Source organism: Haloarcula sp. CBA1129 (assembly GCF_008729015.1).
Classification (GTDB): Archaea; Halobacteriota; Halobacteria; order Halobacteriales; family Haloarculaceae; genus Haloarcula.
The window spans coordinates 617,442-726,681 of sequence record NZ_RKSM01000001.1 but is presented as its reverse complement, the minus strand read 5'-3'; the positions used below and the strand labels follow the sequence as shown (position 1 = coordinate 726,681).

Sequence of the window (109,240 nt, the reverse complement as noted above, 5' to 3'; positions counted from 1 at the left end):
TTTAGTAATATCGACTCACGAAACAGCCTTCTGGAGCCGGGTTTGACTACACGTCGTCGTCGTCTCCGCTGTCGGCTCCGTCCGCTTCGTCGTCAGTCTGCTTGTCTGCGTCGGTTGCGTCGTCGTCCGCATCTTCGACCGAGATGGTCACCGGCTCGTTGTCGGGTTCCAGTGTCGTCTCGCCGCCGATGTGATCGTCGAGGTTGAACACCGTGTTCAGCTCCGACTGGATGTCACCGACGATGGTGTTGACGAGGTCGCTCGGCGGGATGGCGCTGTACTCGTAGGGGTTGTTGCCAGCGCCGTCGCTCTCACGCTTCTGGCGGGTTACTACTTCCTCCTCAGTGAGTGCGGCTAGGGCCTCGCGGACGGTACTTGGATACAGGCCGGTCCCCTCAGCTATCTCCTCGCTCGTGCTCTCCGGATGCTGTCGTAGGTGGACGTAGATCCGCGCCCGCGTCTCCGTGTCGAGTACCCACGCCAGCAAGTCGACGATTCCTTCGTCGAACTGCTCGACTGCGCGGTCTGCCTCCTGCTCGATTCGGTCCCGGACATCGCCTGTGTCCTCGGGGTCGTCGTGGTCGTTGTCGTCTGCAGACATGCGTTGTCTCTGTGAGGACAAAAGCTATAGCTGGATAAAAACCCTTGGCCCTGACTCTCCAGTCCTGTGCGGGATAAAACCAATCAGTTTCAGTTCCAGACGACAGCCTAAATCAGGACAGTCGCAGCGAGTCAGCAAGCGCCATGACGCCCTCCTCCGAACGAAGCCGGCGCTGTCGCTCGGCACCGCTTTCCCGGTTGTACAGCTCCCAAAGCCCGTCGGTACCCAGACGGTCGCTTTCTCTCTCGACCAGTTCCTCGACGGAGCGCGTCGTCGAGAGGTCACGGGAGAGGAGTTTCGCAGACTGACCGTGGCGGATCGCACGCCACTTGTTCTCGTCGAGGAACTCCCGGCGGAGCCGCCGACCGGACTCCCCGTCCTCGTAGCGCTCGGCGAGGTCGACCACGAGCTCGTGGACATATTCGACGAAGGCCAGCACCCGGTCCGGATCGGCCTGCCCGTCCGGCGCGCGTACCTCGACAGTGCCGTGGCCGGAGTGTGGCCGAACGTCGAACCAGAGTTCGCCGCGGTCGTCGATGCTGCCCGTTTCGAGCATCCGCTGTTCGTAGGTCTCGAAGGCGTCGTAATCGTCGAACACTGTTGGCATCCCGGTGTTGGGTAGGGCCTCGAATATCTTTCCGCGGGCGGACTGTAGCCCGGTGTCGAAGCCGTTCCAGTACGGTGAGTTGGCTGACAGCGCAAGCATCAGCGGGAGATGCCAGCGGAGTTCGTTCGCTACCCAGACGGCCTTGTCGGCGTCGTCGACACCGACGTGGACGTGCAGCCCCGCGGTCGTGTTGCGGTGCTGTGGGTACTGAATGCGGTCCAGCTGGGACCTATAACGGGGCTTTTCGGCGTGTTCGAGTTCGCGCCACTTTGCCAGCGGATGCAGGCCCGCAGCGGCGATACCGAACCCGTTCGCCTCGGCGTGGGCCACCAGCGCATCCCGGACTGAGCGGAGGTGCTCACCGGCGTTCCCCGGGTCGTCGATACGCGGCGTCTGTGTCTCGATAACGCATTTGAACAGTTCGTGGTCGAGCCGGCCGTCGAGAACCTCCGGCGGCTCTGTCTCGTAAACGAGTTCGTCCGTCCCGGACGTCGGGCGACCGAACTCGTCGACGACGTAGAACTCTTCTTCGATGCCGAGCGTCCCCATCCGGGTGAAATGCTCGGCAGAACCCGTCGCGTCCATTAATCAGCACATCGGAATCGACCCGCTAAAGCCTTCCGTCCCCGCCCGCTCGGCCCACACAACTGGATTCCAATCTGGTGTCAGTCGTGTGAACAGGGCGTCCCCAGTCAGTCTTCACGGGGCCGGGCAACGATACCGAGATGGTCCTCGTGGAACGGGTCCAGCCGCGCCGTCTCAAGCAGTTCGTACGTCGAACTGAGTTCCTCGCGCACGCTGTCAAACACGTCGTCGGGTTCGGCGGTCACGTCCTCGCTTCTGGCTTTGATAGCTGCGAGAAGCCGCCCGTCATCGGTCAGGAACTGCTTGTTGAGCGCTGCGACTCGGGCCTGACCTCTGGTCGCCACGTCCTGCACGACGACATCGACCGGTTCGACGACGTGGGCATAGCTCTCGGGCTTGCGCGCGTCCTTGAGCAGTGGGAAGAGGTTCTGCCGGCTCTCCGCCGCGTCCAGCAGTTCCCGGACCGGGCGGGGCGCGAACTCGACGGCGTAGGTCGGGCCGCCGAAATCAGCAACGTGACTCACAGTCGTTCCGGCCGCCGCACCGAGGTACAACACGGTCTCGCCACCGTCAAGGCCGGTCTCCATTCCCTGTTCAAGCATCGCGCCGAGCTTCGAGCGATGGGGGTCCCACCGCCGCCAGTCATCGTCCGTCCGCTCGCCGTACACTGGTTGTCCCTGCGTAGCGAGGCTTGTCTCGCCGCCGAAGTCGTGGCGCTCGACGCCAGTCGGGAGCGTCATTCGTCGCCCTCCTCGGCCCGTGCCTGAATTCGTTCGATGCGTTCGTCGAGCTCCGCCTGCAGTTCCGGCCGGCGGTCGCCGCTGTAGTGGTCGACGCGCGCGGCGATAGAGAGCTTGCCGGCGAACGCTCGCGCAGCCGATCCGCGGTCCTCTCGGCGGGTCCCACGGACGTACGCGTGGGTGAAGATGACGCCGTGTTTCGGCGACGGCGCATTCCCTTTGAGGTGGGCGAATAGCGCGTCCTCGGCCCCCAGCACCTGCACCGTCCCGCTCGGTTTCTTCGCCAAGGCTTCGAGGCCGCCGGCCAGCGAAATCAGGCGGGCTGCAAGCACTGGCCCGGCCAGCATCGAGAGGTTCGGCGCGACAGCAGGCGCAGTCCGTTCGATGTATGCCCGAAGCGAGTCCGCTTCATCGGCCAGTTCGGCCGTCTGCTCTGCGAGCGACCGGAGAGCGGTGTCCCCCTCGTCCTCGTCGTCCCGGTCGACCAGCGAGCGGGCGTACTCGACGCCGCTTCCACTGTCACCGTGTCGGCTTCCGCCCCATTCGGCGACCCGCTCGGCGAGCTCGTTCGCCGTCCGCTCGCAGTCGGCCATCGCCCGCACCGCATGCACGAGCTGCTGGTCGTCAGCGCCCTCCTGTTCGGCGACCGCCGCGCTGGTGGCCGCCATCGTCACCTCGTGGAGGCGGTCGTAGTAGGCCGCTTCGTCGTCAGCGAACCCCGCCTCGACGGCCTGCTGTGGCCAGTCCTCCGGTGTGTCGGCTCGCCCGGCCTCTATCTGTTCGACAGCGGCCGCATCGTCGTCCGGGTCCAGCCCGGCGAACCACCCGTTGCTCATAGCCGTGTGTGCACGCCCGACCCGAAAAAGTGACCCGGTTAGCGTCTGCGAAACGGGCCCGAATTCGCTTTCGAACCGGCCTCAGCGCATCCCCGGTGGCGGGCCGCGGTCCCGCGGGTCGTCGTCACCGTCGTCCTCTTCGAGGTCGATACCGGCCTCCTTGCGCCGGCGAATGACCGCCTGTAGCTGTCGGTAGTAGTACAGCGTCCCCACAACGCCGATGACGACGCCGATGGCCGATAGGCCGCCGAACAGCCACAGGTCGCGGTCGAGGTAGTACCGGACAACGATCTGGTCGGAGGTCACCTCGTCCCAGCGGATGACCTGCTGGCCGTCGACGGTTTCGGACTCGTACCCGCCCGGGCTGATTCGCGAGAGGAAGGGGATACCGGCCCCGGTGTTAGGCGGGAGCACGACTGTGTACGAGCTGTCCTCAACCAGCGTCGGGGAGCCAAATCGCTTGCCGGTCCGAGCGACCGAGTACCCCACCTGTCCGGAGACGTTCCCCGAGAAATTAACGGTGGTCCGCTGGCGGCTCTCCGAAGCACTCAGCGAAGAGTTGGCGGCGCTAACGACCGTCCCGTTGTCGTATCTGAACCGAAGCGCACTGATGGGAACGCTCCGCTCGCGCCCGAGGCCGTCAACGGTGTACACGTCGAACGCCGTCTCGTTTTCGATGGCGTAGACGGCAGTGTATTTCGACTCCTCGATGACGATTGTCCCGTCGGTCGAAGTGTTCCAGTCGTAGCTCGCGTTCTCGTTCAGCCGCTCCGGGTCGACCTCTTCGGAGCCGAAGAAGCCGGTACAGCCCGAGAGGGCGACCAGTGCGAGAACGGCGACCAACAGGAGGTGGCGGCGTTTCATAGCTCGAAAGTCAGGGCACGATTGCCAGCAGCTCCGACGGCATGTACTGCCCGATGTCGGCGAGCAGCCCCGGCGGATCGGTGTCCGGGTTGCAGATGATGCTCTGTTCTAACAGGCCGATGCGTTCGACGGTGACGATGTCCTGTGCGTGGCCGGCGCGGTTGACTGTCGCCCGCGCCTCGGAGCGTGTGACGCTGTTTGCGTTGATACGGCCGTTGCCACGGGTCCACTCGTAGAGGCGGTCCTGCTCGACCTCAGCGAGGCTTGCAGGGTCACCAGCGACGAAACGGAGCGGGAGATGCTGGACCAGTCCGAACCGTTTGCGGATCTGGCTGGGTGTCCCCTGTCCGAGACCGAGCTGGTCGGCCGGAATCCGGACCGTCTGCCCGAAGCCGACATCGAGGACGAACCCGTCCTCGTCCCAGCTATCGAGAGTCCCGACGTACGTCTCGCCGTCCTCGTGGTCGGCGACCATCTCGCCGAACTCCTCACGGAGGAGGTTCCTCGCGACGGTCTCGTCGGGGCCGTCGATGGTCACTGACGGGAACTCGTCGTCCCGAAGACTGATATCGTACTCTACGTCGAGGTCGCCGAGTTCGTTGCCGACCATCGAGCGCAGTCCGTCGAGCGTACGGTCCCGGGCGTCGCCGGCGACGTACACTTTTGTACCGAGAACGACCATCAGGCTTCCACGTCCACGTCAGCGTTCAGTTCGTCTCTGAGTTCTTCGAGGCGATTCTCCATCGCGGTGACGAGACGGGTGTTCTCCATTGTTTCGACCTGATTACCACATTCGGGGCAGTCGAAGCCGAACTCCATCGCCTCGCCGAACTCGAAGCGGATGCCGCAGTGTTCACAGAGGTAGAACTCGTTTTCACGCTCGTACTCGCGGCGCTCTTCGAGGCCATCAAGCAGGCGGTGCATCTCCTCTTGCAGTTGTTCGGGGATTTTCTCGTACTGGAACGTCCAGAGGTACGTGAGCCATCCGGAGTCCTCGTCGCGGAGCCGACGATAGGTCGCGAGGTCGTTCTCGTAGAGGATAAACAGCGCTCTGCGTACGTCGTTCAGTTCGAGTCCGAGCTCCTCGGCCAGTTCCTCGTCGGTCACTTCGCCGTCCGGCGGCGCGGCGGCGACCGGCATCCCTTTCGGTCCGACCAGCTCGTGGAGGTACTTCTGTATGACGGGGTCCTCCAAGAGTTCCTCAAAAGCCATTACCCGCACATCCGGGAGTCACGTGGTTAAAACCATCGGGTCGTCCTCCCTCGAACAGTGACGCTGGGGCCGCAGGCATGATCGTGCCGATAAGGCTGTGGAACCCCGCCTTGCCTGCCCGCAGCGGCTACCCACGGCAAGTAGCTGTCCCGTTCGGACCTGCTTCCAGTACCGGAAACGCTGACTGCACCGCCACAGACCCGGCTATTCGATTCGCTCGACTGGGGTCCGACAGGAGGCGCAGGTCTCTTTGTCGATAGCGACGAAAACAGCGTCACAGGAGGGGCACTCGTAGAGATTCGATTCAGGTTCGTCGGCTGCGTCCGCGCCGTCGTCGCCGACAGAGCCAGCCTGAACGCGGTTCTCGGTCACTGTTCCGTTCCGTGGTCCGTTGTCAGACTGCCGCTTCCCACCCGAGAGTACATCCGAGACGGATTCTTTGATTTTGTCTAGCATCGCGAGCTGTTGCAGGATAGTAGTCATTTGAATTACTTTAACAGCTGTGGTTTTCAGGCCACAGACAGTTACAGAGGATCGCCCTCGCTGACGGACGGTCAGAGGTCATCGAGCGGCCGTGGCGACGCCTGCTCGTATTCGATGACGTCGAACCCCTCGTACGACTCCCGGGACAGCTCCGTCCACTCCGCACCCAGATCCGGGAAGTATCGGTCCCCCTCGTTGCGTTCGTGGATACGGCTGAGGAACACCCGGCCGGCAAACGGGAGGAACAGGTCGTACACCGCCTCGCCGCCGATGACGTAGGTGACGGGCGGCGAGTCATTCGCTCCAGTGCCGTCGCCGGCAACGGCCTCGGTCGCGCCGGCGCGGGCGGCGGCGTCGACCGCTATCCGGGGATTTGTGGCGTACTCGACAGTCTCTGACTCGGCGCTTCGGCTGTCGTCGCTCGTCAGGACGACGGTATAACAGTCCGTGAGCGGGTCCATCGAATCGAACGTCCGTCGACCGAGGATGACAGGGTGCCCTGCGATGCGGTGCTTGTACTGTCGAACGTCCTCTGGGTAGTGCCATGGGACGCCGCCGTCCAGACCGATGACGTTGTTTTCGTCGGCGGCGACCACGAGGACCAGTTCGGTGTCGGGTATCGTTGTCATTTGTAGCCTAGCGCCTCCAGTCGCTCGTCGAGATCGTCAGCGAACTGTGTGTCGGACGCGTTCTCGAACTCAGTGTAGCCCTCAAGCGGCGTCGCGATATCCACGTCGGCGTACCGGTCGCTGTCGAAGTGGTTCCGGATGGCTGCCGCGTCGATATCGTGGTCTTCGGCCGTCCCGCCACAGCCCTTGATGACCGACTCGCGGGCGCTATCGCCCCACGCCGCCCGTTTTCGAACCTCGTCGCCGGGCCGATCATGGTAGACCAGTCGGGCGTGCTTTGCAAACGGTTCAGCGTCACCACAGATCCGTTCGGCTTCCTCGCGCATTGCCGGACCGATGGGGGCCTGAGACGCGACGACGGTCCCGTCTGGCGAAGCAAACGCCGGGCCGTCCGTGTGGCCTTCGCCCAGTGCAATTTCGCGGACTGCGTCGGGGAACCGGCTGAGCGTCGCCAAGTCCATGACGCGGTGACCGTGCCGCTGGCCGGGGGCACGGACGACGAGCGGGACGTGGTACATGGTGTCGTGGGTTCCGATCCGGTGGCTGACGGCCGGCGGCTCTGCCGGGATCGCTGTCGGTTCGCCGAACCCCTCGCCGTGGTCGCCGGCGAAGACGACCAGCGTATCGTCGAGGACGCCCTGCTCGTCCAGTCCGCGGATCAGGGTCTCGAAGATGGCGTCGGCCTGCCGGACCGCGCCGTCGTATATCTGTTCGAGAATGCTCGCAAAGCCAAGCGACAGATTCCCCGAAAGGAACTCCCAGTGCCACTTGAACCCCATCGACTCCTGTAGTTCGCGGGAGCGCTTGTCGCTCCATTCATCGTACTCGGCGAGTGGTTCGTACGGGCGGTGGGTGTCCATCAGGTTGATGCAGGCGGCCCACTCGCTCTCACGCTCGTCGATCCACTGTAGCGTTCGGTCGGCGTACCAGAAGCCGTTGGGCCAGTCGCCCAGCGAGCCGTTCGTCTCGTATTCCGAGTCGTACTGCTCGGGCGAGCCGACGGCCGTCTGAAACACCTCGTCGAGCCCAGATTCGTGGTCGGTCAGGAACGGATTGTCGGAGAACAATCCCGTGTCGTAGCCCGCTTCAGCCAACTCCTCGAAGATGCTATGGCCGGCGTCGAGTCTGGCGGTGTGGTCGACGCCGTGTTCGTGGACCTCGTGACCTGTGAACATGCTGACGTGGCTGGGGACGGTCCAGTTGCTCGGGCTGCGGGCCTGCGTGTACACCGTCGCCTCCTCGGCGAAGGCGTCGAGGAAAGGCGTGGTCTCCCGCCGATAGCCCAAGACGGAGGTGTTCCGGGCGCGGAGACTGTCAGCGACGACGACCAACACGTTGTGACGCGACATCTGCGCCACAGTTAGCGTCGAGGGATAAAAGGTCCGCGGCACAACTGCGTGGGTATCACTCCTCGTCGGGGTCGACGACTCGCTTGCCGGTCTCCTGTGGAACGACTACCCTGTCGGGGTTCTCCCATTCGCGGTCGAGTTCCCGGCCCTCGAACAGGCGGTCGAGGAAGACGGCCAGCGAGGCGACCTCTGAGTGTGGCTGGTTGGTGACGCCGACGTTCCAGTCGGCGTGTTCGTACACTTCGAAGGGGACCTTTTCCGCGCCGACGACGACCAGCAGCGGGTCTTCGGCGTGGGCCTCGCGAACGTCGTCTTCGACGTCTTGGACCGGTTCGCCGTACATCGTCAGGTGAACGACGTGCCCCTCGAAATCGCGGATGAGCCGCTTTGGCTCCTCGGTGGCGGCCACGTCGAAGGGGCCGCCGAACCTTTCGGTGATGTCGATAACGGTGTCAGCCTGATTCCGGGCGGCGTTTGCAAGCACGACCTTGTCGGCACCGAGCGCGCGTGCGGTCAGGCCAACGTGAGTCGTCATCCGCTCGTCCCGGCCGGGCCGGTGGCCCAGTCGGAGCACCGTTACCCGCGGCGAGTCCTTCATCCGTCGCTCCGTGCGTCCTCGATAGCCGACCGAACCGGCTCGTAGGCGATCTCGCTCCACTCGACGGGCTCGTCGTTGACGAACACGGTCGGCGTCCCCGAGACGCCGCGGTCCATACCGGCATCGCGGTCCCCGGACACTGTCGGGCGGTACAGCTCCCCCGTCGCGGCCGCACGGACTGTCTCGCCGTCGACATCCAGTCCCTCGGTGAGGTCGGCGTAGGTGTCCGGGCCCAGTTGATTCTGGTTCGCGAACAGGCGCTCGGAGTAGGTGAAGTAGGCTTCGTCGCCGGCGTTGTCCTGAACGGCGCGTGCGGCACTCGCGGCCTGCCAGGAAGCGGTCTCGTCGACCGGAATGGGGAAGTCGTGGAACTCGTAGCGAACGGTTCCATCAGTGAGGTAGTCGTCGCGAATCTGCGGATAGACGGACTCCGAGTAGGTCGCACAGTGTGGACAGGCGTAATCCTCGTACACCGTGACCGTCACGTCAGCCTCGGGGTCGCCAGCCACTGGCGTCGAGAGCGGTTGGCCCGGGATAGGGGTCGGCGTCTCCGCGCTCCCAGTCGGCTCCCCTTCCGAACTGCCGCCGGAACAACCGGCTATCGCGCCGAGGGCAACAGTCGTCGCCGAAAGAACGCCACGGCGAGTGAATCGAGTCATAGCCGTCTCTCACAGGGGAAGCTATAAAACGACGTTGTCATCCGGTACGGGTTCCACTGGAATCGGCCGCGACCACAACGTTTTTTCTCGACTGGGAAGCATCGCAACCATGGACGTATCAGAGAAGCGAATAGTCGTCACCGGTGGGGCGGGCTTTATCGGGTCACATCTGGTCGAACGCCTCGTTTCGAACAACGACGTTACTGTCGTCGACAACGAATCTAACGGGCAGTCTGAATGGGTTCACGAGGACGCCACGTACCTCGACGGCGACCTCACTGACCCGGATGTGGTCGCCGAAGCAATCACGAGCGATGTCGACCTCGTCGTCCATCTAGCGGCGTCGAAACTGGTCGACACGGACACGCCCCGTCGCCAGTTCGAGGACAACAGCGATATCACGTACAACATCCTCGAACGACTGCAGGAAGTCGGCGTCGAAAATCTCGTGTTTACGTCGTCGTCCACGGTATACGGCGAAGCACCGCGGCCGACGCCGGAGGACTACGCGCCGCTTGAGCCGATCAGCGTCTACGGCGCGACGAAACTCGCCGAGGAGTCGCTTGTCTCGACGTACGCCCACAGCCACGACATCCAATCGTGGGTGTTCCGGTTTGCGAACATCGTCGGCCCGCGCCTGCGCGGCGCGGTGATTCCGGACTTCATCGAGAAGCTCACCGAGGACCCGTCGACGCTGACGATTCTCGGCGACGGCCGTCAGGAGAAGTCCTACATGCACAGTTCCGAATGCATCGACGCGATGCTGTTCGCTGTCGAGCACGCCGACAAAGACCACAACGTGTTCAATCTCGGGACGCGGACGACCACATCAGTCGACCGCATCGCCAGTATCGTCGCCGACGAGATGGGCATCGACCCCGAGTACGAGTACACCGGCGGCGACCGCGGCTGGACCGGCGACGTGCCCCGGATGCGCCTCTCCGTCGACAAGCTCTCGGCGCTGGGCTGGGAGCCAGAACAGTCGAGCGACGACGCCGTACGACAGTCGACCCGCGAACTGCTCGAAGAACTCTGAGGGCGGGATTACGCTGGATACGTACCGTTTAATTGCGCTTTTTCCACGACGTGACCGCTAGCCGCGTCGTACACGTCGTCCTTGTCTGCTGCCGCGGAGAGGTCGAGCGTTGTATCTAGCGCGTACAGCAGGAACCGGTACGTGTGCTCCCGGTCCGGTGGGTTCGGACCGCCCCAGCCGACCTCGCCGAAGTCGTTTTGTCCCTCTGTGGCCGCATCGGGCTCCCAGCCCTCCGGAATTTGCCCGATGTCGGCCGGGATGTTCCAGATAATCCAGTGGTCCCACACCTTCCCGGCCGGCTCTTCGGCGTCCGGGTCGTCAACGATGAGGAGAAGTGACGACGCATCTGACGGGACGTTCTCCACCTCCAGCGGGGGGTTCGTGTTCGCTGCCGAGTAGCCGTGTTCCTCGGGGATACGGTCGCCGTCGCTGAAGGCCGGGCTTCGGAGCTGTAGGTCTGCCATGTGCAAATATATGACAGACGAACACAAAACGTCGTCCCGGCAGCCATTTGCGGCTCCGCGCCGAACCGCCGGACGTGCAGGTCGTGGGCTACCGCGCACGGGTCGACGAACACGCCGCGCTCCTGTTGGCCGAGGACGGGCGCGTCACCACTGAGCGACTGGAGCCGGGAACTGAACTCTCCTACACGCTCGGCGAGCGCCACTGCGCCGGCGCGGTCGACGGGGACCGGCATTTTCACTGCGACAACGAGTCCGCCCCGTACTGCCCGGAACACACCGACATCTGGCCGTGTGCCCGCTGTACCGGGGACTGCAACAAGCCACTTGACACCTGCGACGAGGAACACGCGGTGTATCTGGCGGCGTTCGCGCCGGATGTCATCAAGGTCGGCGTCACTCGCTCTTGGCGGCTGGAGACGCGGCTCCGCGAGCAGGGGGCTGACAGAGCTGCCCACCTCCGGACTGTCGCCGACGGCCGTATCGCCCGGCAGGTCGAGGCTGACATCGCCACTGAGTTGGGTGACCGGGTCAGAGTCCCGACAAAAATATCTGGATTCGATCAGTCCGTCGACACCGACTGGTGGGCGTCGCTGTGTGAGCGCTATGACCCGATAGCAACCTACAACTTCGCGTACGATCTGTCCCTCTCGGACCGTCCGATGGGAGAAACACTGGCGACGGGCACCGTCCGCGGGACGAAGGGGCGAGTCGCCGTGATTGCGAACAACGGCAGCGTCTACGCCGTCGACCTCCGACAGCTCGTGGGCTACGAACTCACAGACGGCGGGACCGACCGCGACCTCCAGTCGAGCCTCGGGGCGTTCGGGTAACACCGGAGACTGCCGACGCTGTAATCCACACTTGTCTGTGCAGAAGACATTTAGTGGCGGCTGTTGGCCATCCTCGTGTGCGACGTGAAATCCTCCTTACCGGTGGTGTGGTCGTGGTCGTCCTGACCATGCTCATCGGTGCAACAGCGGTCCCCGGCGCGCTCTCCGAACCGCAGGACGACGTTCGGGAGAGCTATCTCGACCTCCGCGAGACGACCATCGAGCCGGCCGCCGTCGACGGCCAGACGGTGACGCTCGCCATCGACGCGCGGCTCTCGCACCGCGGCGGTCCCGCCGAGAACGTCACCGTCGAGACGCGAGCCATCGACGCGGACACCGGCCTCGTCGCGACGACGACGCGGCAGTCGGTCGGAGACATAGACGGGGAACGAGAGGTATCGGTGCGGTCGAATATCACGGTCGAGCGAGCAGGCGGCTATCGGATCGACACAATCGTCTACGAGGACGGGAACCGCGTCGAGACCGGACAGCAGTCGGTCCAGAACGTCGACGCCCTCACACCGGCGTACGCTCGGAGTACCGTGACCTTCCAGCGATTCGAGAACGCCGGCGTCCCGCTGGACTCCATCACCTATCGGATCGACAGCGTCTCGGACAACCAGACGACGCTGAACGTCTCAGTGTACGTCACAAACGCCGGCAACACTCCGTCTGATGACCTTTCGCTCCGGCTTCGAGCGCGGCAGGCTGATTCGAACGTCATCGCCGACGAGTCGACTGTGCGGGTCGGCCAGATTCGCCCCGGACGGACGGAGATCGTCAGAACCCAACTGACGGTACCTGACGGCTACAACTACTGGCTCGACGGCATGCTCCTCTCCGATGGCGTCATCGTCGGGACGGAGAGTTCGCCGGCGAACCTCCATCCGACGGAGCGTCTACAAGAGAACGAAACACGGCAGGAAGTCGGCTTCCAGTCCAGCGACTTCGAACAGGACCGGCCCGAAGAACGAGAGATGGACGGACCACAGCAGACCGCGGCCGGGGAAGGTCCCGGCTTCACGGCGCTACTCGGCCTGATTGCCGTCCTCGCAAGCGCCCTCCTCATCGCACGGAGACAGACCAATGAGTGACACCTCCAACACCGACGCAGTGGCACAGGACATCGACACGGAGACCGGCAGCGCTGTCGACGATGCCGATGACGAGGACTCGGGTCCGGCGATAGCCCTCTACGCCCAGTGGGCGGTGTTCGCCATCCTGACGCTCGTCGCGCTCATCGCGACACTGCAGTTCTACTTCTCCGCCTCGTCGGCGATTGATACGTTCGTCACCGACAGGTACCGGCCGCTGTTCAACGCGGCGTTCAACCTCGCCGTGGTGCTCGCCTGTGGGCTGGGCCTCTCGGTGCTGGTCCGACGGCTCGCCTGAGACGGACTGTCACCAGCCGTATCAGGCACCCACAGTCGACGTTTCAGTAATCCAAGTCCGAAACTTCGCGACCCAGTCACCCGACGACGGCGCGATTCTCCGGATTGGCGTTGCTCGCTGACCGACCGTATACACGGACTATCTCGGGACGACAACCCTTTTCAGCGGCCCAACCAAAACCGGGCGTATGGCAGACGATGAACCTGACAACGCTGACGAATCTGCGGACGCGACCGAGGAAGGCGGCGAGGAGAAGTCCTTCCGCGAGCGGGTCGAGGAGATCCGACAGCAGCGCGCCGAGGAGCGCGAAGAAGGCGAGGGTGACGGCGAAGAGATGAGCCGCGAAGAGCGCATGGAAGAGATGATGGGCGGCGGTGGCGGCCCCGGCGGTATGGGCGGAGGCAACCCCTTCGCACAGATGATGGGCGGCATGATGGGCGGCGGCCCCGGTGGTCCCGGTCCGGGCGGCCCCGGCGGCATGGGCGGCGGCCCGCCAAGCCGACCGGAGGAGGAAGGCGGCAGCGACAACGAGGAACTCACGCGCGAGATGCGAAAGCTCCGAGACGAGGTCCACGACATGCGACGCTCGCTCGACCGTATCGCTGACGCGCTCGAAGACTAACGGAACGCGGCTTGCTGACGTTTCTGCGGACGAACGGCTCTCTCCGAAGTCGCTACGCATCGCGAAACGAGACGCCGGTAACTTCGAACCGTGCGCCACCGTCGGCACTGTCGCGAACGCGTATCTCCCAGCCGTGTGCCTCCGCGACCTGCTTGGCGATACACAGCCCGAACCCAGTCCCATCCGTGTTCGTCGAGTACCCGACTTCGAACACAGTCTCCCGGTCGGCTTCGGGGATACCGGGGCCGTCGTCTGCGACGTAGAACCCGTCGTCCAACGCCCCGACTGTCACGGTCACGTCCGACCCGGCGTGCTCGATGGCGTTCCGAACGAGGTTCTCGAACAACTGCTTCAGGCGACTCTCGTTTGCCAGAACGGTCCGGTCGATATCAGTGGTGAGTGTCGCATCGGCCGTCTCGACAGTCGTCCAGCAACTATCCACGAGCGACGCAAGTGCGACCGGTTCGCGGTCGGTCACGGTCTCACCGTCGCGTGCCAGTGTGAGCAGATCGGCTATCAGCGTGTCCATCCGCTCGTGTGCCCGCTCGACAGCGGCCAGATGCTCACTCTCGCACTGCTCGCGTGCCAGTTGCAGTCGTCCTTGGGCGACGTTCAGCGGATTCCGCAAGTCGTGGGAGACGATGCTGGTAAACGCTTCGAGCCGGTCGTTGTGCTGTTTGAGGTCTTGCTCGCGGTCGCGTAACTGTTCGGTTCCTTCGACCTGCTTGAGTGCACTGGTGACGTGTCCGGCCAGAATCTCACCGAGGACGATGTCCCGCTGGTCGAACGCCGCGGTCCTCTTCGAGCCGGCCAGCAGGATTCCGTGCTCGTCGAGCGGGAGATATAGCTCGCTTTTGATCCGCGTGTCCGGGTTGTAGATATCCGGGTCGGCATGGACATCATCGACGGCGAGTGCATCGCCGGACTCGTAGACGCGCCACGCGATGCTGTCTCCGGGTGTGAAGGTCGGTAGGTCCGGTACCAAGTCATAGATCGCGTCGGATGCGGCGACCGGTTCGAGGGTCTGTTCCGTCTCGTTGTAGAGGTGGATCGTGCTCGCTTCGAGTCCGAGCACAGTGCGCGCTGTCTCGACGCCGATCTCGGCGACTTCCTTGCGCGTGTCCGCCCGAATCAGATTCTGCACCGATTCGCTGAGCGCTCTGAGGCGGCGTTCGTGTTCCTTCCGCTCGGTGATGTCCTGCTGGAACCCGACGTAGCTGTCGACCGTTCCGTCATCATCGCGGACCGGGGCGATAGATACCTGACTCCAGAACATGGTTCCGTCCTTGCGGTAGTTCCGGAGTTCGACTGACACGGGTTCGTCCGCATCGATGGCCGCCCGCATCGCGTCGACCGGTTCGGACTCGGTCCCTTCGCCTTGCAGGAACCGGCAGTTTCGGCCGCACACCTCCGACTCCGCGTAGCCGGTCAGTTCCAGAAACCGACTGTTGGCATAAGTGATCGGTGTGTCCTCCTGCCCGAGGCCAGTGATCGTGATTCCAATGGGTGCCTCGTCCATGGCACGCTTGATTCGGGTGAGTTCCTGTTCGCCGTCGCGCTGGTTGGAGATATCACGGACTGTACAGACCAGTTCACCACGGTCGGTCAGCGCGAGAACGTGGTCTTCGGTGAACGTACTGCCGTCGGCACGGAGCCCGGTCGTCGTTCCGGTCCAGTACCCGTTCTCCTCGACAGTCGGGATGATCTCTTCGTAGATCCGTGGAATGTCTTCCTCTTGATACAGGAGTTCCCAGTGTTCTCCCACCATCTCGTCCGGATCGTAGCCATAGAGGTCCGCGTAGGCTTCGTTGACGAAAATGAACTGCCCGTCTTCGTCGAGGATGCTGATCCCTTCCTGTGCGGTTTCGATGGCGTCGAGTTGGCGGTTGCGCTCGCGTTTGACACGCTGGGACTCCACAGCGTTCGTGATCCTGTTCGCGAGCACCGCGTACTGGTCGGTGCCGCTCCCTTTCTGCAGATAGTCGGTGACGCCGGCCGAAATCGCGTCGCTGGCGATCTCTTCGGAGCCTTTGCCGGTGAAGAGAATGAAGGGGAGAGCATCGTACTCCTCGCGGACGGCTTCGAGAAACTGGATGCCGTTCCGGTCGGGCATGTCGTAGTCGGAGACGACACAGTCGATGTCGTCGTCGGCCAAGATAGTCAGTCCCGCCGCGGCGCTTGTTGCAGTCTGAACCTCTAACCGGCCGTCCTCGCGTTCGAGAAACGACGTCGCCATGTCGGCAAACCCCGGCTCGTCGTCGACGTGGAGAATACGCATCGTCTCATCGGTATCAGTCATAGATCTGCTTAGTAGTCCTACACTACAGGTTGGTGAGTTAAAAGACCGTCTCCGTAATTGAGAACTGATACATTGGGGTTATTAGTGGTCAGTCTGTGCCCTCTTGCGTCGCAAAAACCTTATATCTAGCTGATGTTTCGTGTTCGCCGTTGTGTGTTTCTACCCCTGACCGACCATCTCGTCTTCGTCTTCCCACTCCTGTTCGCGGAGTTCGTACTTCTGAACCTTCCCGGTCGCTGTCGTGGGCAGTTGCTCGACGAACTCCACGCGGCGGACGACTTTGTAGGTCGCCAGTTGTTCTCGGGTGAAGTTCCGGAGGTCTTCGGCTGTCACGCCCGGATTGTCAGGGTCACCGGAGTTCGGGACGACGAATGCCTTCGGCGTCTCGCCCCATTCGTCGCTCGGTGCAGGGATGACCGCAACATCGCTGACGGCGTCGTGGTCGTAGAGCGTGTCCTCCAGTTCGATGCTGGAGATGTTTTCGCCGCCGGAGATGATGATGTCCTTCTTGCGGTCGCGGATGGCGACCATGCCGTCCTCGTCGACTGTCGCCAAGTCGCCCATGTGGTAGTAGCCTTCGACGCGGTCGGAGAAGGCCTCTTCCGTCTGTTCGGGCTTGTTCCAGTAGCGGTCCATCACCTGATTACCGCGGACAACGACTTCCCCGAGTGTCTCGTCGTCGTGTGGCACGTCGTTGCCGTCTTCGTCGACGACCCGGACATCCGTCCCGAGGTAGCCGATGCCCTGACGCTTCTTGACGCTGAACCGGGCGTCGCTGCCGTCCTCGAAGAAGCGGCGAGCGTCCGATGTCGTGACGAGCGGGCCGGTTTCGGTCGCGCCGTAGACGTGTTTCAGGTACCAGCCGAAGTCGTCTTCGACGGTTCGGATGACGGCTTCCGGCGGCGCGCTGCCGGCCGTTGCGATGCGAACATCGTTGGCACCGTTCGTCTCAATCTCCCCGTCGTGGTCCGCGTAGCGGTCCGCCAAGATGTTCAGCACTGTCGGCGCGCCACAGAGATAGGACACGTCCTCTGTCCTGACGGCGTCGAAGATTCCTTCGGCGTCAACACCGCGGGTACAGACGTGTTTCGCGCCCATACCGGTGACCGAGAAGATGTGACCCCAGCCGTTGACGTGGAACATCGGCAGCGTCCAGAGGTAGACGTCGTCGTCCGAGAGCTCCTGATGCAGCGCGACCAAGTAGGCATGGAGCGTCTCCGTCCGGTGGGTCCGGACGACGCCCTTCGGGTCGCCGGTCGTCCCGGATGTGTAGTTGATAGTGATATCGTCGTCTTCGTCCATCTCCGGGCGCTCATAGTCGGTCCCCGCCGCCTCGATAATCTCGTCGAATGATTCCCAGTCGCCGTCGACAGCGTCCGTGTCGTTGGTGACGAAGGTTTCAGTGGGGACCTCGTCGCGGATCGGCTCGATCTTCTCTGCGTACTCGTAGTCCGCGTAGACCGCATCGACCTCGGCGTCCGAGAGGATGTATTCGAAATCGTCCGGCACGAGCCGGTAGTTCAGTGGTGTGTGGGCCGCCCCCAGTTGCATGATCCCGTAGGCCGCTTCGAGCTGGTAGTGCGTGTTCGGGTCCAGCACGGCCACCCGGTCCCCCTTCTCGATGCCACGGGCAGCCAGCGCCGCCGAAAACCCGTCGGCCCGCTCGCCGAACTCCTCGTAGGTAAACCGCTCACCGGTCGTGGCGACGATAGCCTCTTTGTCCCCGTAGTACTCCCGCGCACGGTCGAGAAAATCCGTGGTAAGCAGTGGCTTATGCATCTCAGCCTATCGTATGGTTAATCATGATAAAGTGGTTGTGATACTCCCCTGATCTTGCTGTCACGCGAACGGGTCATATTTTGGGTGTCCGTCGAACCACAGCCGCTTTGGGGATAGCGTCCCCAGTTTCGACCAATGAGTACAGCGACGGCGGACGTTTCGAAGCGACAGGCGTGGGTGATGGCCGCGCGGCCACAGACACTGCCTGCCGGGGCCGCGCCAGTCATCGCCGGGATGGGGCTGGCAGTCCACGCCGGGGTCTTCGCTCCACTGCCGGCAGTCGCGGCGCTGCTGGGCGCGCTGCTTATCCAGATCGGAACGAACTTCGCGAATGACTACTACGACGCGGTGAAAGGGGCCGATACCGACGAACGCGAGGGGTTCACCCGGGTAACCGCTGGCGGCCTCATCGACGCTGACGAGGTCAAACGAGCGATGATAGCGACGTATGGGCTCGCCGTTGTCATCGGCGTCTATCTCGTCGCCGTCGGCGGCCTTCCCATTGTCATTGTTGGCCTCTCGGGTATCGCCGCCGGGGTTCTCTACACCGGCGGTCCGTTCCCATACGGCTACCGCGGCCTCGGGGACCTGTTCGTGTTCGTCTACTTCGGCCTTGTCGCGGTTACCGGGACCTACTACGTACAGGCCGTGGCGAGCGCCAGCGGCGTCGGCACGTTCCCGATGACGCTTCCGCCGGGATCGGTTACTGCTGCCGCCGTCACGGCGAGCCTCCCGGCAGCCGGCCTGTCAACCGCGATTCTCGTCGTCAACAACATCCGAGACCGCGAGACAGACCGCGCCACGGGCAAGAAGACGCTAGCCGTCTATCTGGGCTATGGATGGAGCCGCGTCGAGTTCCTGTTGATGGTCGGGATGGCCTACGTCGTCCCGGTCGTGTTCGCTCTCGACAGTCAGTACGGACTGCCCGCGCTGGCTCCGCTACTAACGCTGCCGCTGGCAGCCACCGTCTCCAAGACGGTCCTCACACAGACCGGCGGCGATGCGCTGAACCCGACGCTCGAACGGGTCGGACAGACGTTGTTCGCCCACTCCGTCCTGTTCGCGCTGGGACTCGCCGCCCCACAGCTACTATGAAGGTCGACCCGTTCTCGCTCCCGCTTTCGAGTCCACTTGCCACCGCCCGCGAAACCATCAGCCAGCGCTCCGGGTTCGTCGTCCGCTACGACCACCGCGGCGAGACCGGCGTCGGCGAAGCCACACCGCTTCCGGGCTGGACTGAGTCCGTTGATGACTGCCAACGCGGGCTCGACGACGCGGCCGAGGTCGCTGCTGGCGGCGGGCATACTGATATTCTCCTTTCACTGGACGCCGCGTCCGTCCCCGCTGCCCGCCACGGCTTCGCGACCGCGTTGCTGGACGCCGATGCCAAAGCCGACGGCGTGCCGCTGTACCAGTGGTTCGATGCTGACAGGCGATGCGACCGGGTTCCGGTCAACGCGACGGTCGGGGACGGGTCGCCAGCCGAGACAGCCGACGCCGTTTCACAGGCGGTCGAGGCCGGCTACGACTGCTGTAAGCTCAAAGTCGGGAAGCGATCCGTTGACGAGGACGTAGAGCGCGTTCGGACCGTCCGCGAGCGCGTGGGCGACGACGTGACGCTCCGGGCCGACGCAAACGGCGCGTGGTCCCGCGAGCAGGCTGCGGACGCCTTCGACCGGCTCGCGCCGCTTTCCGTGGCCTACGTCGAACAGCCGCTCCCGGCCGACGACCTCGCCGGCCACGCAGCCCTTCGGGGCACTGGCGTCGGCGTCGCGCTTGACGAGTCGCTCGTCGACCGCCGGGTCGATAGCGTACTCGACGCCGACGCGGCCGACGTGCTGATACTGAAACCGATGGTACTCGGCGGTCCGGGCAACGCCCACACGCTGGCGCTCCGCGCTCGTGAGCAGGGGATCGAACCCGTTATCACGACGACTATCGACGCCGTCGTCGCCCGCCTCGCGGCGCTGCACGTCGCCGCCGCAATTCCCGACGTCCGAGCCTGCGGTCTGGCGACCGGTGACAGACTGGCGGCCGACCTCGCTCCGGACCCGACGACGGTGACCGACGGAACGATGTCGGTCCCCCAAGAGACTGGCCTCGGTATCGACCCGGCAGAGGTGAACCCCGATGCGTGACCCCGTCGACTGGCCGACAACGGACCTCGTCACCCACCGTGCCGCCACGACGCCAGACCGAACGGCGATGGTCGCGGCGGATTCGGGGACAGAAGTGACGTACCGCGAACTCGATACCGCTGTCGACGCGGTGGCTGCCGAACTCGACCGGCGGACCGACGCCCCGGACGCCACCATCGCGACGCTCCTGCCGACTCGGCCGGCGGTCGGGACGCTCCTGTTCGCGGCGATGCGACAGGGAGCGACGCTGGCACCGCTGAACGTCGAACTCGACGCGGAGACGATCCAAACACAGCTGTCGTCGCTCGACGCCGACCTCCTCGTCTGTGGCGACGGCACTGCGTCACTGGCAGCGGACCTCGACGGCTGTCCCGTCGTTTCTGTCGACGGGGACTTGCCCGGCACCGGTGTAGCTGACGAGGCAGCCGCGAACGTTACGGCCGACGAGGCAGCGACGGACGTGCCGGCCGACGAGACAGCCACAGATGTGACTCCAGCGACCCTCTCCCGGACGGACACACAGCTCGTTATCTTCACCTCGGGGACGACCAGCGAGCCGAAGGGCGTCCAGCTAACCGTCGGCAATCTCGTCGCCAGCGCCATCGCGTCCTCCTACCGCCTCGGCGTCCTTCCTACGGATCGCTGGCTGGTGTGTCTACCCACGTATCACATGGGCGGGCTGGCCCCGTTCGTCCGGAGCGCGCTGTACGGCACCGCAGTCGTCGTCCAGCGGTCGTTCGACGCCGAGACAACACAACAAGTCATCGCCGACCGGTCGGTGACGGGCGTCTCACTGGTGCCGACGATGCTCTCGCGGCTGCTGGATGCGGGCTGGGAACCGCCAGCCTCGCTTCGCTTCGTCCTGCTCGGTGGCGGCCCGGCCAGCGAGTCGCTCGTCGAGCGGTGTCAGGAGCACGGTGTGCCAGTGTGTCCTACCTATGGAATGACCGAGACGGCGTCACAGATAGCGACGGCGCGACCCGAGACCGCGTTTGAGCGGTCCGGCACCGTCGGCCAGCCGCTCGTGTTTACCGACGTAACGGTCGTCGCTGACGGTGAGCCGTGCGACCCCGGCGAACACGGCGAGATCGTCGTCGATGGCCCCACGGTGACACCGGGGTATCTGACCGGAGACGGTGACGCGTTCGGCGACCACGGGTTCAGGACCGGTGACGTGGGCTATCGGGACGCGGATGGTCACCTCTGGGTGGAGGGCCGCGTCGACGACCAGATTGTGACCGGCGGGGAAAACGTCGACGCGAGTACAGTCACAGCGGCGATTCGCGACCATCCAGACGTTGCTGACGCGGCCGTAGTCGGAGTGCAGGACCCGGAGTGGGGGCAGCGCGTCGCGGCACTGGTCGTTGGTGAGGTCTTGCCCGGAACGGTTCGAGACCACTGTGCCGAACGGCTCGCCGCCTACGAGGTCCCGAAAACGGTTCAGGTCGCCGACGCGCTGCCGCGGACGGCCTCCGGAACCGTCGACCGAACCGCCGTCCGGTCGCTACTCGCTGCCGATACCGGAACGGGCGATGGCAGGTCGAGCGAAGCGACCCGATAGCGCAACGAGCGGAGCCAAGCGGTTTTCTACGTCCGCAGCGTACTGGGACCCGTGTGTACAATCGTCCTCGCGTGGCAGGTCTTCGACGGCACGCCGGTCGCGGTCGCGGCGAACCGTGACGAGCGACTCGACCGGCCGTCGCAGTCGCCACAACAGCGCCACTGGGGGAGTCGCGTCGTGGCACCGGCAGACGAGGAGGCCGACGGGACGTGGATCGGCTACAACGAGCACGGCCTGCTGGCGGCGGTGACGAACCGCTGGGTCGACGCCGAACTGGCCGGCGACCGCTCGCGCGGCTTGCTCGTCCGGGACGCGTTGAGTCACGAGAGCGCGGAGTCCGCCGCTCGCGCCGTCGAGCAAGCAACTAGAGCGGCCGAGTACGAGGGGTTCAATCTCCTGCTGGCCGACGAAAACGCCGCCGTCCTGCTGGAATGGGACGGTCAGCTCGCGGTCCAGAACTTCAAGCCCGGCGTTCACGTCGTCGTCAACGTCGGTGCGGACGGCGACTATCGGATTCCCGCCCATCGGCCCGATGCCGGCGAGGAGCAAGCGACAAACGCGACACGGCTACACGAGGTACTTGCTCCGGAGCCCGGCGAAGCCGCCGACGAGTGGATCGACCGCGCTGGCGATACCATCAGCGATCACGAGTACGGCGTCTGCGTCCACGGCAACGGCTTCGGCACGCGGTCGTCATCGCTCATCACGCTGGGTGCTGACCACGAGTATCAGTACGCGGACGGGCCGCCATGCCGGACGCCCTACCGCCCGGTCGAAGGTCAGATTTAAGCGGCCGTCTCACGGTGTACACAATACATGAGTTCAGCAGCGTCGGAGGCGGACCTTTCTGACGGCGAGCGGGCCGGGCTCGAACTGATTCGTGAGTCCGGTGGCATCCACCAGAGCGACTTCTGGAAAGAACTCGACGTCTCCTCGCGAAAGGGGAGTCGCATCGTCGAGTCTCTGTTCGAGAAGGACCTCATCCAGCGTGAGGAGACGGTGTACGAGGGGCACAACACGTACTACCTGACGCCTGCGGCCCGCGACCTCGACTTCTCACTCCTGATGGCCGGTGACCAGCTCTCGCCCTTTATCGGCGACGAAGAGGTCGACCCCCACGACGACACCTTCTCGCAGTGGGTCATGACGCTGGCGTACGAGGACTGAGCACCCGGCGACCTGTCCGCCCACAGCACCCTCGCCGGATGGGTCAAAGCTGGCAGTGGAAGCACAGCGGAGTTTCGTCGTAACTGGTCACTACCCGTCGGTCCGGATGGTCTCAGCCACTCGCCGGTGGTCGAACAGCTGGTCCGCCGGCTCGAACTCGGGGTAGGAATCGCCGTTCTCGTAGCCCGGCCACGCGCCGAACTGCTCGGGATACAACTGCTTGGCTGTCATCTCAAGCTGGAAGAGGTTCATTAGCGGCCCCTGCCAGCGGGTTCCCTGCGCGTACACGCGGTCATTCCGGACTGCCGACAGGTCGCCGCCGACGGGGTCGTCTTTGAGGTTCTGTGTCATCTGCTCGAAGTCGACGGCGTCCGTGACGGTCCAGAGCGCGAGTATCGCATCCGGGTCGGCCTCTAGCAGCGCCTCCATGTCGACCTGTTTGAACGCGCCCTCCCACTTCTCGCCGCCGAAGGCGTCGACGGCACCGAGCGGTCGGGTGTGGGAATTGAAGTACCCGGGCGCGTTCAGTCGGAGCAGGTATATCGAGGACAGGTCGGTCGAAATGGAGAGGAAAGCTACCGTCGGTCGCTCCGACTCCGGCGGGAGTTCGGCCTCGATAGTCCCGAGCAGGTCGTCGTGGACCGACGCCAGCATCTCGTAGCGGGACCGTTCACCGTACAGCGACGCGACACGGTCGAACAGTTCCCAGAGGGTGTAGTACTGGTACGTGTCGGCCCACCCCTCCGGCGGCGTCGCGTGGAAACTGCTGTAGTAATTACCGAGCCACGGGCTGATGTTGTCCGCGACCTCGTTGATGTCGCTCTGGTTCCAGTTGTCTTGTGTCGACAGCCACGCCGGATCGACGAGATGTAGGTCGCTGTCGAGTTCGTACAGTTGCTCCTTCGAGAAGCCGTACGACGCCGTCCTGTCCGCCCACGCGATATCGAAGCCGTCCATCCCGGCGGTGAAGTACTCGAGCGTTGACGCAGTTCCGTCCCACCAGACGTTGTTGATGCTCTCCCCGCGACCGAGTGCGCTCGCCATGTCTGCAAACCACGGGAAGTGCGTGAGGACGTTCTCAGGCGAGTCGTCGAGACGAACCGTCCCGACCGGCAACAGGTCCGTCGTGTAGTCGGACGCCGGCGTCGAAGTCACCGGCTCCGTCTGTTCCGCGTCTGTCGCTGTCTCGCCCGTCGGCGTCGAATCGTCGGTCGACTGGCCTGAACAGCCCGCGAACAGACCCCCGCCGATGACCGCGCCGCCGTACGTAATCGCCTCGCGCCGCGTCGGGCCCTTGCGTGTCGTTTCGTCGTTGGACGCGGTTTTAGGTTGGCCTAATAATTTAAAACACTTCGCTTTCACGGCCGGCGCTGAGCTGCGCTTGGTCGCTCCGACATGGTCAGCCGGTAGGACCGTGGGCAACACGCGATGGTACTGCTCTGCCCGCTTAGTAGTGCCACGGCACGTCGTCGAAATCCGGCTTGCGGCCCTCGTTGAACGCGTCCCGCCCCTCCTGTGCCTCGTCGGTCATGTACGCCAGCCGCGTCGCCTCGCCGGCGAACACCTGCTGGCCGACCATCCCGTCGGAATCGAGGTTGAACGCGTACTTGAGCATCCGCATCGCCGTCGGTGACTTCTCATTCATCCGTTTGGCCCATTCGATAGCGGTGTCCTCCAAGTCTTCGTGGGGCACCACGTCGTTGACCATCCCCATGTCCGCGGCTTCCTCGGCGTCGTAGGTCTTCCCGAGGAAGAACACCTCGCGGGCCTTCTTCTGGCCGACCTGACGCGCGAGATACGCCGAGCCGAAGCCGCCGTCGAAACTTCCCACGTCGGGGTCCGTCTGGAGGAATTTCGCGTGTTCCTCGCTGGCGAGCGTGAGGTCACAGACGACGTGCAGCGAGTGGCCGCCGCCGACGGCCCACCCCGGGACGACCGCGACGACGGGCTTTGGGATGTGGCGAATCTGGCGCTGGACTTCGAGAATGTGAAGCCGGCCGACGTTCTCGGGAGCGTCGTCGGTCACGCCGTCACTCGTTTCTCGCGGGTCGCTCTGCTCCCCGCTCGCTGTGTCCGAGTCGCGGGGCGACTCGCTGTACTCGTACCCGCTCTCGCCGCGGATGCTCTGATCCCCGCCGGAACAGAAGGCCCAGCCGCCGTCTTTCGGCGACGGGCCGTTCCCAGTCAGGATGACACAGCCCACATCGGTCTGTCGCTTGGCGTGGTCAAGCGCTGTTGCGAGCTCGTCGACTGTCTCCGGCCGGAAGGCGTTGCGCTTCTCCGGTCGGTCGAAGGCGATGCGGACCGCGCCCGTGTCAGTCGAGCGGTGATAGGTGATATCGGCGAAGTCGAACCGGTCGATGACCGTCCATCGCTCCGGGTCGAATATTTCAGAGACCATACCGTGGCTCGGGACGGCCCTCGCAAAAAGATTCCTCGTACGCGCTCACTTCAGAGCAAACGCTTTGGTGACGCGCACATGAACCGACTAGCGATGCCCTCCACGCAGACCCGCCGCGCGGCGAAGGCGGCCCTCGCGGTCCTCTCGGTCGCTATCGTGCTGTACAGTCTGATTATCGTGCAACAGGTCCTCCTAGGAATTCTCGTCGGCGTGGTCCCCTGGATTCTCTACCTGTTCCTGCGCCTGCTCTGGGCGTTAGAGCGCATCGCGACGGCAATGGAACAGCGTGCAGAGATGGACCGTCGGCAGGCACGGCCGCCTGTCGGCGAGGATAGCCATGCAGGCGACCACCAGCGGCCCCGCGGCACAGGGGAGGAGGCGTCGAGTCGGAGTGAGTGAGGACGGACGGTCGAACAGTGCCGGACCGACTGGGAGACGGGTGTTACGTCTCGGATGACAGAGACCTTCTACGATGTACTGGGCGTTTCAACCGACGCTTCGACGGCGGCAATCGAGGCGGCCTATCGGGAGCAACTGAAAGAGACCCATCCAGACGTGAGCGACGCGGCCGACGCCGGCGAGGCCACACAGCGACTCATCGAGGCCCGCGACGTACTCACCGACGAGGCCGAGCGGGCGCGGTACGACCGGGTGGGACACGACGCCTACGTCGCGAGCGGGAGTAATATAGCGGACGACGGCGACAGTGACGCGGCCGAAGCGGCGCGGCGCGCAGGCTATGAGGAGTCTGCTTCGGCTACCGACCGGACCGAATCGAGCGCTGACTCCCGCACATCTCAGACCAACGCCCGGGAACGAGCGCGACGCGAACGGGCCGCCAGAGAGCGCGTCACCGAGGACAGACAGCAGCGCTCGACTGCCGACGCCGATACCTCTTCGAGCACCGGTCAGTCGGCCGGCGCGACCAGCGGGACGGCAACTGCGTCAAAATCAGCGTCGACCCGGCACTCGGACACCACCGCGACCAGCGGCTTCAGCGACACCGCCGGCAGCGGGGCCACTTGGAGTTCGTCGTCCACGTACTCCGTCCGCCAGACCGACACCCCATCCCGCGGGCCGCTCTTGGAGATGCCGACCAACCGGGGGCTGACGCTGTTTGCCATCACGTTCGCCCTCTACCCGGTGATGCTGTTCAGCGCGCTGCTGCCGGCGTTCCCGTTGTGGGTCAACCTGACAATCGGTGTCTGTACGCTCTTCATGGTCGGTTACCTCCAGTCCGAGCCCACTATCGCGATTATGGTGTTCGGGAGCTGGAGCCTGACAACAACGGTGCTACTGGTCACGCTGAATATCAGTGCGTTCTCGCTCATCGGGGCGCTGGCACTGTCAGGGACGTGGCTCCCGTTCGGACTGTCGCTGCTGACAGCGTCCGTGTTGCGGCTCTGAAAATCAGTCGCCGGCGAGGGATGCCGCGACCTGTTCGGCAAGCCGCTCTCTGACCGCGTGGCTGTCGCCCGCGTCGAACCGGACCTCGATGACCTGCGTCCCATCGGTCCGGACTGACTCGGCGAACCGCTCGCGGAACTGCCGACGGTCGGCTACCCGCTCGAACTCCAGCGAATAGAGCGCCTCGGTCGGCTCGAAGTCGAGCCCGTGTGGCGTCCGGAACTGGTCCTCGAAGGTGGGGTGATCCTCGATGGGCAGCATGTGGAAGATGCCGCCGCCGTCGTTGTTGAGTAGGACGACCGTCGCGTCCACGGCACAGCGACCGAGGGCGAGCAGGCCGTTCATGTCATGGTAGTACGCCAAGTCACCGGTGACGAGCACGAGCGGGTCCGTCGTCGCGCTGCCGGCCCCGAGCGCCGTCGAGGTGATGCCATCGATGCCGCTGGCTCCGCGGTTACCCAGCACGGTCAGATCGGCGTCGCGGGGTCGGCCGAACCGGTCCATGTCCCGTATCGGCATGCTGTTCGAGACAAACAGCGTGGCTGGATCGGGGGCCAGCGCCGCCACGTCCGCGAGAACGCCGCCCTCCCAGTAAGTGTCGGCGACGGTTTCGGCAACGGCGTCCCAGTGCGCCTGCTCCGCCGTGGCGAACTGCTCGCGCCACGACGCCGCGATACCGTCCAGCGGCTCCGCAGCGAGCGCGTCGGCAGTGGCGTCGGGGTCGGCAACGAGTAGGTCTGTTGCCGTGAACTCGGCCTCCGACCAGCCGCCGGCCGGGTCGACGAGGAACTGCTGGCAGTCGGCGTCCCGGAGGTAGCGCCGCAGCGGCTTCGAGGTCGGCGACGCGCCGAATCGGACGACGACATCGGGGTCACCCCACTCGTCGACGCTCTCGCGTCCGAGATAGCCGTCGTAGCCGCCACAGACCGGCACGTCGAGGCTGTCGACGTGCGGGCCGAACCGCATGTCAGAGAGCGGGTCCGCGAGGACGGGAAAGCCAGTCTTCGACGCCAGCCGCTCCAGCGACTCGGCACCGAGCCCCCGGTCGGCCGGCCCAGTGACGATGAGTCCCCGTTCAGCGGCCCGAAGCGACTCTCGAACACGGTGCACTGTCTGTTCGTCCGGCGTGACCACGCCCTCACTCGTCGTGACGAACGGTCCGTCTCGGCCAGCCTCGGCCGCATCGTCGCCGCCCGCCCAGTCGGCCGAAACGCCCGCCGGGTCGTCCTCGGGCACCGGCGTCGGCTCCAGCGGCTTCCGGAACCGACAGTTCAGGTGGACCGGGCCCGGGTCGGCTCCGGTACTCTCTGCGAGGGCGCGGGCCGCGGTGGTTCGCAGCATTCGTATCTTCCGTGGCTCAGCCTCGGGCTCGGGCATATCTCGATACCAGCGGACGGCGTCGCCGTACAGCTTCTCTTGGTCGACAGTCTGGTTCGCCCCGCTGTCGATGAGCTCGGGCGGTCGGTCCGCCGTCAGCACGAGCAGCGGAACGCCCGACTGGTTCGCTTCGATGACCGCCGGGTGATAGTTCGCTGCCGCCGTCCCCGACGTGCAGACCAGCGGCGTCGGCTTGCCGGTCCGGCGGGCGCGTCCCAGCGCAAAGAAGGCCGCCGACCGCTCGTCGAGATGGGAAAACACCTTGATTTCGGGGTGTTCGGCGAAAGCCACCGTTAGCGGCGTCGAGCGACTGCCCGGCGAGAGGCAGACTGCGTCAACGCCGCCCGCGGCGAGTTCGGCTACGAGCGTCTCCGCCCACAGCGTGTTGACGTTCGGTGCAGTCATTCCAGTTCGTCGAGAATCGGCCGGTATTTGAGCTGGACTTCGTCCCACTCGCGGTCGGGATCGCTGTCCGCAACGATGCCTGCGCCCGCAAACAGCGTCGCCTCACGCTCCGTGGCGACGGCCGAGCGGATGCCGACGGCGAAGGTCCCGTTGCCGGCGGCGTCGACCCAGCCAATCGGGGCGGCGTACCAGCCGCGGTCGAACGCCTCTGTCTCGCGGATGGTCCGCAGCGCCGCGTCCGGCGGCAGCCCGCCGACGGCCGGCGTCGGGTGCAGCGCCTCGACCAGCGAAAGGACGTGCTCGTCGTCGTCGAGCTCGGCCGTTATCGACGTGCGGAGGTGCTGGACTGTGGCGAGCCGGCGGATCGTCCGGTCGCCGATGCGGACCGTCGAGGCGAAGGGCTCCAGCTGGTCCCGTATCGCGTCAGCGACGAGCTTCTGCTCGTGGCGGTCCTTCTCGCTGTCGAGGAGTTCCGCTGCGAGCCACTCGTCCTCGGCGGGCGTATCGCCCCGCCCCGTCGAGCCGGCCAGCGCCTCCGTGCGGACCGTCCGGCCGCGGACCGAGACCAGTCGCTCCGGCGTGGCTCCGAAGAACGTCCCCTCGCCGGAGGCTGGCGACAACATAAACCGATAGCAGTCCGGGTACGTCGTGGACAATCGGGCCATCACGTCGGGGACCGATAGCTCCGCGTTCAGCGTGGCGTTAAGACTCTGAGCGAGAACGACCTTCTGAAGCTCACCGCGGTCGACGCTTGCGACAGCGGCCGCCACCTGCTCGCGCCAGCCGTCCTGTGTTGGCGTGCGCTCCCGGTGTGAAATTCCCGGCGGGGTGCCCGGTTCGCACCCGGAGTGTGCGACCAGCCGGTCGCGCCACTCCTCCAGTAGCGTCTCCGCTTCGGTCGCGGCTTCGGGACCTGTCGCGACCGTTGTGAGCCAAGCGTCGTCGTCCCGCTTGGTTACCTGTATCTCGGGGACGAAAAACGCTGCACTGGGAAACCCGTCCCAAGGGGAGTCCTCTTCCTCGTGCGTTCCGTTGTGGAACGCGAATCCTCCGAACGCTCGCGGTCGAGCGACGCTCGGGAGAGTGTCGGGGACTGAGCAGTCATCGAACAGCGCTTCGACCGCTGTCCGCACGTCGTCGAACCGCGACTGCCCGTCGGCAGTCACAGCCGCCGCGCTCCCGCGGGCCGCGATTGACTCTGTACCGGCCGCCCAGAAGAACCGAGGGCGAGCGTCCGTTTCCAGTACCGCCCGCACCGGTGCATCGTCGAGGCGACACCCGCGTGCGACGACCGTTGTCTCACCAACCGTCGTCTCGTCACCACGCAGTGGTTCCATCAGCCATGCCTTAGGATTGCGCACCTTTGAGCCTAACTATACGCTCGATTCTGCACAGTGGCCGTTCGACTGGAACGCCGTCGTGGAGCCGCCGATTTCGCGCCGTTCTGCCCGCCACGCAACGTGACGGGACGTGATTCTTATTCACAGAAATTAATCTCTGCCTTCACAAATTTCCTCTCACGGTTCTACAATTGTAATTCTGCAATCTGCGAACACACCCCCGTCAGGTTTAAATAGGGCATAGTCGAAGCCCCCTATGTTGCGATGCCTAAGGTAGAGATCAATATCCCGGAACATCTGGAGATGCAGATCGCGCAGCTCGTCGAGAAAGGCGAGTTCCTCAACCGCGAGGAAGCCATCGAGGACCTCCTATCGACCGGGCTCAAGGCGTACAAAACCTCCGGACCACAGGACGAAGACGAGGAGCCAGGGTTCGAAGAAGACGGCATGATGGGCCACGACGACGAGTACGTCTTCTGAAAATACAGGCGTGAGCGTCTGGTATCCCTTCTCAAGCAATTCTTATAGACGTGCCACCGTATACTGTAGCCATGCACAAAGACGAGCTTCTCGAACTACACGAGCAGATGGTGACGATTATGGAGTACTTCCGCGACGACATGGACTCGGTCGACCCCGACCTCTTCGACGCCTATCAGGAACTCGACGTGCGGCCCTCCGACGTGCACAAGTCGAAAAGCGAGCACAAACACGCCGTGTTCGTGCTCGGGAACTCGCTGGCGACGGCGATGAGCGAAGACGAGTTCTCGGATGCGGGCCGAGTCAGCAAGCGGATGAAGGAACTGGCCGAGGACGCCGAGCGGAAACTGTAAACGGACGGTTCTAAGTCGCTCTCTCGTCTTTATTTCGACCTGTCTCCCCTCTTGGCTACGACCTCTCTCCGTCGAGTTCGGTGAACAGCTCCGGGTCGGTCTTGAACTTCAGGACGTTGTGGACGACTGAGTTCCGGACGTTCTGAATTACATCGCCGTGGTCCTTGTAGAAGTCGTGTATCCAGCGGGATTCGGCTGTCCGACTCGGGAACATCATCACTGACTTCCACTGGTATTCGCCGTCGGAGAGGAAGTAAAACAGCGTGTGTCGGTCGTCGCGGATAGACACCATCGCGTCGTGCCACGAGTCGGCGAAATGCTCGGGGTTGAATTTGAACTCGAACAGCGCGAAATTGAACAGTTCCTCGTTAGGGACGATAGTCTCCCGGAAAACGCCCGCGTCGCGCATCTCCCGAATCGATTCGCTGACCGTTACATGGGACACGTCGATGCTGTACTCGGACTCCAGCAAGTCCGCAAGCTCGCGAGACGACCGCTGTGGGTCCGCCGAGAGCTCGCGCAAAATGTACATATCCCGCTCGCTGAACTCCCAGTCCGGGGGATCGTCGGTCATGCTGTTGCTGCCCTCCGACCGGAAGTATAGGCGCGGTCGGTCTCGATATCGCTGGCCGGTCGAGTCAGTGCTGGGAAACTCGTAGGTGTCATCTGTGTGTCTACTATCGGAGGGTTGCTGAATCAGTGGTGGTGTCGGCTACGGTACGCAGTTTACTGACCCGTGAACTCCGGGTCACGTTTCTCGACGAACGCGGTTGTACCCTCTTCGTGGTCGTCAGTCGTGAAGGCGACACCTTGCGCGGTGGCTTCGCTTTCGAGCGCCTGCTCCAGCGAACTGTCCAGACTCCGGTTGACCAGTCGCTTGGCGTGGCCGAGTGCGACTGTCGGTCCGGTGGCGATGTCCGCGACGAGCGCCGAAAACTCCGCCTCGAACGTCTCCGCGTCGAACACTCGGGTAAACAGCCCGAGCTCCCCGGCCGCCTCGGCGTCCAGCAACTCGCCGGTAAACAGGAGTTCTTTTGCCTTGTTCGGGCCGACGAGTCGCGGTAGGAAGTAGGAGACGCCGGAGTCACATGCCAGTCCGACCTGACGAAAGCCGAAGCCGATCTGGCCGGCACTGCTTGCGACCTGAATATCACAGGCAAGCGCGAGTCCGGCACCGGCACCGAAGGCGGGGCCGTCGATCTTCGCGACGACCGGAAGGGGGCAGCTATGGACGGTCCGGATCGCTTCGTGGAGTGCCGAGACCACCAGTTCGACCTGTGTCGCTGGCGGTCGGTCGTGTTTCACTCCCTGTAGCATTGCGTTGATGTCGCCGCCGGCGCAGAACGCTGGACCTGCGCCCTCCAGCACGACACACCGGGCGTCGCTGTCAGCCACCGATTCGAACTGGGCAGTGAGTGCGTCGGCCAACTCCGCTGACAGGGCGTTTCGCGACTCCGGCTGGTTCAGTGTCACTGTGGCAATCCCCTCGTCAACAGATAGCGTCACTGTCGCGTCTTCCATATGTGGGCCCTTGACCGGCGGAAAGATAACAGTGGTGTCCGTCAGCGCCTGACAGACCAACATCGTTGGGCAGTACCTTTTGACCGGGCTGGTCCGTGTACTAGGTATGCGCTTGCATTGGCATCGCCGCGACCTCCGGGCGACGGACAACGCCGGCCTCGCCGCGGCCTCTCCGTCAGACCCCGTTGTTCCGGTGTTCCTCTTCGACAGGGCCGTTCTCGACCACGCCGGCCCGCCCCGGGTCGCGTTCATGCTGGACGCTCTCGACAGTTTGCGCTCGTGGTACCGCGACCGCGGCAGTGACCTTGTCATTGCTGAGGGTGACCCCACAGCTGTTCTGCCGGAACTGGCAGCTGAGCACGGCGCGGAGAAAGTCACTTGGGGCAAAGACTACTCCGGGCTCGCACGGGAACGTGACGCCGCTGTTCGGCAGGCGCTGGATGACGCAGATGTGGCCCGTGAGGCCGTCCAGAACGCCGTGTTGCACGAACCCGGCGAGATTACGACGAACGACGGCGACCCCTACAGCGTGTTCACCTACTTCGGCCGAAAGTGGCACGACCGTGAGAAGGCAGGCCCCTACGAGCCGCCGGGGGCTGACGAACTGGCCGATGTCGACGGCGACGCGCTCCCAACGCTGCCGGACCTCGGCTTCGAGGAGCCGGAAGCTGCCGTGCCAGCCGCAGGGACCGACGAAGCACGTGCGCTGCTCGATGACTTCCTCGACGAGAACGTCTACGAGTACGAACAGCGCCGGGACTTCCCGGCAGACGAATGCACCTCTCGGCTCTCGGCCCACCTGAAGTTCGGGACCATCGGCATTCGAGAGGTGTACGACCGCACCGAGGCTGCCAAAGAGGGGATTGGCGGCGACCGCCGCGAGTCCGTCCGGGAGTTCCAGTCGCAGTTAGCTTGGCGGGAGTTCTACACGCAGGTGCTGTTCGCCCATCCACACGTCGTCAGTTCGAACTACAAATCCTACGAGAACCCCATTGAGTGGGAAAACGACGAGGAACTGCTGCAGGCTTGGAAGGACGGCGAAACCGGGTATCCCATTGTCGATGCCGGGATGCGACAGCTCCGCGCGGAGGCGTATATGCACAACCGCGTTCGGATGATCGTCGCCTCCTTCCTCACGAAGGACCTGCTCATCGACTGGCGACACGGGTACGAGTGGTTCCGGGAGAAACTGGTCGACCACGACACGGCCAACGACAACGGCGGCTGGCAGTGGGCGGCTTCGACGGGGACCGACGCACAGCCCTACTTCCGCATCTTCAATCCGATGACGCAGGGCGAAGACTACGACCCCGACGCAGAGTATATCAAGAAGTACGTCCCGGAACTTCGGGACGCTGACCCGGAGATCATCCACGAGTGGAACGACTGCTCGCTCACACAGCGGCGCAACGCCGCGCCGGAGTATCCCGACCCGGTCGTGAAACACAGCAAGCGCCGCGAGGACGCGCTCTCGATGTTCGAGCGGGCGCGGGGCGACGACTAGAGCGGCACCATTCCGCGACGCTGTACTCTCCTGAATTCTTACACCAGCGCTGGAGCTGCTATGTGTCGGCCCAACAGCGGGCAGTCCTGTCTACGTCCCGCTATCCATGTAGCGTGGTACCAAATGGCTCCTAAACGTTTAACAGGCAGCCGCGCGACACATATTGATGGAGGCGTTTTCATATGCCCGAACATTCCAATCCCGAACTGCCACCGCTCCCGTACGACTACGACGCACTGGAGCCACACATCTCCGAGCAGGTGCTCACCTGGCATCACGATACCCACCATCAGGGGTACGTAAACGGCCTCGAATCGGCCGAGGAGACACTCGCCGAGAACCGCGACGCCGGTGACTTCGGCTCGAGCGCCAGCGCGATGGGCAACGTCACCCACAACGGCAGTGGACACTATCTCCACACGCTGTTCTGGGAGAACATGGACCCCAACGGCGGCGGCGAGCCGGAAGGCGAACTCCTCGACCGCATCGAAGAGGACTTCGGCTCCTACGAAGGCTGGAAGGGCGAGTTCGAGGCCGCCGCATCAGCCGCCGGCGGCTGGGCGCTGCTCGTGTACGACCCCGTTGCCAAGCAACTGCGCAACGTGCCGGTCGACAAGCACGATCAGGGCGCGCTCTGGGGCTCCCATCCCATCCTCGCACTCGACGTCTGGGAGCACTCATACTACTACGACTACGGCCCCGCCCGCGGTGACTTCATCGACGCCTTCTTCGAGGTTGTCGACTGGGACAAGGCTGCTGAAGAGTACGACAAGGTCGTCGGCCGCGTCGAATAAGGGGCGACACTCGACGTTTTTTTGCGGACGTACCGAGAGTTGAGCGCTGTCTGACCCGATAGCGGTTTCTCCGGCGTTAATCTCTAACGACAACGACAAAAAATATCGATGGGACAGGAGCAGACTACGGAACAGCAGGGTTACGGGAGGATATAGTTTTATAAGAAGCGCATCAGTGATGACTATTATGAGTCGCGATACCAATCGACGAGCGTTCCTGAAGCGCACCGGGGCGGTAAGCACTGTCGGTCTGCTTGGCGGGTTAGCAGGCTGTTCGACTGAACAGACCGGCGGAGACGGCGGCGACGGCGGCGACGGCAGTATGACCGGCACCGGGACCGAGTCCGGTGGCGACAGCGGCCCAGAATCGCCGGATGTGCTGATGGTCGTCGGCTATCCCCAGAGCGGTGTGCAACTGTTCAAGGACTTCTACGCCGACTACGGTGACGACGCCGCCGACATCCTCGTCACCGACGGGCTTCAGGACGGCGAACTGCCGAGCAACGTCGGCGACGACATGTCGAACGTCCGCGGCACGGCCCCGTCTGCGGCCGGCCCCGGTGTCGATACGTTCACAGAGCAGTTCACCTCCGAGTTCGATTACGACGAGGCCGGTGTGTTCACCTCACAGGCCTACGACGCGACGGCGGTCCAGATTCTCGCAAACCTGCTGGCCGGAGAAAACGACGGGCAGGCCGTCCGGGACCATATGCGCGTCGTCGCCAATCCGGGCGGCGAGTCGTACGGCCCTTCCGAGTTGCCAGCGGCCGTCGAAGCGGCCGCCGCGGGCGAAAACATCCAGTACGAGGGGGCCTCGAGTGCGGTCGACTTCGACGAAAACGGGGACATGGCCTCGGCCCAGTATCAGGTCTTTGGCTTCCAGGACGGTGGGGGCGTCGATACGCTCAGCACCGTGGACTTCAGCGCTGGCGACGACATCCCGCAGCCAGAACCGAACGGCTCCGGAAGCGACTCCGGACGGACGATCAAGTTCGGTGTGTTGATGCCCGAAACCGGCGACCTCGGGCCGCTCGGCAGGCCGATCCGCGACGGCGCGATACTTCCGGCTCTGCAACTCGAAGGCGAAGTCGATTTCGAGTTCGATTACCAAGTCGGTGACACCCAGACGCAGGCACAGGCGGGCATCGACGCGGCCAACTCCCTCGTCAGTGCGGGCTATCCGTCGATCACCGGGGCGGCCAGCTCCGAAACCTCGATACAGGTCGCACGCAACGTGCTGATTGATAGCAGCGTCGTCGGCTGTTCACCAGCGTCCACGTCGCCGACGATCACCGACCTCGAAGACAACGACTACATGTTCCGCACCCCGCCCAGCGACGCCCTGCAGGGGCAGGTTCTGGCGCAAGTCGGCGTTGACGAGCTCGGTGCATCAACCGCATCAACGCTGTATGTGAACAACAGCTACGGTCAGGCGCTACAGGAGGCATTCGCTGGCGCATTTGAAGCGGAAGGCGGGACCATCGTCAATCAGGTCGGCTTCGAGCAACAGCAGTCATCCTACACGTCTGAAATCAACAGCGCGATGAACCAGTAACTGGGCTGTCAGCGCCGCCTTTTTTTGGAGCTATCCGCCGAGGAAGTCCTGACGGACCTGCTCGTCGTCGAGGAGGACCGTTCCGTCGTCCTCGTACCGGTTCTGGCCCTGCACGAGTACGTAGCCGCGGTCACACCGCCGGAGCGCTTCCTTGGCGTTCTGTTCGACCATCAGAATCGCTGTCCCGTCGTCGTTGATGCGGTCGATGCGATCGAACATATCCTCGACGAGGTCCGGGGCGAGTCCGGCGGAGGGCTCGTCGAGCAACAGCAGGTCAGGGTCGAGCATCAGCGCCCGTCCCATCGCGAGCATCTGCTGTTGGCCGCCCGACAGCGTCCCGGCGGACTGTTCGGACCGCTCACGGAGAATGGGGAACCGGTCGTACACGTCCTCGATCCGGTCTTCCGGCACCTCGTCGAGGATGTACGCGCCCATTTCGAGGTTCTCGCGTACACTCAGTGAGCCGAAGACGTTGCCAGTCTGCGGAACGTAGCTGATACCCTCGTAAATAATTTCGTCGGGGTTGCGCTGGCTGATGTCGGTCTCGTCGAAAATGACCTCTCCGCCCATGTACGTCGTCAGGCCGAAGACGGACTTCATCACCGTCGACTTGCCGGCTCCGTTCGGGCCGACGATGACGACGTACTCGCCGTCGGCAACGTCCATGTGGACGTCGCTGAGCACCTGCAGGTCGCCATAGCCTGCATCGAGGTTTCGGATGGCGAGGAGTCGCTCGGCCGGGTCGGGGAGCGTAACGGTCTCTGACTCCGTTGCGCGCTGGCTCATACATCCCCTCCCAGATACGCCTCGAGTACCCGCTCATCCGATGTGATAGTCTCCGCGTCCCCTTCCGCGAGGACGCCCCCTTGATGCATGACGATGATGTGTTCGCAGTTGTTCATGATGACGTCCATGTCGTGTTCGACGAGCAGGAAGGTCAGCCCCTGCTCTCGGCGGAGTTCGTGGATCCGTTCCAGCAGTTTCTCCTCCAGCGTCGGGTTGACGCCGGCCAGCGGCTCGTCCAGTAGAATCATCTCGGGGTCGGTCATCAGGACCCGCGCCATCTCCAGCAGTTTCCGCTGGCCGCCAGAGAGATTGCCGGCGTTCTCGTGAGCGAGGTGATCGATCTCGAAGAACTCCAGCGTCTCCCACGCGCGGTCCCGAACAGCCGCTTCGGCTTTGATGACCTCGTCGCGAAGCCCCGGCATCACCGAGCGGACGACCGACTCCCCGACCTGCCCGCCCGGCGCGAGCATCACGTTTTCCAGAACGGTCATGTCCGACAGTTCACGCGCGATCTGGAATGTCCGAACCAGCCCGCGGTTCGCGAGAGTGTACGATGCGAGCCCCGTAATGTCCTGCCCGTCGAAGGTGACCCGACCGCCGGTCGGCTCGTGAATGCCCGTGATGCAGTTGAACGTCGTCGATTTCCCGGCCCCGTTCGGACCGATAAGGCCGGTGAGCGACCCCTCGGCCACGGAGAACGTCGCCCCATCGACCGCGACGACACCGCCGAACTCCTTTCGGAGGCCGTCGACCTCCAGTAGGGGCGAGTCGATAGCGTCACTTGTGACGGCCGGTTCCTGTCGCTCTGTGGCGTCGGGTTCACTCATCGCTCTCACCTCCGGACCCGGACTGTGGTCTGTCCAGACTCACGCTCGTCGCGGGTTCGTTCCGGTGGCCGAGCAGCCCGTCGGGCTGGTTCTGGATGATGTATATCAGCACGACGCCGATGAGGACGAACCGGAGCGTGCTGACGTTACTAATGGTGTATGCGAGGAGTGGAACCGGGTCCAGCGATGCGAACCCGGCGACCGCGTCGACGATGTTGCCGGGTGCGCGGGTGCCGCCCAGCGAGATGTTCTCCCCTAACCGAGCCGGCAGATAGAACAGCAGTCCCGAGAACGTCGCCGCTCCGATGATGCTCCCGGTGTTAGACCCGGAGCCGCCGATGATGAGCGCCGCGAACACGTAGAACGTGATCGTCGGTCTGAACTGCTGTGGGCTGACGTAGCCCGCCTGCCCACGGAACAGGACGCCGGCCATCCCCATCAGCGCACAGCCGATCATGAACGTCTTTATCTTGAACCGGCGGGTGTCTTTGCCGAGTGACTGGGTCACGGTCTCGTCCTCGCGGATCGCCTTCAGCACGCGACCGAACGGCGAGTTCGTGATGCGGGCGAGCACCCAGTAGCTCGCAGCCACGACCAACAGGAGGAGTATCCCATAGGTGAGGTTTGCCAGATTTGGCCCGGAGACACCGACGCCCTCCGCGGCAGTTACGAGCGGCTGCCCGACGCCGTTGATGAGTGTTGACGCCACTTCGTTCGCGGACTTGAACGAGATGCCGGTCGCGCCGCCGGTTCCGACCGGCACCCCGAACAGCGACACCTCGGCGAGGCCGTTCCAGTTGACGACCAGTCGAATGATTTCCGAGAACGCGACTGTCACGATAGCGAGGTAGTCGGCCTTCAGCCGGAGCGCCGGTAGCGCCGCGAGACCGCCGATGATAGCGGCCATCGCCATGCCGCCGATGAGGCCGACCCACAGCGGGAGTCCAAGCCCCGGAACTGCTCCGGCAGCCGGGTCCGTTGGCGCGGTCAGAATCGCTGTCGTGTACGCACCGACGGCCATGAATCCCGCAATACCGATGTTGAACAGGCCGGTGTACCCCCACTGGAGATTCAGTGCCAGCGCGAGAATCGCGTAGCCGCCGATGAGCACGGTTACGCTGCCGACGAAGCCAGCGGCGAGGTTCGCCCAGTTCGCCCCGCCGACAGCGATAGCCAGCACGAGCATGACGGCCCAGATCGCGCCGATGAAGCCGACCACCAGCCCTACGTCCGGGAGTGCGTCCAGACGGTCTCGGATAGTGTCAACAGTACTCATGCTGTCGACACCCCCCCGAAGATACCGGACGGGCGCAACAACAGGACGACGATGAGCACCAGAAACGCGGAGGCCCGCGTCAGCCCGGACGGCAGCCAGATCAGGGCCAGACTATCGACCAGCCCGATGAGAATCCCGCCGGCCATTGCCCCGTATATCGAGCCGATGCCACCGACGATGACGGCGGCGAAAATGAGCAGGAGCAGAATCCAGCCGAAGTTGAACGAGATCGTCCCGCTTTCCAGCACGAGCAGGTAGCCGCCGATACCCGCCAGACCGCCGCCGAGAATCCATGTGAGACGAATCACGCGCTCGGTCGGAATCCCAGTCACGCGTGCGAGGTCTTCGTTATCGGCCATCGCCCGCATTGCTTTGCCGAGCTTCGTCCGCTGTAGCAGGAGGTGGACGCCGAGCATTAACAGGAGTGAAACCACCAGCAGCGTAATTTCGTTGTCGGTGACTGATATCATCGAGAACACTGTCACTCGAAGCCCGCCGCTGGCGACCCCGCTGGTCTGTGTGCCGAAGACGAACGCGATGAGGTAGCGCAACGCGAGCGCAACACCGATTGACGCGATCAGTAAGGAGATGTTGTCCGTATCGCGCATGGGACGATAGGTGAGACGGTCGATGAGTAACACGATACCGATTGACCCGACGCCGGCGACGACAAGCCCGAGAAGCACCGGGAAGAACGTCGAAACGGTGCTCAACTGCCGCCCCGAATTGAGCATGAACAGTTCTGCAATCGGGGCCCCGGTCCCGAGGCCGGCAGTGATGTACGCGGCGACCCATCCCAGAAACGCCCCGACAGTCACCGTGTCACCGTGTGCGAAGTTGGCGAAATCAAGGATGCTGTATGTCATCGACAGGCCGATCCCGGCGAGTCCGACTGCCAATCCGACGAGCAGCCCGTCCACCACCATCGAGAGCAACGAGCCCACGGTGAGGGACCCACCCAGCAACTTGGTCCCGAGAAAGAACACGGTTGTCCCAGCAAGCTTTGCAACTAAATCCAGCAAGAGGAAGCCACTTACCGCGGCTACCACTGCTGCCCCCGGCCGGTCACCTATCACCACGCGGCCGTCTCTTGCGAACTCAGCAATTCCCATAGGTTACCGTTCGTTGGACCCTCCTCTGTAAATAACCCACCGGAAAATCGTGCGAAACAACCGTGTAGAATCCAAGCTACCGGTTTCAAAACAGGAATCGCCCCCTCCCATGGTCAGCTGTCGGGCAAGAGACCATTGGTACCACGAAACGGACAGGTGATTGGAGCCACTTCGAACGCAGTGAGTGCCGTAAGACCGAGCGCCCGCACAGCGCGCGACACCAGTCTCGGTTACCAGCGCTTTGAGCCGTCAGCGTATCGATAAATCACCGGATATCGGGCGGATACTGACTGAGAACGGCACTATTCACAGCGCTTTTATGCGGTCCATCGATGATATACGACAGATGGTACGCCTGGTCGTCGCCAGCCTCATCGTGGTTCTCCTGCTGGGAAGCGGTGCCGCGCCACTGGCGATGTCACAGCCGGCCGAGGAGAGCGTCGGCGTCCAGACGCCCGACAGGTTCGACCGAACGACGTTCCAGATAACGCTGTATCAGAACGGGTCGGCGACGTGGGCAATCGTTCACAGGACGCCGCTTGCGAACGACTCCGAGCAACAGCAGTTCGAGGAGTTCGCCGAGGAGTTCGAGCAGTCGGAGCAGCCACTGTACCGAAATTTCGTCGAGCAGTCGACGCTGCTGACACAGTACGGGACGAACGTAACCGGCCGGAACATGAGTGCAACCGACTACGACCGGTCGGCAACGGTCGACCCGCTACAGAACACCGGAACGGTGCGGATGTCGTTCCGCTGGCATAACTTTGCTGTCGTCGAGGGTGACTCCGTCGTGGTCAGCGACGTGTTCGATGGCGGGTTCTACATCGGGCCGAGCCAGTCGTTCGTCTTCGAGCGCGGCCCCGAACTGGCATTCGCCGACGTCCAGCCGGCACCCGACTCACAGAGCGCCCCTGATTCGCTCGAAAACAGCGAGAGCGTCACGTGGAACGGCGAGCAGTCGTTCAACGACCGTCGGCCCTACGTGGAACTTCGGCCACGCGAAACCGGACAGAGCGCTGGGACGGAGCAGGGCACCACAGCGGGCGGTGACACACCGGCTGAAGCCGCCAGCGGCCCGTCGTGGATGCTCCCGGCCGCTGTCGTCTTGCTCATCATCGTCGCTGGCGGTGCGACCGCGTGGCGGTCCGGCGCGCTGGGACAGGTGCGGGGAACTGACGGTGAGGACCCACCCGCTTCGACACCGTCGGCCGCTACAGAGCCGGAGCAGCCGTCGACGGCTCCACAGACCGATACGGCGGCGAACACCGACACGCAAGACGAACCGGCAGTCCCCGACGAGGAATTGCTTACCGACAGCGACCGCGTCCGCAAACTGCTGGAGGAAAACGGCGGCCGGATGAAGCAGGTCGACATCGTCGATAGCACCGACTGGTCGAAATCGAAGGTGAGCATGCTCCTCTCCGATATGGAAGACGACGGCGACATCTCGAAGCTCAGAGTCGGCCGCGAGAACATCATCAGTCTCGCCGGTCAGGAACCCGACGCCGCAGGGTCGCCATTCGATGACGAGTGAGAAACCAACACAGGGCGGGGCTGAAACGCAATGATTATACGTATCTCCTCGCTACGAATATGTGTACGCTCCGTTGGTGTAGTCCGGCCAATCATATCACCCTCTCACGGTGATGACTAGGGTTCAAATCCCTGACGGAGCATTTCTTCCGATTCAGCGAAGACACAGTTACCGCTGTCTGTGACCGACAGTATTTGTGTCTTCCAGTCCAATCGGGCGGTATGCGCGTCGCGGTAGTCACCGTCGGAGACGAACTGCTCAGTGGCGAGACGGTCAACACGAACGCTGCGTGGCTGGGACAACAGCTCGCAGAGTGTGGCGTCACTGTCGGCCGGACCACGGTCGTCCCCGACGAGATATCGGACATCGCTCGCGTGGTCAACGAGTATCACGCGGAGTTCGACGCCGTCATCGTCACCGGCGGTCTAGGGCCGACGCACGACGACAAAACCATCGAGGCCGTCGCCGCAGCGTTCGGGCGGGATGTCGTCGAGAGCGAGGACGCCATCGCGTGGCTGGAGGAACACGGCGGGTACACGCGTGACGACCTGACCGACGGGACGGGGGAAGTACCGGAGGGGTCCCGTGTCTTGCCAAACCACGAGGGCGTCGCGCCCGGCTGTGTCGTCGAGAGCTGTTATGTCCTGCCGGGCGTGCCGGCCGAGATGAAGCGGATGTTCGAGGAGGTCGCAGAGGAGTTCGCTGGCGAGCAGCGGTACGTTCGCACTGTCGACGCCGCCGAGCCCGAGAGCGCACTACTGGACCGACTGGCGGAGGTACAGGAGCAGTTCCCGGTCAAAGTCGGAAGCTATCCGGGTGACAACGTAACCGTCCGGTTCGAGGGGACAGAAGAGGAGCTAGTCGAAGAGGCGGCCGCATGGTTCAGCGAACGCGTCGAGTCACCGACGGCTGAGTGACTACCGGTAGAGGTGGTTCAGCCAGAGAAACGTCAGGAGCAGGCCACCAAGCGTGATGGCCGCACCGGACGCGTTGATAATTCCCGTCTGAACGCCGCTCTGAAGTACAACTGACATAGCAGTGGATTCTTCCCGGGGTGGCTTGAAAGGCACGCTCCCGGGCCTCTTTTGCCGCGGGGTCGCGTAGTGACGGCGAATGCGACGAATCGGTGTCGTGGTCAACCCCATCGCTGGCATGGGTGGCCGCGTCGGCCTCAAGGGAACTGACGGGAAGGTCGCGGAGGCACGCCGCCGCGGCGCGGAGCAACGCGCACCGGACCGCGCACGGACGGCGCTGGAATCACTCGCGGAAGTGGGAACGGACGTGGAACTGCTCGCGTACGGCGAACCGATGGGAGCAGGTATCGCTCGTGAGGCAGGGTTCGATCCGACGGTCGTTGGCGCTCCGGCGAGCGCTGACGGGACAACGAATGAGGACACCCGAGATGCGGTTCAGGCGTTCGTTGAGGCGGATGTGGACGCGATCCTGTTCGTCGGTGGCGACGGCACGGCCGTCGACGTAGCGACGACTCTCGATGAACTGGACGCTGCGGTCCCGATTCTAGGCGTTCCGGCTGGCGTCAAGGTGTACTCCTCTGTATTTGGTGTATCGCCGCGGGCGGCCGGGCGCATCGTGGCTCGCTTCTCCGAGACGGAGCGTGCGGAGGTCAACGACATCGACGAAGATGCCTTCAGGGGCGGGGAGGTCGTCACGGAGCTTCGGGCTGTGGCAGCGGTCCCCGTCGCTGACCAGCGCCAGTCGGCCAAGCAGTTGGGGGGCGGCAGCATCGAGTCACTCGCCGAGAGCGTCGCTGACGCTGTTGAACCGGGCGTCACGTACGTCCTCGGTCCGGGGAGCACGGTGGGCGCTATCAAGCAACAACTGGGCTTCGACGGAACTACGCTCGGCGTGGACGTGTGGCGCGACGGTGCGGTGCTGGTCCGCGACGCCGCCGAGTCGGACATCCTCGATGCCCTTGGCGACCGAAACGTCATCGTGGTTTCGCCAATCGGCGGACAGGGGTTCGTGTTTGGCCGAGGAAACCAGCAGCTATCGCCGGCGGTCATCAGGCAGTGTGACCTCGAAGTCGTCGCCTCGCGGCGGAAACTGGACGGCATCGGCACGCTTCGCGTCGACACCGGCGACTCGGAACTGGATGCGAAACTGCGTGGCTGGATACGGGTTCGCGTCGGCCGCCACGAGCGCAGGCTGGTCGAAGTCGTGTGAGACCGCCATAGCCGGGAGACACTACCCATGATATATCGGCTGCGGTATTTTATCATGTATAGTCAAGATTAAGGTATCTCCCGCCCCACAAAGGACATATGGAAACCCGGAAAGTCCAGCGATTGGGACCGTCGACGCTCGCGATGACGTTGCCCGCGGAATGGGCTAGTGAACACGATGTCGAAAAGGGCGACGAGGTGTCGCTACGGATGGGCGGTAAAGGCACGCTGACAGTTATGCCGGAGTCCGTCCAGACGGAGGAATCAGAGGCCATCATCTACGCGGAGAATCTCGATGCCGCTTCTGTCGAGCGGGCCATCGTCGCTCAGTACGTCCTCGGCCGGCGCGTCATCCACGTCGAAGCCCCTGAAGGCGAGACGCTGGAATCCTCCCACATCAACGCCGTCTACAACGCCGAAACCCAGCTAATGGGCCTCGGCGTCATCGAGGAGACACCCGACCGGATCGCGATTCGCTGTTCTGTCGACCCGGAGGACTTCACGCTCAACAACCTCCTCGAACGGCTGGAATCGACCGGCTCGACAATGCGAAACGAGGCGGTGAAGTCACTCGCCCACGGCAACCCGGACCTCGCCCAGCGGGCGCTCAACCGCGAGCGACAGGCCAACAAGATATTCGTCCTCTTGCTTCGGCTCATCTTCACGGCCTACCAGAACCCGAACCTCGCACGGGCTATCGGCCTCAACGACGGCTTCCCGCTCATCGGCTACCGCTCCATCGCGAAGAACCTCGAACTGACCGCCGACAACGCCGAGGACATCGCCGAGATTGCGCTGGAGACCGACGACCACTCGCTCAACGTCGACAGCTCGACGATGCGCCGCATCCGCGAATTCACCGATCAAGTCAACGACATCACCGAACTGGCGGTTCAGGCGGCCGTCGACCGCAACTACGACACCGCGATTCAGGTCCGAGAGCTGTACAAGGACATCGGCGACAAGGAACACGAAATCCTCGACGACCTGCCGGAGATGGACAACGAGGCGCTGCTGGAAGTCCGTGAAGTGCTGGTCAGCCTCCAGCAGACGGCCGAGTTCGCGGTCCGGAGCGCCGAGATCGCGACGAACCTCGCACTCAACGAGGAGTCCGAACACACGACCATCGAATAGCTCGGTACTGTCGGACGTGGCCGACTGGCTACGGCCTCCTACCCGAGAAGCCCGCCATCGTCGGTTTCTGTTTCAGTCGGCGTGGCAGTATCAGTTTCAGTCGTAGCTACAGACTCAGTCGGAGTTGGCGTAGCTGTGTCAGTCGCAGTCTCCGTTTTGCTGCCGTCCAGTAGGCCGTCGTCCGTTTCTGTGTCCTCGCCGCCCAGTAGCCCGTCGTCTGTCTCTGTCTCCGTGTCGCTCGGTGTCGGGGTCGCCGTCGATTCACTGTCTGTCGTCGAACTAGCTGACCCGTCGCCGGAATTGTTAGCGGCCTCGTCGCCGGTCGGATACTGTGCCTTGTTGCCGAATATATCCGTCTCGATTTCCTGCTGGTAGTCGATGGAATCGAGGTCGACTCGGAACTGCTCGTTGCCGCCCTCAAGCACGAGATAGAAGTCGATGTAGAGGTCCGTCCGCTGATTGCGCTGGAGATGGGTCGCCCACCAGCGGTCCAAGTTCTCGTTCTGGATGGCGGTGTTCGCTTCGAGGGTCGTCTCTTCACCGGGACTGAGGACGTAGCTGCGGTCCGTTTCGCCCTCGCCGACGGTCACGTCGTTCATCCGAATGGTGTAGCCGATCTTAGTGATCGTGTAGGGGTACGGCTTGGGATTGTACACGTCGAACGCGAGGTCCAGCGGCGTCTCGGACTGAGTGATGTGCTCCTGCTCCCACGCGCCGCGGGTCTCGTTGATGTAGAGTACGGGGTCCGATACGAGCGGCTGGTCAGCCTTAACGGGGCGCGTCTCGGTGGAGTTGAACTGGCTCAAGAGGTCTGTCTGGATGGTTCGTTCCTGACTGAAAGACACTGACCGACCGCCGAGCGTCGAGAACGTGACGGTGGCGTCGATACCGACCGTCGTCGTCTCGCCGTTGTCGATGTGGGTGACCCACCACGGCGGGATGCGGTCGTTTTGCATCTCGGTGCTGAACTGCAGCGTCGAGTTTCCAGTACCGAGTCCGACGCCCTGCTTGGCCCCTTGTGCCATCTCGACACCGTTCATCGAAACGGTGTAATTGACTCCGACGCCGCCCAACTGCACGCCAACGGGGTTGGGATTGTTCACGGTCAGGTTCGTCGCCACAGCGGTCGTCTGGTTCGAGACGCCCGCGAAGTGGTTATCGACGGACGCGACGCTGGGTGTGCCCAGAACGCCGAGCGCGACGCTCCCGCCTACGGCAGTGGCAGCCACGACGACTAGGACGCCAACTATTTTCAACCGACCCATCGTTGCACGTCCATCTGCTACGGGGAGGTATATGTCCTGTGGCCCCAGCCCGAATGAACTAAGTGGGCAACACCGAAAGCGTCGTACATGAGTTCCAAGGCGTCCAAAAGCGACATGGGAACGGGCTTGGCCCTGCTGTTCGGGTTCGTTTCGGTCGGTGCGGCCGTGGTCACAGCAACCAACAGCTACAATTACGCGATCCGTCACGCACAGGAACTTGAGACCGGGAACCTCCTCGTGACTTCGGGCGGCGCGTTCGGACTCGCGATGCTGGCCGCGGCCGTGGCTATCGTGGCGATTCACGCCTACGACGCCTGATTGCGACGCATAGTATCAGTCGAGAGACTGTGAAGGGAACCGTTAAAAACGCTGAGACCGTATCTCTGGTATGGCCGATTACAGCGAGGAAGACCGACGCATTCTCGAATATCTCCGGGACAGCGTCTCGCGTGGGGAGAGCTACTTCCGCGCGAAGAACATCGCTGAGCAGCTCGGCCTCTCGTCGAAGCAAGTGGGAGCACGGCTGCCCCGCTTAGCTGAAGAGGCCGACGAGGTCGAGATCGAGAAGTGGGGGCGGGCACGGTCGACGACGTGGCGTGTCACGCCGACTGGATAGCCGGCACCGGGTTTTCGGCACTGCGACAATCGGTGGATTCATCGGCCAGCAGTCCTCAGTACTTCCCATGACTGTCCGGGCCGAGCGAACGATGACTGTGCCGGCCACACCGGAGCGTGTCTGGGAATTCATCACCGACCCTGATAAACGAGCCCGGCCGATTAGTGTTGTCACAGACTGGGAGATAATCGACGATACGCACGCGAACTGGTCGATCGAACTCCCGATACCGGTGGTCAGCCAGACGATGACGGTGAAAACCGAAGACGTCGAACAGCGCCGCCCGGAGTACGCTCGCTTCATCGGTCGCTCGAAAGTGATGACCGTCCAAGGCGAACACGAACTCGAGGAAACGGATGACGGCGGCACGCAACTGACAAACCGGTTCATCGTCGACGGCAAACTCCCCGGCGTCGAGCGGTTTTTCAAGCGGAACCTCGACGACGAGATGCAGAACCTCGAACAGGCGCTGCGGGACGACCTCGAAGTCGAAGCATGAGACTCACGCTTGCCCAGATAGACGTCTCATCGGACTCGGTGGCCGAGAACGTCGGCCGCGCAACGACCGCGATCAGGGATGCGGCCGCGGACGGCGCGGACCTCGTCGTGCTCCCGGAACTGTTCAACGTCGGCTACTTCGCGTTCGACCGCTACGCCCGCGAGGCCGAAGGGCTGGACGGCGAGACACTCAGCCGGGTCCGCAGCGTCGCCGCGGAGCAAGACGTTGCGGTGCTGGCCGGCAGCATTGTCGAGGACCTCGAAGCCAGCGCCGACAGCGGGTTCGACGTACCAACCCCAGAAGGACTGGCGAACACAGCCGTGTTCTTCGACCGTGACGGGGAGCGCCGGGCGGTGTACCGCAAGCATCACCTGTTCGGCTACGATTCCGCCGAATCACAGTTGCTCGAAGCCGGCCGGACAATTCCGACTGTCGACTTCGAGGGATTTACCGTCGGCATTACCACCTGTTACGACCTCCGATTCCCGGAGCTGTACCGCCATCTCGTCGACGAGGGGGTGACGCTGACGCTCGTTCCCAGCGCGTGGCCCTATCCGCGCGTCGAACACTGGAAACTGTTCGGTCGCGCTCGCGCCGTCGAGAACCAGCTGTACGTCGCCGCCGCTAACGGCGTCGGGCAGTTCGAGGACGCGGAGCTGCTGGGCCGGTCGACGGTGTATGACCCGTGGGGAACGACGCTTGCCAGTGCCGACGACGACCCGGCATTGGTGACCGCCACCCTCGACCCCGCTCGCGTCGATCAGATTCGCGAGGAGTTCCCAGCGCTTGCCGACCGCCGGGCGGATTGGGCGTAACTGCAATCGTCGTTTTACAAAAAGCGGTCTTTGAGCGTACGCTGTCATTATACCCCTCTCAGGACGAGTACTCCCCGTATGGCTTCGCGAATCAGGGTCCTCGCTGTCGTCGGTCTCCTCCTCCTCGCCGGCTGTGCCGGTCTGGGCGGAAGCGGCGATGCAAGCGAGGCACAGGGCGGCGGTGACGGCGCACAGATGTCGAGCGGCGGCGACGGGTCGAGCCAGCCCGTCAAGGCAGATGCCACGGCGAACACCGGTGAGAGCGGGGATATTCAGGCCGGCGACGCCGCGGCGGACCGGGCCATCATTCGCAACGGGCGGATGGTCGTCGAGGTGAAGAACTACTCCACGACAGCCGATGCAGTCGCCGCCCGCGCTCGGACGTCCGGCGGGTACGTGAGCGACTCCAACCGCGAACTCCACCGCAGCGACGGCAAGGCGTGGTACACCGGCTACATCGTCGTCAGAGTGCCAAGCGAGGAGTACGAACCGACGCAGTCGATGGTGCGCGAGCAGGGGACGGTCCGCTCCGAGGAGACCACGACGAAGGATGTCACCGACCAACTGGTCGACCTCGAAGCGCGGCTGACCAACCTCCGGGAGCGCCGTGACCGACTGCGGACCTTCTATGAGCAGGCAAACAGCACGGAGGAACTGCTCCGCATCGAGGAGGAGCTATCGTCGGTCCAGAGCGACATCGAGCGACTGGAGGCCAAGAAGCGTTCGCTCGAACAGCGGGTGGCCTACTCGACGCTGCGTGTCGAGATTCACGAGCCAGCGCCGGAGCCGTCGGCTCAGCAAGTGCCGTACCACGAACGGTCGCTGGTCTCGGCGTTTCTCTCGTCGGTGACTGACGTGTACGTGTTCACCCGCGGCTTGCTCGTGACTGCCGCGAGCCTCGCGCCGTGGCTCGTCGTCCTCGCCGTCCCAGTCGTCGGTGGTCGACGACTTCTTCGGAGTCGGTCACTCCCGCTACTTGGCCGACGTGATGAGTCGGAGTCTCCCACAGAGAGTGTGGGCGGAGATGACGGCCCACAGCAGGGACCCGCTGAGGAACTGGCTGAGGAGTCGCCGGACGACGACGCGTAGCTGCAACCCGACACCGGGCCTTTTTTGCGTGTGCACTCGCTACGAGTAGCTGCCGGCAAGGCGCTTTTCACGTCGATGCCGGCGCTAACGCCCGTCTCGCTGCTCGGCCACTCGGCGTCGCTCGTCCGCCAAGGCTGTCCGGACAGCCTTTTACTCCTCTCCCGGAGTCGACCCTTTCGCCTCTCCTCGCCTTTCTCGCCCGCCAGTCACTCGCTTACTACTAACTCCGTATTTGTCGCGGACAATAGGGATGCTAGTCAGATAGTATATTACTGTAGAGTGATAAGACTTATTCCGGACCCGGTTAGCCGGATTGCTATGAACCTCTCTCAGTCATTATGGGAGATTCGTGGCGGTCTTCGTCGCCGGTTCGCCGTTGATCCGCGAGCGCTTGCCGTGTTTCGGATGGTCCTCGGACTGTGTCTCATCGTCGATGTATTCTCCCGACTCACGCACCTGACCGCATTTTACACGGCCAGTGGTGCGCTCCCACGGCCGGTCCTCCAGCAGCTATACCCGTCTGTGACACCGTATTCGCTACTGACAGTCTCGGGGACTGCTTGGGTCCAGTTCGGACTGTTCGTCGTGACAGGACTGGCAGGGGTCGCGCTACTGCTCGGCTACCGACCGCGCCTATCTGCGCTGCTCTCACTCGTGTTACTGGTGTCCATTCACATTCGAAACCCGTTCGTTCTCAACGCAGGTGATACCCTGCTTCGGCGGCTCCTGTTCTGGAGCCTGTTGCTCCCGCTGGGAACCGCCTCATTCTCATCAGTCGGAGAGTCAGAGGCAGGACCCATCGCGACCGCCGCAACGGTGGGGACACTGCTACAGGTGGTGGCCGTTTACAGTACGAACGCGCTCGTGAAGCTCCGCGGGGACCGTTGGCTCGATGGGACCGCTGTGCGGTACGTGTTCGAACTCGACCACATCACCATCGGACTCGGGAACGCCTTGGGGGGATGGCCGCTCCTCTTGACCGTATTGGACTGGACGTGGCTCGCGATGCTCGTCGGTGCGCCGTTGTTGATTCTCCTGACGGGACGCCGCCGGACGGTTCTGACCGTCGGGTTCATTGGCGCGCATCTCTGTATGGCCACGGTGCTTCGCTTGGGGCCGTTTCCACTGATCTGTATCAGCGGGCTGCTCCTGTTTCTCCCGCCTGATGTCTGGGAGACGCTCTCCCGAGCCGTCCCTGAAACAGTCCCTTCGCTGCGCTTCCATCGGCCGCGGCGCTCCGTCACTACTGCACTTCCTGCTCGTTCAGTGGTATCCGGGGTTGCCGTACTCGCGGTCATCACCCTGCTCACGATCAACGCTGTCGCGGTGGGGTTCGTCGATGCACCCGCTGGAACCCCGGACCGCGTCGAAGACCGGAGCTGGGATATGTTCGCGCCGGCACCGAGCGAACAGACGTGGTGGTACGTCGCCCCTGCGACGCTGGACTCTGGGACCCGGATAGACGCGCTCACCGGCGGCCCGGTCGATACCACCCGACCAGCCGACGCGGCGAGCCGGTTTCCGGGGATGCGATGGAAGAAATTCCTCGGTGACACGCGCCACAGGCCGCAACTCAGGCGGGCACTGGCGACGTACTTCTGCACGCGGTGGAACCGAACTCACGACGACAGAATGGAACGCGTCACGCTTGCGTTCATGACCGAACGAACGCGATTCAATGCGTCTGAGCGTGTCGAACGGACGACGCTGGGGACCTACGAATGCGCCTGAAACGAGACGACCGCCCGCTGACCTCGGGCCTACCGCTCTCGCTCGCGGTCCAGCGCTTCTCGGAAGTGTTCGGGCGTAATCTCCACTTCATCAGCGTTCTCGGTGGCCTCCTCAGGGCCGTATGCGGACGCGACTTCCCGAATCGCTAACATCGACGCCTCGCGGACGACGGCCTCCAGCTGTGCGCCGGAGAACTCCCCTGTCTCTGCCGCGAGCTCTTCGAGAGACACGGCCTCAGCGAGTGGTTTGCCCTCGGTGTGGACGGCGAGAATCTCTTCGCGGGCTGCCCGGTCGGGGTTCGGGACCTCGACGTGCTGTTCGAGACGGCCCGGTCGCAACAGCGCGTCGTCAATCATGTCCCGGCGGTTTGTCGCGGCCAGCACGACCAGATTGGGGTTCTCCGTGATGCCATCCAGTTCCGCCAGCAGCTGTGAGACGACGCGCTCGGTGACCTCGTTGCCCTGCCCGCGGTGACTGGCGATGGCGTCGATCTCGTCGAGGAAAATAATGCTCGGCGCGGTCTGGCGGGCGCGCTCGAACAGTTCCCGCACAGCTTCCTCGCTTTCCCCGACGTAGCGGTCCATGATTTCGGGGCCGGCGACGTGGATGAAGTTCACGTCGCTCTCGCCGGCGACAGCCCGAGCGAGCAGCGTCTTGCCGGTCCCCGGCGGGCCATACAGGAGGATGCCACTCGGCGGATCGGTGTTAGTCGCGGTGAACAGCTCGCCGTACGACAGCGGCCACTCGATGGTCTCGGTCAGCGTCTGTTTGACCTCTGACAGCCCGCCCACGTCGTCGAAGGTCGCGCTCGGCGACTCGGCGACGTACTCCCGCATCGCGCTCGGGTCGACCGTGGCGAGTGCGCTCTCGAAGTCCTCGCGGTGGACATCGCCGTCGTCGCGGTCAGCCCGGAGCGCGGCCATCGCGGCCTCGGTAGTCAGCGACGCGAGGTCCGCCCCCACGAAGCCGTGGGTTTGTGCGGCGATGCGGTCGAGGTCCACGTCCTCGTGCAGCGGCATGTCCCGCGTGGTGACATCCAGAATCTCGCGGCGGCCGTGCTCGCCGGGCACGCCGATTTCGATCTCGCGGTCGAAGCGGCCGCCGCGGCGCAGCGCCGGGTCGATGGCGTCGACGCGGTTCGTCGCGCCGATGACGACGACCCGGCCTCGGTCTTCGAGGCCGTCCATCAGCGTGAGCAACTGAGCGACGACGCGGTTCTCCATGTCGGCGTCCTCGTCGCGGGAGCCGGCGATGGAGTCGATCTCGTCGACGAAGAGGATTGCCGGTGCGTTCGCCTCGGCTTTCTCGAAGGCCTCCCGCAGGCGCTCCTCGCTTTCGCCCTTGTACTTCGAGACGATTTCGGGGCCGGAGATGGTGTCGAAGTAGGCGTCGACCTCGTTTGCCACCGCCCGCGCGATGAGGGTTTTCCCCGTTCCGGGCGGACCGTGCAGGAGGACGCCGCTTGGCGGGTCGATACCCAGACGGCGGAACTCCTCGGGTTCGGAGAGTGGCATCTCTATCATCTCGCGGATGCGGTCCAGTTCCTCGTCGAGGCCGCCGATGTCCTCGTAGCTCACCTCGGACTCCGTCTCGGCGGTCGGTGTGTTGGCCGCTGTCGGCTCGCCGGACGACGACTGGCCCCCGTCACTGCCGCCGTCGAGGCCCGGCAGCACCGTGACCGCAGTCGCGTCGGTGACCCGAACGGGCCCCGAGGGCGAGGTCTTGCGGACGAGGAACGTTCCCAACCCCTCGATGTGCGTCCGCTCGTCGGCTTGGATGATCTGGTCGACCAGCCGCTTTCTGACCAGACTCTCGTAGTCCTCGCTGCCCGGCATCGGTTCGACCGGCTGGACGGCAATCTCGGTGGCCTCAGAGACTGATCCGCTAGTCACTGTGACCGTGTCGCCGATATTGACGCCGGCGTTCGCCCGGGTGTCCGAGTCGATGCGGACGAACGAGCCGTCGTCGTCCGCCGGCCAGACTTTCACGACGGTCCTGCCGTCGCCCTCGATGATGACGGGCGACCCGCTCAACACCCCGAGTTCGGTCCGTGCGGACTCCGGCAATCGTGCGATACCGCGCCCGGCGTCGCGCTTGTTCGCACCCTCGACCGTGAGTTCGACACCGGCGTCAGCGGCTCCGCTCATGCCGCCTTCTTGCAATCCGACTCCCTTGAGGGTTCCCGTTGTGTTGCGGGAAAATAATATACGGGCGGCCGTCGGAATTTCAGGTATGGTTGTCCAGACCGAGCGAGACGAGGTCACGTGGTACAAATGCGAGACCTGTGGCCTGATGTTCGACGACCAGAGCGACGCGCGCCAGCACGAGGAGAACTGTGACGACGAAGACCCGTCCTACATCCAGTAACGGTCCTCGCCCCGCGGTCACGCCCGCCCCACCACAGAGTTACGCCTCGACGATTTCGAAGCTCCGCTCGCCGAGTTCGTCCTCCTCGAAGACGAACACGCGGCCGTTCGTCACGTCGTAGTCCACCTCGACCTCCGTTCGCATCTGATTGTCCCGGACCGTGACCCCCGGGAACAGTTCGTCTTTTTCGCCGTCATCAAGGATGACCCGTCCGACACCTGTCTCTTCGAGGATGTCATCGTGCGTGCGCAGGTCGTTGACGTACACGAGGATACCAGACGTCTCCGTCTCGTCGGTTATCAGGACGTGTGTGTCTTTCCCCGGCGCTGTCTGGATACTCCCCTCGACCGTCGTTGGGACGCCGTGATAGAACGCCTGACGACCGTCGAGGTACTCCACGACGACGCCGTCCTCGGTCAGCTCGACCGAGACGGTGTCCGGTGCGATGTCCGACCGGTTGCTCATACTGCCAGTTCCGGCGGCGCGCTCAAAAGTGACGCGTTGTTGGTTTCGACCAGCGGTCGCCCGGCGGCCCGCGTCGGCGACGGGTGCGAAAGGGACTAGTGACTCGCCTGTCTCCGTCTCATCATGACGAAGACCCTCGTCGTCGGCCTCGACGGTGCGAGCTGGGAACTGCTTGACCCGTGGATCGAGGCCGGCACGCTCCCGAATCTGGCCGCGCTGCGGGACGCCGGAACATGGGCGGGGACGCGGAGCTGTCTGCCGCCCGTGACCTTCCCGAACTGGAAGTGCTACTCCTCGGGCAAGGACCCCGGAGGGTTCGGCGTCTTCTGGTTCGAGAACGTCGACCTCGCCGCGGGTGAAATCAACGTGATGAACGGCGGCGACTACGACACCGCCGAGCTGTGGGACTATCTCAACGACGAGGGGCAGTCGGCCGGCGTCGTCAACATGCCGACGATGTACCCCCCGCGGGACATCGACGACTTTGTCGTCGCCGGTGGGCCGGACGCAGTCGAGGGCGAGTACCGCTCGATCAGTTCCGGCTACACGTCGCCGCCGGAACTGGCGGAGGAACTCGAAAGCCGGTTCGATTATAGCGTCCACCCGGACCCGCTGCTGTCCTCGAACGACGAGCGCGGCGCGGAGGTCGAGGCCATTCTGGACCTGCTGGAGACGCGCTTCGAGGTAGCGACCACGCTCATGGACGAACGGGACCTCGATTTCGTCCACGTGACACTGTTCTACCTCAACGTCCTCCATCACTTCTTCTGGGACGACGAGCCGAGCCTGCGCGCGTGGCAGATCGTCGACGAGTGGGTCGGCCGGCTTGAGGACCGCGAGGACCTGAACCTCGTACTGATGTCAGACCACGGCTGTGACGCCACCCAGACGGAATTCTACATCAACGAGTGGCTGGCCGAAAACGGCTATCAAGTCCGGGATACGAGCGTCGACGCCCTCCTCACCCGAATCGGGCTCGACCGCGAGAACCTGCTTGCAGTGGCGAAGCGGGCCGGACTGGTGGACACGCTCGCCCGTATCGTTCCCGAATCCATCCAGCAGTTGGTCCCACAGAAAGACGGTGTCAAACGGGATCGTAAGCTGGAAGCGATTGACCTAGAACGGACCAAAGTCGTCGCGAGCGGACAAGGGCCAGTGTACATCAATCCCCGATTCGACGTCGAATCGGTCCGTGAGTCGCTCATAGCTGACCTCCGCGAAGTCGAGGACGAACACGGCCCGCTATTTACTGACGTGTACAGGGGCGAGGACGTGTACAACGGCCCGTACGTCGACGACGGCCCCGAGGTCGTCGTCGATCAGCGACCGGGCGTCCACGTCAACGATGGCATCGGCGGCGGGACTATCCAGAGCGGTCCGGACCGCTGGGCGGCAGAGAACACGCCCTACGGAATCTTCGTCGCCAGCGGCCCGGATTTCGAGCCACAGGGCGAACTCGACCGTATCAGCATCCTCGATATCGCGCCGACGGTGTTGGCCGCCCACGGCTGTGCCGTCCCGACTGACATGCGCGGCGAGGTCCTCCCGGTGTTCGATGAGGACCCTGCCGTCGGCGAGCGCGACCCGCTTAGTGTCGAGGACGCCCTCGGAAGCGATGACGGCGATGCCGTCGAGGACCGGCTGAAACAACTGGGATACATGGAGTAGCCATCTCCGTGAGAGCGACTGGCGGTGAATGAGTGAACCCAATGGGATAAGTAGCCGCTCCCGATACACTCCGGTATGGTTAGCATCGATCTGAACAACAGCCAGCGAACGATGCTTACGACGCTGGTAAACAGGTATCAACAGACCGGTGAGGCGGTTACCGGCGAGACAATCGCGGAGGAGATCGACCGGAACCCCGGAACGGTGCGGAACCAGATGCAGAGTCTGACCTCGCTGGGGCTTGTCGAGGGGATTCCCGGGCCGACAGGCGGATACAAGCCCACATCCGAGGCTTTCGACGCAATCGACCGCCAGCAGCTAGACGAGGCCGAGAGCGTCGTCGTCGCCCACGACTACGAACGCGTCGACGTCACCGTCGAGGAAATCAACTTCACGAACGTCCACGACCCGGAGAAGTGCCGCGCTCGGTTCCACCTCCAGAGTTCGGTGCAGGACTTCAGCGAGGGACAGGCCGTCATTCTGGGACCAACGCCGATTTCAAAACTCGTCGTCGCCGGGACGGTTGTCGCGGTCGACGAATCGAACAGCGAAATCCTTCTTGATGTCGCGAAAATCGACGCCCCTGTCGAAGAACCGAACAAGTAGGCGATCCGTACAGCCGGCAGGCTGAGACAGTTGCCTCAGGAGTCGTGATTCAGGGGTCGACCCGGTCGATCCACAGCGTCGGCGTCTCTATCTCGTCTTCGGTGGGGAGGGTGTCCGGCGAGTCCCAGACGCGCCCAGCCGCAGCAACGCCGCGAGCGTCGGCGACCGTGTCGAAGAACGCCTTCCCGCGTTCGTACTGCTGGCGTTTCATCCCGAGGCCGAGCAGCCGGCGCATGAGCGACGCGATGGGGCCACGCCCCTGTCGGCGCTCGTCGACTTTCCGCCGCAGGTCGTCGTACTCGTCGTCGAAAGCGCGGTCCATCAGCAGTTCCGCGTACCCCTCGACAGCGGTCATCGTCGTGTCGAGTTCGCCCAGCGTCGCGCGGTCGATGTTGCCGTCGGTGAGATTGTCGATAGCGTCCTCCATCGCCGTTTCGAGGTGGTCGGAGAGCCACGGGGCCGCGCCGAACTCCGCTGCGTGGGTGACCTCGTGGAACGCGATCCAGCGGCGGAAGCGGTCCCGCTCGACGTTCAACTGGTCGGCGACTCGGTGGATGTTGGGGCGCACGAAGTACAGCGCATGGGCGTCGTTGTCCGCAAGCAAGACGGGGTCGTACTGGCCTAAAACGTTGTTTCCGAGGAACGAGAGCGCAACGGCCATCGACCCAGTGTTGACCATGCGCGCGATGCCGGGGATGTACTCGGCCTGCTGTTCGATTGGTTCCATCACGCGGCTGAACGTAGCGACGTTAGCGTCGATCCAGTGGTGGCGGTTCTGGATCTCGACGGTTTCGGGCAGGTCAAAGGCGAGTTCGCCGACCTCCCGGACGCGGTCTCTGGCGTCCCGAACGTCGGTGGCATAGCCGTCGCGTTCGGGCGTCTCGACGGTGAGGTCGCCTGTGTCTGTCGCGCCCTTCGCGGCGTCGGCGACGGCGCCCCAGTCGATGGGGCCATTACCGGTCGCACCGGCGACAGCCTGAACGCTGTGATATAATCCCATACGTCTGAAATGTGGCGGGAGAAAATAGGCCTTCTCCCTGTGAAAACGGCCACCGGCGTTCGGTTCGCGGCCGAGGAAAGCGCGAGACGGAGGCCCTTACAAATCTCCGTCGCTGTCGGCAGCGTCCTCCGACCCGCCGAGATACAGGCGCAGGACGACCGCGACGAGCGCGACAGCACCGAGTACTGCCAGCGCGAGGCGACCGACGCTACGGCCACCGTCGGCCACAGCATCCGACCCATCACTCGATTCGTCCGTCCGGGACCGCGACCACCGCGATTTTCGCTCCGATTCGTCGGCATCGTCGGGAGCGCTGAACGGGGCGTTCGCAGTGAACTCAGCGCCGTCGAGATGCAGTTCGAGGAAGGTGAATTCTGCCATAGTGACAGTTCGACGCCGCGGCTCTTAGCCGTGGCGGTACCAGAGCACCGTTGGAACGGTCCCCGACCGTGCGCCGTCCGCTGTTTTCATGACCATGGGGGAACTATTCCGCGTATGGACACACGACGACGTGATTTTCTGGAATCGCTCCTGACAACGCCCGGCCCGTCGGGGTACGAAGCCGACAGCCAGCGGGTGTGGCTCGACTACGTCAGCGAGTTCGCCGACGAGGTCCGGACGGACGACTACGGTAACGCCGTCGCGAAAGTCGAGGGCGGCGACACGACTGTCGCACTCGCGGGGCACGGCGACGAGATCGGCTTCATCGTGCGGGACTTCACCGACGACGGGTTCGTGAAACTGGGCCGCATCGGCGGCTCGGACAAGACCGTCTCGCGCGGGCAACACGTCACCATTCACACGGCCGACGGCCCTGTCTCGGGCGTCGTGGGGCAGACGGCGATTCACCTCCGGGATTCGGACGACGACTCCGTGCCGGAGATCGCCGAACAGCATGTCGACGTGGGAGCCGAGGACGGCGACGAAGTGGAATCGCTCGTCGACCGCGGCGACCCAGTGACGTTCGTCCAGACGCTGAGCGAACTCGAAAACGGCCGCCTCGCTGCACGGGGGATGGACAACCGCATCGGCATCTGGGCTGCTGCGGAGGGACTCCGCCGTGCGGCAGAAACCGGTGCGGACGCAACGGTGTACGCCGTCTCCACGGTGCAGGAGGAAGTCGGCGTGCAAGGAGCGAAGATGGTCGGGTTCGATCTTGCGCCCGACGTCGCCATTGCGGCTGACGTGACCCACGCGACCGACGCGCCGGGTTCGCCCGGCAAGGCCGACACCGGTGTCGAACTGGGCGACGGGCCGGTCGTTGCCCGCGGGAGCGCAAACCATCCGGTCGGCGTCGACGCGCTCCGCGAGACGAGCGAGGCCGAAGACATCGACATCCAGTTGCAGGCGACGGGGACGCGCACGGGGACTGACGCGGACGCCTTCTACACCTCACGCGGTGGGATCCCGTCGGTCAACGTCGGCCTGCCGAACCGCTACATGCACACGCCGGTCGAGGTCATCGACCCTGACGACCTCGATGCGCTCGCGGACCTGCTGGCCGGCTTCGCCGTTCGAGCGGCCGACCGAGCGCCCTTTAGCGTCGACGTGTAGGACAGCGGGCCAGTGGTTTCTGTCCCACCACGCAAACGGTACGTTTAAGCGGCCATCACTATCCAAACCGTACATGAGTGGACGACCGCTGGATGTACTCGAAGCGTCCCTCGGTGAGACAGTCACCGTACAGCTGAAGGGTGGCGAACTGTTCGAGGGGGAACTCACCGGCTACGACCAACACATGAACCTCGTCGTCGAGGATGAAGACACAACGATTATACGCGGCGATAACGTCGTCTCAATTACTCCATGACTGGCGCAGGAACTCCGAGTCAGGGCAAGAAAAACACCACGACGCACACCAAGTGCCGTCGCTGTGGTGAAAAGTCGTATCACACGAAAAAGAAGGTCTGCTCGTCGTGCGGTTTCGGCAAGTCGGCCAAGCGGCGTGACTACGAGTGGCAGTCGAAAGCGGGCGAATAACACACTCAACACAAATGCACGAGAAGTGCGGCGTTGTTGGCATCTCTTTGGAGGACCGTGACGCCGCCCGACCGCTTTACTACTCCTTATACGCGCTCCAGCACCGCGGTCAGGAATCGGCCGGTATCGTCACCCACGACGGGTTCCAGCAGTACAGCCACGTCGAAATGGGACTCGTCGGTGACGCCTTCGACCCCGGCGACCTGCAATCGCTCAACGGCTCGAACGGCATCGGCCACGTCCGATACCCGACCGCCGGGAGCGTCAACGCCTGCTGTGCCCAGCCGTTCTCCGTCTCGTTCAAATCGGGGTCGCTGGGGCTGTCCCACAACGGGAATCTCGTCAACGCGGACGAGATCGGCGACGAACTGGCGGACCTCGGCCACGCCTTCACCTCGGACGGCGACACCGAGGTCATCGCCCACGACCTCGCGCGCAATCTCTTAGAGGAGGATCTGGTTCGGGCAGTCAAACGGACGATGAACCGCATCCACGGGTCGTACTCGCTGACGATTATGCACGACGAGACGGTCCTCGGCGTGCGTGACCCGCAAGGGAACCGCCCGCTGTGCATCGGCGAACTCGAAGACGGCTACGTGCTGGCCTCCGAGTCGGCCGCCATCGACACGCTCGACGGCGAGCTCATCCGGGACGTCAAGCCCGGCGAACTCGTCGTCCTGCACGCCGACGGGACCGGCTACGACACCTATCAGCTCGTCGAGCCGGAGAACACGGCCCACTGCTTCTTCGAGCACGTCTACTTCGCGCGGCCGGACTCGACCATCGACGAGAACCTCGTCTACGAGGTCCGGCGCGAATTGGGACGGAAACTCTGGGCGGAGTCCGGCGTCGAGTCGGACGTGGTGTTGCCGGTGCCCGACTCTGGGCGCGCGTTCGCCTCCGGCTATGCCGAGGCCGCACAGGACGACGGCTCGGACATCGAGTTCGCCGAGGGGCTGATGAAAAACCGCTACGTCGGCCGGACGTTCATTATGCCGACCCAAGACGAGCGCGAGCGGGCCGTCCGACTGAAACTCAACCCCATCAAGTCGACGATTGAGGGCAAGCGCGTCACCATCATCGACGACTCCATCGTCCGCGGAACCACCTCGACGCAGCTGATTCAGCTGCTGAAGGATGCCGGGGCCGAGGAGGTCCACGTCCGAATCGGCGCGCCGCCTATCGTCGCTCCGTGCTACATGGGCATCGACATGGCCTCCCGCGATGAACTCATCGCCGGGAACCAGTCTGTCGAGGAAATCCGCGATGAAATCGAGGCGGACTCGCTGTCGTATCTCTCTATCGACGCCATCGCGGAGACGTTAGACACGAGCCAGACAGACCTCTGTCTCGGCTGTGTCACCGGGGAGTATCCCTACGATATCGAGGGCGAAGCGACGGACCGCGACGTCGCCCGGCCGGATATCGGCACGCAGTCGAGCCCGGCCGACGACTAGCGTCGTCGGTGCGGGATGTCATCATATATTTGTGCAGTCCGAGAGAGGAGCCGCCCATGCCAGGGCCGTCCTTCCTCGCAACCGACCGAACCGCCCTCCGGTCCCCGGAGCGAGACGATCTCGACTGGATACAGCGCGTCTTTCACGACGAGAAGGTCTGGGGACTGGGCACGTACGCCCGCCCCCCGACCAGCGATCAGATGGAGACCTTCTACGAGGAGACGCTCTCCGATGAGGACTCGGTCCATCTGCTGATCTGTGTCGACCCGGCTGGAAGTCCCGGCGCAGTCGAGGACCGAACCGAGCCAGTTGGACTTGTGGCCATGACAGACCACGACCCGGAGCGGGGCACAGCCGAACTGGCCTACTGGCTCGACCCGGACGCTTGGGGCGAGGGGTACGCCACTGAGGCGGCGGGCAGGCTGGTCCGATACGGCTTCGATCAGCGGGCGCTCCGGAAGTGGTCGGCAAAGATCGTGGGCGGAAACAATCGCTCCGTCGCAGTGGTCGAACGACTGGGGTTCACGAAGGAAGGGACCCACCGGGAGGAGTGGTATCTCGACGGCGGGTGGCGCGATATGCTGTGGTTCGGCCTGCTCCGAACAGAGCGTGACTGAGGCTTACCACACCAGATACAGCATCGTGTACACGGCGATACCCATCGAGAAGGAGATCAGCCACAGTCCCGCGGCCAGCTTGCCGGCCCGCGGGTGGTTCGTCGACGGCAGTTCCGAGACCGGGTACGTGTACGCCAGTAGCAAGACGTAGTACACCGCCGGGATGGCGATGATGGCAAGCAAGATATGCACGGCGAGAAACGGCAGGTAGAAGTAGGTCTCGACGACCGACGGGCCGGTGAAGTCCGTCGGCCCGACGAGCGTTATCCGGTAGAGGTACAGCACGAGAAACAGGGCGAACAGACCAAAGGAAGAGAGCATCAGTTTCCGGTGCTGGGCGACATCTCCGCGGCGGATCGCTCGGATACCGCCGACGATTGTTCCGATAGCGAGGGCGCTGACCACGGCGTTGGCGTGTGGGATCGCCCCGAGAACGCTCGCGGGAGCGGCGGGGAGAGCCGACTGTGGAATCGCCCCGAGAACGGCCCCGAACACGAGCGCGAGCGACACGACCGTCAACAGGCCAGTGAGTGCTGGCACGCGATACCGAGCCTGAAGGTCCATACCACAGCTCCGGACTGGACGCAAAATACGGTTTCGAGTCACGTACGGCCAGCCAAGGCGCTACCGGCCGTTCGCTGACGGGCGCTGGACATCGGCTATGTCCAGACGGACCCGTCCCGTCGATTCATTGGAGAGGGTTATTTCCCATCCGTGGCCGTGTGCGATTTCCCGAATGACGGCGAGGTGGAGCCCCACGCCTTCGTCGGTGGACGCGTAGTAGAGTTCAAACGGCCCCTCGTTTCCCACCTCCAACGGGGGACCGTCGTGTTCGAGGGCGAATCCGCCAGATGTGTCTGTGATCGTTATTGTTCCGGTGTTGCCCTGCTCCGTGGCGAACCGGAAGAAGTTCTCCGCAAGCTGACACAGCCGGCTGCTATCGGCCAGTACTGTCTCGGTACAGTCGATTTCGATGGTCGACCTATCGGTGTCGACCGTCGTCCAAGCGTCCGCCATCACGTCGGAGAGCGCGACTGGCTCGACAGTGTACTGTCTGCCGCCCTGTCTTGCGATTTGCATGAGATTGTCGATGAGAAACGACATACGGGTGTGGCTGCGCTGGATGGCGTCGAACTCCTCGGCGGCATGCTCAGTGGCTAACAGCTCGACCCGACCCATCGCGGCTTGGAGCGGATTCCGGAGCTCGTGTGAGATTATCTGTGCGAGCTCTCGGAGTCGCTCTTTTTGTTGCTCCAGTTCCGTCGTCCGCTGCCGGAGCGCGTCTTTCGTCTGGCTCGCGTCGATAGCCAGCGCGATATTGTGACCGACCTCCCTGAACGTGTCCTGTTCTTCTGTGTCGAAGATATCGACACGGTCGGCGTACACTCCGAGGACGCCGTAGGAAGTCCCATCGTACACCAGTGGGACAGCGAGAACGCGGACACAGTCCGTCTCCAGTGCGTCTGTGTCGTCCCCGAGCGCTGCTGGGTCGAGGTCTGCAACGACAAGTCGGTCCTCCGATTCGGCGCGGCGCAACGGCTCCGGCGCGGTAATGGTAACGCTGTCGCGCTGTGAGCCCAGCGCTCGAACGACCGGCCTGTCGTGCTGACAGGTCACCGTACAGGCATCGCTGTATCTGTCTGTGCCCGCCAGAACGGCCGTGACATCGCGCTCGATGTCCATCCGTGACTGTGAGCGAACGAGGGCCTGATTGACCAGTCTGACAGCCTCGTTGAGCTGTTTTCGCTTGTTCGCCCGCTGACGGGCCGGGCTGGAAGCGACGGCCGCGTCAACCTGCGCCAGTAGGCGCTGGTGAGCGTCGTTCACTGTACTCGGAACGTAGCCGAACACGTCGCGGCTGTAGGCCTCGCGGGCGATGTCACCGTTCGTCACCTCCGCAAAGAGGACGACCGGGAGTTCGGGGTGACTTCGTCGCAGTCGATCGAGAAGGGTCAACCCACCGAGGTACTGTGTTCCGTCCGGGTTCTCCACTTCGCAGTTCGTGACGACACAGTCGGTGTCGTAGTCGCCGAGCGCACACTCCAGACCACGAACACCGTCGAACTCGTGGACGGTCAGACCACTGTCCCGGAGCATCGAAATCGCAGCCCTGTCCTGACTCGGACTGCGCACGAACAGGACGGTGGGCTGTGGCTTCATCACTATTCCGAGGAGACACACGCATAAAGAAGTTACACCCTGTCCTTCTCTACAGGTGACACTTTGGCCGTCTCAGCGACGCTACGGCCTATTTCAGGGGACGATTTATACACACAGCAACGTATTCTCTGATGATGGCACAACCCGGGCTGGAAACCCATCGGACCCAGTCGGCAGTCATCGAGGCGATACAATCACTCATTGATAGTGCCGAAGAGAGCCTCACGATTGGGGTCCCAAAATCAGCCCTCCCTGTGTTTGTGCCACAGCTCAGCGCCGCTATCGAGCGGGAGACACTGGTGTTGTTACTGGTCCATGGCGACGCCTCAGCGCCGACTCCGGCGTACGAGAAAATCGCAACAGCGGTCAGAACAATCGAGAGCGGCATCACCCCACTACTCGTGACCGCTGATATCCAGCGCGGACTCACGGGGCATGCCGGACTGCTGACTGACTCGGGTGCGGACTATCAGGCGACCGAGTTCGATAACGAGAACCTCGCACACGACGAATTCACGATGTTCCTCGGCACCCACTGGCTGATGGGGACGGAACGCTACGTCGCTCCCGTGTGTGCGTTCCCGCGGACGTTCTCCGCGTTCCAGTTCGCAGTACTCATGGCGGCGCTGGCGTTGCGCGCAGGGACGCCGATCACTGCTCGTGCGCGGGTAATCTCGACTGCAGACCGGACAGAGACGACGATATCTGGACCAGTGATAAACGCTCGGCAGAGCCTCGTCTACCCTGCATCGAGCAAGAACCCGGCCGAGCGGTCACTCACCATCGAGACCGATGACGGACCGGTCACTGTCGGTGGGGCCGGGGCCACGAAGGAAGCCTACGAGTGTCTCGAAATCACGCTGGACAGCGCTGACAACGAGTGACTCGGCGGGCAACGCGCCCGTACTACGCAAAAATCAGCGTCGGTGTGGTGACCGTCGCTACTGGAAGGTGCGGCTGGCCGTGCTCTCGTCGGTGACGCCGGGTTCGGCCCGGTCGAAGCGCTGTTCGATTTCGTCGTACCGCTCGCGGGTCTCCTCGGTGACGCTGGGACCGACTTCCTTGAGCGCGTGCTCGAAGTGGTCCATCGTCACGCGGACGTTGCTGACGCTGTCGCCGATCTCTTCGGGGTCCACGCTGTTGATGAACTCCCGGGTCGCGGCCATCGACGCCTCGCGGGCGACCGCTTCGATGTCCGCGCCGACGTAGCCGTCCGTGCGGCTGGCCAAGTCGTCGAGGTCGACCCCGTCGGCCAGTGGCTTGTCGCGGGTGTGGACTTGGAAGATGGCGCGCCGAGCTTCCTCGTCCGGGACGGGCACGTGGACGTGCCTGTCAAGGCGACCGGGGCGCAGGAGCGCGTCGTCGATGAGGTCCGGCCGGTTCGTGGTCGCAACGACCACGACGTTTTCCATGTCCTCGATGCCGTCAAGCTCCGTCAGGAGCTGGGAGACGACGCGTTCGCCGACGCCGGAGTCGGTCGTGCCACCACCACGTTCGCCGGCGATGGAGTCGATCTCGTCGAAGAACACCACGGTCGGGGCGTTCTCGCGGGCCTTGCTGAACACTTCGCGGACGCCCTTTTCGGACTCACCGACGAACTTGTTCAGCAGCTCCGGTCCCTTCACGGAGATGAAGTTGGACTGGGCCTCGTTGGCGACGGCCTTCGCCAGCAGCGTCTTCCCCGTGCCGGGCGGGCCGTACATCAGTACGCCCTTCGCGGCTTCGAGGTCCATCGACTCGAAGACGTCCTCGTACTCCAGCGGCCACTGGATGGTCTCCCGGAGCCGTTCCTTGGTGTCTTCGAGCCCACCGACGGAGTCCCAAGTAACGTCCGGGACCTCGACGAAGACTTCCCGCAGCGCGGAGGGCTCGATGCCCTTCATCGCCTCGCGGAAGTCCGTGTCGCTGATCTCCAGCCGTTCCAGCACCTCGGCGTCGATCTCATCGGATTCGAGGTCGAGTTCGGGACGGATGCGTCGGAGCGCGTTCATCGCGCTCTCTTTCGTGAGGGTCGCGAGGTCCGCACCGACGAAGCCGTGGGTGTTCTCGGCGTAGTTCTCGATGTTGATCTCTTCGGAGAGAGGCATCCCGCGGGTGTGGACCTGCAGGATTTCCTTGCGGCCCTCCTTGTCCGGGACACCGATCTCGATTTCGCGGTCGAAGCGGCCACCGCGGCGCAGTGCCGGATCGATGGCGTCGACGCGGTTCGTCGCGCCGATGACGATGACCTGCCCGCGCTCTTCGAGCCCGTCCATCAGGCTGAGTAGCTGGGCGACGACGCGGCGCTCCACGTCGCCTTGAGTCTCGCCACGTTTGGGCGCGATGGAGTCGATCTCGTCGATGAAGACGATGGCTGGAGAGTTCTCCGAGGCTTCGTCGAAGACCTCACGGAGTTGCTCCTCGCTCTCGCCGTAGTACTTCGACATGATCTCCGGCCCGGAGATGGTCGTGAAGTACGCGTCAATCTCGTTTGCGACGGCTTTCGCCATCAGCGTCTTCCCGGTGCCGGGCGGGCCGTGCAGGAGGACGCCCTTTGGCGGTTCGATCCCGAGCTGCTGGAACAGTTCGGGGTGGCGCATCGGCAGCTCGATCATCTCGCGGACCTGTTCGAGCTCGCGGTCGAGGCCGCCGATGTCCTCGTAGGTCACGTCGGGCGTGTCGCTCGCTTCGGGCGCGCCCTCACCGCTGTGGACCTGCTCGGCGGGCATCTCGCTGACCTGAATGTCCGTGGAGTCGGTCACGACGACCGTTCCGGAGGGTTCGGTCTCCGCTATCTTCAGCGGGATCTTCTGGCCGGACATCGAGGAGAGCGGTCCGAGCCCGAAGCTCACCGGAACGGTCTGGCCTTGCGTGACGGCCTGCCCGCTGAGGTTGTTACGAATCATCGGGCCGACGTTGCCCCGAACCCGGAGATTCTGGGGCAGCGCAACGGTGACCGAGGTCGCGGGGTTCACGTCGGCCTTCTCGATGTCGGCGTGGTCGTCGATACCGACGTTGGCCTCCTGTCGGAGCTGGCCGTCGATACGGACGATGCCCTTCCCCTCGTCCTCGGGGTAGCCGGGCCAGACCCGGGCGACTGCGCGGCTGTCCTGTTGCCCCTCGAGAACGATGTAGTCACCGTTCTCGAGTTCGAGTTCGTCCATCGCGGCTCGGTCGATTGCCGCGAGGCCACGGCCGGCGTCTTTCTGTTTGAGTGGTTTGACAGTAAGTCTCATCAGTAATCTCCCTCGCTCTCTGACAGTTCGATAGTGAGAACCCCGTGATTGATAAACGCTCGTGCGTCTCCAGCGGGCACCTCCTGTTCGTACTGGTGACCGTCAGCGACGACGATGACGGTCCCGTCGACCACATCGACACTCGCATCGGCGGCAGGTCCCACGTCCGCCGCGAGCACGACGCTGTCGGCGTACTCGAATCGGCGGAGGGGCGTCTCGTCGAACAACTGCTGTTCTGAAGTCATGCTAACTCAAAGTAAGCGTGATAAGTATATAAACCTATCGCCGAAATACGCCGTACGGCAGGAAAATACAGGAAGTTGCTTGAATGCGGTTCACACTGCAATTGGGCGCGCCAACCTTTTATCCACACCGCTTCCGAACGGTGTCACATGAAACAGGTCAGCCACGGTGGGCGAGTCACAGCGTACAGACAGACGCAGGCTGCAGCTTCGGGCCCGACAGCGTTGTATATCCATGGCAGCGGCGCGACGCACCGCGTCTGGGGCCGCCAGTACGAACCGTCCGGGCCGACCCAGCCAGCCGTCGCGCTGGACCTGTCAGGTCACGGGGGCTCAGATGATATCGAGACTGGGGCTGGGACCGCGACGCTCGACGCCTACGCAGACGATGTGGTCGCTGTGGGGCGGGAGACGGGTGCGGATGTTCTGGTCGGCAATTCGCTGGGCGGGGCCGTCGCCCAGTGGGTCGCGCTGGAACGGGACTGGTCGCCCGAGGCGATGGTTTTGCTCGGAACCGGCCCCGAACTCCCAGTGTTCGACGGGCTACAGGAATGGCTCGCCGACGACTGGGACCGCGCCGTCGAGTTTCTGCACGAGCGGGACCGCCTGTTCCACGACATCGACCACGAGGCCCTTGCCCGCTCTCGCGAGCAGATGGCTGTGGTCGGGCAAGCGGTGACCCGCCGCGATTTCATGACCTGCCATACTTTCGACGTCAGCGACCGACTCAGCGAGATTGACGTGCCCGTGCTAGCTGTCTGTGGCGAGCACGACAAACTGACTCCGCGTGCGTATCACGAGACGCTGGCAAGCGAGATTCCAGACGGGGAGGTCTCGTTCGTCCCTGACGCTGCCCACCTTGCGATGGTCGAACAGGCCGAGACGTTCAACGACATCATGGCGTCGTTCATCGAGGGCGCGATCTGATCGGCTCCGAGTGCTAGAGGGCTATTCTCCGGGGTAGACCCACGGTCCGAGCGCAAAGAACAGTAGCGCGATGGCGAGCATCGCCCGCGGCCCAGCCTTGAACAACGCCGTTGGCGCGACGACGGCGACCGCCTGCACGACACCCATCGGAACCGCGGTTTTCGGCCCCGGCTTGGGGTAGTCGAAGGGCGCAATCATCGCCAGCGAGAGGCCGAGCGCGCCGACGCTCAGCACGAGCGGGTCCGTGATACCGCTCAGATAGGCCGTCGCGATGATGATACTGCCCAGCGTGTTCGGCATCCCCGGCCGCTCGTCGGGGGAATCGAAATACGTCGAGTAAAAGGCCGTCCGGACGATGGAACAGACGACGTATGCGGAGGCGAGCAACGTTATACCGACGAACACGGCCGGATGGGCCGATTCGATACCGCCGTAGGCATCCGTCAACAGTACGTACAGAAAGAGACTCGGTGTCGCACCGAACGAAACCACGTCGGTCACGGAGTCAAGCAGCGGGCCGACCGCTGAACTGTCGCCGTTCCGGGCGACGATGCCGTCGATTGCGTCGGCGATGACCGCCAGCAGAATGAGCCGAGCGGCCATGTGTAGGTCGGTGAAGGCGATGGCTCCGGCGACGAACCCGACGACGGCGTTGCACAACGTCACCGTGTCGGCGACACTGAGTCGTCGGCGTACCTCGAAGCCCATGGTTCCCCGGTTGGCCACGGTATATATGAAGGACTCGAAAGCGAACGCCCCGCAGTGTCGCCCGGTCGACCGTCACTCCTCCGGGAGGTCGTGGCCGATGACGAGGCGAGCGGCAGTGGCAAGCGTCCCAACGACGAGAACGACCAGTTCCCAGCCGCTCCGGGCGATGGGGAACACGCGGTCGACGTTCTCTGGCTCGGACTCCCCGGGATTGGGGTCGATACCCGTACTCATCTGTACCTCGCTGGAGTTGCCCATCGACTGTGTGGTCGACCCGCCGCTTCCGCCGCTCCCACCGCCGGCAGCGCCCTGAGTGGTCGGCTCAGGCAGTTCGACGAACGTCTGGACGATCCCGCGCTGGCTCGAAAGTTCGAGGTGGCCGCTGAGCTGGTAGAACTGGTCGTACAGCGGCCAGAAGAGGTTCGCACCGCCTGTAATCAGGTCCAGAAGAACGTGGCCCACCGCATACACCACGACACAGAACCAACTGACTCGAACACCGTAGGCCCCCCAGCGGCCCTTGATATACGAGTCCTCGCGTACGTACAGGTCCATCGCGATAAGGAGCGCCAGCACTGCCGGGATGACGAGGTTCGTCGTCGCGGCCCGGTGGCCGGCCTGCCAGTAGAGGCCGATGAACGCGTCGACATCGGGGAACGTGACGACGAGTATCGACAGGAGAAGCGACCGCTTATCGAACGCAGCACCCAGCAGTGTTGCAGCGAGTAACCCAACAAAGGCGTAGTGAACCACCAGCGATGGCATATAGATATCAATACCACCACAGAAATGAGCGTTGTGGTGGGCTCTATCAGAATTAGAAACTACCCCACTTGATTAATAAGACCACAGTAAATACGTTGTTAGTGGGGAGCCGGTGGGGTGGAACGGCACCCATTATCACTTCTGCTAATGGAATCGACACGCCGAGTCAAAACAGCGAAAACGAGAACTGCTCAGTCAGCCGTTATTTCGTGCTGTGCCGCGCCCGCCTCGTTCTTCACTGGGGCGACGAGCCTGTAGCCCCCGTACAGCGCAAGGACTAGGATACCGGCGAGGACTAGCCCGGTCCGGAGCGTTGGATCGACCATCGGAGTCGCGATGATCTCGCCGGCGTCGTTCGTCAGTGGTGCCGCGCTGTAGGGCTTCCCAGCCAGTATCTCCACGATGCCGAGGACGACGACGCCCAGCAGCATCAGTCCGCCGCTGAGTGCCATCGCCGCTTTGTCGATGACGGTGGTGTGTTGTTGCATTGGTGGTCACCTCGTTACCCGAGCAGGTACCGCAGTTTCGGGTGTCGTTCGACCAGTTTGGTCTTCTCGATGATGGCGTCGAGGCCGTAGTAGCGGCCGGTGGCCAGCACGATCATCGTCATGAACAGCAGCAGGCCCATGAAGTCGCTGTTGACCAGCCCGTGGCCGAAGCCCGCGTTGCCGATCCAGAACAGGGCCATGAAGAAGACCCCGAACACGGATGCGAGCCTGACCAGCGCGCCGACCATCAGTCCGAGCCCGATGAGTGTCTCGCCCAGCGGGACCATCGCCTGAATGAGCCAGCCCAAGTGTTCGCCCATCAGCACGGGGATCGGCCCGAGTGCCGTGCCAGTCATCTGCCTGAGATACGCCGGCCCGTAGGTGTAGGCCAGCCCGTCCTCGATGAGCTTCGTTACGCCTGCGTGGAAGAACCACCAGCCGGTTACGACACGCAGGAACGCCAGCCAGCACGCGGTCCACGCCCCGCCGAGCTCTAATTCGAACTCGTCTGCCAAGGGGTTCGCCGCTTGATAGGACATCTGTGTCACCTCACAGATGGAGTTTCGCACTACAATGATATATAAAGGAGCGAGTGTTCCTACCGAGTGAAAACCCATCTCAGCGCCTGAGAAGAGAAATATCAGCGATTTAGCGTATCACCATTCGTTCGGCTGAGGGTTTTTATTTGGTCCGGAGGGGAGGCAGCCACTCACAGGCCACCGTGAGGTTCAAACCCTCCATGCAACTACGATACGACACCAATGGTACTCGAACTGACGGGCGAACACACCACGGCGCGGGTGATGGTCGACGACGAATCGCTCGTCGAGGCCGGGTGTCGGGAACAGATCGAGACGCTCATCGATCACCCTGCGTTCACCGAACCGGTCCGAATCATGCCGGACACGCACTGGGGAGCCGGTGCACCGATTGGCTTCACGATGCCGCTGGGCGAGCGCGTCGTCCCGAACATCGTCGGCGTCGACGTGGGCTGTGGCATGGCTGCGACGAACCTCGGACCGGAACTCCCGCTCGAAGACGCCGAACGCGAGCGCCGCGTGCGCGAGGCAGTCCCGATGGGCCGGTCGGTTCACGACTACGACGACGCCCCCCATCTGGTCGAGGAGTTCCCGTTCGAGCGGGCCAACCGCGTCTTCGAGCAGTTCGACGCGGCCTACGCCGACCGCTTCGGCGAGCACATCGACCCCGTCGAGTTCGACTTCGACGGCTACGACGGGGACTACTTCGAGGCCCTGTGTGACCGCGTGCTGGCAGACCAGCGGCAAGGAATGGGGTACATAATCAAGAGCGCGGGGACGCTGGGCGGCGGGAACCACTTCGTCGAGTTCGGCCGAGCGCGGGAATCGGGCGACTACTGGCTGGTCATCCACAGCGGCTCCCGGTACCTCGGCAAGTCCGTCGCCGAATACTGGCAGTCGACAGCGACGGATCGCCGGACAATCGGCGAAATCCGCGAGCAGATCCCAGAGGAGTACGTCGAGTACCTGAAGTTCGACCCCGATACGGTCGAATCACGGGACCTCTACGCGTGGGTCACCGGCGGCATGGGCGAGTCCTACATCCGGAAGGAGCGACTGCGCCGCGAACTCGACGGCTCCGACATCGAGGACGCCTTCGACGCGCTGGGACAGGTCCAAGACGCCATCCACAGCAGCGACGACGAGGACCGCAACACGGACCTCGACTGGCTTGAGGGCCGGGAGGCCCACGGCTATCTGGTCGATATGCTGTTCGCCCAGCAGTACGCCCGCTGGAACCGCGAACTGATGAGCAACGCAATCTGTGACGCCATCGGAGTCGAGCCCGTCGACCGCTTCCAGTCGATTCACAACTACATCGATTTCCGCGATCTAACCATCCGCAAGGGGGCGACCCCGGCCCGCGACGGCCAGCGGCTGCTGGTCCCGTTCAACATGGCTGACGGGTCGATTATCGCACGCGGGAAGGGCAACGAGGAGTACCACCAGACCGCGCCACACGGTGCGGGTCGCGTGATGAGCCGTCGGCAGGCCCACAGCGAGGTCGACATGGACGAGTTCGCCGCGGCGATGGACGGGATTTACTCCGAGTCCGTCATCGAAGGCGTCCGCGACGAAGCGCCGATGGCGTACAAGGACGCTGACGCGATTCTCTCTGCTATCCAGCCCACTGCAGCAGTCGTCGAGTCCATCGATGCCGTCCACAATCTGAAAGCGACGGAGTGAGCGAACCTGTTAGATCGGCAGAAAGTGATTTGGATGCGAAGGCCCTGTGTTCTGTATGACCATTCTCGTGGCTATCGCCAACGATTCCGTCTCTCAGGCGGTCATCGACACGGCGGTTCGGCTCGCCGATGGGCTGGACGAGGAACTGTACGTTGTCCATCTCGTCGACGGAGACACTGCCGACGGGACGGCCAAACAGCTTCGGGACGAGATGCGCGACCGGTTCCGTGATGCCACCATCGTGGCCACGGTGGCCATCGAACACGTGGGTCGGTCCGCGATGCGGTCGGGCACGAGGGTGGGCAACGAACTGCTCGAACTCGCGGCCGATGTGGACGTTCGTCACATCGTCATGGGCCACGAGCCGAAGGGGCTGACCGGCCGCATTCGGGAGGGCGACGCCGCAGTCGCCGTCATCGACGCCGCCGATGTGCCGGTTACTATTGTCCCCGAAGCCTCTCCCGATGTGTGAGAGTCAATAGAATTGTTACAGGCCCAGCTCCCGGCTGAGTACCATCCGGTGTTCGCCCGGCACGTCGAACTCCATACTGACTTCATGACCTGTGTTCACAAATACCATGCGAGGGCAGACACAAGCCATTTGCCCCTCGGCGGCCTCCCCTAGAGGGAATGGCGTTCCGGCGACTCCTCCGTGGAACGGTCCCTTGGGAGCAACTCGAAGGCGTGGTACGGGCGGTGATAGACCGGTACGACGAGCCCGCGGCCCACGTGGCGTTTCTGGAGGCGGACAACTGGCTCTCGACGCCGCTGGTCGTCAACGACCAGTGGTTCGTCAAAGTCATCACGGAACAGAACTCGCTTGTCCATACCCTGCTTACCGCCGGCCGCAACATCGGCGCGTTTTCCTCGGGGACAGAGGGCTTTTTCGAGCACTTCGGGACGCCCTACGAGATGGCGGAACACGAACTGGCGGCGACCCGTCGGATGCGGGAGATCGGTGTCAACGCCCCTGAACCCATCGAGGCCTTCGAGTACGAGGGAATGGGTATCCTCGTACTGGAATACATCCCGGACTTCGAGCCGCTGGACAACCTTTCACCCGAAACGGTCAAGCGACACAGCCCGGCGGTGTTTGACTTCCTCCACCGGATGCACGATGACGGCCTCGCCCACGGTGACTTCCGCTGTGAGAACGTGCTCGTGGCCCACGACGACCTCTACTTCATCGATGCGACGAGCGTCCGGGAAGCGGCAATCAGGGACGCCCGCGCCTACGATCTGGCCTGTGCGCTGGGCGCGTTGGAGCCGCTTATCGGTGCGCCGGCCGCCGTCTCAGCCGCCACGCGGCACTATGACACGTCCGATCTGCTGGCCGCGGAGGAGTTCCTCGATTTCGTCAACATTCGCCCGGACCACGACTTCGCCGCCGCCGAGATACGCGGGGCTGTGGAAAAACGCGCATAGGGCGGGTCGGACTGCTCTCAATCCGCTGGTGTCGCTCCGACTGCCCGACTTCTGGCGACGACACCGATACCGACAAGCACGACGGCTCCGCCGGCGATGGTCGCTGGACCGGGTATCTCTGCGAGCAACAGCAGCGCCAGCAGCGCGCTGCCGACCGGTTCGCCCAGCAGCGAGACGCTAACCATACTTGATTCGACGTGTGCCAGCGCCCAGTTGAGAACGGTGTGTCCGAACACGCCGGGACCGACAGCCATCGCGAGAAACAGCGCCCACTCCCGTGGCGGGTAGCCGGTAACGGGGTGGCCCGACGCGATGACGAAGACGAGGAGGCATATTGCGGCCACGCCGTAGACGACGGTTACGTAGGGAATGAGGGGGAATCGCTGGCGGAGCGAGCGTCCGGCGAGCACGTAGCCGGCGGCCATGACGCCGCCGACGAGCGCCAGCGTATTGCCGTACAGCGGACGCGCGCCGATGGCACCGCCGCCGAGCAGTTCGCCGATTGACATCACAACAATGCCGCCGATGGCGACGAGTATGCCCGCCGTCGTGCCGCGCGTGACGCGCTCGTCCAGCAGCGCCCACGCGCCGACGGCGACGAACAGCGGCTGGCACTGGACCAGCGTGACTGACGCCGCGACGCTCGTCCACGCCAGACTCTCGAACCACGCGGCGAAGTGAACCGCGAGTGCGACACCGGTCGCCGCAGCCGCCAGCACGTCCCGCCCTGCAAGGCGTGCGAACGCCGACCGGTGCCGTCCCAGCGCCAGCGGAGCCAGCAGCGCCGTCGTCAGGAAGACCCGATAAAAGGCCGCGACTGATGCCGCGGCCGCGCTCCAGCGGACGAGAATCGCGCTCGTACTGACTGCAAGCACGGCAACAGCGAGCGCGATTCGCGGGTCGATTCGTGGCTCGGTCACGACCATCTCGCTCCGTTAGAGCACGGAGCCGTCACGGCCCAATCAGGTACCGTGACAGCGCGTCCACTCATCCTGTGGCAGTATCCGACACGGGAATAAAGAAACACCGGAGACCATAGTCGGGGCCGTGCTGTCCCCGGGCAGGGCCGAGTTACCCTTCCAGTAGTTCTTTCGTCTGCTGATGGCGATACCGGAACATCGGCTCCATCCCGAGACAGCCGAAGGGGCCAAGCGCCTGACCAAGCGGTCCGCCGGGCAGTTCGAACTCGACGTGGTCGTGGACGAGTGTTTCCCTGTCGCTCAGAGCCTTGAACGTGTGCGTGTGCTCCCAGTGGGGGAACGGCCCCTCTTCCATCGCGTCGCGGAACATGGCCTCGTCGTCGCTCTCTTCCCGCGCGACGATGTTCGAGACCCAGCGCTGGCGCGGCGGCACGCCGAAGGGCTTGATCGAGGATTCGACGACCGATCCAGCGGTCAGTTCCTCGGGATTCGGTTCGCCATCGGGTCCCCGCTCTGCCTCGATGCGGATGTTCATCCAGTCGGGCGTCAGTGCGACCAAGCCATCGCCTGTCGCGTGGAACTTCCAGACCTCCGACAGCGGGGCTTCGACACGAACCTGCCGCTCGTAAATGTCCATACACACAGTAGGGACGGCGCTGGCAAAACACCCGCGATAGGCGCGACCGATGCCGGAACGGGGTCAGGGCCAGATGCCGCCTTCCTCCGCGGCAGCGACGACGCGCTTGATTGCGACGACGTACATCGCCGTCCGGAAGTTCGGCGCGCCGGTCTCCTCGTAGGTATCGACGAGGTCGTCGAACGCGTTCGTGATGATGGTCTCCAGTTCGCTGTTGACCCGCTCTTCGGACCAGTAGAACCGCTGGCGGTTCTGGACCCACTCGAAGTACGACACCGTGACGCCGCCGGCGTTGGCGAGGATGTCGGGGAACACAGCCACGTCGCGCTCCGCGAGCACGTCGTCCGCGTTCGGCGTCAGCGGGCCGTTTGCCGCCTCCACGACGATGTCGGCCTGAACGTCCCGTGCGAGGTCGCCATTGATAGCGTTTTCGAGCGCCGCCGGAACGAGCAGGTCTACGTCCATCGTCAACAGCTCTTCATTCGTCAGTTCCTCTGTCGCGCCCTCGTAGCCGGCCAGTGACCCGGTCTCGCTTTTGAACGCCTTCGCGTCGCGCGCGTCGAACCCGTCGGGGTTGTAGACGGCACCGGACGAGTCCGATGCTGCGACGATGTTCGCGCCCAGATCTTCGATGAGTTTCGCCGCGACGGAGCCGGCGTTCCCGTAGCCCTGCACAGCCACCGTCGCGTCTTCGATGTCTTTGCCGAGATAATCGAACGCTTCGCGTGCGGTGAGCATCACGGAGCGGCCGGTGGCTTCCACGCGGCCTGCGCTGCCGCCTGACTCCGGTGCCTTCCCGGTGATGACGCCGGGTTCGGTCGTGTTTTCCAGCGTCTCGTAGGTGTCTTTGATCCAGTTCATCTCCCGCTGGCCGGTGTTGACATCGGGCGCTGGGATGTCCCGGTCCTCGCCGATGATCGGTCGGAGTTCCTCCGCGAACGACCGCGTTATCCGCTCGATTTCGTCGGCCGAGTACTGGCGCGGGTCGATCTCGATACCGCCTTTCCCGCCGCCGTAGGGAATGTTTACCGCAGCGCACTTGTACACCATCCAGCCAGACAGCGCCTTGACTTCATCGCGTGTGACCTGCGGGTGATAGCGGATCCCGCCCTTGTACGGTCCCCGATCACCGTTGAACTGTGACCGATAGGCACGAAACACCTCGACGGAGCCGTCGTCCATCTCGACGGAGAGATTCGTCTCTAGCACTCGTTCGGGGTGTTTCAGCCGTTCGAGTACGTCGGTCGAATATTCGAGGTAGTCCGCCGCGTCGTCGATCTGTTCCTGTAAGCTCTCAAACGGGTTTACCTCAGGCGACATACGGGTATTGACTCAGACTGTGGGCAAAAGGGTACCGCCGTCCATGGGATTCATCAGGCGAAAGATACCCACAACGGAATCGATTGGCAGACCGATTGTCTGTGATTGAGCGCCAGTCATCCCCGGCCACACGATACGTACGGGGTCGAGAGTTCCGGACAGGCAACTGACCAAAGATGAGGACCGTGATAGCGTTACGATACGGGTCGACGCCCACAGCAAGGGCAACACGCTCGTCTGTGCGTTCGAACGGACGGTGTTGGTTCCAGCGAGCGAACAACTAAAACCGGGGGACGGAGCGATCTCGGGATGGCTACAGGCTAATCAGGAGGGCCGCGTTGATCACGACGGCCGCCATCCACGGGAGCGCCAGTCCGAGCGGTACCACGACGCCGCGCTGATCGCTCAACAACCGGCGTGTCGCCCCAGCCAGCCCCAGCACGCCGATCTTCGTCAGTCCGAGGACCGCGATTCCGAACGTCTCTATCGCGGCTCGCATTACCGGATTCCCCTCGTGAAGCCCGTGCTGGAGACCGATGTGTGTCAGCCACACGTCGATGATGAGCGTCACGGCGACGACCAGCCACAGTTCTCGCTCGACGGCTGCAAGTTCGTCGAGCAGGGCGCTACACCACCCGTCGATGGTCCCTATCAGGACCGTTCGGTCCGTTGTAAACACGTCACCCTCCGCAACCACGCCCCCACGTGGTCTGTTAGCTTGTTTTCACCCGTTGTATTAAATACACAGTGTTTACTACTGAAACGGAGGGAGTAGGGGCTGTATACTCCCGGGAAACACAATGCATGAGCCGCCGCGGTTGCAGTCCGAGACTCGTCCCGTGTTTCTTCACGAGTCGATTGCGATATTGACTTTCATCTCACAGCAACGGTCACAAAGCTCAGAGCAGTTATTCCATGTGCGATTATCACCTCGTATAATCGTGGCACACCATTGATATCGGGTGCCCGAGTACCGACATAGTATGAGTGCCAACGGTTACTCCCGGGTGACGCCAATGATACTCGGGAGTCCGCGCCGGTGGCTCCCGCTTCTAGCTTTGCTTCTCGCGGTCCCGCTTCTCATGCCGATTGCGACAAGCACCGTTGTAGCCGAAGACACTGAACCGCCAGTGTGGGGCAACGCGACGCGGGGCGACGACACGACTATCGAGGTCACCATCTATGACGATGAGTCAATAGACACAAATACGATTCAGGCAAGCGATTTCACCCTGACCGCAGGTGATGTCGAGAACGTCTCTGTCACGTCGATCAGCGCAGCGGAAGGGAACAAAAGCGGGGCCCGGGTGTCGCTACTTCTTGCGGACAAGGTAGACAAAAACAATGTCTCAGTCGGTCTCCGGAACACTGCAAACATCACAGACACTGCGGGCAACAAACTCCCAGATGGGACAGTTACCGCAACCGGGATGGATGCTGTCGTACCGAAATACCGGGATTTCAATGTCACGCGGGTCAACAGTTCGACCGCCGAAATCACTGTTGAGACACATGAACGACTAGATCAACTACGAATCTCCGTCGGTGGGGCAGCACTTGACACGCTCAACATCTCAGGGTTCACCGAACGTACCGGTAACTCGGCCGTCTACACCCGGGAGTACACCTTCCCTGAAGAAGGGGAGTACTCACTGTTGCTGATGTCCGTGCGGGATCGGCATGGGAACAACAACTCCTTCAGTCGGCAGCGGACGTTCCTCTATGATGGCACTGGACCGAACGTCACCGTTGCCGGTCCGGAAAACGCGACAGTCGGCGAATCGGTGACGTTCTCCGCGGCAGAAACGACAGACGACCAAGGCGTTGCATCTATCCAGTGGCAGGTGGGGGATGACACGATTCTAACTGGCGAGAACATCACCGTCGCCTTCGCCTCGCCGGGCAATCACGAGGTAGCAGTGACGGCTACCGATCCATTTGGGAACACGGAGACAGTGACCAGAACTGTGTCTGTGACGGGGAATGGTACCGCCGGAAATGTGACCGTACAGCAACCGAATGCGACCGTTGCAACTGTCTCAGTGAATGGGACCGGGCAGGCACAACTGATCGAGCCACGAGTGGGGGCACTCACCAGCGGCCCGAACGGAACACTGGAGCGGCTCACAGCAACGTTCCCTCGCAATGAGTCCGCGACACTCACCATCCGCTCACGTCAGCCTACGCCGTCGTTCGTGGCTGCAAACAACCACACCGGCGTCAGTCAGTTCGATATCGACCACGGCTCGGTTCGTGCCGAGGACGTGACGTTCACCTTTACTGTGGACCGTGACACGCTTGCGGCAGTCGCTTCGGAACCGAGTGCTGTGACGCTGTTTCGGAACGGCGATGGGTGGACACCACTAGCAACTGAGATTGTCACCCAAAGCGAGTCACACATCGTCTACCGCGCTGTGTCGCCGGGCTTCTCGACGTTCGTTGTGGGTGTTGAGCGGCCAACAACGGCGGATACAGATCCGGAGACGGAAGCAAACGGCTCGGAAACGCCGACGCCTACACCTGAAACGACTGAGACGCCAACAGAAGATACCGGGAAGCCGGACATCGTGGTTACAAACGCCACGGCCGTTCCATCGACACTTGGCCCCGGCGACCGGACAGTCATCACCGTCGAACTGGAAAACCGGGGGACAGCGAGCGGCGATCATAACGTGATCGTCTCGCTCAACACCTCCGTACTGACAACGCGGACGGTTACTGTCCCTGCTGGTGAAACGCGAACTACGGAGTTTGCCCGCTCAGTGCCCGAAAACAGGACTGGAGGTCTGACCGTTGACGGGCAACGCGTCGGGAACGTGACGGGTGACAGCGGTGGCCTCCCGATTCCAGCGCTCCCGTCAATCGGGGTTCCGAACCCGCTCTCGCTGTGGCCCGATGGCATCATTGGAACCGCGCTCGGTGGGCTACTGGGCGTCGCTATCGGGTTGTACGGTGTCCTCAAAGCGCTCGCAATCTATCTCGGCTACTGAACCGTAGAATCAGACCTCAGTCGAGGGAGGCTTCAAGCCGGTCGATCAGGTCGTCGTTCCCGAGATACAGTGGCGTCCGCTCGTGTAGCCCGTCAGGGTCGATTTCAAGCAGCGACTGCTCGCCGTCGGAGGACCGGCCGCCGGCGGATTCGAGAATGTAAGCCATCGGCTGTCCCTCGAACTGGACCCGGAGCTTTCCTTCGGGGCGTGACTCCAGTTCGGGGTACGAGAAGATACCGCCATAGGTGAGCACCTGATTGATGTCCGCGACCATCGCCCCACCGTAGCGGAGTTTCAGCTCGTGGCGGACCTCTTCGGCGTAGGATTCGAACTCATCCGTCCAAGAGTCGACACCGCCGCCGAACCCGAACACTGTGGGGTCTTCAGGGACCGACACGTCATCGTCGACGACCCGCTTGTCGCCGTCTTCGAGGATGTACTCGCGGACGCTGCCGTTCCGAGCGACGATCATCGAGGTGATCGGGCCGTAGATGACGAACCCGGCGGCGAGGAGATTGGTCCCGACAGTCGGCGGCTGTTCACTGTAGACGCCGAAGATGGTCCCCATCCCACTGTTGGGTTCGAGGTTGCTCGACCCGTCGAGGGGGTCCATCGCGACGTGGAGGCGACCGTCCGTCGTTTTCACGTCCGCGCGTTCTTCGCTGGCGTAGGTGGCAACGCCGTCGATGTCAAGCATCCGCTCCTCGAACAGCTCATCAGCGCGCAGGTCAGCCGCGAGCTGGTCGTCGCCGGTGGGGTTGACGGAGTTGCTCTGGCCACGATAGTCGGCAACAGCGCGGCGGACGTCCGGTGTCGTCGCGACGATGGTGTCGATGACTTCCGTGACTGTCTGCTCGGCTTCGGTGGTCGAGATGTCGAGTGACTTACTCATTTGTCAGATGTAGGGGGCAGAGACTGGCGCTGGTGACCAGTCGAATTTTTCTCCGAGCCTGCTGCCCGCAGGGTCTCTCATCATCAGTTCGTTCTCCGCCACACCATAAGTATCTTTTTGCTGACATTTACTACATTTCGAGTGAATATTCAGCCGCGGGGCAGTGCTTGCCGCTAAGCCTGTGACAGATTACCTCGAAGGTAGTTCCGTCCCGGGATGATCCGCTACCGTCGGCAGACTTACACGACCACCGGACGAAGACGCGGGCATGCATCTCGAAACAGTCGACACCGTCGGCGTCGTCGGAGCAGGAACGATGGGCAACGGCATCGCACAGGTCGCGGCGACAGCCGGCTACGATGTCGTCATGCGCGATGTCTCAGAAGAGTTAGTTGCCGCCGGGTTCGAGGAGATCCAGTCGAGCTTCGAGACGCTCGTTGCACGCGACACAGTGACAGAACAGGAGGCGGAGGCGGCAACAGCCCGTATTACGGGCACCACCGAGATGGACGACCTCGCAGATGCTGACCTCGTCGTCGAGGCCGTAACAGAAGACATGGATCTCAAGCAGTCTGTGTTCGAGGCCCTCGACGCCGTCTGCGGGCCGGACACGGTGCTGGCCAGCAACACGAGCACCCTCTCGATTACGACTATCGCCAGTGTCACCGAACGGCCCGAGCAGGTCCTCGGACTGCACTTCATGAATCCCGTGCCGGTGATGAAAGGCGTCGAGCTCGTCGTCGGCGAGAAAACCAGCGACGAGACAGTGACGCTGGGCCGGGAGTTCTCCCACGACATCGGCAAGGAGACTTGGGAGGCCGACGACAAGCCCGGGTTCGTGGTGAACCGCGTGTTGATGCCTTGGATCAACGAGGGTATCCGGGCGTACGACGAGGGCGTCGCCGACAAGGCCGACATCGACCGCGGGCTAACCCTCGGGACGAACGTCCCAATGGGGCCGCTTGAACTGGCTGACCACATCGGCCTCGATGTGGTACTCGACGCCTCTGAAACGCTTCATGAAGAGTTGGGTGACCGCTACAAGCCCGCATACCTGCTCAAACGGAAAGTCGCGGCCGGCGACCTCGGGAAAAAATCCGGACGGGGCTTTTACGACTACGACTGACTCGGCGACAGACAGCGGCAGGTCGAGTACGAGACCCAGCAACGGGCCGGGCGTTGGCCAACAGTAAAGACCCAACCCGCGTTAGAATCTCTCATGGACTTTAGCCCCACACAGGAACAACGCCAGATACAGGAAATGGTCTCGGAGTTCGTCGATGACGAGGTCAAGCCACGGGCGGCGGAAATCGACGAGACCGACGAGTTCCCGTGGGATCTCGTCGACGAGATGGCCGACCTCGGCCTGATGGGAATGCCGATCCCGGAGCAATACGGCGGGGCCGAACTGGACTACCACAGTTATGCGATGGCGCTGGAGGAGATTTCACGGGGCAGCGGCGGGCTCGGCACAATCGTGGCCGCGCACATCTCGCTGGCCTGCAACATGATCTACGAGTTCGGCGACGAGTCCCAGAAAGAGACCTACCTCACGCCGCTGGCCGAGGGCGAGGAGATCGGTGCGTTCGCCCTCTCCGAAGCGGGCGCGGGCAGTGACGTGCCGGCAATGGACACCACCGCCGAGTCGGTCGACGGCGGAGACGCCTATCTGGTCAACGGTGGCAAGCTCTGGATTTCCAACGGCTCCGTCGCCGACACCGTCGTCCTGTTCGCCAAGACCGACCCCGAGGCAGGTAACAAGGGCATCTCGTCGTTCATTGTCCGCCCCGAGGAGGACGACGGCTTCATCGTCGAAGGGACCGAGCACAAGCTCGGTGACAAGGGCTGTCCGACCGCCGAACTGCGGTTCGACGAGATGCGTATTCCGGCAGACCGTATGCTCGGTGAGGAAGGCCGCGGGTTCGTCCACGCGCTCAAGACGCTCAACGGCGGGCGTATCACTATCGCGGCCCGCGGCGTCGGTATCGCTCAGGCCGCGCTGGACGAGGCGCTGCAATACGCACAGGACCGCGAGCAGTTCGACCAGCCCATCAGCGACTTTCAGGCCATCCAGCACAAACTCGCTGACATGGACACGAAGACGCAGGCCGCCCGCCTGCTGATGCATCAGGCAGCCGATAAGAAGATGGCCGGCGAGTCGTTCGTCAAGGAGGCCGCACAGGCCAAGCTGTACGCCTCTGAAGTGTCTCGCGAAGTGGCGAACGAGGGAATCCAAGTCCACGGTGGCTACGGCTACACGAAGGATTTCCCGGCAGAGCGGTTCTACCGTGACGCCAAACTCAACGAGATCTACGAAGGGACCAGCGAGGTGCTGCGCAACACTATCGCGAGTGAGCTTCTCGATTAGGGGATCGAGAGAAGCCCTTCGACGACCACCGCGCGCGTGAAGTAGAACGGTTTGCCGTTTGCGCGATGGCGGTTCGCACTGATAGTCCCCAGCGCGAGGAGCACCGCCACGCCGACAATCCCGGCGAGCATCCCGACAATTTCGGGCGGCTTGATTGTTGTGCGTGCGAACACGTACGTCGCAATGCTTGCAAGCGCCGCGAACGGGAGGGCGTCCAGACCTGCCAAGAGGAGTGACCGAGACAGGGACATACCTGTATTCTGTGACAGCGCTCGGCAAAAGGATACCCCATCAGTAGCGGCACAGCAAGATTCGGACGGGCGGCAAACAGGGGCGTCAAGCTGTCTCGCCGAGCGCCTCCCGCATCCACTCGAACTGCTCTCGAAGCCGTTGCTCACCGGCCTCGGTCAGCGAGTACTTATCGGCGATACCGTCCTCGCGATGGGCGACGAACCCCGCCGATTCCAGCGCGTCGAGCGCGCCGTAGAAGCTCTTCGGTTCGATTCGCGTGTCATAGCGGCGTTCGAGCCGCGTCTTCAGTCGCTGGCCGGAAAGTTCACCGTCCTCAGCGGCGGCCAATAGGACACACATGTCGCGTCGGCGGCCGCTCTGGAGCCACTTCGCCATGGGTGTCCGGTCACAGCCGCCCGGTTTCGCGTTTGCGGTTCCGAGCGGACCGCCAAGTTCGCATACCCCCGGTCCCTAGAGCCGTCGATGACCGACTCCGAACTCCCCGTCGAGGCGTCGGCTGACGGTATCACGGCGACCTATCGGGAGACAGACGAGGAACGGCTGTTGACCTTTGAGAGCGACGGCGGGAGCGCCGCGGTCGCACAGAATATCGAGGGCTACGCGATGCTGAAGGTCCGACCGACCGCTGACGGCGACGAACTGGAACGATACTACGGCTTCGACATGGCGCTCGACCACGCAGCGGAACTGCTCGGTGTGTCCCCGAACGCGCTTCCGGTCCCCGAGCCGGCTGCCGACATGGGGATGTAAGCGCCCGTCTCGCCCTCCACAGCGACTACTTGTTTGACTCGTGACTCGGTAGGCAGCGGTATGATACTGTGTCGACCACTGAACGTGGTGCTGGTACGTAGGTGAGTACGAATCGGTTCGTGAGCGACTGTCACCAGAGGTATTCAGCACGTATCCTGAAAAAATAGCACTATTTCAGATATGTCTGATACAGTAGCAGTACGTATAGAACCGAGGCAACAGGACCGCTCTAAATACATCATACGGCTATTATAAACTTGCTTTAATAATCACTGCTACCCCTCACTCGCATGGTCGATTTCACTCGACGGCAGGTGCTTTCACAGTCGGTGGCTGCTGCGCTTGGGGCCAGCGTCATCGGCGTGGCAAGTGGCGAAGAGGTCGACGAATCAGACACACCCGGCGCACCGAGCGTCGCCGGGAGTCTCAAGCGCTTCTCGACAACGGCGTTCGGCGCTGAAGTGACCGGGCCGTTCGTCTTCGAGGACGGGTCACTTCTGTACAGTCTCCAGCACCCGGAAGGAGAGAACCCCGAGCCGTTCGAACGGGCCGCAGTGGGCTATTTCAGCGGCTTCCAGTTCGAGTTCGACGGGAGTAACGACGACTTCCCGGAGGTGGGGATTCCGGACACTGAGGAGAAACAGCGTCGGGTTCGGTCCGCGGCCGGTGACTACGAAATCCTCGTGCAGGGGCGCGAACCGATCAACGGCGGGGAAGAGCGGCTCGGTGTGGTCCAGACGCCAGACGGGACGGAGATCACACAGGAAAACTTCGCCGGCACCCAGTACGGCGGCGCGGCGACGAACCCCGACTGTAACCAGTTCGTCTCGACCAACGACGCGGGGACCGAGGGCTACCTGTTCACGAACTGGGAGAACAGCCCCGGCTGCGTCTCGCGAGTCCCGCTCAGTCAGGACGAGAACGGCGAGTGGAGCGCGGATACCGAGAACGCGATGAACCTGACCAACACCGAGTCGCTCCGTGAACACGGCGGGACGCGGATCAACTGCTACGGCGATCTCAGTCCGTGGGAGACGATGATCTCCGCCGAAGAGAACTACGCACACCCCCGCGTCAGCCTGACAGCGACGGTAAGCGACATCGTTGAGGCGGGGTCGGGCGAGGGGCTCATCGGCGGCTGTCAGTTCTGGAACCGGCCGAACCCGAGCGAGATCTCGGGCGCAATCGAGTCCTACGCCGAGCGCGGCGACCTCGACGCGAACTTCGGCCCGCAGGGCTACTGGGCGCTGACCGGTGTCGAATTCCTCGCGTACTACCTCGGTGCGGAGCGCGACGATCAGGGGAACGACGAGAACCTCGACACGACGCTTATCGACGACGTGTACCCGAACCCGTACCGCTACGGCTACTTCGTCGACTTCCGGGAGCCGACCGCTGACGAACCCGAGGCGGTCAAGTACTACGTGATGGGGCGGGCCTCGTGGGAGGCACCCGACATCGAAGGCGACCAGCGGACCGTCTACGGCTGCTCGGACGGCGATAGCAAGGGCATCTACAAGTTCGTCGCCGACGAGCCGATTCCGGAGTACGACGACCCGATGGACGTCGCCGGGACGCTGTACGCGCCGAAGATCACGAACGACGCGGCCAACGTCGCCGAAGCCGGCGACCGGAACTCCCCCGCACAGACCCCGCTCGACATCGAGTGGATCGAACTCGGCCACGCCACCAACGGCGAGGTCGAGTCTTGGGTCGCCGAGTACGACGACGTGACACAGGCCGACTACCTCAGCGCCCACGCCGACTGGGAAGCGGGCGACGAGGTGACCGAGGAGATAATCAAGCAGGCCGACCTATCTGTCATCGAGAACGGGAACCGAAACTACATCACGAACGAGGAAATCGTCGAGTGGGCCGAGCAGTACGAGGCGAACGGCCCCGACGGCGTCGACGAAGACCTCCGGCGCGTCCCGTTTCTGGAGACCCGCGCGGCCGCCAAGGAAATCGGTGCATCCATCGAGTTCAACAAGGCCGAGGGTGTCGACAGCGTCGACGACTCCCAGCCCGGCGACTTCATCTACTTCGGCATCTCGGAGTTCAACGACGCGCTCGTGGACAACACCGGCGACATCCAGATGGACCGCGTCGACGGCGGCGTCGTCTACCGTGGCGTGCTGGAGTCAGACTACAACGTCTCGACGCTCGAACCGGTCATCACCGGCCCGGACTTCACTGATTCCCCGGAAGACGCGAACGATGCGCTCCGGAACATCGACAACGTCTACACGATGCGCGACGGCCGCGTGCTCTGCTGCGAGGACGGCTTCGGCGGCCCCGCCCGCTCCTACCCGAACGACGGCCTCTACGTCTACCAACCGAACGTCGTCGTCAGCGCCAACTCCGTCGCGGTCGGGAGCGGGTCGACGGGCAGCGTCCCGCTGACCGCCTCGTCGCTCCCCGCTGGCTTCTCCGGCGCTCGGCTCACCGTCAGCGTCTCGAACCCCGAAATCGCATCTATCACTGGTGTCTCCTTCCCGGATGCGCTCGGACTCACCGAAAGCACCATCAGCGACGACGGCTCGTCGGCGACGATCCGTGTTGCCGATGTCAACACGAACGTCCAGTCCGGCGCGATGGACGTGTCACTCGCAACGCTCGACGTGCGCGCCAACGGCGGTGGCACGGCAGACCTGACCGTCTCTGTCGAGCAAATGGACGACGAGAGCGGGACCGACATCCAAGCAGAGACGCGAAACGGCATCGTCGTTGGCGGCCCACAGACAGTCGTCGGCGACGCCGCGCCGACCGACCCCGACGGCGACGGCCACTTCGAGGACCTCAACGGCAACGGCCGTCTCGACTACGAGGACGTGCAGGTCCTGTTCTCGAACATGGATTCCGACAGTATCCAGCTAAACACCGGTGCATACGACTTCAACGAGAACGGCAAGATCGACTTCGCGGACGTGACCGCGCTCTACGAAGAGGTCAACTGACGACAGCGACCGAGTCCTCTCTCATCTTTCGATACAGCAACACAATGACCGACGATACCACCTGTTCCGTACGCGGTCGCGTCCGAACCGCCAGCCGCCCCCTTGCGCTCGTCGCGCTCGTCCTCCTCACAGGGACGGCCCCCGCGCTCGCTGCAGGGCAGACCACGCCGACAATTAGCATCGACACCGGTTCCATCGCCGCCGGCGAGACGACGACTGTTCCAGTGGTCCTGACGAGCGCGCCGGACGGACTGGCCGGCTATCAGCTCGAACTCTCGGTCGACGACCCCTCGGTTGCCCGGTTCGAAGGCGCGAGTTACCCCAGCCGCCTCGGGCTCACGACCGACCCAGTTATTGCCTCAGACGGTGGGACAGTCACGCTGGAGGCAGCTGACCTCGACGGGCAAGTCGAACCCGGAGCTACCGATGTGACGCTCGCGACAGTCGCGCTCACCGGCGTCGACGGCGGCGAGGCGCGGGTCACTGTCGCATCGAGTCAGGTCGACGCCGACGGCGGCGGCGCAGTCGAGCCGACGACCGAGCCGGCAGTGCTCGCAGTCTCTCCGAGCGAACCGACTGAGGCAGGGGCCGCCGTGACCGAAGCCCCGTCACCCGCCAGCGAGGCCACAGCCGAGCCAGCGGGTACCACAGAGGGCGATGCCGCGGGCGACGGCGACCAGTCGACGACCGGGGCAGACGGTTCACTCCCGATAGCGCTGACCGTCGCCGCACTCGCCGCACTCGCCGCGGTGGCGGCGCTCGCAGCTAGCACCAGCCGACAACCGTAGCACCAGACCAACCGATCTATGCCACAACCAGACACTGCTGCTGGACCGACGGACAGCTTGACTTACCGCGAGTACATCCACAACGTGCGCATCGTCGAACGACCGACAGGTGACGGCGACACACGCTACCGATTCGAGGCCCCAGAGCACGAGGGCATCGAATTCGATGCCCCCGAGATAGCGACGCTGTACGCCGACGTGTACTTCGACGTGAACGGTTTTCAGGAGGCCGGAACCGGCGAACGCGGCGTGCCGCCCGAGGTCATACAGGCAGGCCGTGATACGCTGGTCGCTTACTTCCTCACGCAGGACGGCGTCGATGTCCACTGGGCCGCCTCGTTCTACGGCGAGAAGCCGGAAAAAATCGAGCGGTACGTCTCACGTGTCCGCAAGCGGTCGAAAAAGATCCGCGAAGGGGCGAAAGAACAGGGCTACACCTGAACCCACCGCTCTCAACACCGAACGGAGAGTACAGACCGATCAGCTCTCACCTCAGACGCCTCAGCAGCTCTAAAATAGGGCAAAACTACGACTCGCATGGACTACTCTTGGATTGTCTCCAGCGGTTCCCGTCGGGCCAGACCGTATCGGCCGCTGCGACCGCGCAAGCACAGTCTACGTGCTGTTAGGTCGGGAGACGAAACGCAACGAACCGACGCCGTTCCGGGTATCTCCGTCGGAATCCGCGCTGTTGGAACGTGGGACTTTTTCATATCGGGAGTGTGAGCGTCAGTTAATGGTCGGTGATCAGTGATGTCGGTTCGCGTCGACTGGCGACAGAGCGTGGCTCTGACCGGCACTGTAATCAAGTATCTCGCCGTCGCAATGCTGGTCCCGCTTGGGATTGGATTGCTATACAGCGAAGATACCGTTGTCTTCCTGATTTCTATCGCGACCGCCGTCACGGTGGGCGTAGCGCTGGAGCAAGTCAGCGATAGTCACGAACTCGGCCCCCGTGAAGCGCTGCTGTTTGTCGGCCTCTCATGGGGGGCCGTCGCAATTATCGGCGCTATCCCCTATATTATCGCCGGGTACGGGACCGAATCAGCGCTCGGTGAGCCCGTGAACGCGCTGTTCGAGTCGATGTCCGGATTCACGACGACTGGGGCGACTGCTACCGAGGAGATATCGTTTGCCCGTCACTCCCACGCGCTGTTGATGTGGCGACAGCTCACCCAGTGGCTCGGCGGGATGGGGATTATCGTCCTGATGGTCGCTATCCTCCCGGAAGCAGCCGTCAACGGGGCGCAGTTGATCGAATCGGAAGCGCCCGGTCCTGAACTCCAGAAACTCACCCCGAAGATAGCCGAGACTGCACGGCTGCTCTGGCTGTTCTATCTCGGATTTACCGTCCTGCTCGTCCTCATTCTGCTGGTCCTTGGCCAGACGCAGATGGCCCCGAACATGGACGCATACAACGCCATCGCCCACGGATTTTCCACGTTACCGACCGGCGGGTTCTCCCCGCAGGCCGAGAGCATCGCGGCGTTCTCACCGGCTGTCCAGTGGGTCATCATCCCGTTCATGCTCGTCGCCGGGACGAACTTCGCGCTGTTTTACCTCCTCTTGCAGAACGATTACGCGGCCTTCCTTCAGGACCGGGAACTCCAAGTGTATCTCGGTGCGAACGCTGGCGTCGCTGTCATCCTCTGGGGGCTTCTCTTTACCGGGTCCGCTCCGGCGCTGGAAATCGGCGGTGTTACTCAGGGAGCGCTGGAGAACTCGCTTCGACAGGCGACGTTCCAGATCGCGTCGCTGCTGAACTCGACCGGGTACGCGACGAGTAACTTCGCACAGTGGAGCGACACGGCAAAGGGCGTCCTGCTGTTTGCGATGTTCATCGGCGGCTCCGCGGGATCGACAGGCGGTGGCATCAAAATCGTCCGGTGGCTCGTCGTGCTCAAGGGTATCCGACGGCAACTGTTCACGACAGCCCATCCAAGCGCTGTCAAGCCGGTCCGCCTCGGCGGGCAGGTCATCGACGAAAACGCTGTGAACGCCATATACGGATTCACGCTGGTGTACCTGCTCACGCTCGGTGTCGCCACGGTGCTTCTCCTCCTTGATGCGGGCCGTGTCGGGCTCGAACTGACTGTGTTCGAGGCGATGAGCGCGAGTCTGGCGACCATCGGAAATATCGGTCCCGGGTTCGGGTTCCTAGGGCCGTTCGGGAGCTACCTCGACTTCCCGGACACCAGCAAGCTACTGATGATATTCCTGATGTGGCTCGGCCGACTGGAGATCATTCCGGTGCTGGTGATATTCACCGGGGCGTTCTGGAACGAGTGACAACGGGGTTCGTTTCCCTCGGAACGTCTCCCTTCCCAGCGTACTGAACTGATAGTTGAAAGGCTACCCCCTATCGATCACAAGCGCAATACCGGGCCAGCCGACCTGCCAGTGCTCGGCACGCTCCCAAACCACTATACTGTCCCCCATTGAATCGTCCGGCATGGCACACCTCACCGAGCAGTTCGACCATCCGGCGTGGCTGACAGCGGCCGGGACGCTCGCCGGCTACGGCCTCGTCCTCCTGTTCATGTTCCTGCTACTGTTCGTCGTTCCGTACTTCTTGTTCCCAGCCTGAGACGGATTGTTCTAGATGATTTCCGGAGAGTACCCCGGAATCGGACCTCCCAGTACGTCGCTCCAATGGTCCATATGCGCCGAAGTCGCCCCGCCGGCCGCTATTCGTATCTCGAATCGATAAGAAATCCGAGCGAGATGAGTCCACAGACCATCGACAGGAACCCCATGATAGCAAGGCTGAACGGCGGGTCGTCGCCGGGGTACGTTACGAGTCCGACAAAAGAACCGATACTGATGGCCCACAGCCCGACCGTTAACACGAGGTCCGCATACGTGTTCCAGACGTCCTCGAGAGCGGGTTCGAGACGAGCGAGCCACCATCCGGGCATGTCCGCTTGGGATGACGACGCACGACCCAGAAGCTGGCGAACTGCGGGCCGGCCGCCGGCGACGACGAGCGCAGCAGTAGCGAGCGTCGCAATTCCCACCAGCGCCGCCACTGGGGTCCCACGGACCTGCAACAACAGAAACAGGGAGACATAGCCCAGAACCGCGATGCCTGCTGTGAGTCCCCGGAATGCGTTCGCGATGCTCATTTCCTGTTGTCGTCTCCCTTCGAACTTGTCGGTATAGTGTTGTCCGTCTTACTTCGACACGATCACCGCGTTGCTACGGTCGACGTGACCCTTACAGGGGTATCGCAGTTAGTAAATAGGTCCACGAGGGAGTACAGGGCGATGGAAGGGAAGGCAGCAGCGCCCGCAGCAGGGACGGTCCTCAACGCGCTCGCGACCGGCCGCGGCGCGGCGTTTGCTATCGACGAGTACACGACAGCGACCGTCACGCTCTCGACTGAGACCGACGGCGTCACCGGCGAGGTCGCCAGCGCTCCGGACGCCGACACACGGCTCATCGAACGCTGTGTCGAGTACGTCATCGACGCCCACGGTGGCCCGCAAAACGTCGGTGTCCCGGCGGTTTCTGGCGGAACCGTCCGCACTGAGAGCGAGGTCCCGATGGCCTCGGGACTCAAAAGCTCCAGCGCGGCCGCAAACGCGACCGTCATGGCGACGCTCGACGCGCTCGACGCGACCGAGCGGATGAGCCGCGAGGACATGGCCCGCCTCGGCGTCATGGCCGCTCGCGACGTGGGCGTCACCGTCACCGGAGCCTTCGACGACGCGTCGGCGTCGATGCTTGGCGGCGTTACCGTCACCGACAACGAGGACGACACGCTCCTGACCCGCGAAGAAATCGACTGGGACGTGCTGGTCTGGACACCGCCCGAACAGTCGTTCAGTGCTGATGCGGATGTCGAGCGATGCCGTCAGATCGCTCCGATGGCCCGCCTCGTCGAGGACCTCGCGCTTGACAGCGACTACCAGCGAGCAATGACGGTCAACGGTCTCGCGTTCTCGGCCGCGCTGGACTTCGAGACGGACCCGGTGCTCGACGCGCTCCAGCACGTCGAGGGCGTCTCGCTGTCCGGAACAGGGCCGTCGTTTACCGCTGTCGGCGAGCGAGCGGCACTCGAAGCGGTACAGACTGCTTGGGACGAACGACCCGGAGAAACTTGGCTGACGACGACACAGACCGAGGGAACACACACAGTATGAGCACGAATCCGAACCCAGAGGACATGTCGCTGGACGAACTGCGCGACGAAATCCGGACTATCGACCGGGAGATCGTCGAGAAGATCGCACAACGAACCTACGTGGCCGACACCATCGCACAGGTCAAAGACGAGAAAGGCCTGCCGACGACCGACGAGCAACAGGAGCAGGCTGTCATGGACCGCGCTGGCGACAACGCGGAGCAGTTCGACGTCGACGAGAACCTCGTGAAAGCGATCTTCCGGCTCTTGATCGAGCTGAACAAGGTCGAACAAAGAGAGAGTCGGTAGCCGGATTAGTACTCCCAGAGGCGGTTGATCCGTGAGTCGATGTCGGGATTCGCCGACCGGAGCGCGTCGACATCGGTTTCGCCGTCGATGTTGATGACGTGGACTTCGCCCCGTCGGCCGCCGTACACGTCCTGAAAATCGTAGACGACGCCGAACACGTCGACAGCGTCGGGAACGTCGTCGCTACTGCAGAGAAACTCGACTTGCCTGTCGACGTTGTACTCGACGAGTCGGTTGATCGCCGCCGCCCGCTCGACGTCCTCGGGGAGGCGTTCCAGCGCAGGCTCGAGATGTGGCTTGAGAACGCCGAGACAGTGCTCGATACCGGCCGGTTCATCAAGGCCGTCCGTCAGGTCGTCGTACGTCGCTGTCACCGCCCCACAGCCAGTGTGGCCGACGACGACGGCAGTCTCGGTCATCGTGTGCTCGATGGGGTACAACACGTCACCCGAGACCGCCTCGCCGGACGCGGTCCGCTGGATGACCCGGTTCCCGATGTTACTGCATGTGAAGAGATGCCCCGGTTCGCTGTTGCCCCACATATGATCCTGAAGGACCCGCGAGTCCGAGCAACAGACCGTAACAGCGTCCGGCGTCTGTGCGTTCTGGACGCTGTCGAACCGATCCCGGAACGCCGCCGCGTGGTCGGCGTTTCCGGCAAGTAAATCGCGTAATAACTGGCTCATGCGTGGGCAGATAGCCGCCACGAAGTAAACTCATTGGGCTTGGGCAGTGTTGGTTTGCCCACCTCGACGCCGACTGCCAGCGTCTGGGCTTTCAGACCGCTCTGACTGACCTGAGAGAGGGTTGTGAGACTATATCTGGAAGAGACTAGACGTGCTACACGGTGAAAGCAAACAGGCAGCTAGACCTGAAAGAGTAACAGTATGGGGTCGGAGGGGTTTTCACCCGACTGCGAGACTCACTTCGTTCGTCTCGCGTGGCTCAAATCCGCCTCTCAACAGTTCTGCCGCTCGCGTTGTAGCTCGCGGCAGGAAATGGGGTCGGAGGGATTTGAACCCCCGATCGGCTGATATCTCCGTCCTGCGCCTCGGAACTCCAGAGGGTCATCGTCGCGAACCGGTGATCAGCCGGCCGCTCAGTATATCAGCCCTCGAAGTGTCGTCCCAGGCGCGTGGCCTCTGGAGTCAGCCGCCTTCCCGGACTAGGCCACGACCCCGCACTCCGGCGTAAGCCGACTCGCATTAAAGGGATTTCGATTGCCAGACGGCGCTCAGTCGCGGTCGGTGTCCGACCAGCTACACTCTTGGCATTTATAGCCAGTAACAAATTCCAGTGCAGAGGGCATATAGCCGACAGAAATGACGTTTTCGCCACATTCAGGGCAGTCGTCGTCAGCGTCTTCGATAGGCTCTGCGTCCATGACGTTCTCGCCTTCGATGAGTTCGGCCAGGCTTTCGGGGGTCTGCATCCGGCCTTGGACCACGCGATTGTCGCTCATACCGGACAGGCGGGCCTGATGGGCCTAAAAGTTCTCCCTCGTCACAGCCACGGGGCGCGTTCCTGCTCGGGTTCGTACTCGACCGCGGCCCCTTCGTCGGTCTGTTCGTCGGCGGCGACGCCTTGGGACGCGCCGCCGTCGGCGAAGGCAGCGGTGAGGTCCACGGCGTCGGGTCGGTATTCCGTGTGGCGCGTGCGGGCGTTCTCCGGGTCGAACGACAGCAGCGCAGTGACGGCGAGCACGGCCAGTGCAACCGGGGCGTCGGTCGGCATCACGCCGAGGACAGAGAGGGCGAGGACGCCAAGCGCGACAGCGCTCCCGAAGCGGAAGCGGTCGATGTCGACGGCGTTGCGGAGCCACGGACTCGCCAGTGCAACGGCGAGGGCGAAGCCGATACCGACGCCGGTGGTGGCGGCCGCCCGGAGCAAGACGCCGGGTTCGATGGCAGTGACAAGCTTCGCGCCGGCGGGGTCAAGGCTGGCCAGCAGGCCGAGTCCGACGATGACGGCTGGCCGCGGCAGGTACTCGCCGATTCGGGCGCTCGCGGTCTGTGCTGCGATAGCGAGGATGACGAGGCCGGCGAAGCGTTCGAGCGTCCCCAGTTTGACGATCCCCGCAATCGTCGGGGCGAGTGCTGCTTCGATGAGCGCAATCGGCATCAGGACGGCTCCGATGAGCAAGACGGCCCGGGCCTGCTGCCGGGGGCCGCCTTCGAGTTCGGCCAGCACAACGGCGACGGTGGCCGACCCGCCGAAGACGAGCAAGCCTACTTCGAGGACGCCCATCCATGTCGAAAGTGCCCCCGCGAGGACGAGCACCGGGAAGATGCCGTCGACGAGCGGGAGGCCCATCACAGTTGCCAGCAATCGGCCACCGCGGCCGACCTGCTGCTCGATGTCGAGTGCAATCGGGTGTCTGGAGATACTCATGTCGTGTTACAGTCGAGCGTAACCCAACTCCCGTCGGGAGGTTCTCACTCGGTCCTGACGAACACGACAGAACTGCCAGAACTTGGGGCCGAACCACGCGAACGCTGTGTTGCCCGACGCTGTAGGCGTCATCTGACGGGCAATACCGTTCCGTGCGGGTTCGGTGAGTCGCATGTTTTTAATTATCCTTCATTCCCACATAACCGTTGCGTGAGAACTGCGCACATACGCCACCGTTTCTCCGGAATCGTCCGTCGTTTGTGGACGAATGTCTCACATTCGGGAGCAAGGTATGACAAGTGACGTGTCAGGGGCGTATTTCTGGAAGGCACCTCTTGAGTCAGGTGTGGCATCGAACCCCACGTAGCGCCGAGTCTCGCAACGTTTTTGCCGGGCCGTGGCGGACGATTTACATGGCGAACGATTCCGAGCCTTTCTCAGAGAAGCTCCGAGTGCCGGAGGCGCTGACGTTCGACGACGTACTCCTCAGACCCAAGGAGTCCCGCGTCGAACCGGACGAGGCAGACACGAAGACCCAAGTCTCGAAGTCGGTCGAGCTGACTGTCCCCGTCATCTCCGCGGCGATGGACACCGTCACCGAGAGCGACATGGCGATTGCGATGGCGCGACAGGGTGGTATCGGCGTTCTCCACCGCAACATGAACGCTGACGAGATGGCGACCGAGATCGAGCGGGTCAAACGCGCCGACGAACTCATTATCCGCGATGTCGTAACGGCCAGCCCGAACCAGACGGTCCGCGAGGTTGATGAGATGATGGAACGCGAGGGCGTTTCCGGCGCGCCGGTCGTCGACGACGATACCGGCGAAGTGCTGGGCATCATCTCCGGGACGGACATCAGGCCGTATCTGGAGGTCGGCGAGGACGACGCCGTCACGGATGCGATGACGGACGAAGTCGTCACCGCTCCCGAGGACGTGACACCGCGGGAAGCGCTGGAACTGATGTACGACCACAAGATCGAGCGTGTGCCCATCATCGACGAGGAGAACCGGCTTGTCGGGCTGGTCACGATGCAGGGCATCCTCCAGCGCCGTGAGTACGATCAGGCCGCTCGCGCAGACGACGGCTCGCTTCGCTGTGGTGCCGCCGTCGGTCCCTTCGAGATGGACCGCGCGCAGGTCGCCGACGAGGCCGGCGTCGACATCCTGTTCATCGACTGCGCACACGCCCACAACGCGAACGTCATCGAGAGCGCTCGCGAGATTAAGTCCGAAGTCGATGCCGACGTGGTTGTCGGCAACATCGGGACCCGTGAAGCCGCCGAGGCTGTCATCGACTTCGCCGACGGCGTCAAGGTCGGTATCGGTCCCGGCTCCATCTGTACGACCCGCGTGGTCACCGGTGCAGGAATGCCCCAGATCACCGCCGTCGCGCAGGTCGCCGACGTGGCGAGCCAGCACGATGTGCCGGTCATCGCCGACGGCGGCATCCGGTACTCCGGCGACGCCATCAAGGCCATCGCTGCCGGTGCGGACGCGGTGATGCTGGGCTCGTACTTCGCTGGGACTGACGAGGCTCCGGGCCGTGTCATCACGATGAACGGCAAGAAGTACAAGCAGTACCGCGGGATGGGCAGCGTCGGCGCGATGAACGAGGGCGGCGGCGAGCGATACCTCAAAGACGACGAGGAGGGCGAGGAGTTCGTCCCCGAGGGCGTCGAAGCCGCGACGCCGTACAAGGGCTCGCTGGCCTCCGAACTCCACCAGCTTGTCGGTGGGATGCAGTCCGGCATGGGCTATGTCGGGGCCGAGACGATTCCCGAGTTCAAGCAACGTGCAGAGTTCGTGCGGGTCTCTGCCGCGGGACAGCAGGAGAGCCACCCACACGACGTGATGATTACGGACGAAGCACCCAACTACAGCCCCGACAGCTAAACGCTGACGACTGGCAGGGACGAAAAGAGCCGAAACCGATTATAACGCGGTTTCGCAGGCCGGACTACACGCTTCTTTCTCCGCTGCGTTCGCGTCGGGATACGCTTTGAACGACTCACCACAGCTCGAACACTCGAACGTGTCGAAGTCGGACATAGCGGACTACCATACTCGCGCCGCGGAAAAAATTATTTCGGGATTGTCGTTCAGTCGTAGTAGTCTTCGTCCAGCGGCAGTTCTGTCCCGGACGACGTGACTTTGTCGACGGTCGCCTCCAGACGGAGTGTCTCGCTGCATTCGGGGCAGATGGCCGCCACGTCAACCTGTAGAGAGTCACCGGAGTCGTAGATTCCCAGAACCTCCGCGTCAGAGGCGTACAGATACTCCGCCGACAGTTCGTGCTCGTGGTTGCGAGCGTAGTCGTACGTCATACGTGCCCGCTACACTCCCAGTTGTGTTGATGCTTTCGGCGATTCTCAGTAACAGCACATACAGGGGGCCCACCCAAAGCGACTGGCATGAGCGACTACACTGTCGAAGTTGGGACGTGGGAGGAGTTCGAAGAGGCGGCAACAGCCGTCCGAACAGCGGTGTTTGTCGAGGAACAGGGCGTTTCCGAGGACGAAGAACTCGACGGGAACGACTCGGATGCCGTCCAGTTTCTGGCCAGTGACGGCGAACAGCCCGTCGGCACGGCTCGACTCCGGTTCCCCGAGTCCACGGTCGGCAAGGTCGAGCGGGTCGCAGTCAGGGAACCTCATCGGGGGGATGGCGTCGGCGCAGCGCTGATGCGAGCCGCCGAAGACGCCGCGCGTGACGACGGCGCGACGAAGCTCAAACTCCACGCACAGACCCATGTCGAGCCGTTTTATCAGCAGCTCGGCTATGAGACGGTCAGCGACGAGTTCGAGGAGGCCGGTATCCCACACGTCGAGATGCGGAAGCAACTGAACGGCTGAGCTGACTGTACGTCGATCAACGAGCCAAGCGGTCGGCCTTCGCAGTTCACTTTCGCTCGATATCCGCTTCGCTCCTCACGGATGAGTCAGCGCAAAAGCGGGCCGGAAGGGATTTGAACCACGGTCGGACGTGCTCGTTCCGCTGTGCGCGACCTCCCTAGCTCAAACCCTTCGAGCGTTTTCACTGCTCACGTTCGTTCGCCGGAAAACGGGCCGGAAGGGATTTGAACCCTCGACCGACGGCTTAAGAGGCCGTCGCTCTGCCAGACTGAGCTACCGGCCCAGTGCACTCATTTCTCTGGACGGCCCGGTAAAATAGGTTTTCATTCGGACGCCTCGTGTCGGTCGGTCTCACGACTCTTGCACACACAGTCGGCTAGCAGCGATGGACTGGCATAAGAACCGTGCGAGGCGCGACGATTACCGTCTTGGGCGACGTTTGACCGCCTCTCGAGTCGCTCTCACAGGAGGCCGTTCCCAGTTGGTGGAGAAATAGCTGGCATTAAAGAGGCTTGACGCCAAGCGATACAGACACTAATGAGTACAGCCAGCGGCATCACGATGGCCTCTATGTCGACCTACGCCATCCTCGGGTGTGGGAGTGTTGGCCACGCCGTGGCGGAAGAACTCGTCGAGGAGGGGAAAGACGTACTCATCCTCGACGCGGACGAGGGACGGGTCGAGGCGCTCCGTGATCAGGACCTCAACGCACAGCAAGCCGATATCTGCGAGACTAACGTCGCCCAGACGGTTGCCGACCGTGATGTGGTCCTCATCATGTCCCCGGACGTAAACGCCAACGCCGAGGCAGTCCAGAACATCCGCGAGTCCGGCGGCGAGCAGTTCATCGTCGCACGCGCCGACGACCCGGTGTCGGCCGACGACCTGACCGAACTCGGCGCGGACGTGGTCATCAACCCCTCCGCGGTCATCGCGGACTCGGCGCTTCGAGCGCTAGAAACCGGCGAACTGGAGTACAAGGCCTCACAGCTCGGGGATGTCATCGACGGGACCGAGGAACGCATGGCGATACTCATCCACCGGTCGCCGGACCCCGATTCCATCGCATCGGCGGCCGCGCTACGGTCCATCGCCGCGAGCCGCGACGTAGAGGCCGATATCATCTACGAGGGCGAAATCGGCCATCAGGAGAACCGCGCGTTCGTCAACCTCCTCGGTATCGAACTGACCTCGAACGAGGATGTCGACCTCAAAGAGTACGACACGTTCGCGCTCGTAGACGTTGCCAAGGGCGGCGAACCGGCTATCGACACGGTAGACATCGTCATCGACCACTACGAGCACGAACACGAACTCGAACACGACGCTGCCTTCTCCGATATCCGGCCGAATATCTCGGCCACGTCGACGATTCTGACGAAGTACATTCAGGAGTTGGACCTCAACCTCGACCAGAGCGTCGCTACGGCACTGCTGTACGGCATCCGCGCCGAGACGCTGGATTTCAAGCGGGACACGACGCCGGCGGACCTGACCGCCGCGGCGTACCTGTACCCCTTTGCCGACCACGACACGCTCGAACAGGTCGAATCGCCGTCGATGAGTCCGGAAACGCTTGACGTGCTCGCCGAGGCAATCCGAAACCGCGAGGTGCAGGGAAGCCATCTCGTCTCCAACGCCGGGTTCATCCGGGACCGCGACGCGCTGGCGCAGGCAGCCCAGCATCTCCTCAATCTGGAGGGAATCACCACGACGGCAGTGTTCGCCATCGCCGACGACACTATCTACCTCGCTGCACGCTCGAAGGACATCCGGATGAACATCGGCAAGGTACTATCGGACGCGTTCGGGGGGATGGGCGAGACGGCGGGCCACTCCACCGACGCCAGTGTGGAGATACCGCTCGGCATCTTCACCGGACTGGATACGAGCGACGACAACAGAGATACACTGCTTGAACTCACTGAAGAAGCGGTCAAACGGAAACTGTTCGAGGCAATGGGCGTCGACAGCTCCAGTAGCGAGAGTTCGAACGGGAACTAGGCGGGGACTTCTTCTTCTTCGTCGCTGGCCTCGGGCTGGCGGAGCCGCTCGACGATATCGCTGACGATGACGACATCGCCGACAGCCTGCACCCACCGGTACGGAATGATGACGCCCCGTGCTGCGTTCACTTCCTCGTCGAACAGCTCCGTGTTGAGCTGGTGGAGTGCCAACCCTGTCACTTCCTTGCGGTCGAGTTCCAGCCGAAGGTCCTCGACTTCACCGACGAACACACCGTTTTTCGAATACACCTCGCGACCAACGAGGGCTGTAATCTCCTGTGGCAGATTCTCCATTCCCATACGACGGTGGTTGGTCGGACGGCTTATAAAGCTTCTTTGCGACTGAAACGTCTCCAATTCGGTAGAATAAATGCCACGTGGCACTCCCGGCCAAGGACCGCTGGGCTCATGCCGACACCGCTATCGGTATCTCCGCGTAAATAGCAGTCGCCTGTCTGGGTCGCGGGACTTTTGTTCCGCTTCCCCGTTCGCTCGGTATGCTCAGTCCCGGCGACCCCGCCCCGGACTTCGACCTGCAGGGGACCACGGACGGCGGTGTTGGTGCCTATCGGCTGTCGGCCGCAACGAACCGTGCGCCGGCAGTCGTGGCCTTCCTCCCCGGCGAGGATCCCGATTCGCGGACCCTTCTCACGGAGTTAGCCCAGACGGACTGGGCGAGCGTATCGGACGCTGTCGCAGTCTTTGGCGTTCTCCCGGCGGGTATCGACGACTGTCGGTCGCTCGCGGCGGCGTTGTCGCTTCCCTACCCGCTGCTGGCCGACACCCACGGCGTCGCTACCCAGTTCGGCGTCCGAAAACAGGGCAGGACCGTGCAGCGAGCGGCGTTTGTCGTTGACCAGCGCTGTCGTGTTCGGGTGGCGACAGCGTTCGACGACATCGACGGGACCGTGCCGGGCCTCGACACGGTTCTGCGCGGCCTTGCCGAGTTGTAGCTACTCACCGCGGTCCAGTTCGCTCTCTAGCAGCCCGTAGATGTACACGTCCTCGTAGCGGCCATCGCGGAACCAGTGGTCCCGCATCGTCCCCTCCCGCTGGAACCCCGCCTTTTCGAGCACGCGTTGAGAGCCCTCGTTGCCGGCGAAGACTTTCGCGTACACCCGGTGGAACCGTCGCTCTTGAAAGGCGTACTCGGTGAGCGTCCGAGCGGCGTCGGTCGCGTAGCCGTTGTCCCACGCGTCCGGCGCGAGCCAGTAGCCGAGCTCGGCCATTCCGATCCGGTCTGTGACGTCGTTCAGCCCGATGATGCCGACCGCCTCGCCGTCGACACAGACGAGCAGGTGGACATCATCGGTCTCACCGCTGGTGACGGACTCGACCCACTCACGTTCAGCCCGTTCGGAAATCGGCTCCGTGGCTGAGAGGCCGTGTCTGACTTCCGGGTTGTTGACCGTCTCTTGCAGGAACGACACGTCTTCGTCTTCGACCGTTCGGAGCGTTATTGTCTCGCCCCGGAGGAACGCTGGTCCGGGCATACACAAGCCGACGAGGGGATACTGAAAGAAGCTTCGGGAAGTGTGTGAAACCCTTTCAGGGAGTCCACTCAGTAGCGAGGAGGCCATACTCCAGCAGGTCGACGTATTCGCCGTTGACGAAGGCGTGGTCGCGGCGTCGTCCCTCCTGTTGGAATCCCACTTTTTCGAGCACACGCGCGGAAGCCGGGTTGGTGGCGTAGCAGTCCGCACCGAGTTTGTTCAGTCGCAGTTCCTGAAACGCATACTGTGCGAGACAGTCCACAGCATCGGTCGCGTAGCCGTTGCCCCAGTGATCCGGACAGATCGAGTACCCGAGCACACCAAATCCCCACGGGTGGTGGTCTTCGTGAAGCAGACACGTCCCCACCGGCTCATCGTCCACACAGACGACGAAGTGCGTGTCGGCGTCGCGACTGTCGAGGTCTTCGGCGGCAGACTCGGAGAGTGGCTCGTTGAAGCCGATATTATGCCGGACCTGCGGGTCGTTTAATAACCGCTGTAGCAGGTCGCTATCGGCTGCTTGCTGCGGGTGGAGCGTCACCCGCTCGCCGTGGCTGAACACTGGTCCTGACACGCCTGAACCCATTCACAGTTGATACAAGGGTGTTGTTGTAGTATGAGTGACGGTAGCACAGAGTACCAGACAGTGCAGAACGACACGTCAAAGGGAACCCAGCACTGCTCTGGGGTATGGGAACGCCGTTGGAGTCACGTGAGGAACAGGCAACGGAAGTCGTCGACCGACTGCACGAGGAATACCCCGATTCGACTATTTCACTGACCTACAGTAATCGTCTGGAACTGCTGATTGCCGTCGTCCTCTCCGCACAATGTACCGACGAGCGAGTCAACGAGGTCACGGCAGACCTGTTCGAGAAGTACCAGAGTGCCGAGGACTACGCCGCGGCCACCGAGGAGCAACTCGCCGAGGATATCTACGGGATCACGTTCCACAACAACAAGGGCGGCTATCTGCAGGGAATCGGTGAGATTCTGGCCGAGGAACACGACGGCGAGGTACCTGACACGATGTCGGCGCTAACCGACCTGCCGGGCGTCGGTCGCAAGACGGCAAACGTCGTCCTTCAGCACGGCCATGACATCGTCGAAGGCATCGTCGTCGATACACACGTCCAGCGCCTGTCGCGGCGACTGGGACTCACTGAGGAAGAGCGGCCGGAGGCTATCGAGCAGGACCTGCTCGACGTGGTTCCCAGCGATGAGTGGCAACAGTTCACGCATCTGCTCATCGACCACGGACGAGCGGTGTGTGGCGCACGATCCGCGGACTGCGAGGCGTGCGTGCTCGCAGACATCTGTCCCTCCGAGAAAGGGGACAGCGACGTCGACCTCGCCAGCGGCGAGGCGTGGTAGCCCCGCGCACTTCAGTTGTCGTCCTCACCGAGGCGAACAGTGAGAACAGGCACATCAGACGTTCTAACGACTTTTTCGGCGACGCTGCCGAGTAGATACCGTTCGACCCCCGTTCGACCGTGGGTCCCCATGACGACGAGGTCGATGTCGTTTTCGTCGCTGTAGTCGAGGATTGCGCTGTGTGGTGGGCCGCGTTCAACAGCAGTGACAGTGTCGACTGTGTCGATCTCGTCTGCCGCCGCGTCGACGATAGCCTGTGACCGCTTCTGCAGCGACGAGTCGATATCGTGTTCCTCGCCGACCATACCCGGCTCTGATTCGTCGTGCTCCTCCGCAATCATGCCGGTCGTCGCTCCTTCCGGGCCTGCGCTGGTCATCCCGATATGCGGTGACGACGTATCGAGGACAGTCATAATGTGTAACGCCGCGTTGTGCGTCTCGGCAAGACCCCGTGCGTGTGCCAGTGCGGCTGCTGCTCCGTCGCTACCGTCCGTTGGAAAGAGGATGCGTTCGTACATTGGAACCACAGCTAGCGATAGACATGCAAGACTAATGAAACATAGAGGCTGTTCGCAGATTCCGAGAATCAGACCCGCTGTCAGCGGCGCTTACGCCACGTACCGGAGTGCATACCGGGCGATACCGACCAGATACGCCAGCAGCCAGAAGATGACGTATCCGAACACGCCGATACGGAGTCGAGACCGCCAGTGGCTGAACGTCTCATCGCCGATTTCGTCTAGCAACAGGTCTTCGTCGTACTCGTTGTAGAGGTCGTGCTCCCGTTTTGCACGGAAGATACGAACGATCCCTGTCCCGCCGAAGGCGAGCAGCGCGTAGGCCTGCAGGCCGAGCATCGCGTGGACAGCGGACAGGCCGCCGAGTTGGTCCGGCAGGCGCGGGATCATCCAGAACACCATCGGGACAGTCGTCAACACGAGCCCTGTTGTGACGAACTTCAGATGATGTACGAGCACGTCCCAAGTGACCGGCTCTGTCTCGATGATGTAGTACGCGCCGTACAGGAAACAGGGGAGGCTAAGCGTCACCGACAGCAACACGACTGTGGCCACGAGGCCGTCCGACACCATGGGCCGACCTAGGGACAGTGCTCGCTAAAGACTGCCGGATGCAGCAGGTCAGAACTTGTAAGCCGTCGCGGTCCGTACAGTCGGGCAATGGCCGACCCGGACTCGACGTCTCCCACGGAGGACGAGCGCGGGAACACCTCTGCGGACGCGGTAACTGCCGAAACCGAGCCCGGCAAACACGGAGCTGAGGACGACAGCACTGTGGCGGACGATGGCGGCGAGTCAGGCGAGGAACTCGATACCGAAGCGCTCCGAAAGCAGGTCGAAGAGAAGTACGACTTCGACAACTTCGGCCCGGCGGACATGGCCGAGATGACCGCCGAGGAGTGGGACGTCGCCTTCGACGAGGAGTCTTGGATTACCGGCGACGACCTGCTTGACCGAGTCACGCGAGACCTCCGAAACCGCGTCGCAAACCGCGACGTGTTCGCCCGTATCGAGCGCCACCGGGACCCGCCGCGGGTGCTTGCGTACTCCGACGAGGGATACGCTGTCGTCTATCCCGATGGCAGCCTCGAAGGCGAGGGGACCGTCATGCGTGACGTAAAGCCCACGGTCGCGCTGTGTTCCATGGATTCCTACGACGTGCCCGAAAACGTCCCCGACAGGCCCCTTCCCCAGCCGGAAGAGGTGCCCGAAGGAGGCGGTGAACTCGGGAACTGGATGCTGCAGGCGATTGCCGGGGCACAGTTTTTAGCCGGGATTGCACTGCTGGGGGGCGCAGTACTTGCGACCGCTGGCGTCATCGGCAACAGAGGGACCAGCATCGCGCTGCTAGTCGTGGCCGGCGTTGCCTTCCTCGGTGTGTCGCTCGTCCTCTTTTTCACCGTCGCAAACGCACGACTCTCGGATACGTTCCGCTCCGAGGAGTACAGAGACAGACTGCGGGCTATCGGACTCGAGGACGGCGAACGACCGGAGTTCGTCCCAGAGCTCGACCCGGAGAATTCGGGGTCTCCCGACGGGGGCAGCGAGACTGACGAAGCCGGGTAATGACGGTTCCTGCGGGTGGTATTCGGTGGGTTTATACAAACTCAGTCCTGATTCCAGAGTGTATATGAACAGACGGGAGTTCGTCCGGACAGCAGGGGGGGCCGCCGGTGCTGCGGCGACCCTCAGCGCCACCGGCGCAGCCGCCGCACAGGAGGAAGGCGGTGACGGTGGCAAAACCGTCCCGGACTACGGCGGTTTCCTGGATTCGGTCGGGAATTTCGACGGATCGACCGTCGACGCGACCGGGCAGGACACAGTAACTGTCGAGGTCGGCGTGCAGGCCAACGGCGGCGCGTACGGGTTCGGTCCGCCAGCCGTTCACGTGGACAACGGCGCGACCGTCCAGTTCGAATGGACGGGCAACGGCGGCGGCCACAACGTCGTCTCGGACGGCGACGGGCCGCTGGACTCCGGTAGTACGGCTTCCAGTGCCGGCGTCAACTACGAGCACACCTTCGAGGAGGACGGCATTTACCCGTACCTCTGTGTCCCCCACGAAGGGCTCAACATGAAGGGCGCTGTCGTCGTCGGCGAGGAGTACCCGACCCAAACGATCGGTGGCGGCGGCCCGGTCGAGGTCGACCCTCACTACGCCGGTGTCCCCATCCAGCCCCACTTTGTCGGGTTCGGCGCTGGGCTCGCAGTCATCATCCCGCTGATATTCACGTTCTTCCAGCTGAAGTACGGCGAATCGCCCCACACTAGCGGAGGGAACAACTAATGGCCTCCGAAGGCTCCACCTACGGTGATATCCACCGGTACGAACCGCCGCGCGAGAGTACAGCAGCAGCTGTCGGCATCGTACTCCTGACGGTTATTCAGGTCGGCCTCGTCGGCCTGTTCACCTACGGTATGATTGCTGGGTGGGCATCGGGTATCGGGACGACGTTGACCGTCCGCCTCATCGAGGCTAACATGTTCATGGGCGGCGTCCTGACGGCTATCTTCATCGACTTGGCGTTCATCATGCTGCTGTACCGCAAGGAGTTCCTCCCCGACGTGATGATCGTCAAGAAGCGCCGTCGCAAGTGGGAAGACCTCTACATCCGTCAGGAAGACGTCGACGGCGAGACGGTGGCGGACGGCGAGGAGTTCGCAGAGACATTCAAACGCGCAGTGTACCCATACTACAAGAAATAATATGCCACTTGATGAAGACAAATATCCGGCTGAGACAGGCCGTCGTCGCTTCGTAAAGGGCGTCGTCGGGAGTGCAGCGCTCTCCAGCGTCGGTGTCGGTGGCGCCGCAGCCGTCGACGCGACGACAGACGCCGCCGGCGAAGGTGGCGGGACGACCCCGTTCGTCGCCGTCGAGAACACTGACGGACCGGCTCCGCGGGGAATGCCGATCATCCCTATCGAGATTAATGGCGGCGAAATCAGCGGTTTCTGGCCTGAGTACGACGAGAACGCCGGTGCAGCAGTCGCGTCGGACTTCGGCGGGAGCGGAATCGACTACTCTTCGCAGTGGTTCCAGTACTGCGGTATCCAGAGCACTGCAGCCATCTACCCGCAGTCCGAGCGGAACAATACGTTCCTCAACGACACTGGAACGTTCTCTTGGCAGGGAGAGTACGAGTCCGGCAAACCGCTCACAGTCGATATGTTCGACGACTACGAGGACTGGGGCAACGGCATCGGCGACCCCGGCGTCGGGAAGCCCGCAAGCGTCGTCTGGCGGACCAACAGCGACGGCAAGAACGGCGCTCCGGTCCAGATAATCAGATCGGTCGAGGTCGAGAAGATGGCCAACGGCGAAGGAGAGTACGCTGACCTCCCCGGAAACGTCCAGTCGTTCGTCTCCGAGGCGACCGATCAGGGCTTCATCGCCTGGCTGAACAAGTGCACGCACTTCTGCTGTGTGCCCGGATTCAAGACGCAGTCGGGGAGCGCGAGCTTCAACGCGGCGAACGACATTTACTGTCAGTGCCACCAGTCGGTGTATGACCCGTTCAGCCCGGTGCAATCGACGTTCGTGGCGCTGCCACGTCCACCACAGACGGAGTAATCAATGAGTCTCGAACGCAAAGACGAACACGATCACAAAGGCTGGATGGAATCGCGCGAGCTGACGCCGATAGAATCGGTGTACCTGACCGTGCTCATCTGGCTCGACAGGCGGCTGCGCGTCGTTGACTATCTGGAGATCCTCGAAGATCTCTACTACAAGGTCAACATGCAGATGCCGAAGAGCCACACGGAACAGTACAACCTCGACAACAAGTTCTGGTACTGGTACCCACTGTACGCACTCGGGTCATTCTCGACAGTCGCATACGTCGTCGCCGCGATATCCGGTGCGCTACTGGGCTTCTACTACGCGCCGGCCGCCGCCGCTGCCGACGGGTCGCCGACGGTCGCCTACGACTCAGTGATGCTCATCATGGGTCAGCTCAACCTCGGCTACTTCCTGCGCTCAGTCCACCGCTGGGCCGCGCAGATCATGGTCGCCGCCGTGTTCCTCCACATGCTCCGCGTGTACTTCACCGGGGCCTACAAGGAACCGCGCGAGCTGAACTGGCTCATCGGCATCGTCCTGATCTCGCTGACGCTGGTGTTCGGATACACCGGCTACCTGCTGCCGTGGAGCCAGCTGTCGTTCTGGGCCGGCCAGATCGGCGTCGAGATGTCTCTCTCCATCCCGCTCATCGGTGAGTGGGTTGCACAGCTAATGTTCGGCGGGTTCACGCTCTCGCAGGCCACGCTACAACGGATGTACATCCTGCACGTGTTCTTCCTGCCGTTCATCACGACTGCCATCATCGCGGTCCACATCGGCATCGTCTGGATGCAGGGGATCGCTGAGCCACACTAATACTATGAGCGACAACGACACAGACGACGTTCGCACGGACGGTTCCGGTACCGGCATCGTCTCGCCGGACGACGAGACCCCCGCATGGTCCGAACGCAAGGAGCGGACCCAAGGTCTCTCCCGGCTGACTTACGAGTACTTCGAGCGGGCGCGCCGCGAGGATCAAGACCTTCGCCAGCAGTCGGACTACGTCGAGCGTGACGTGCTCGCGTTCCCGGCTTGGCCCCACGAAATGATGCGCAACATCGCGCTGACGTCCTTCTTCGTGGGCATGATCCTGTTCGTCTCGGCGACACTGCCACCAGAGATGCCGAACCCGGCCAACTCCAGCGTGACACCAGCGATTATCCTACCGGACTGGTATCTCTACTGGTCCTTTGGCCTGCTCAAGCTCGGCCCGCTGAACCCCGAGCTGAGTATCCTTGGCGGTTCGAAGCTCATGGCTGATCGAACCTACGGTGTGTTGGCAAACGTCGTGGTCGTCGGTTTCGTCGCCATCGTCCCCTTCCTGAACAAGGGGTCGGCCCGCCGTCCCGTTGAGCAGCCCTTCTGGGCTGCGGTCGGGATGTCCGGCGTCATCTTCAGCCTGACCGTCGCCGCGCTGTCTATCAAGAACCTCGTCCCGATGGACTCGCACCTGCTGTTCGACCTGACGTTCCTCGTCCCCATCATCAGCGCGACGATCACCTATGCGGTGCTCAAGACGATGCGCGAGGGATACATGTTCGATCTCAACCGTCGGTACTACCGACTACGGCCGCCGAAGTAACCCGATCAGTCGGTTTCTCTGTTGGTTCTCATATTCACTGCCTGTTGCTATCGCAAGCGTTGTGACCTTGTCTCGCCGCAGTAAAGTGGCTCCCGTCCCTAGTAATGACGATGACAGAGGACCAGCCAGCGGGGACTGAAGACGGTTCGGAGCGGCGGGACGTTGTGGTGCCGCTGCGCGTGTACAAGGCTGTGACGGTGTTTTCAACGCTGTTTGCTGTCGCCAGCGTCGTCGCCGGATTCATCCTCGTCGACGTGGCGACACAGCGGGCGTCGGCACCTGCCTCAGAGATTGACGTTCCGGTCGGCATCGCTGGGATCGCGTGCATCCTCGCTGGCACAGTCGTCTATGCGTTCTCGACACGGTTCCGTACCGAGGAAATGGGAAAGTCTAAAGACGACGCTACCTAACGTTCGGATAATGGCTGACGAGTTCATGAAGGGGTTCGCGTGCCTCATGGTCGGCGGACTGGGTTGGATGACCATCAAGGGCTGGTATAACACGCCGAGCTTCGAGGGCGCACAGCTCACTGGCGAACTTACTATCGAGGAACCGACCACGTTCGACCAGATTGCCCTGTTCATGGGCGATGCGTTCTTCTGGTTCGCGGTATTGGGTGCACTGACCTTCTGGGTCGTGCTCCCGCTGATCAGTGAACTTCAGACGTACCTCAACGAGCGGTCAGCGTAATAGTTCGCGGTAGCTGGGCCGTTATTACTGAGACTGCCGCAACTCTCAGTTCGCAGTCTGATCGATTGGCGTGCCGTCCTCATCACGTATCTGAATCCCGCGCGAGCGAAGCGCCGTCGCGAACTTTGTCGGTGATACTCCGCTGTACGTCGCCGCTTCTTCGAGTGTGAATGTTTCCCCGCGATACAGTGTCAGCGCCGTAGTGAGGGACCTGTGTGACATTTTCGTCTACACCGACACTAATGAGTTGTCAGTATTAAACCATTCCGGCGGTTTATAGGCCAATCCGTCGGCGAAGCCGAATAGGATTGAGCGTATAAGAAGTATATTGTTCTAGAACTGCGCAAATGTGGTATTCCGGGAAGATGGGGAGGTTGTCAGCTGTGCACGGAAGGCAATCGATAGGCGCAGCTGGCAAGTGGCAGGTACTCGAAGTCGGTAGAACGAGAAACGGTATTCAGACGATGGCGCTCCAAGGGCCCTTGATGACCCAGAACAAGCTCTGGTAGCCAGCGTACATGAACACCACGAGGGCGGCGACGATGGCTCCCTTCGGCCGCTCCAGCGGAATGTCGCGGCGTGCTTCGACCTTTCGAGACTCGAACTCGAAGAAGTCAGTGATGACTGCGCCGAGCACGAGCACGGACAGAACCATCCCACCGTGGTGATGGAGCGTCATGTAGAAAAACGACAGCACGACCAGTGCGATATTGGTGAACGTGTGTGCCGGGTGGCGGCTAACCGCATCCGCGCCATCGCTTTTGTACTGTTTGACGTGACTTCTGTGGGCGAGCTGCCGGGTCAGGAAGTTGGCAACCACCACTCCGAAGATGATGTATTCGATGAGGAGCGCACCGCCGACTGTGGGGCTCCCCAGAATGGTATCCAGTGGCCCAAAGAACGTTACGGATGGCTGCATATGCAAATCTCTGTCCACCGTCCATTAGTGTCTTTCCAATCTCACTCGAATCTGGACTGGCTCTCGTCGACGACGGCGATCCGAACAGCGGACCCGAGCGAGATCGTGATACCATCTTGATAGCTGACGGGCCGCGATACACGGTCATCGACCAACAATTCGACAGTCGCCTCATCGCGCTCGACCGAGGCATTGAGCCCGGCGACCGGCAACACCCAGTGGTCCGGGTCAGTTGCAAACGGCGCGATTGGTGCCACCACGGCCTGATCGGAGGGTGCCAGAATCGGACCGCCGACGCGGTGGGCGTAGCCCGGTGAGCCAGCGGCCGTTGCGATTACGACGCCGTCGGCTCGGAACTGGCCGATTCGGTCGGCCGTCGACGCGATAGTGAACTCGGAGATGCGGGCAGCGTCGGCAGTGACGAGAGTTACGTCCCAGAACGCTTCTTCGACGGTGCCGTCAGGCAGCGTCACACGGAGAACTGGATGTGTCTCAATCCGGGCGTCAGCAAATCCCGACACAGCGGCGGCAACGTCGTCTCTCGGTACTGACCGGACGCCGCGGCCAGCCGCGACCGGCAACACGAGCGGGTCACTGTCAGCCCGCGCCACAGCGGCGACGGCGTCTTCACCGACAGCGATTACCCGGTCAGTCTTCGGAACGGCGCGGTCGCTGCCCCGTTCAACAGCCACCCCGGCGTCTTGAAGCACGTCTGCTAGGCCGTCGTCACCGACCACACCAACGGGGATTCCCATCATCAAAA

The 109,240-nt window shown here is 63.2% G+C and carries 122 protein-coding genes and 3 tRNA genes; 65 read left to right on the top strand and 60 right to left on the bottom strand.

Features of this window, described 5'->3' with window-relative positions:
• Positions 1-46 precede the first annotated feature (46 nt).
• From Har1129_RS03610 to Har1129_RS03555, 12 genes are all read right to left on the bottom strand, one after another.
• Positions 47-601, bottom strand: coding sequence for a winged helix-turn-helix domain-containing protein (locus tag Har1129_RS03610; RefSeq protein ID WP_151099421.1), 555 nt, complete (start codon positions 599-601; stop codon positions 47-49).
• Between the two features lie 112 nt (positions 602-713).
• Complete coding sequence (locus Har1129_RS03605) at positions 714-1,793, bottom strand: glutamate--cysteine ligase (protein WP_151099420.1); 1,080 nt, start codon at positions 1,791-1,793, stop codon at positions 714-716.
• Positions 1,794-1,900: 107 nt separating this feature from the next.
• Complete coding sequence (locus Har1129_RS03600) at positions 1,901-2,533, bottom strand: fibrillarin-like rRNA/tRNA 2'-O-methyltransferase (protein WP_151099419.1); 633 nt, start codon at positions 2,531-2,533, stop codon at positions 1,901-1,903.
• Positions 2,530-3,369 carry an NOP5/NOP56 family protein gene (locus tag Har1129_RS03595; protein ID WP_151099418.1) on the bottom strand — a complete coding sequence of 280 codons (840 nt, stop codon included), beginning with the start codon at positions 3,367-3,369 and terminating at the stop codon, positions 2,530-2,532. The genes Har1129_RS03600 and Har1129_RS03595 overlap by 4 nt, the downstream gene beginning before the upstream one ends.
• Positions 3,370-3,450: 81 nt before the next feature.
• Positions 3,451-4,233 carry a DUF5803 family protein gene (locus tag Har1129_RS03590; protein ID WP_151099417.1) on the bottom strand — a complete coding sequence of 261 codons (783 nt, stop codon included), beginning with the start codon at positions 4,231-4,233 and terminating at the stop codon, positions 3,451-3,453.
• A gap of 10 nt (positions 4,234-4,243) precedes the next feature.
• A complete protein-coding gene (locus Har1129_RS03585; protein ID WP_151099416.1) occupies positions 4,244-4,915 on the bottom strand; it encodes a DUF2110 family protein in 672 nt (223 codons plus the stop codon).
• Positions 4,915-5,445, bottom strand: a complete 531-nt coding sequence (gene tfe / locus Har1129_RS03580) for a transcription factor E (RefSeq protein WP_151099415.1) — start codon at positions 5,443-5,445, stop codon at positions 4,915-4,917. The genes Har1129_RS03585 and tfe overlap by 1 nt, the downstream gene beginning before the upstream one ends.
• Before the next feature lie 204 nt (positions 5,446-5,649).
• Positions 5,650-5,928 carry a hypothetical protein gene (locus tag Har1129_RS03575; protein WP_151099414.1) on the bottom strand — a complete coding sequence of 93 codons (279 nt, stop codon included), beginning with the start codon at positions 5,926-5,928 and terminating at the stop codon, positions 5,650-5,652.
• A gap of 71 nt (positions 5,929-5,999) precedes the next feature.
• On the bottom strand, positions 6,000-6,557 hold the full coding sequence (locus tag Har1129_RS03570) for a dihydrofolate reductase (protein ID WP_151099413.1): 558 nt from the start codon (positions 6,555-6,557) through the stop codon (positions 6,000-6,002).
• Positions 6,554-7,906 (bottom strand): sulfatase, encoded by a 1,353-nt coding sequence (locus Har1129_RS03565; RefSeq protein WP_151099412.1) that lies wholly within the window; start codon positions 7,904-7,906, stop codon positions 6,554-6,556. Before Har1129_RS03565 ends, Har1129_RS03570 begins: the two co-directional genes overlap by 4 nt.
• Positions 7,907-7,961: 55 nt before the next feature.
• Positions 7,962-8,504 (bottom strand): tRNA (cytidine(56)-2'-O)-methyltransferase, encoded by a 543-nt coding sequence (locus tag Har1129_RS03560; protein ID WP_151099411.1) that lies wholly within the window; start codon positions 8,502-8,504, stop codon positions 7,962-7,964.
• Positions 8,501-9,163: a thioredoxin domain-containing protein gene (locus tag Har1129_RS03555; RefSeq protein WP_151099410.1), complete on the bottom strand. Its 663-nt coding sequence runs from the start codon at positions 9,161-9,163 to the stop codon at positions 8,501-8,503. Before Har1129_RS03555 ends, Har1129_RS03560 begins: the two co-directional genes overlap by 4 nt.
• 109 nt (positions 9,164-9,272) lie before the next feature.
• Between Har1129_RS03555 and Har1129_RS03550 the strand changes: the two genes are divergently transcribed.
• A complete protein-coding gene (locus Har1129_RS03550) occupies positions 9,273-10,199 on the top strand; it encodes an NAD-dependent epimerase/dehydratase family protein (RefSeq protein WP_151099409.1) in 927 nt (308 codons plus the stop codon).
• Positions 10,200-10,207: 8 nt separating this feature from the next.
• Here Har1129_RS03550 and Har1129_RS03545 read toward each other — a convergent pair whose 3' ends face one another.
• Positions 10,208-10,663: a YbhB/YbcL family Raf kinase inhibitor-like protein gene (locus Har1129_RS03545; protein ID WP_151099408.1), complete on the bottom strand. Its 456-nt coding sequence runs from the start codon at positions 10,661-10,663 to the stop codon at positions 10,208-10,210.
• A 47-nt stretch (positions 10,664-10,710) separates the two neighbouring features.
• Between Har1129_RS03545 and Har1129_RS03540 the strand changes: the two genes are divergently transcribed.
• From Har1129_RS03540 to Har1129_RS03525, 4 genes are all read left to right on the top strand, one after another.
• Positions 10,711-11,493, top strand: coding sequence for a DUF2797 domain-containing protein (locus tag Har1129_RS03540; protein ID WP_151099407.1), 783 nt, complete (start codon positions 10,711-10,713; stop codon positions 11,491-11,493).
• Positions 11,494-11,570: 77 nt separating this feature from the next.
• Entirely contained in the window at positions 11,571-12,587 is a 1,017-nt protein-coding gene (locus Har1129_RS03535; RefSeq protein WP_151099406.1) for a PGF-CTERM sorting domain-containing protein, read from the top strand.
• Positions 12,580-12,885, top strand: coding sequence for a hypothetical protein (locus Har1129_RS03530; RefSeq protein WP_151099405.1), 306 nt, complete (start codon positions 12,580-12,582; stop codon positions 12,883-12,885). The genes Har1129_RS03535 and Har1129_RS03530 overlap by 8 nt, the downstream gene beginning before the upstream one ends.
• A gap of 187 nt (positions 12,886-13,072) precedes the next feature.
• Positions 13,073-13,507, top strand: coding sequence for a hypothetical protein (locus Har1129_RS03525; protein ID WP_151099404.1), 435 nt, complete (start codon positions 13,073-13,075; stop codon positions 13,505-13,507).
• 52 nt (positions 13,508-13,559) lie between these two features.
• Here the strand turns inward: Har1129_RS03525 and Har1129_RS03520 are convergent, their stop codons facing one another.
• Both Har1129_RS03520 and Har1129_RS03515 read right to left on the bottom strand, forming a co-directional pair.
• A complete protein-coding gene (locus Har1129_RS03520; protein ID WP_151099403.1) occupies positions 13,560-15,806 on the bottom strand; it encodes a PAS domain S-box protein in 2,247 nt (748 codons plus the stop codon).
• Positions 15,807-15,965: 159 nt separating this feature from the next.
• Positions 15,966-17,585, bottom strand: coding sequence for a long-chain-fatty-acid--CoA ligase (locus Har1129_RS03515; RefSeq protein ID WP_151099402.1), 1,620 nt, complete (start codon positions 17,583-17,585; stop codon positions 15,966-15,968).
• 135 nt (positions 17,586-17,720) lie between these two features.
• On the opposite strand from Har1129_RS03515, the gene Har1129_RS03510 reads away from it, so the two are divergent.
• Genes Har1129_RS03510 through Har1129_RS03490 form a run of 5 tightly spaced genes read left to right on the top strand, consistent with a single transcriptional unit; the run spans position 17,721 to position 22,451 of the window.
• On the top strand, positions 17,721-18,680 hold the full coding sequence (locus Har1129_RS03510) for a 1,4-dihydroxy-2-naphthoate polyprenyltransferase (RefSeq protein WP_151099401.1): 960 nt from the start codon (positions 17,721-17,723) through the stop codon (positions 18,678-18,680).
• Positions 18,677-19,723, top strand: coding sequence for a mandelate racemase/muconate lactonizing enzyme family protein (locus Har1129_RS03505; protein ID WP_151099400.1), 1,047 nt, complete (start codon positions 18,677-18,679; stop codon positions 19,721-19,723). The genes Har1129_RS03510 and Har1129_RS03505 overlap by 4 nt, the downstream gene beginning before the upstream one ends.
• Positions 19,716-21,284 (top strand): AMP-binding protein, encoded by a 1,569-nt coding sequence (locus Har1129_RS03500; protein WP_151099399.1) that lies wholly within the window; start codon positions 19,716-19,718, stop codon positions 21,282-21,284. Before Har1129_RS03505 ends, Har1129_RS03500 begins: the two co-directional genes overlap by 8 nt.
• Positions 21,285-21,335: 51 nt before the next feature.
• Positions 21,336-22,073, top strand: coding sequence for an NRDE family protein (locus Har1129_RS03495; protein WP_151099398.1), 738 nt, complete (start codon positions 21,336-21,338; stop codon positions 22,071-22,073).
• A gap of 27 nt (positions 22,074-22,100) precedes the next feature.
• Positions 22,101-22,451 (top strand): hypothetical protein, encoded by a 351-nt coding sequence (locus Har1129_RS03490; RefSeq protein WP_004517952.1) that lies wholly within the window; start codon positions 22,101-22,103, stop codon positions 22,449-22,451.
• A 90-nt stretch (positions 22,452-22,541) separates the two neighbouring features.
• Here Har1129_RS03490 and Har1129_RS03485 read toward each other — a convergent pair whose 3' ends face one another.
• Both Har1129_RS03485 and Har1129_RS03480 read right to left on the bottom strand, forming a co-directional pair.
• Positions 22,542-23,813: an ABC transporter substrate-binding protein gene (locus tag Har1129_RS03485; RefSeq protein ID WP_151099397.1), complete on the bottom strand. Its 1,272-nt coding sequence runs from the start codon at positions 23,811-23,813 to the stop codon at positions 22,542-22,544.
• 85 nt (positions 23,814-23,898) lie between these two features.
• Positions 23,899-24,852, bottom strand: coding sequence for a 1,4-dihydroxy-2-naphthoyl-CoA synthase (locus Har1129_RS03480; protein ID WP_151099396.1), 954 nt, complete (start codon positions 24,850-24,852; stop codon positions 23,899-23,901).
• A 93-nt stretch (positions 24,853-24,945) separates the two neighbouring features.
• On the opposite strand from Har1129_RS03480, the gene Har1129_RS03475 reads away from it, so the two are divergent.
• Entirely contained in the window at positions 24,946-25,251 is a 306-nt protein-coding gene (locus Har1129_RS03475) for a hypothetical protein (protein WP_151099395.1), read from the top strand.
• Between the two features lie 54 nt (positions 25,252-25,305).
• Positions 25,306-26,259: a J domain-containing protein gene (locus Har1129_RS03470; RefSeq protein WP_151099394.1), complete on the top strand. Its 954-nt coding sequence runs from the start codon at positions 25,306-25,308 to the stop codon at positions 26,257-26,259.
• Between the two features lie 3 nt (positions 26,260-26,262).
• Here the strand turns inward: Har1129_RS03470 and menD are convergent, their stop codons facing one another.
• On the bottom strand, positions 26,263-28,041 hold the full coding sequence (gene menD, locus Har1129_RS03465; RefSeq protein ID WP_151099393.1) for a 2-succinyl-5-enolpyruvyl-6-hydroxy-3-cyclohexene-1-carboxylic-acid synthase: 1,779 nt from the start codon (positions 28,039-28,041) through the stop codon (positions 26,263-26,265).
• A complete protein-coding gene (locus tag Har1129_RS03460) occupies positions 28,038-29,378 on the bottom strand; it encodes an isochorismate synthase MenF (RefSeq protein WP_151099392.1) in 1,341 nt (446 codons plus the stop codon). Before Har1129_RS03460 ends, menD begins: the two co-directional genes overlap by 4 nt.
• A gap of 267 nt (positions 29,379-29,645) precedes the next feature.
• Between Har1129_RS03460 and Har1129_RS03455 the strand changes: the two genes are divergently transcribed.
• Positions 29,646-29,861, top strand: a complete 216-nt coding sequence (locus tag Har1129_RS03455; RefSeq protein WP_004517946.1) for a ribbon-helix-helix domain-containing protein — start codon at positions 29,646-29,648, stop codon at positions 29,859-29,861.
• 71 nt (positions 29,862-29,932) lie between these two features.
• Complete coding sequence (locus tag Har1129_RS03450) at positions 29,933-30,214, top strand: UPF0058 family protein (protein ID WP_004517945.1); 282 nt, start codon at positions 29,933-29,935, stop codon at positions 30,212-30,214.
• A 55-nt stretch (positions 30,215-30,269) separates the two neighbouring features.
• Here the strand turns inward: Har1129_RS03450 and Har1129_RS03445 are convergent, their stop codons facing one another.
• Both Har1129_RS03445 and Har1129_RS03440 read right to left on the bottom strand, forming a co-directional pair.
• On the bottom strand, positions 30,270-30,788 hold the full coding sequence (locus Har1129_RS03445) for an Lrp/AsnC family transcriptional regulator (protein WP_151099391.1): 519 nt from the start codon (positions 30,786-30,788) through the stop codon (positions 30,270-30,272).
• 152 nt (positions 30,789-30,940) lie between these two features.
• Positions 30,941-31,798, bottom strand: a complete 858-nt coding sequence (locus Har1129_RS03440) for an enoyl-CoA hydratase/isomerase family protein (protein WP_151099390.1) — start codon at positions 31,796-31,798, stop codon at positions 30,941-30,943.
• A 43-nt stretch (positions 31,799-31,841) separates the two neighbouring features.
• On the opposite strand from Har1129_RS03440, the gene Har1129_RS03435 reads away from it, so the two are divergent.
• From Har1129_RS03435 to Har1129_RS03425, 3 genes are all read left to right on the top strand, one after another.
• A complete protein-coding gene (locus Har1129_RS03435) occupies positions 31,842-33,239 on the top strand; it encodes a deoxyribodipyrimidine photo-lyase (RefSeq protein WP_151099389.1) in 1,398 nt (465 codons plus the stop codon).
• Positions 33,240-33,421: 182 nt separating this feature from the next.
• A complete protein-coding gene (gene sod, locus Har1129_RS03430) occupies positions 33,422-34,033 on the top strand; it encodes a superoxide dismutase (RefSeq protein WP_151099388.1) in 612 nt (203 codons plus the stop codon).
• Positions 34,034-34,220: 187 nt separating this feature from the next.
• Positions 34,221-35,588, top strand: a complete 1,368-nt coding sequence (locus Har1129_RS03425; protein WP_151099387.1) for an ABC transporter substrate-binding protein — start codon at positions 34,221-34,223, stop codon at positions 35,586-35,588.
• Between the two features lie 30 nt (positions 35,589-35,618).
• Here the strand turns inward: Har1129_RS03425 and Har1129_RS03420 are convergent, their stop codons facing one another.
• Genes Har1129_RS03420 through Har1129_RS03405 form a run of 4 tightly spaced genes read right to left on the bottom strand, consistent with a single transcriptional unit; the run spans position 35,619 to position 39,589 of the window.
• Positions 35,619-36,374: an ABC transporter ATP-binding protein gene (locus tag Har1129_RS03420; protein ID WP_151099386.1), complete on the bottom strand. Its 756-nt coding sequence runs from the start codon at positions 36,372-36,374 to the stop codon at positions 35,619-35,621.
• On the bottom strand, positions 36,371-37,201 hold the full coding sequence (locus tag Har1129_RS03415) for an ABC transporter ATP-binding protein (RefSeq protein WP_151099385.1): 831 nt from the start codon (positions 37,199-37,201) through the stop codon (positions 36,371-36,373). Before Har1129_RS03415 ends, Har1129_RS03420 begins: the two co-directional genes overlap by 4 nt.
• Positions 37,194-38,477, bottom strand: a complete 1,284-nt coding sequence (locus tag Har1129_RS03410; RefSeq protein ID WP_151099384.1) for a branched-chain amino acid ABC transporter permease — start codon at positions 38,475-38,477, stop codon at positions 37,194-37,196. Before Har1129_RS03410 ends, Har1129_RS03415 begins: the two co-directional genes overlap by 8 nt.
• Positions 38,474-39,589, bottom strand: coding sequence for a branched-chain amino acid ABC transporter permease (locus tag Har1129_RS03405; protein ID WP_151099383.1), 1,116 nt, complete (start codon positions 39,587-39,589; stop codon positions 38,474-38,476). The genes Har1129_RS03410 and Har1129_RS03405 overlap by 4 nt, the downstream gene beginning before the upstream one ends.
• Positions 39,590-39,908: 319 nt before the next feature.
• On the opposite strand from Har1129_RS03405, the gene Har1129_RS03400 reads away from it, so the two are divergent.
• The 5 genes from Har1129_RS03400 (at position 39,909) to Har1129_RS03380 (ending at position 44,440) form a co-directional block, all read left to right on the top strand.
• Entirely contained in the window at positions 39,909-41,123 is a 1,215-nt protein-coding gene (locus Har1129_RS03400; RefSeq protein WP_151099382.1) for a hypothetical protein, read from the top strand.
• Positions 41,124-41,190: 67 nt separating this feature from the next.
• A tRNA-Glu gene (locus Har1129_RS03395) sits at positions 41,191-41,265 on the top strand.
• Between the two features lie 79 nt (positions 41,266-41,344).
• A complete protein-coding gene (locus Har1129_RS03390) occupies positions 41,345-42,040 on the top strand; it encodes a molybdopterin-binding protein (protein WP_151099381.1) in 696 nt (231 codons plus the stop codon).
• 196 nt (positions 42,041-42,236) lie between these two features.
• A complete protein-coding gene (locus tag Har1129_RS03385) occupies positions 42,237-43,307 on the top strand; it encodes an ATP-NAD kinase family protein (protein WP_151099380.1) in 1,071 nt (356 codons plus the stop codon).
• A gap of 98 nt (positions 43,308-43,405) precedes the next feature.
• Complete coding sequence (locus Har1129_RS03380; RefSeq protein ID WP_151099379.1) at positions 43,406-44,440, top strand: phosphate uptake regulator PhoU; 1,035 nt, start codon at positions 43,406-43,408, stop codon at positions 44,438-44,440.
• A gap of 38 nt (positions 44,441-44,478) precedes the next feature.
• Here the strand turns inward: Har1129_RS03380 and Har1129_RS03375 are convergent, their stop codons facing one another.
• Positions 44,479-45,705: an LEA type 2 family protein gene (locus tag Har1129_RS03375; protein WP_151099378.1), complete on the bottom strand. Its 1,227-nt coding sequence runs from the start codon at positions 45,703-45,705 to the stop codon at positions 44,479-44,481.
• A gap of 114 nt (positions 45,706-45,819) precedes the next feature.
• Here Har1129_RS03375 and Har1129_RS03370 point away from each other — a divergent pair, with 114 nt between their 5' ends.
• From Har1129_RS03370 to Har1129_RS03345, 6 genes are all read left to right on the top strand, one after another.
• The gene (locus Har1129_RS03370) at positions 45,820-46,023 is read left to right on the top strand and encodes a hypothetical protein (protein WP_151102077.1); all 204 of its coding nucleotides are present in this window, start codon (positions 45,820-45,822) and stop codon (positions 46,021-46,023) included.
• A gap of 70 nt (positions 46,024-46,093) precedes the next feature.
• Positions 46,094-46,321 carry a hypothetical protein gene (locus Har1129_RS03365; protein ID WP_004592831.1) on the top strand — a complete coding sequence of 76 codons (228 nt, stop codon included), beginning with the start codon at positions 46,094-46,096 and terminating at the stop codon, positions 46,319-46,321.
• Positions 46,322-46,388: 67 nt separating this feature from the next.
• Entirely contained in the window at positions 46,389-46,820 is a 432-nt protein-coding gene (locus Har1129_RS03360; RefSeq protein ID WP_151099377.1) for an SRPBCC family protein, read from the top strand.
• Positions 46,817-47,635, top strand: coding sequence for a carbon-nitrogen family hydrolase (locus tag Har1129_RS03355; RefSeq protein ID WP_151099376.1), 819 nt, complete (start codon positions 46,817-46,819; stop codon positions 47,633-47,635). Before Har1129_RS03360 ends, Har1129_RS03355 begins: the two co-directional genes overlap by 4 nt.
• A gap of 78 nt (positions 47,636-47,713) precedes the next feature.
• A complete protein-coding gene (locus tag Har1129_RS03350) occupies positions 47,714-48,724 on the top strand; it encodes a DUF4349 domain-containing protein (protein ID WP_151099375.1) in 1,011 nt (336 codons plus the stop codon).
• 318 nt (positions 48,725-49,042) lie between these two features.
• Positions 49,043-50,455 (top strand): HTTM domain-containing protein, encoded by a 1,413-nt coding sequence (locus Har1129_RS03345; protein WP_151099374.1) that lies wholly within the window; start codon positions 49,043-49,045, stop codon positions 50,453-50,455.
• 29 nt (positions 50,456-50,484) lie between these two features.
• On the opposite strand, the gene Har1129_RS03340 is transcribed toward Har1129_RS03345, so the two are convergent.
• Positions 50,485-52,602: an AAA family ATPase gene (locus tag Har1129_RS03340; protein ID WP_151099373.1), complete on the bottom strand. Its 2,118-nt coding sequence runs from the start codon at positions 52,600-52,602 to the stop codon at positions 50,485-50,487.
• Between the two features lie 85 nt (positions 52,603-52,687).
• On the opposite strand from Har1129_RS03340, the gene Har1129_RS21140 reads away from it, so the two are divergent.
• Entirely contained in the window at positions 52,688-52,822 is a 135-nt protein-coding gene (locus Har1129_RS21140) for a hypothetical protein (protein WP_004517924.1), read from the top strand.
• Between the two features lie 39 nt (positions 52,823-52,861).
• Here the strand turns inward: Har1129_RS21140 and Har1129_RS03335 are convergent, their stop codons facing one another.
• Positions 52,862-53,287 (bottom strand): DUF5796 family protein, encoded by a 426-nt coding sequence (locus tag Har1129_RS03335; RefSeq protein WP_151099372.1) that lies wholly within the window; start codon positions 53,285-53,287, stop codon positions 52,862-52,864.
• Between the two features lie 123 nt (positions 53,288-53,410).
• Between Har1129_RS03335 and Har1129_RS03330 the strand changes: the two genes are divergently transcribed.
• Positions 53,411-54,955, top strand: a complete 1,545-nt coding sequence (locus Har1129_RS03330; RefSeq protein ID WP_151099371.1) for an alkaline phosphatase family protein — start codon at positions 53,411-53,413, stop codon at positions 54,953-54,955.
• A gap of 75 nt (positions 54,956-55,030) precedes the next feature.
• Positions 55,031-55,561 carry an Rrf2 family transcriptional regulator gene (locus tag Har1129_RS03325; protein WP_151099370.1) on the top strand — a complete coding sequence of 177 codons (531 nt, stop codon included), beginning with the start codon at positions 55,031-55,033 and terminating at the stop codon, positions 55,559-55,561.
• A 49-nt stretch (positions 55,562-55,610) separates the two neighbouring features.
• On the opposite strand, the gene Har1129_RS03320 is transcribed toward Har1129_RS03325, so the two are convergent.
• Entirely contained in the window at positions 55,611-56,561 is a 951-nt protein-coding gene (locus tag Har1129_RS03320; protein ID WP_151099369.1) for a zinc-dependent metalloprotease, read from the bottom strand.
• A 96-nt stretch (positions 56,562-56,657) separates the two neighbouring features.
• Positions 56,658-56,942: a hypothetical protein gene (locus Har1129_RS03315; RefSeq protein WP_151099368.1), complete on the bottom strand. Its 285-nt coding sequence runs from the start codon at positions 56,940-56,942 to the stop codon at positions 56,658-56,660.
• A 114-nt stretch (positions 56,943-57,056) separates the two neighbouring features.
• On the opposite strand from Har1129_RS03315, the gene Har1129_RS03310 reads away from it, so the two are divergent.
• From Har1129_RS03310 to Har1129_RS03290, 5 genes are all read left to right on the top strand, one after another.
• Complete coding sequence (locus tag Har1129_RS03310; protein ID WP_151099367.1) at positions 57,057-58,115, top strand: M20/M25/M40 family metallo-hydrolase; 1,059 nt, start codon at positions 57,057-57,059, stop codon at positions 58,113-58,115.
• A gap of 73 nt (positions 58,116-58,188) precedes the next feature.
• Entirely contained in the window at positions 58,189-58,371 is a 183-nt protein-coding gene (locus Har1129_RS03305) for an LSM domain-containing protein (RefSeq protein WP_004517917.1), read from the top strand.
• Positions 58,368-58,541 carry a 50S ribosomal protein L37e gene (locus tag Har1129_RS03300; protein ID WP_004517916.1) on the top strand — a complete coding sequence of 58 codons (174 nt, stop codon included), beginning with the start codon at positions 58,368-58,370 and terminating at the stop codon, positions 58,539-58,541. Before Har1129_RS03305 ends, Har1129_RS03300 begins: the two co-directional genes overlap by 4 nt.
• Positions 58,542-58,555: 14 nt before the next feature.
• Entirely contained in the window at positions 58,556-59,998 is a 1,443-nt protein-coding gene (purF, locus tag Har1129_RS03295; protein ID WP_151099366.1) for an amidophosphoribosyltransferase, read from the top strand.
• Between the two features lie 56 nt (positions 59,999-60,054).
• Positions 60,055-60,615: a GNAT family N-acetyltransferase gene (locus tag Har1129_RS03290; RefSeq protein ID WP_151099365.1), complete on the top strand. Its 561-nt coding sequence runs from the start codon at positions 60,055-60,057 to the stop codon at positions 60,613-60,615.
• 3 nt (positions 60,616-60,618) lie between these two features.
• On the opposite strand, the gene Har1129_RS03285 is transcribed toward Har1129_RS03290, so the two are convergent.
• Together Har1129_RS03285 and Har1129_RS03280 are read right to left on the bottom strand one after the other, a co-directional pair.
• Positions 60,619-61,179 (bottom strand): DUF420 domain-containing protein, encoded by a 561-nt coding sequence (locus tag Har1129_RS03285; protein ID WP_151099364.1) that lies wholly within the window; start codon positions 61,177-61,179, stop codon positions 60,619-60,621.
• 60 nt (positions 61,180-61,239) lie between these two features.
• Positions 61,240-62,775 (bottom strand): hybrid sensor histidine kinase/response regulator, encoded by a 1,536-nt coding sequence (locus tag Har1129_RS03280; protein ID WP_151099363.1) that lies wholly within the window; start codon positions 62,773-62,775, stop codon positions 61,240-61,242.
• A gap of 131 nt (positions 62,776-62,906) precedes the next feature.
• Between Har1129_RS03280 and Har1129_RS03275 the strand changes: the two genes are divergently transcribed.
• Positions 62,907-63,659, top strand: coding sequence for a TrmB family transcriptional regulator sugar-binding domain-containing protein (locus Har1129_RS03275; RefSeq protein ID WP_151099362.1), 753 nt, complete (start codon positions 62,907-62,909; stop codon positions 63,657-63,659).
• 57 nt (positions 63,660-63,716) lie between these two features.
• Here Har1129_RS03275 and Har1129_RS03270 read toward each other — a convergent pair whose 3' ends face one another.
• Positions 63,717-65,990, bottom strand: coding sequence for a CDC48 family AAA ATPase (locus tag Har1129_RS03270; RefSeq protein ID WP_151099361.1), 2,274 nt, complete (start codon positions 65,988-65,990; stop codon positions 63,717-63,719).
• Complete coding sequence (locus Har1129_RS03265; protein ID WP_151099360.1) at positions 65,990-66,235, bottom strand: hypothetical protein; 246 nt, start codon at positions 66,233-66,235, stop codon at positions 65,990-65,992. Before Har1129_RS03265 ends, Har1129_RS03270 begins: the two co-directional genes overlap by 1 nt.
• 147 nt (positions 66,236-66,382) lie before the next feature.
• Between Har1129_RS03265 and Har1129_RS03260 the strand changes: the two genes are divergently transcribed.
• On the top strand, positions 66,383-67,159 hold the full coding sequence (locus Har1129_RS03260; RefSeq protein WP_151099359.1) for an alpha/beta fold hydrolase: 777 nt from the start codon (positions 66,383-66,385) through the stop codon (positions 67,157-67,159).
• A 21-nt stretch (positions 67,160-67,180) separates the two neighbouring features.
• Here Har1129_RS03260 and Har1129_RS03255 read toward each other — a convergent pair whose 3' ends face one another.
• The 4 genes from Har1129_RS03255 to Har1129_RS03240 form a co-directional block, all read right to left on the bottom strand.
• Positions 67,181-67,867 (bottom strand): protein sorting system archaetidylserine synthase, encoded by a 687-nt coding sequence (locus Har1129_RS03255; RefSeq protein ID WP_151099358.1) that lies wholly within the window; start codon positions 67,865-67,867, stop codon positions 67,181-67,183.
• A 72-nt stretch (positions 67,868-67,939) separates the two neighbouring features.
• Complete coding sequence (locus Har1129_RS03250) at positions 67,940-68,632, bottom strand: metal-dependent hydrolase (protein WP_151099357.1); 693 nt, start codon at positions 68,630-68,632, stop codon at positions 67,940-67,942.
• Positions 68,633-68,823: 191 nt separating this feature from the next.
• Positions 68,824-69,120 carry a hypothetical protein gene (locus tag Har1129_RS03245; RefSeq protein ID WP_151099356.1) on the bottom strand — a complete coding sequence of 99 codons (297 nt, stop codon included), beginning with the start codon at positions 69,118-69,120 and terminating at the stop codon, positions 68,824-68,826.
• A 14-nt stretch (positions 69,121-69,134) separates the two neighbouring features.
• Complete coding sequence (locus tag Har1129_RS03240; RefSeq protein WP_151099355.1) at positions 69,135-69,659, bottom strand: DoxX family membrane protein; 525 nt, start codon at positions 69,657-69,659, stop codon at positions 69,135-69,137.
• A gap of 222 nt (positions 69,660-69,881) precedes the next feature.
• Between Har1129_RS03240 and Har1129_RS03235 the strand changes: the two genes are divergently transcribed.
• From Har1129_RS03235 to Har1129_RS03225, 3 genes are all read left to right on the top strand, one after another.
• On the top strand, positions 69,882-71,345 hold the full coding sequence (locus tag Har1129_RS03235; RefSeq protein WP_151099354.1) for an RtcB family protein: 1,464 nt from the start codon (positions 69,882-69,884) through the stop codon (positions 71,343-71,345).
• A 55-nt stretch (positions 71,346-71,400) separates the two neighbouring features.
• Positions 71,401-71,817, top strand: coding sequence for a universal stress protein (locus Har1129_RS03230; RefSeq protein ID WP_151099353.1), 417 nt, complete (start codon positions 71,401-71,403; stop codon positions 71,815-71,817).
• Between the two features lie 158 nt (positions 71,818-71,975).
• Entirely contained in the window at positions 71,976-72,770 is a 795-nt protein-coding gene (locus tag Har1129_RS03225; protein ID WP_151099352.1) for an RIO1 family regulatory kinase/ATPase, read from the top strand.
• 17 nt (positions 72,771-72,787) lie between these two features.
• Here Har1129_RS03225 and Har1129_RS03220 read toward each other — a convergent pair whose 3' ends face one another.
• From Har1129_RS03220 to Har1129_RS03205, 4 genes are all read right to left on the bottom strand, one after another.
• Positions 72,788-73,696 carry a DMT family transporter gene (locus Har1129_RS03220; RefSeq protein WP_151099351.1) on the bottom strand — a complete coding sequence of 303 codons (909 nt, stop codon included), beginning with the start codon at positions 73,694-73,696 and terminating at the stop codon, positions 72,788-72,790.
• 145 nt (positions 73,697-73,841) lie between these two features.
• A complete protein-coding gene (locus tag Har1129_RS03215) occupies positions 73,842-74,327 on the bottom strand; it encodes an SRPBCC family protein (RefSeq protein WP_151099350.1) in 486 nt (161 codons plus the stop codon).
• A gap of 63 nt (positions 74,328-74,390) precedes the next feature.
• A complete protein-coding gene (locus tag Har1129_RS03210) occupies positions 74,391-75,647 on the bottom strand; it encodes a Glu/Leu/Phe/Val dehydrogenase (protein ID WP_151099349.1) in 1,257 nt (418 codons plus the stop codon).
• A 313-nt stretch (positions 75,648-75,960) separates the two neighbouring features.
• Complete coding sequence (locus Har1129_RS03205; RefSeq protein ID WP_151099348.1) at positions 75,961-76,344, bottom strand: DUF5658 family protein; 384 nt, start codon at positions 76,342-76,344, stop codon at positions 75,961-75,963.
• A 286-nt stretch (positions 76,345-76,630) separates the two neighbouring features.
• Between Har1129_RS03205 and Har1129_RS03200 the strand changes: the two genes are divergently transcribed.
• Positions 76,631-78,637: a PKD domain-containing protein gene (locus Har1129_RS03200; RefSeq protein WP_151099347.1), complete on the top strand. Its 2,007-nt coding sequence runs from the start codon at positions 76,631-76,633 to the stop codon at positions 78,635-78,637.
• Positions 78,638-78,653: 16 nt separating this feature from the next.
• On the opposite strand, the gene Har1129_RS03195 is transcribed toward Har1129_RS03200, so the two are convergent.
• Complete coding sequence (locus Har1129_RS03195; RefSeq protein ID WP_151099346.1) at positions 78,654-79,529, bottom strand: class 1 fructose-bisphosphatase; 876 nt, start codon at positions 79,527-79,529, stop codon at positions 78,654-78,656.
• 268 nt (positions 79,530-79,797) lie between these two features.
• Here Har1129_RS03195 and Har1129_RS03190 point away from each other — a divergent pair, with 268 nt between their 5' ends.
• The gene (locus Har1129_RS03190) at positions 79,798-80,655 is read left to right on the top strand and encodes a 3-hydroxyacyl-CoA dehydrogenase family protein (protein WP_151099345.1); all 858 of its coding nucleotides are present in this window, start codon (positions 79,798-79,800) and stop codon (positions 80,653-80,655) included.
• Positions 80,656-80,748: 93 nt separating this feature from the next.
• Positions 80,749-81,897 (top strand): acyl-CoA dehydrogenase, encoded by a 1,149-nt coding sequence (locus Har1129_RS03185; protein ID WP_151099344.1) that lies wholly within the window; start codon positions 80,749-80,751, stop codon positions 81,895-81,897.
• Here the strand turns inward: Har1129_RS03185 and Har1129_RS03180 are convergent.
• Both Har1129_RS03180 and Har1129_RS03175 read right to left on the bottom strand, forming a co-directional pair.
• Positions 81,894-82,148, bottom strand: coding sequence for a hypothetical protein (locus Har1129_RS03180; protein WP_151099343.1), 255 nt, complete (start codon positions 82,146-82,148; stop codon positions 81,894-81,896). The genes Har1129_RS03185 and Har1129_RS03180 overlap by 4 nt on opposite strands.
• 85 nt (positions 82,149-82,233) lie before the next feature.
• Positions 82,234-82,524, bottom strand: coding sequence for a PadR family transcriptional regulator (locus Har1129_RS03175; protein WP_151099342.1), 291 nt, complete (start codon positions 82,522-82,524; stop codon positions 82,234-82,236).
• Positions 82,525-82,611: 87 nt separating this feature from the next.
• Here Har1129_RS03175 and Har1129_RS03170 point away from each other — a divergent pair, with 87 nt between their 5' ends.
• The 6 genes from Har1129_RS03170 to Har1129_RS21135 all read left to right on the top strand — a co-directional run bounded on the left by Har1129_RS03170 (position 82,612) and on the right by Har1129_RS21135 (position 89,231).
• Complete coding sequence (locus Har1129_RS03170) at positions 82,612-82,899, top strand: hypothetical protein (RefSeq protein ID WP_129755114.1); 288 nt, start codon at positions 82,612-82,614, stop codon at positions 82,897-82,899.
• Between the two features lie 290 nt (positions 82,900-83,189).
• Positions 83,190-85,856, top strand: a complete 2,667-nt coding sequence (locus Har1129_RS03165; RefSeq protein ID WP_151099341.1) for an alkaline phosphatase PhoX — start codon at positions 83,190-83,192, stop codon at positions 85,854-85,856.
• Between the two features lie 44 nt (positions 85,857-85,900).
• The gene (locus Har1129_RS03160) at positions 85,901-86,644 is read left to right on the top strand and encodes a cell surface protein (protein ID WP_151099340.1); all 744 of its coding nucleotides are present in this window, start codon (positions 85,901-85,903) and stop codon (positions 86,642-86,644) included.
• Positions 86,645-86,662: 18 nt separating this feature from the next.
• On the top strand, positions 86,663-87,085 hold the full coding sequence (locus tag Har1129_RS03155) for a hypothetical protein (RefSeq protein ID WP_151099339.1): 423 nt from the start codon (positions 86,663-86,665) through the stop codon (positions 87,083-87,085).
• Positions 87,086-87,397: 312 nt separating this feature from the next.
• Positions 87,398-88,933 carry a TrkH family potassium uptake protein gene (locus tag Har1129_RS03150; protein ID WP_151099338.1) on the top strand — a complete coding sequence of 512 codons (1,536 nt, stop codon included), beginning with the start codon at positions 87,398-87,400 and terminating at the stop codon, positions 88,931-88,933.
• A 163-nt stretch (positions 88,934-89,096) separates the two neighbouring features.
• Complete coding sequence (locus tag Har1129_RS21135; RefSeq protein ID WP_008309346.1) at positions 89,097-89,231, top strand: hypothetical protein; 135 nt, start codon at positions 89,097-89,099, stop codon at positions 89,229-89,231.
• Positions 89,232-89,331: 100 nt separating this feature from the next.
• Here the strand turns inward: Har1129_RS21135 and Har1129_RS03145 are convergent, their stop codons facing one another.
• Positions 89,332-89,769, bottom strand: a complete 438-nt coding sequence (locus tag Har1129_RS03145; protein ID WP_151099337.1) for a hypothetical protein — start codon at positions 89,767-89,769, stop codon at positions 89,332-89,334.
• 141 nt (positions 89,770-89,910) lie between these two features.
• Between Har1129_RS03145 and Har1129_RS03140 the strand changes: the two genes are divergently transcribed.
• Positions 89,911-90,789, top strand: a complete 879-nt coding sequence (locus Har1129_RS03140) for a shikimate kinase (protein ID WP_151099336.1) — start codon at positions 89,911-89,913, stop codon at positions 90,787-90,789.
• Positions 90,786-91,079 (top strand): chorismate mutase, encoded by a 294-nt coding sequence (locus Har1129_RS03135; RefSeq protein ID WP_004592890.1) that lies wholly within the window; start codon positions 90,786-90,788, stop codon positions 91,077-91,079. Before Har1129_RS03140 ends, Har1129_RS03135 begins: the two co-directional genes overlap by 4 nt.
• 5 nt (positions 91,080-91,084) lie before the next feature.
• Here the strand turns inward: Har1129_RS03135 and Har1129_RS03130 are convergent, their stop codons facing one another.
• The 4 genes from Har1129_RS03130 to Har1129_RS03115 form a co-directional block, all read right to left on the bottom strand.
• Entirely contained in the window at positions 91,085-91,765 is a 681-nt protein-coding gene (locus Har1129_RS03130) for a carbonic anhydrase (RefSeq protein ID WP_151099335.1), read from the bottom strand.
• A 313-nt stretch (positions 91,766-92,078) separates the two neighbouring features.
• A tRNA-Trp gene (locus Har1129_RS03125) sits at positions 92,079-92,259 on the bottom strand.
• 54 nt (positions 92,260-92,313) lie between these two features.
• Positions 92,314-92,541 carry a DUF5795 family protein gene (locus tag Har1129_RS03120; RefSeq protein ID WP_151099334.1) on the bottom strand — a complete coding sequence of 76 codons (228 nt, stop codon included), beginning with the start codon at positions 92,539-92,541 and terminating at the stop codon, positions 92,314-92,316.
• 41 nt (positions 92,542-92,582) lie between these two features.
• A complete protein-coding gene (locus Har1129_RS03115; RefSeq protein WP_151099333.1) occupies positions 92,583-93,470 on the bottom strand; it encodes a DUF5794 domain-containing protein in 888 nt (295 codons plus the stop codon).
• Positions 93,471-93,883: 413 nt separating this feature from the next.
• Here Har1129_RS03115 and guaB point away from each other — a divergent pair, with 413 nt between their 5' ends.
• Positions 93,884-95,368, top strand: a complete 1,485-nt coding sequence (guaB, locus tag Har1129_RS03110; RefSeq protein WP_151099332.1) for an IMP dehydrogenase — start codon at positions 93,884-93,886, stop codon at positions 95,366-95,368.
• Positions 95,369-95,574: 206 nt separating this feature from the next.
• Here guaB and Har1129_RS03105 read toward each other — a convergent pair whose 3' ends face one another.
• Positions 95,575-95,799, bottom strand: a complete 225-nt coding sequence (locus tag Har1129_RS03105) for a hypothetical protein (RefSeq protein WP_151099331.1) — start codon at positions 95,797-95,799, stop codon at positions 95,575-95,577.
• Positions 95,800-95,886: 87 nt separating this feature from the next.
• Between Har1129_RS03105 and Har1129_RS03100 the strand changes: the two genes are divergently transcribed.
• Positions 95,887-96,327, top strand: coding sequence for a GNAT family N-acetyltransferase (locus Har1129_RS03100; protein WP_151099330.1), 441 nt, complete (start codon positions 95,887-95,889; stop codon positions 96,325-96,327).
• Between the two features lie 209 nt (positions 96,328-96,536).
• Here Har1129_RS03100 and Har1129_RS03095 read toward each other — a convergent pair.
• Positions 96,537-96,610, bottom strand: a tRNA-Lys gene (locus Har1129_RS03095).
• 254 nt (positions 96,611-96,864) lie between these two features.
• Between Har1129_RS03095 and Har1129_RS03090 the strand changes: the two genes are divergently transcribed.
• Positions 96,865-98,331 carry a DHH family phosphoesterase gene (locus Har1129_RS03090; RefSeq protein WP_151099329.1) on the top strand — a complete coding sequence of 489 codons (1,467 nt, stop codon included), beginning with the start codon at positions 96,865-96,867 and terminating at the stop codon, positions 98,329-98,331.
• Here the strand turns inward: Har1129_RS03090 and Har1129_RS03085 are convergent.
• Positions 98,328-98,627: a PRC-barrel domain-containing protein gene (locus Har1129_RS03085; RefSeq protein ID WP_151102076.1), complete on the bottom strand. Its 300-nt coding sequence runs from the start codon at positions 98,625-98,627 to the stop codon at positions 98,328-98,330. The genes Har1129_RS03090 and Har1129_RS03085 overlap by 4 nt on opposite strands.
• A 203-nt stretch (positions 98,628-98,830) precedes the next feature.
• Between Har1129_RS03085 and Har1129_RS03080 the strand changes: the two genes are divergently transcribed.
• Positions 98,831-99,286 carry a redoxin domain-containing protein gene (locus tag Har1129_RS03080; protein WP_151099328.1) on the top strand — a complete coding sequence of 152 codons (456 nt, stop codon included), beginning with the start codon at positions 98,831-98,833 and terminating at the stop codon, positions 99,284-99,286.
• Here the strand turns inward: Har1129_RS03080 and Har1129_RS03075 are convergent, their stop codons facing one another.
• Both Har1129_RS03075 and Har1129_RS03070 read right to left on the bottom strand, forming a co-directional pair.
• Positions 99,287-99,826, bottom strand: a complete 540-nt coding sequence (locus tag Har1129_RS03075; protein WP_151099327.1) for a GNAT family N-acetyltransferase — start codon at positions 99,824-99,826, stop codon at positions 99,287-99,289.
• A gap of 55 nt (positions 99,827-99,881) precedes the next feature.
• A complete protein-coding gene (locus tag Har1129_RS03070; protein ID WP_225307728.1) occupies positions 99,882-100,400 on the bottom strand; it encodes a GNAT family N-acetyltransferase in 519 nt (172 codons plus the stop codon).
• A 116-nt stretch (positions 100,401-100,516) separates the two neighbouring features.
• Between Har1129_RS03070 and nth the strand changes: the two genes are divergently transcribed.
• Positions 100,517-101,200 (top strand): endonuclease III, encoded by a 684-nt coding sequence (gene nth, locus Har1129_RS03065; protein ID WP_151099325.1) that lies wholly within the window; start codon positions 100,517-100,519, stop codon positions 101,198-101,200.
• A gap of 11 nt (positions 101,201-101,211) precedes the next feature.
• On the opposite strand, the gene Har1129_RS03060 is transcribed toward nth, so the two are convergent.
• Both Har1129_RS03060 and Har1129_RS03055 read right to left on the bottom strand, forming a co-directional pair.
• Positions 101,212-101,718, bottom strand: coding sequence for a universal stress protein (locus tag Har1129_RS03060; RefSeq protein WP_151099324.1), 507 nt, complete (start codon positions 101,716-101,718; stop codon positions 101,212-101,214).
• 90 nt (positions 101,719-101,808) lie between these two features.
• Positions 101,809-102,291, bottom strand: coding sequence for a hypothetical protein (locus Har1129_RS03055; protein ID WP_151099323.1), 483 nt, complete (start codon positions 102,289-102,291; stop codon positions 101,809-101,811).
• Between the two features lie 87 nt (positions 102,292-102,378).
• Between Har1129_RS03055 and Har1129_RS03050 the strand changes: the two genes are divergently transcribed.
• The 8 genes from Har1129_RS03050 (at position 102,379) to Har1129_RS03015 (ending at position 107,558) form a co-directional block, all read left to right on the top strand.
• The gene (locus Har1129_RS03050; RefSeq protein ID WP_151099322.1) at positions 102,379-103,284 is read left to right on the top strand and encodes a hypothetical protein; all 906 of its coding nucleotides are present in this window, start codon (positions 102,379-102,381) and stop codon (positions 103,282-103,284) included.
• 64 nt (positions 103,285-103,348) lie between these two features.
• Positions 103,349-104,005, top strand: a complete 657-nt coding sequence (locus Har1129_RS03045; RefSeq protein ID WP_151099321.1) for a halocyanin domain-containing protein — start codon at positions 103,349-103,351, stop codon at positions 104,003-104,005.
• Positions 104,005-104,424, top strand: coding sequence for a hypothetical protein (locus Har1129_RS03040; protein WP_151099320.1), 420 nt, complete (start codon positions 104,005-104,007; stop codon positions 104,422-104,424). The genes Har1129_RS03045 and Har1129_RS03040 overlap by 1 nt, the downstream gene beginning before the upstream one ends.
• A 1-nt stretch (position 104,425) precedes the next feature.
• A complete protein-coding gene (locus Har1129_RS03035; protein WP_151099319.1) occupies positions 104,426-105,292 on the top strand; it encodes a ubiquinol-cytochrome c reductase iron-sulfur subunit in 867 nt (288 codons plus the stop codon).
• A 3-nt stretch (positions 105,293-105,295) separates the two neighbouring features.
• A complete protein-coding gene (locus Har1129_RS03030) occupies positions 105,296-106,099 on the top strand; it encodes a cytochrome bc complex cytochrome b subunit (RefSeq protein WP_151099318.1) in 804 nt (267 codons plus the stop codon).
• Between the two features lie 4 nt (positions 106,100-106,103).
• The gene (locus Har1129_RS03025; RefSeq protein ID WP_151099317.1) at positions 106,104-106,868 is read left to right on the top strand and encodes a cytochrome bc complex cytochrome b subunit; all 765 of its coding nucleotides are present in this window, start codon (positions 106,104-106,106) and stop codon (positions 106,866-106,868) included.
• Between the two features lie 110 nt (positions 106,869-106,978).
• Positions 106,979-107,278 (top strand): hypothetical protein, encoded by a 300-nt coding sequence (locus Har1129_RS03020; protein ID WP_151099316.1) that lies wholly within the window; start codon positions 106,979-106,981, stop codon positions 107,276-107,278.
• A gap of 10 nt (positions 107,279-107,288) precedes the next feature.
• Positions 107,289-107,558, top strand: coding sequence for a hypothetical protein (locus tag Har1129_RS03015; protein WP_151099315.1), 270 nt, complete (start codon positions 107,289-107,291; stop codon positions 107,556-107,558).
• Between the two features lie 45 nt (positions 107,559-107,603).
• Here Har1129_RS03015 and Har1129_RS03010 read toward each other — a convergent pair whose 3' ends face one another.
• From Har1129_RS03010 to Har1129_RS03000, 3 genes are all read right to left on the bottom strand, one after another.
• A complete protein-coding gene (locus tag Har1129_RS03010) occupies positions 107,604-107,780 on the bottom strand; it encodes a UPF0175 family protein (RefSeq protein ID WP_151099314.1) in 177 nt (58 codons plus the stop codon).
• A 235-nt stretch (positions 107,781-108,015) separates the two neighbouring features.
• Positions 108,016-108,477: a hypothetical protein gene (locus Har1129_RS03005; RefSeq protein WP_151099313.1), complete on the bottom strand. Its 462-nt coding sequence runs from the start codon at positions 108,475-108,477 to the stop codon at positions 108,016-108,018.
• A 41-nt stretch (positions 108,478-108,518) separates the two neighbouring features.
• Positions 108,519-109,232 (bottom strand): NAD(+)/NADH kinase, encoded by a 714-nt coding sequence (locus tag Har1129_RS03000; protein ID WP_151099312.1) that lies wholly within the window; start codon positions 109,230-109,232, stop codon positions 108,519-108,521.
• Positions 109,233-109,240: the final 8 nt, after the last annotated feature.

Bases quoted from the DNA above. Each gene is read 5' to 3' on its own strand.
- Har1129_RS03245 (WP_151099356.1), bottom strand. From the start codon at position 69,120: ATGCAACAACACACCACCGTCATCGACAAAGCGGCGATGGCACTCAGC.
- Har1129_RS03135 (WP_004592890.1), top strand. From the start codon at position 90,786: ATGAGCACGAATCCGAACCCAGAGGACATGTCGCTGGACGAACTGCGC.
- Har1129_RS03370 (WP_151102077.1), top strand. From the start codon at position 45,820: ATGGGAACGGGCTTGGCCCTGCTGTTCGGGTTCGTTTCGGTCGGTGCG.
- Har1129_RS03315 (WP_151099368.1), bottom strand. From the start codon at position 56,942: ATGGCAGAATTCACCTTCCTCGAACTGCATCTCGACGGCGCTGAGTTC.
- tfe (WP_151099415.1), bottom strand. From the start codon at position 5,445: ATGGCTTTTGAGGAACTCTTGGAGGACCCCGTCATACAGAAGTACCTC.
- Har1129_RS03060 (WP_151099324.1), bottom strand. From the start codon at position 101,718: ATGTACGAACGCATCCTCTTTCCAACGGACGGTAGCGACGGAGCAGCA.
- Har1129_RS03445 (WP_151099391.1), bottom strand. From the start codon at position 30,788: ATGACCGACGATCCCCCGGACTGGGAGTTCAGCGAGCGGGATATGTAC.
- Har1129_RS03425 (WP_151099387.1), top strand. From the start codon at position 34,221: ATGAGTCGCGATACCAATCGACGAGCGTTCCTGAAGCGCACCGGGGCG.
- Har1129_RS03410 (WP_151099384.1), bottom strand. From the start codon at position 38,477: ATGAGTACTGTTGACACTATCCGAGACCGTCTGGACGCACTCCCGGAC.
- Har1129_RS03200 (WP_151099347.1), top strand. From the start codon at position 76,631: ATGAGTGCCAACGGTTACTCCCGGGTGACGCCAATGATACTCGGGAGT.
- Har1129_RS03325 (WP_151099370.1), top strand. From the start codon at position 55,031: ATGGTTAGCATCGATCTGAACAACAGCCAGCGAACGATGCTTACGACG.
- Har1129_RS03025 (WP_151099317.1), top strand. From the start codon at position 106,104: ATGAGCGACAACGACACAGACGACGTTCGCACGGACGGTTCCGGTACC.
- Har1129_RS03350 (WP_151099375.1), top strand. From the start codon at position 47,714: ATGGCTTCGCGAATCAGGGTCCTCGCTGTCGTCGGTCTCCTCCTCCTC.
- Har1129_RS03505 (WP_151099400.1), top strand. From the start codon at position 18,677: ATGAAGGTCGACCCGTTCTCGCTCCCGCTTTCGAGTCCACTTGCCACC.
- Har1129_RS03550 (WP_151099409.1), top strand. From the start codon at position 9,273: ATGGACGTATCAGAGAAGCGAATAGTCGTCACCGGTGGGGCGGGCTTT.
- Har1129_RS03385 (WP_151099380.1), top strand. From the start codon at position 42,237: ATGCGACGAATCGGTGTCGTGGTCAACCCCATCGCTGGCATGGGTGGC.
- Har1129_RS03105 (WP_151099331.1), bottom strand. From the start codon at position 95,799: ATGACGTACGACTACGCTCGCAACCACGAGCACGAACTGTCGGCGGAG.
- Har1129_RS03220 (WP_151099351.1), bottom strand. From the start codon at position 73,696: ATGGTCGTGACCGAGCCACGAATCGACCCGCGAATCGCGCTCGCTGTT.
- Har1129_RS03170 (WP_129755114.1), top strand. From the start codon at position 82,612: ATGACCGACTCCGAACTCCCCGTCGAGGCGTCGGCTGACGGTATCACG.
- Har1129_RS03165 (WP_151099341.1), top strand. From the start codon at position 83,190: ATGGTCGATTTCACTCGACGGCAGGTGCTTTCACAGTCGGTGGCTGCT.
- Har1129_RS03215 (WP_151099350.1), bottom strand. From the start codon at position 74,327: ATGGACATTTACGAGCGGCAGGTTCGTGTCGAAGCCCCGCTGTCGGAG.
- Har1129_RS03230 (WP_151099353.1), top strand. From the start codon at position 71,401: ATGACCATTCTCGTGGCTATCGCCAACGATTCCGTCTCTCAGGCGGTC.
- Har1129_RS03035 (WP_151099319.1), top strand. From the start codon at position 104,426: ATGCCACTTGATGAAGACAAATATCCGGCTGAGACAGGCCGTCGTCGC.
- Har1129_RS03130 (WP_151099335.1), bottom strand. From the start codon at position 91,765: ATGAGCCAGTTATTACGCGATTTACTTGCCGGAAACGCCGACCACGCG.
- menD (WP_151099393.1), bottom strand. From the start codon at position 28,041: ATGACTGCACCGAACGTCAACACGCTGTGGGCGGAGACGCTCGTAGCC.
- Har1129_RS03005 (WP_151099313.1), bottom strand. From the start codon at position 108,477: ATGCAGCCATCCGTAACGTTCTTTGGGCCACTGGATACCATTCTGGGG.
- Har1129_RS03500 (WP_151099399.1), top strand. From the start codon at position 19,716: ATGCGTGACCCCGTCGACTGGCCGACAACGGACCTCGTCACCCACCGT.
- Har1129_RS03420 (WP_151099386.1), bottom strand. From the start codon at position 36,374: ATGAGCCAGCGCGCAACGGAGTCAGAGACCGTTACGCTCCCCGACCCG.
- Har1129_RS03375 (WP_151099378.1), bottom strand. From the start codon at position 45,705: ATGGGTCGGTTGAAAATAGTTGGCGTCCTAGTCGTCGTGGCTGCCACT.
- Har1129_RS03225 (WP_151099352.1), top strand. From the start codon at position 71,976: ATGGCGTTCCGGCGACTCCTCCGTGGAACGGTCCCTTGGGAGCAACTC.
- Har1129_RS03290 (WP_151099365.1), top strand. From the start codon at position 60,055: ATGCCAGGGCCGTCCTTCCTCGCAACCGACCGAACCGCCCTCCGGTCC.
- Har1129_RS03100 (WP_151099330.1), top strand. From the start codon at position 95,887: ATGAGCGACTACACTGTCGAAGTTGGGACGTGGGAGGAGTTCGAAGAG.
- Har1129_RS03555 (WP_151099410.1), bottom strand. From the start codon at position 9,163: ATGACTCGATTCACTCGCCGTGGCGTTCTTTCGGCGACGACTGTTGCC.
- Har1129_RS03345 (WP_151099374.1), top strand. From the start codon at position 49,043: ATGAACCTCTCTCAGTCATTATGGGAGATTCGTGGCGGTCTTCGTCGC.
- Har1129_RS03450 (WP_004517945.1), top strand. From the start codon at position 29,933: ATGCACAAAGACGAGCTTCTCGAACTACACGAGCAGATGGTGACGATT.
- Har1129_RS03545 (WP_151099408.1), bottom strand. From the start codon at position 10,663: ATGGCAGACCTACAGCTCCGAAGCCCGGCCTTCAGCGACGGCGACCGT.
- Har1129_RS03415 (WP_151099385.1), bottom strand. From the start codon at position 37,201: ATGAGTGAACCCGACGCCACAGAGCGACAGGAACCGGCCGTCACAAGT.
- Har1129_RS03530 (WP_151099405.1), top strand. From the start codon at position 12,580: ATGAGTGACACCTCCAACACCGACGCAGTGGCACAGGACATCGACACG.
- Har1129_RS03510 (WP_151099401.1), top strand. From the start codon at position 17,721: ATGAGTACAGCGACGGCGGACGTTTCGAAGCGACAGGCGTGGGTGATG.
- Har1129_RS03560 (WP_151099411.1), bottom strand. From the start codon at position 8,504: ATGAAGGACTCGCCGCGGGTAACGGTGCTCCGACTGGGCCACCGGCCC.
- Har1129_RS03320 (WP_151099369.1), bottom strand. From the start codon at position 56,561: ATGGGATTATATCACAGCGTTCAGGCTGTCGCCGGTGCGACCGGTAAT.
- Har1129_RS03085 (WP_151102076.1), bottom strand. From the start codon at position 98,627: ATGGAGAATCTGCCACAGGAGATTACAGCCCTCGTTGGTCGCGAGGTG.
- Har1129_RS03115 (WP_151099333.1), bottom strand. From the start codon at position 93,470: ATGAGTATCTCCAGACACCCGATTGCACTCGACATCGAGCAGCAGGTC.
- Har1129_RS03305 (WP_004517917.1), top strand. From the start codon at position 58,189: ATGAGTGGACGACCGCTGGATGTACTCGAAGCGTCCCTCGGTGAGACA.
- Har1129_RS03120 (WP_151099334.1), bottom strand. From the start codon at position 92,541: ATGAGCGACAATCGCGTGGTCCAAGGCCGGATGCAGACCCCCGAAAGC.
- Har1129_RS03515 (WP_151099402.1), bottom strand. From the start codon at position 17,585: ATGCATAAGCCACTGCTTACCACGGATTTTCTCGACCGTGCGCGGGAG.
- Har1129_RS03390 (WP_151099381.1), top strand. From the start codon at position 41,345: ATGCGCGTCGCGGTAGTCACCGTCGGAGACGAACTGCTCAGTGGCGAG.
- Har1129_RS03140 (WP_151099336.1), top strand. From the start codon at position 89,911: ATGGAAGGGAAGGCAGCAGCGCCCGCAGCAGGGACGGTCCTCAACGCG.
- Har1129_RS03260 (WP_151099359.1), top strand. From the start codon at position 66,383: ATGAAACAGGTCAGCCACGGTGGGCGAGTCACAGCGTACAGACAGACG.
- Har1129_RS03475 (WP_151099395.1), top strand. From the start codon at position 24,946: ATGCCCTCCACGCAGACCCGCCGCGCGGCGAAGGCGGCCCTCGCGGTC.
- Har1129_RS03075 (WP_151099327.1), bottom strand. From the start codon at position 99,826: ATGCCCGGACCAGCGTTCCTCCGGGGCGAGACAATAACGCTCCGAACG.
- Har1129_RS03015 (WP_151099315.1), top strand. From the start codon at position 107,289: ATGGCTGACGAGTTCATGAAGGGGTTCGCGTGCCTCATGGTCGGCGGA.
- Har1129_RS03055 (WP_151099323.1), bottom strand. From the start codon at position 102,291: ATGGTGTCGGACGGCCTCGTGGCCACAGTCGTGTTGCTGTCGGTGACG.
- Har1129_RS03250 (WP_151099357.1), bottom strand. From the start codon at position 68,632: ATGCCATCGCTGGTGGTTCACTACGCCTTTGTTGGGTTACTCGCTGCA.
- Har1129_RS03440 (WP_151099390.1), bottom strand. From the start codon at position 31,798: ATGTTGGTCTGTCAGGCGCTGACGGACACCACTGTTATCTTTCCGCCG.
- purF (WP_151099366.1), top strand. From the start codon at position 58,556: ATGCACGAGAAGTGCGGCGTTGTTGGCATCTCTTTGGAGGACCGTGAC.
- Har1129_RS03595 (WP_151099418.1), bottom strand. From the start codon at position 3,369: ATGAGCAACGGGTGGTTCGCCGGGCTGGACCCGGACGACGATGCGGCC.
- Har1129_RS03155 (WP_151099339.1), top strand. From the start codon at position 86,663: ATGCCACAACCAGACACTGCTGCTGGACCGACGGACAGCTTGACTTAC.
- Har1129_RS03210 (WP_151099349.1), bottom strand. From the start codon at position 75,647: ATGTCGCCTGAGGTAAACCCGTTTGAGAGCTTACAGGAACAGATCGAC.
- Har1129_RS03590 (WP_151099417.1), bottom strand. From the start codon at position 4,233: ATGAAACGCCGCCACCTCCTGTTGGTCGCCGTTCTCGCACTGGTCGCC.
- Har1129_RS03030 (WP_151099318.1), top strand. From the start codon at position 105,296: ATGAGTCTCGAACGCAAAGACGAACACGATCACAAAGGCTGGATGGAA.
- nth (WP_151099325.1), top strand. From the start codon at position 100,517: ATGGGAACGCCGTTGGAGTCACGTGAGGAACAGGCAACGGAAGTCGTC.
- Har1129_RS03520 (WP_151099403.1), bottom strand. From the start codon at position 15,806: ATGACTGATACCGATGAGACGATGCGTATTCTCCACGTCGACGACGAG.
- Har1129_RS03605 (WP_151099420.1), bottom strand. From the start codon at position 1,793: ATGGACGCGACGGGTTCTGCCGAGCATTTCACCCGGATGGGGACGCTC.
- Har1129_RS03600 (WP_151099419.1), bottom strand. From the start codon at position 2,533: ATGACGCTCCCGACTGGCGTCGAGCGCCACGACTTCGGCGGCGAGACA.
- Har1129_RS03040 (WP_151099320.1), top strand. From the start codon at position 104,005: ATGGCCTCCGAAGGCTCCACCTACGGTGATATCCACCGGTACGAACCG.
- Har1129_RS03310 (WP_151099367.1), top strand. From the start codon at position 57,057: ATGGACACACGACGACGTGATTTTCTGGAATCGCTCCTGACAACGCCC.
- Har1129_RS03180 (WP_151099343.1), bottom strand. From the start codon at position 82,148: ATGTCCCTGTCTCGGTCACTCCTCTTGGCAGGTCTGGACGCCCTCCCG.
- Har1129_RS03175 (WP_151099342.1), bottom strand. From the start codon at position 82,524: ATGGCGAAGTGGCTCCAGAGCGGCCGCCGACGCGACATGTGTGTCCTA.
- Har1129_RS03585 (WP_151099416.1), bottom strand. From the start codon at position 4,915: ATGGTCGTTCTCGGTACAAAAGTGTACGTCGCCGGCGACGCCCGGGAC.
- Har1129_RS21140 (WP_004517924.1), top strand. From the start codon at position 52,688: ATGGTTGTCCAGACCGAGCGAGACGAGGTCACGTGGTACAAATGCGAG.
- Har1129_RS03360 (WP_151099377.1), top strand. From the start codon at position 46,389: ATGACTGTCCGGGCCGAGCGAACGATGACTGTGCCGGCCACACCGGAG.
- Har1129_RS03090 (WP_151099329.1), top strand. From the start codon at position 96,865: ATGAGTACAGCCAGCGGCATCACGATGGCCTCTATGTCGACCTACGCC.
- Har1129_RS03185 (WP_151099344.1), top strand. From the start codon at position 80,749: ATGGACTTTAGCCCCACACAGGAACAACGCCAGATACAGGAAATGGTC.
- Har1129_RS03010 (WP_151099314.1), bottom strand. From the start codon at position 107,780: ATGTCACACAGGTCCCTCACTACGGCGCTGACACTGTATCGCGGGGAA.
- Har1129_RS03405 (WP_151099383.1), bottom strand. From the start codon at position 39,589: ATGGGAATTGCTGAGTTCGCAAGAGACGGCCGCGTGGTGATAGGTGAC.
- Har1129_RS03340 (WP_151099373.1), bottom strand. From the start codon at position 52,602: ATGAGCGGAGCCGCTGACGCCGGTGTCGAACTCACGGTCGAGGGTGCG.
- Har1129_RS03000 (WP_151099312.1), bottom strand. From the start codon at position 109,232: ATGGGAATCCCCGTTGGTGTGGTCGGTGACGACGGCCTAGCAGACGTG.
- Har1129_RS21135 (WP_008309346.1), top strand. From the start codon at position 89,097: ATGGCACACCTCACCGAGCAGTTCGACCATCCGGCGTGGCTGACAGCG.
- Har1129_RS03355 (WP_151099376.1), top strand. From the start codon at position 46,817: ATGAGACTCACGCTTGCCCAGATAGACGTCTCATCGGACTCGGTGGCC.
- Har1129_RS03270 (WP_151099361.1), bottom strand. From the start codon at position 65,990: ATGAGACTTACTGTCAAACCACTCAAACAGAAAGACGCCGGCCGTGGC.
- Har1129_RS03240 (WP_151099355.1), bottom strand. From the start codon at position 69,659: ATGTCCTATCAAGCGGCGAACCCCTTGGCAGACGAGTTCGAATTAGAG.
- Har1129_RS03400 (WP_151099382.1), top strand. From the start codon at position 39,909: ATGCGGTCCATCGATGATATACGACAGATGGTACGCCTGGTCGTCGCC.
- Har1129_RS03285 (WP_151099364.1), bottom strand. From the start codon at position 61,179: ATGGACCTTCAGGCTCGGTATCGCGTGCCAGCACTCACTGGCCTGTTG.
- Har1129_RS03195 (WP_151099346.1), bottom strand. From the start codon at position 79,529: ATGAGTAAGTCACTCGACATCTCGACCACCGAAGCCGAGCAGACAGTC.
- Har1129_RS03330 (WP_151099371.1), top strand. From the start codon at position 53,411: ATGACGAAGACCCTCGTCGTCGGCCTCGACGGTGCGAGCTGGGAACTG.
- sod (WP_151099388.1), top strand. From the start codon at position 33,422: ATGCCCGAACATTCCAATCCCGAACTGCCACCGCTCCCGTACGACTAC.
- Har1129_RS03190 (WP_151099345.1), top strand. From the start codon at position 79,798: ATGCATCTCGAAACAGTCGACACCGTCGGCGTCGTCGGAGCAGGAACG.
- Har1129_RS03480 (WP_151099396.1), bottom strand. From the start codon at position 24,852: ATGGTCTCTGAAATATTCGACCCGGAGCGATGGACGGTCATCGACCGG.
- Har1129_RS03050 (WP_151099322.1), top strand. From the start codon at position 102,379: ATGGCCGACCCGGACTCGACGTCTCCCACGGAGGACGAGCGCGGGAAC.
- Har1129_RS03565 (WP_151099412.1), bottom strand. From the start codon at position 7,906: ATGTCGCGTCACAACGTGTTGGTCGTCGTCGCTGACAGTCTCCGCGCC.
- Har1129_RS03160 (WP_151099340.1), top strand. From the start codon at position 85,901: ATGACCGACGATACCACCTGTTCCGTACGCGGTCGCGTCCGAACCGCC.
- Har1129_RS03575 (WP_151099414.1), bottom strand. From the start codon at position 5,928: ATGACTACTATCCTGCAACAGCTCGCGATGCTAGACAAAATCAAAGAA.
- Har1129_RS03255 (WP_151099358.1), bottom strand. From the start codon at position 67,867: ATGGGCTTCGAGGTACGCCGACGACTCAGTGTCGCCGACACGGTGACG.
- Har1129_RS03275 (WP_151099362.1), top strand. From the start codon at position 62,907: ATGATGGCACAACCCGGGCTGGAAACCCATCGGACCCAGTCGGCAGTC.
- Har1129_RS03150 (WP_151099338.1), top strand. From the start codon at position 87,398: ATGTCGGTTCGCGTCGACTGGCGACAGAGCGTGGCTCTGACCGGCACT.
- Har1129_RS03080 (WP_151099328.1), top strand. From the start codon at position 98,831: ATGCTCAGTCCCGGCGACCCCGCCCCGGACTTCGACCTGCAGGGGACC.
- Har1129_RS03365 (WP_004592831.1), top strand. From the start codon at position 46,094: ATGGCCGATTACAGCGAGGAAGACCGACGCATTCTCGAATATCTCCGG.
- Har1129_RS03460 (WP_151099392.1), bottom strand. From the start codon at position 29,378: ATGGAACCACTGCGTGGTGACGAGACGACGGTTGGTGAGACAACGGTC.
- Har1129_RS03490 (WP_004517952.1), top strand. From the start codon at position 22,101: ATGAGTTCAGCAGCGTCGGAGGCGGACCTTTCTGACGGCGAGCGGGCC.
- Har1129_RS03145 (WP_151099337.1), bottom strand. From the start codon at position 89,769: ATGAGCATCGCGAACGCATTCCGGGGACTCACAGCAGGCATCGCGGTT.
- Har1129_RS03455 (WP_004517946.1), top strand. From the start codon at position 29,646: ATGCCTAAGGTAGAGATCAATATCCCGGAACATCTGGAGATGCAGATC.
- Har1129_RS03020 (WP_151099316.1), top strand. From the start codon at position 106,979: ATGACAGAGGACCAGCCAGCGGGGACTGAAGACGGTTCGGAGCGGCGG.
- Har1129_RS03470 (WP_151099394.1), top strand. From the start codon at position 25,306: ATGACAGAGACCTTCTACGATGTACTGGGCGTTTCAACCGACGCTTCG.
- Har1129_RS03570 (WP_151099413.1), bottom strand. From the start codon at position 6,557: ATGACAACGATACCCGACACCGAACTGGTCCTCGTGGTCGCCGCCGAC.
- Har1129_RS03235 (WP_151099354.1), top strand. From the start codon at position 69,882: ATGGTACTCGAACTGACGGGCGAACACACCACGGCGCGGGTGATGGTC.
- Har1129_RS03265 (WP_151099360.1), bottom strand. From the start codon at position 66,235: ATGACTTCAGAACAGCAGTTGTTCGACGAGACGCCCCTCCGCCGATTC.
- Har1129_RS03280 (WP_151099363.1), bottom strand. From the start codon at position 62,775: ATGAAGCCACAGCCCACCGTCCTGTTCGTGCGCAGTCCGAGTCAGGAC.
- Har1129_RS03300 (WP_004517916.1), top strand. From the start codon at position 58,368: ATGACTGGCGCAGGAACTCCGAGTCAGGGCAAGAAAAACACCACGACG.
- Har1129_RS03335 (WP_151099372.1), bottom strand. From the start codon at position 53,287: ATGAGCAACCGGTCGGACATCGCACCGGACACCGTCTCGGTCGAGCTG.
- Har1129_RS03435 (WP_151099389.1), top strand. From the start codon at position 31,842: ATGCGCTTGCATTGGCATCGCCGCGACCTCCGGGCGACGGACAACGCC.
- Har1129_RS03045 (WP_151099321.1), top strand. From the start codon at position 103,349: ATGAACAGACGGGAGTTCGTCCGGACAGCAGGGGGGGCCGCCGGTGCT.
- Har1129_RS03610 (WP_151099421.1), bottom strand. From the start codon at position 601: ATGTCTGCAGACGACAACGACCACGACGACCCCGAGGACACAGGCGAT.
- guaB (WP_151099332.1), top strand. From the start codon at position 93,884: ATGGCGAACGATTCCGAGCCTTTCTCAGAGAAGCTCCGAGTGCCGGAG.
- Har1129_RS03525 (WP_151099404.1), top strand. From the start codon at position 13,073: ATGGCAGACGATGAACCTGACAACGCTGACGAATCTGCGGACGCGACC.
- Har1129_RS03380 (WP_151099379.1), top strand. From the start codon at position 43,406: ATGGAAACCCGGAAAGTCCAGCGATTGGGACCGTCGACGCTCGCGATG.